We start from the raw sequence: 115,343 nt of genomic DNA, 5'->3' as shown, positions 1-115,343 counted from the left end.
AAGCAGTGCTGAGCAAATTGTCACCAGAGATGGTCTCTGCGCAAACATTAGCGGGAGATGAGATCACAGCCCGCTTGACGCATGCTCCCGGTAATGGCGCAGCCATCGGTGGATTAAAAGTGACCACTGATTATGGCTGGTTTGCTGCTCGTCCATCAGGCACAGAAGATATTTATAAGATCTATTGTGAAAGTTTTAAGGGCGATGAGCACCTCAAGCAAATCGAAGCGGAAGCGCAACAGATTGTTAATCAAGTCTTTGCCGACGCTGGTTTGTAAGCAAACTTATCAATTAAAATAGGCGGCCAGAGGCCGCCTATTTTATATTTAGTCGTCTATTATCTTGGTTAAAGCTGAGGCCAACTGTCGGGAACGATGAACCAGAACTTTCCGCTGTCACTTTGGCAATGCACAAAACCATGCTCTTCATTTGCTGTGTAACGCGTGCAGTTTTTACCTTTCCCGCTAATCCATTGAGGCTTTTCCAGTAAGAATAACGCTTCATCTATTCGATGTGACTGGCTTTGATAACACCAAAAACCAGCAATTTGTGACGGGTTGAGTTTATAACCTAGGCATTCACTAGGAACAGGCTCATCGTGAAAAGGGTTTACATATAAGCGCCCTTGCATCAGTAAATGACGGCTAACGTCACGCCAAAGTGGGTAAGCCGCACTAAATTGGGCTGATTGGGAAAGGGTCAATTGGTGGTTCAGCATATGTTCAAGTTTGAGATCTAATCGATCTTGAGCATTGGGACCATACCACAGCCCTTGATGCAGCAGGTAAAACTTCACTGCGACTTCCCAATGCTCATAACGCTGACTGCGTTTATTTTTGATGACAAAATCTAGCGAACCTAGTGTACTTCCTGCTTCGTTCAATTGAATTTCTTCAGAAACGGCGGAATAAGTGGGGTTTAGCGTAAACAATAAAGAACATAAATGCTGGTAGAGAAAGCCTAATCTAGGGTTCCCTCTGTATTCTTCTTTCAATATCGGAACATTGGGTAAAAAAGGAGTACGCGCCGCGACCACACCCTCTTCTTGGAAAAGAGTAGGGGTTGTCGACACCCAGTGTGCCAGTGTGTTGAGGTCTATTGTCATTAATTGTTCTCGTCCTTATTTTTCGACATTCTAGCTTGAAATTGTTATAACCACGCTAATGATAAAACTCAATTTTGGAATGAAAGATGGATAATTTAAAACTTGAAGCTCTGCTCAATCAAAAGCTTAATCCTCAATTGATTAAAGACTATTGCCCTAATGGATTGCAAGTTGAAGGTCGCACTGAAATCAAAAAGATTGTGACGGGTGTGACGGCCTCGCAAGCGCTGATTGAACAAGCAATTGAACGAAATGCTGACGCTTTATTAGTGCATCATGGTTATTTTTGGAAAAGTGAGCCTGAGTCCATCCGTGGAATGAAAGGACACCGGATCCGAGCTTTGATACGAAATGATATAAATTTATACGCATATCACTTGCCGTTAGACATCCATCCAGAATTAGGCAATAACAAATTGCTAGCTGATTTGTTGTGTATTCATGTTGATGGCGGATTAGAAGGGCATCCTCAGTCGGTCGCCATGTTCGGCCATTTTGAACAAGCGTTGACAGCCGATGAGCTCAGTCAACGAATCGAGCAAGCTTTACAACGACGGCCACTGCACGTAGCTCCGAGCTCAAACAGAATCATCAAAACGGTGGGTTGGTGTACTGGTGGTGGGCAAGATTACGTCGATCTAGCGGCGCAGCACGGATTAGATGCGTTCATCTCTGGTGAAATATCAGAGCGGACTACCTACTCAGCAAGAGAGCAAAATATTCATTATTTTTCTGCAGGGCACCATGCCACAGAACGTTATGGCGTTAAGGCACTGGGAGAATGGTTAGCGAGCGAATATGGCTTTGAGGTTGAGTTTATCGATATCAATAACCCTGTGTAGCGGGTTTGTTTCTGATCAATGCATCCAATGAAAAAAGAGCGAGTGGGAATTCGCTCTTTTCTATTAATTACTATGACTGGGTTTGCTATTCGCGTTCGTGTAACGGTTTAAAGTTACGCATTTTTTGACCAGTGTAAAGTTGGCGAGGACGGCCAATTTTATTATCTGGATCACTGTGCATTTCATTCCAGTGGGCAATCCAACCGATAGTGCGAGACATTGCGAAGATAACGGTAAACATGGAGATTGGAATACCGATAGCCTTCAGAATAATGCCTGAGTAGAAATCCACGTTAGGGTAGAGTTTTTTCTCAACAAAGTATTCGTCAGAAAGCGCGATGCGCTCAAGTTCCATCGCCACATCTAACAGTGGGTCTTGAATATTCAGCTCTTTGAGCACTTCATGGCAAGCCTCACGCATTACCGTCGCTCTTGGGTCGTAGTTTTTATAAACTCGGTGACCAAAACCCATCAAGCGGAATGGATCATCCTTATCTTTTGCTCTGACGACATACTCAGGAATGTTATCAACGTTGCCTATCTCTTCTAGCATACGCAGACAGGCTTCGTTAGCACCCCCATGAGCAGGCCCCCACAAAGAGGCAATGCCAGCCGCAATACAGGCAAACGGGTTAGCACCAGAAGAACCGGCAAGGCGAACCGTTGAGGTTGACGCGTTTTGTTCATGATCGGCATGCAGTGTGAAAATTTTATCCATCGCGCGTGCAACCACAGGATTCACTTCATACTCTTCACACGGCGTTGCAAACATCATGTGTAGGAAGTTCTCGGCATAGCTTAAGTCATTACGCGGGTAGATAAATGGTTGGCCGACAGAATACTTGTAGCACATCGCCGCCAATGTTGGCATTTTTGAGAGTAGGCGGTAAGCCGCTATTTCTCGGTGTATATCATTATTAATATCAAGTGAATCATGGTAGAACGCGGCAAGCGCTCCAACCACACCACACATTACAGCCATTGGGTGAGCGTCACGGCGGAAACCGTGGAAGAAACTTGCGATTTGCTCATGAACCATAGTGTGACGCGTCACCGTATGTTTAAACTCTTCATATTGCTTACGATTAGGGGCTTCACCGTAAAGAAGAATATAACAAACTTCCAAGTAATCAGCGTTATTGGCTAATTGATCAATAGGGAAGCCGCGGTGCAGTAACACCCCTTTTTCGCCATCGATATAAGTGATTTGAGATTCACAAGATGCAGTGGCAAGAAAACCAGGGTCAAAAGTGAAGTATCCGTTGGCTCCTAGTTTACGAACGTCGATTACTTGTGGGCCTACAGTCCCATCCATAATCGGCAGCTCGATTGGCGCTTTACCTTCAATATGAAGGGTCGCTTTCTTATCTGCCATAACAATCTCCTTTGTTTATTATTTAATCCGTCCAGGATGTTTGTGTGACATTTTTTTACGTGTGTTCTTAATTAAAGTCAATTTTTCTCGTCTGATGTGTGCACTTGTTTTGATTTTTTATACATATAAAGTTAAAAATCTGTTCTGTGTAGCAAAAATTGTTACATCAATTGTATTAGAATGTTGCGAGCCGTATAGTGGCACTGAAAATTTTGGTGAACACCTTATAAATAAAAGGCTAGAAACTGTATTTCAGTATTGCATTCTGTCTTTGTTGTTAACGAAATTATTACATTTAACTGCGCGATATTGGGCTCTTTATGTTAAAATAATGTTAACTTTTGTGGGTTTTACAACCAAAATTCATTTATAACTATAAATGCTCAATGGAGCTGAGTGAGCAAGCCCGTGAAAGAAAGAAAGTCAAGACCTGTTAATTTAGATTTACAGACCATTCACTTTCCGATCAGTGCGATAGCATCCATCCTACACCGAGTGTCTGGGGTGATGATGTTCGTTGCGGTCGGAATTTTGCTGTGGTTACTCTCCCTCTCGTTAAGTTCTCCGGTAGGTTTTATGGAAGCCAGCAACATTGTGAATGGCTTTTTCGCAAAATTTATTTTATGGGGAATTTTAACAGCGCTGTCTTACCACATTGCAGGTGGTATACGCCATTTGCTGATGGACCTGGGCCACTTTGAAGAGTTGGAGTCAGGGGCTATGAGTGCTAAAATCGCCTTCATCGCAACAGCAGTGCTTTCAGTTTTAGCGGGAGTATTGGTATGGTAAAACATGTTTCTTCTTTTGGTCGTAACGGAGTGCATGATTATCTGCTGATCCGTGCTTCTGCGATCATTATGACTCTTTATACTATCTACCTAGTCAGCTTCTGTGCTTTCTCTGGTGATATCTCCTATGTCTCATGGACACAGTTTTTTGGTGGAACCTTTACCAAAGTCTTCACAATGCTGGCGTTAGTCTCTGTCCTTATCCATGGTTGGATCGGTTTATGGCAAGTATTAACGGATTACATTAAGTGTTCTAAATTGCGTGGTGGCCTGCAATTGGTCGTTATCGCAGTGCTCTTTGGATACTTCTTCTCTGGCTTATTTGTATTGTGGGGTGCGTAAGTGACTATTCCAGTTCGTGAATTTGATGCCGTAGTGATCGGCGCTGGTGGTGCTGGCATGCGTGCAGCACTGCAAATTTCAGAGCAAGGTTTATCCTGTGCTCTGCTTTCTAAAGTTTTTCCAACACGTTCTCACACGGTTTCGGCTCAAGGCGGTATTACCGTTGCCTTAGGCAACGCGCATGAGGACCACTGGGAACAACATATGTATGACACGGTAAAGGGCTCCGATTATATCGGTGACCAAGATGCTATCGAGTACATGTGTAAGAATGGTCCAGAGTCGGTGATTGAACTAGAAAAAATGGGTTTGCCTTTTTCTCGTTTTGACAATGGCACCATTTATCAGCGCCCATTTGGTGGTCAATCCAAAAATTTTGGCGGTGAACAAGCGGCTCGAACCGCTGCTGCCGCTGACCGTACTGGTCACGCACTACTTCATACCTTGTATCAACAAAACATTAAATATAAGACCACTATTTTCTCTGAGTGGTACGCACTTGATTTAGTGAAAAATGAAGAGGGTGCAGTACTTGGCTGTACCGCCTTGTGTATGGAAACAGGCGAAGTTTGTTATTTCAAATCTAAAGCCACAGTATTAGCGACTGGCGGAGCTGGCCGTATCTATGCTTCAACCACCAACGCGCACATCAATACGGGTGATGGCGTGGGCATGGCTATCCGCGCTGGCGTCCCGATGCAAGATATCGAAATGTGGCAATTCCACCCAACAGGGATTGCTGGTGCTGGCGTTCTTGTGACGGAAGGGTGTCGTGGTGAAGGTGGCTATCTTTTAAATAAAGATGGTGAACGTTTCATGGAACGTTATGCACCAAACGCGAAGGATTTGGCTGGTCGCGATGTAGTAGCCCGCTCAATGATGATTGAGATCCGTGAAGGTCGTGGTTGCGATGGTCCATGGGGTCCGCATATCAAGCTTAAACTGGATCACCTTGGCAAAGAAACTCTGGAATCTCGTCTGCCGGGCGTATGTGAGTTGTCACGTACGTTTGCTCACGTCGATCCAGTTAAAGAACCGATTCCAGTGATCCCAACTTGCCACTACATGATGGGAGGAGTACCGACTCAAGTTTCAGGTCAGGCGATTAAGCAAGATGCTAAAGGCGCTGATGTGGAAGTTCAAGGTTTGTTTGCGTGTGGTGAAATTGCATCAGTATCGGTGCATGGCGCGAACCGTTTGGGTGGTAACTCTCTACTGGATTTAGTGGTCTTTGGCCGAGCAACAGGCTTGCATTTGGGCGAAACGTTGAAAAAGCAAGCGGACGCAAAACCTGCCACAGAAGCGGACATTGAAAAATCGCTAGAACGTTACAACCGCTGGGAAAACAGTACAGGTGGTGAAGATCCCGCGCAAATTCGTAAAGATCTGCAACGTTGTATGCAAAATAACTTCTCGGTGTTCCGTGAAGGTGAAGCGATGGCTAAAGGTCTTGAAGAGCTTAAAGTGATTCGTGAACGCTTGAAGAACGCACATCTTTCAGACAAGTCAACCGAGTTCAACACTCAACGGATCGAGTGTTTAGAGCTGGAAAACTTGATGGAAACAGCATTTGCTACCGCGGTTGCTGCAAATTATCGTACCGAAAGCCGTGGAGCCCACGCTCGCTTTGACTATCCTGAACGCGATGATGCTAATTGGTTATGCCATTCAATTTACAACCCTGAGACTGAAAGCATGTCGAAGCGTAGCGTAAATATGGAACCAATTTATCGTGAAGCGTTTCCGCCTAAAGCGCGCACATACTAAGGAGAAGGCACTATTATGAAATTGAAATTCTCTTTGTATCGCTATAATCCGGATGTCGATCAAAAGCCTTACATGAAGGATTATCTGCTTGAAGTAGAAGAGGGCTCTGACATGATGTTGTTGGATGCGCTCATTTTGCTGAAAGAGCAAGACCCCACCATTGCTTTTCGTCGCTCGTGCCGTGAAGGAGTGTGTGGATCTGACGGTTTGAACATGAACGGTAAAAATGGATTAGCGTGTATCACTCCATTATCCGCGCTTTTGGCCAAAGGCACGATTGTTATTCGACCTCTGCCGGGGCTACCAGTCGTCCGTGATTTAATTGTCGATATGGCCCAGTTTTATGAAAATTACGAGAAGGTTAAACCTTACCTTGTGACTGACGGAAACTTGCCTCCGGCTCGTGAGAACTTGCAATCACCAGAAGAGCGAGCGCATTTAGACGGTTTATATGAGTGCATTATGTGCGCTTGCTGCACAACTTCATGCCCTTCTTTCTGGTGGAACCCGGATAAGTTTATCGGTCCAGCAGGTTTGTTGGCGGCTTATCGTTGGCTAATTGACAGCCGAGATACCGCAACAGATGAACGTTTATCTAATCTTGATGATGCTTTTAGCGTTTTTCGTTGCCATGGCATCATGAATTGTGTAAGTGTTTGTCCTAAGGGATTAAATCCGACGAAAGCCATTGGACATATCAAATCAATGCTTGTGAACCGTTCGGTTTAAAATGAATAAAAATTGCAGGTCTTCGGACCTGCCTTTTATAGCTCGGCATAGACCGAAGCAAACGTGAAAACTACTGGTTAAGGGAAAATATGCACAACGGCGTGATGAAGGCATGGCTCGAGTCTTCACACTTGGCTGGCGCCAATGCAACTTACGTAGAGGACCTCTACGAACTGTATCTAAGTGATCCTGATCTGGTAAGTGAGGAGTGGAAACGTGTTTTTGATGGCTTGCCTGCGCAAGCTGACAATGTGGTTGAACAGCCACATTCACGTGTCCGTGACTACTTCCGACGACTCGCGAAAGAAACAAAGCATTACAATGTCCAAGTTAGTGATCCAGATGTCGATGCTAAGCAAGTAAGAGTCTTGCAGCTGATTAATGCTTACCGTTTTCGCGGTCATGAAGCGGCTCAACTCGACCCCCTAGGTTTATGGCAACGCCCATTAGTGGCAGAATTAGACCCAGCGTTCCACAATCTTAACGAAGGTGACTTCGAAGAAACTTTCAATGTCGGCTCTTTTGCTATCGGGCAAGAGACAATGAAATTGAAAGACATTTATCAAGCCCTCAACAAAACCTATTGCGGTTCCATCGGTGCAGAATACATGCACATTATCGACACTGAACAAAAGCGTTGGATACAACAACGTCTTGAATCAGTCGTTGGTCAACCTTCTTTCAGCAAAGAAGAAAAACGAATTTTCCTTGAAGAATTGACAGCCGCAGAAGGTCTTGAGCGTTATTTAGGCGCGAAATTCCCCGGTGCTAAGCGTTTTTCTTTGGAAGGTGGTGATGCGCTCATCCCAATGATGAAAGAGTTGATCCGTCATGCTGGTAGCACAGGTATGCGTGAAGTTGTGATTGGTATGGCGCACCGTGGTCGTCTTAATATGCTCGTCAACGTCTTAGGTAAAAAACCTCAAGATCTGTTCGACGAGTTTGCGGGTAAGCATGGTGAAAGCTGGGGAACGGGTGATGTTAAATATCACCAAGGTTTCTCTGCTGACTTTGCGACACCCGGCGGTGATGTGCATCTAGCCTTAGCATTTAACCCTTCGCATCTTGAAATTGTTAACCCAGTCGTGATTGGTTCAGTTCGTGCTCGACAAGATCGATTGGGAGATGAAGACGGTTCGACAGTGCTACCTATTTCGATTCATGGTGACTCTGCTATCGCTGGCCAAGGTGTCGTTGCCGAGACATTTAACATGTCTCAAGCGCGTGGTTATTGCGTGGGAGGGACGGTACGTATTGTTATTAACAACCAAGTTGGTTTTACCACGTCAAACCCTCGTGATACACGCTCGACTATGTATTGTACTGACATCGCTAAGATGGTTCAGGCACCCATTTTTCACGTCAATTCTGATGATCCAGAAGCAGTTGCTTTCGTCACCCGCATTGCACTCGATTATCGTAATGAATTTAAGCGTGATGTCGTCATTGATCTGGTTTGTTATCGCCGTCACGGCCATAACGAAGCCGATGAGCCAAACGCAACTCAACCGCTGATGTATCAAAAGATCAAAAAGCATCCTACACCGCGTAAGCTTTATGCCGATGTTTTGATAGAGCGTGGTGAGTTTGATATCGAGATTGCCACACAGTTAGTCAACGAATATCGTGATGCTCTGGACCATGGTGAAGTCGTGGTGAAAGAGTGGCGTCCAATGGCACTGCATTCTGTTGATTGGTCACCGTATATTGGCCATGAATGGGATATGCCATGGAATAATAAAGTTGACCTTGAGCGTTTAAAAGAGCTGGGTAACCGAATTTGTCAGTATCCAGAAAGCCATAAACTGCAAAGTCGTGTGGATAAAATCTATACCGACCGACAAGCGATGGTTAATGGAGAGAAGCTTCTCGATTGGGGTATGGCTGAAACGCTGGCTTATGCAACCTTAGTTGATGATGGAAAGCGAATCCGCATTTCGGGGCAAGACTCTGGGCGTGGAACCTTCTTCCACCGTCACTCGGTATTGCATAACCAAAGTGACGCAAGTACCTATATTCCATTGGCGAATATCCATGATAAACAGGGTCCTTTTGAAGTATTGGATTCGGTTTTGTCGGAAGAAGCAGTGCTAGCTTTTGAATATGGCTACGCGACAGCGGAGCCGAGTGGTTTGACGATTTGGGAAGCTCAGTTTGGTGATTTCGCCAATGGAGCTCAAGTCGTGATTGACCAGTTCATCTCTTCCGGTGAACAAAAATGGGCGCGTTTGTGTGGTTTAACCATGCTGCTACCTCATGGTTATGAAGGGCAAGGCCCGGAACACTCATCAGCACGCCTAGAGCGTTATTTGCAACTGTGCGCCGAACAAAACATGCAAGTGGTGGTTCCCTCTACGCCAGCGCAGGTATACCACATGCTGCGTCGTCAGGTTATTCGTCCAATGCGTCGACCATTGATCGTTATGTCACCAAAATCGTTGCTGCGTCACCCACTATGTATCTCAACACTGGAAGACTTGGCTGACGGATCGTTTTTGCCGGCTATCGGCGAAGTTGACGATCTCAACCCAGCGAACGTCAAACGTGTTGTGTTCTGCTCTGGTAAGGTTTACTACGACCTGCTTGAACAGCGCCGCAATAACGAACAAGGTGATGTTGCTATCGTCCGTATTGAACAGCTATATCCATTCCCGAAAGAAGAAGTGGAAGCGGTTATCGCTCAATACACTAATGTTGTTGACTATGTATGGTGCCAAGAAGAGCCTCAAAACCAAGGTGCTTGGTACAGTAGCCAACATAACTTCCGTTCTGCCATTCCAGCCGGTGCTGATCTGAAATACGCAGGTCGCCCTGCATCAGCATCACCAGCCGTTGGTTATATGTCGGTACACTTGAAACAACAAAAAGCGTTGGTTGAAGACGCTCTGACCCTAGCTTAACGAACTAGAAGTAAAAGGAAGACACAGATTATGACAATTGAAATTCTGGTTCCAGATCTACCTGAATCAGTGGCTGATGCAACAGTCGCGACATGGCATAAAAAGCCAGGTGAAGCCGTCGCTCGTGATGAAGTACTCGTTGAGATTGAAACTGATAAAGTAATTCTTGAAGTGCCAGCGCCTGAGGCGGGTGTTCTCGAAGCCATTATCGAGCAAGAAGGTGCGACGGTGCTTTCGAAACAGTTATTGGCAAAATTGAAACCCGGTGCCGTTGCAGGTGAACCGACGAAAGATACCACCAACGATACAGAGCCGTCTCCTGATAAACGCCACAAAGCCACACTGACAGACGAAACGAATGATGCGCTTAGCCCTGCGGTACGCCGTTTACTCGCCGAGCATGGTTTGGAAGCCAGCCAAGTGAAAGGCTCTGGTGTGGGTGGACGTATCACGCGTGAAGATATTGATGCTCATCTAGCAGCCGCAAAATCAGCGTCAGCAGTTGCTTCAAGTCAACCTGAGCCTGTCGTTGCGATGGCGCGCAGTGAAAAACGTGTACCGATGACGCGTTTGCGTAAACGTGTTGCGGAGCGCCTGCTTGAGGCAAAAAATAGCACGGCGATGTTGACGACGTTTAATGAAGTTAACATGAAGCCTATCATGGATCTTCGTAAGCAATATCAAGGTCTGTTTGAAGAGAAACACGGTATTCGTTTAGGCTTTATGTCTTTCTACGTGAAAGCGGTAACAGAAGCGTTAAAGCGTTACCCAGAAGTGAATGCATCTATTGATGGCCAAGATATTGTGTATCACAGCTATTTTGATATTAGCATGGCAGTTTCAACGCCTCGTGGCTTAGTGACTCCGGTTCTTAAAGATTGCGATACGCTAAGCCTTGCCGAAATTGAGAAGGGCATCAAAGAGCTTGCACTCAAAGGAAGAGATGGCAAATTGACGGTTGAAGAACTGACTGGCGGTAATTTCACAATTACGAATGGCGGTGTGTTTGGATCGTTAATGTCAACACCGATCATCAATCCGCCGCAAGCGGCCATATTGGGCATGCACAAAATCCAAGACCGCCCAATGGCTGTGGATGGCAAAGTAGAAATTTTACCAATGATGTACCTAGCACTTTCTTACGACCACCGTTTGGTGGATGGCCGTGAGTCAGTTGGTTTCCTTGTGACAGTAAAAGAGCTACTTGAAGATCCAGCACGTCTGCTACTGGACGTGTAACCTCACTGAACGTTGTTCAGTGAATTTAAGGCTAGGCAGGCTCACGTCTAGCCTTCATTTAAGCAAAAGGCTACAAGCTATCCTCTTGGATAAATTGCAGCCGCTTAATTTGAGAAGCACCCTACAGATATATGGCGCAGCATAGCTGCCGCTTTATGGAAATAATAAATCCCCTAAGGGATAAACAAACGGAAGAACATAATGAATTTGCATGAATATCAAGCCAAACAGCTGTTTGCAGAATTCGGTTTGCCTGTACCGGAAGGTTATGCCTGTGATACTCCACAAGAAGCTTTTGAAGCGGCGGGTCGGATTAGTACAGCGAAGAAAGTTGTTAAGTGTCAAGTGCATGCAGGTGGTCGCGGTAAAGCGGGTGGCGTTGAGTTGCACGACACTAAAGATGGTGTCAAAGAGTTTGCTCAAAAATGGCTAGGTAAAAATCTGGTTACTTATCAAACGGACGCAAATGGTCAGCCAGTATCAAAAATTTTGGTCGAAGAAGCTTCTAATATCGCGAATGAGCTTTACTTAGGCGCTGTTGTTGACCGTGCGACTCGTCGTGTCGTGTTCATGGCCTCAACAGAAGGCGGCGTGGAAATTGAAAAAGTAGCGGAGGAGACTCCGGAGCTGATTCATAAAGCCGCGATTGATCCTTTGGTTGGTCCGCAAGCCTACCAAGGCCGAGAACTTGCTTTCAAACTTGGCTTGGAAGGCGACCAAATTAAGCAATTTGTGAAGATCTTTCTAGGTCTTGGCGCTATGTTTACCCAGTATGATCTTGCATTGCTAGAAATCAACCCATTAGTTGTCACCGCTGAAGGGAACTTGTTGTGCCTTGATGGCAAGATCAACATCGACTCAAACGCACTTTATCGTCAACCTAAACTTCGCGAAATGCACGATCTCTCACAAGAAGATGAGCGCGAAGCTCATGCTGCTCAGTGGGAACTGAACTATGTTGCTCTTGATGGCAATGTTGGCTGCATGGTGAACGGTGCTGGCCTTGCAATGGGCACCATGGATATTGTTAACCTTCATGGCGGCAAACCTGCAAACTTCCTTGATGTTGGTGGTGGTGCAACCAAAGAGCGTGTTGCTGAAGCGTTCAAAATCATTTTGTCTGATGACAACGTAAAAGCCGTATTGGTGAATATTTTCGGCGGTATCGTACGTTGCGATATGATTGCAGAAGGCATTATCGGCGCGGTGAAAGAAGTTGGTGTAACGGTTCCCGTAGTTGTGCGTTTGGAAGGTACAAATGCGGAATTAGGACGCGGAGTACTTGCAAATTCTGGTCTTGATATCATTGCAGCTGAGTCGTTAACGGACGCAGCTCAGAAAGTTGTTGCTGCGGCGGAGGGTAAATAATGTCGGTACTTATTAATAAAGACACCAAAGTAATCTGCCAAGGTTTCACTGGTGGTCAGGGAACTTTCCATTCCGAACAGGCGATTGCCTACGGTACACAAATGGTCGGTGGGGTTTCCCCGGGTAAAGGTGGTCAAACTCACCTTGGTCTGCCTGTATTTAATACGGTGCGTGACGCAGTGAAAGCAACGGGTGCAACGGCAACCGTTATTTATGTACCTGCACCATTTTGTAAAGACGCTATTTTAGAAGCAATTGACGCTGGTATTGAACTTATTGTGACGATCACTGAAGGTATACCGACTACCGATATGATTGACGTAAAAGTGAAGCTCGAAGAGACTGGTGTGCGTATGATTGGCCCGAACTGTCCGGGTGTGATTACACCGGATGCGTGTAAGATCGGCATCATGCCAGGCCACATTCATAAGAAAGGAAAAGTGGGTATTGTTTCTCGTTCAGGAACGCTAACTTATGAAGCCGTTAAGCAAACAACAGATGAAGGCTTTGGTCAGTCAACGTGTGTTGGTATCGGCGGTGACCCAATCCCGGGCTCTAACTTCATTGATATCTTGAAACTATTCCAAGATGATCCTGAAACTGAAGCGATTGTGATGATTGGCGAGATCGGTGGTACAGCCGAAGAAGAAGCCGCGGCATTCATTAAAGAGAATGTCACGAAACCGGTTGTGTCTTATATTGCTGGTGTGACAGCGCCTCCGGGCAAACGGATGGGCCATGCTGGTGCTATCATTTCTGGTGGTAAAGGGACAGCTGATGAGAAATTTGCAGCGCTTGAAGCCGCGGGTGTGAAAACTGTCAAAAGCCTTGCTGATATCGGAAAAGCATTGCGTGAAGTGACGGGTTGGTAATCACGCCTTCCTCAGTTTGAAGACAAACCCCGAACCTTGTTTCGGGGTTTTTACTTTAGATTCAATAGGTTTTGATACTAGCGTTTTACAAGTTGACTGCACATAAACATCGTTGTAGCCGTCACGACAACCGAAGGGCCTGCAGGTGTGTCAAAATGCCACGAGAGGATTAGCCCGCCCAGCACAGCTAAAGCGCCGACCAAAGAAGCCAATATTGCCATCTGCTCTGGGGTTTTTGTGAGTCGCCTAGCGGTCGCCGCGGGAATAATCAGCAGCGATGTCATAATCAGAGCACCAACAAATTTCATTCCTAGTGCAATCACCACCCCAATTAATAGCATTAGCAGCAAACGCATTAAATCAACGTTGATGCCCTCAACAAACGCAAGTTCTTCGTTCACTGTAGTTGAAAGTAATGGCCGCCAAAAAAGAAATAGCAGTGCACTTACTGCAATCGCTCCCCCCCAAATGAAGGCTAAATCAGTAAAACTTACCGCCAATAAATCGCCAAAGAGATAGCTCATTAAATCGATGCGAACGTTATCAAGGAAGCTTACTGCAATGAGACCAATGGATAACGAGCTGTGAGCGAGAATGCCGAGCAAAGTGTCTGTCGCCACAAGCTGCTGTTTCTGCATAGTAACCAAAATGATTGCAAGCCCAAGACAGCAAACGAGCAACGCAAAATAAAGGTTGATATCAAGCAAAAAGCCTAGCGCCAATCCCATCAGCGAGGCGTGTGCGAGGGTATCGCCAAAATAAGCCATTTTTCGCCAAACCACGAATGACCCAAGGGGACCTGCGATAACGGCAATACCAAGGCCTGCTAATATTGATGGAAGAAGAAATTCAATCATGATGGTGACCGTGTGAATGATTTGAACAGCAAGTTGCATCTCCTTTCACAGGTTGGCCTGCTAAGTCGTGATGATGCTGATGTTTGTGATGGTAAAAAGCTAAGGCTTCGCGATTGCGCGTACCAAATAAAGCGATATAGCTTGGGTGTTGAGTAATCGTTGCAGGTGAACCGAAACAGCAAACATGGTGATGAAGACAGATAACATCATCCGTTTTTGCCATCACCAGATGTAAATCGTGAGAGACCATGAAGACACCACAGCCGAAACGATGTCGTATGGCATCGATAAGATCATACAGATCAATTTGCCCTTGCACGTCAACACCTTGGGCTGGTTCATCAAGAATTAGAATACCTGGGCGCTGTAGCAATGCACGGGCGATAAGAATCCGTTGCGTTTCACCACCGGACAGCTTATGCATATCATAATCAAGAAGATGCTCGGCCCCGACTAGTCTGAGTGCGTCTAGCAACTCTTGTTGACTAAAACGTCCGGCTAAACTTAAAAATCGTTTAACGGGGAGTGGTAACGCGTCATTAAGTTTTAACTTTTGAGGAACATAACCAATTTTAAGGTTTTTTACGCGCGTCATCGTTCCGCTATGGACGGGCTGTAGCCCGAGCAATACTTTAACGAGCGTCGACTTGCCCGCACCATTAGGACCTATCAGTGTGGTAATCTTCCCTTTTTCTAGGTTGATACTGACATTGTCCAAAACACGGCGGTTGTTGAATTCGACACAAATGCCTTGCAGCTGAATTAAGTTGGACATGAATGGAACTTATTTGCAATTCGGAAGTGTTATAATGTAACATTTCGTTCCCTTTAACGCTATATACCGAATGGAAAAACCATCATGTTGCGTCAGATTATGCTCCTTCTTTGCTTAATAACATTATCGCCTTTGGCGTGGTCTACGGTCATTTTGACCAGCATCAAGCCGATTCAGATGATTACATATGAATTGACTCTCGATGTGAATGAACCAGAAGTACTACTGGGGGCAAATACCTCACCGCATGACTATGCGTTGCGCCCTTCTGATGTTAAAAAAGTCAGAGCGGCGGATTTAGTGATTTGGTATGGAAAAGACCTTGAGCCATTCTTAAGTAAGACATTAGCGAGTCACCACAACGTTTTGACCATCAGCCAAATTGATGGCCTGACACTGAGAGAGCTCAGTGGCGAACAACACGATCATGATGGGCATCGCCATGGTATGTATGACCCACATTTTTGGCTTGGAACAGATCAAGCCAAGCAAGTGGCAGCGGCGATTACCGCAAGTTTAGTGAAAAGTGATAGCGCTAATGCCGAGCAGTATAAAGTAAACTTAGTCCGCTTTTTGGCTCAATTAGACTCGACTCATCAAGCAATCATGCAGAAGATGAGCAAAATTAGTGATAAAGGATATTATGTTTTTCATGATGCATACGGTTATTTTGAACAGCAATATCATTTGAATAACCTCGGCCATTTTACCGTTAGTCCTGACAGAAAGCCGGGTGCTAAAACCCTAATCACCATTAAAAATTCAATCATTAATAATGAAGCGAAATGCGTGTTTTCAGAACCTCAGTTTACCCCGGCGGTGATTGATACTGTGACTCGTGGCACTAAGGTTAAAACGGGAGTACTTGATCCATTAGGCGCAGATATCAAAGTGAAAAGTGGCAGCTATTTTGAGCTGTTAAATCAGCTGAGCAACAATTTTTACACTTGTTTGTCTCAATAGATGTACGCTGTATTGTATGTTGTACGATCTGCACTGAAATCTAGGATAAAGATTCACAGATTGTCGCTTTCTTAGCTTCAAAAAGCCTTATCTTTGGTTAGAATGTTTTGATAATTATCGCCACGAAAAAACAGTTTGCAATTTGGCGTGATATTGATTGAGGCCCTGTCTGTTGAAAGGAAAGAACGACTATTTTAAACCTTTGCTCTGGATCTTGGGTTTTCTGACGCTTTTATTAGCGCAGGGGACACAAGCTCTAGACAAAGCACCTTCTATCTTCTATCCATTGCCAGCTCAGGCTCAAGGGAAAATTTTTGCCGCACAAAATTTGTTTTTAGGTGAAGAAGGGGGAATTTGGATACACGATGTGCATGGCAAAGTGGTTTTCTTTGATGGACAAAACATCCTTCCCCGGCGTGGCTCAGTGCTTTCACAAGAGAGCGAAAATATTACCTATCTTAATAACGCTTTTTGGACGTTCATTGATAATGAACTTTATCGAACTTATCCCGCACAAGATCGCGAATTAGTATTTAGCTTAACGCCTGGAATCATCATAAAAAAAATAGGTTCGTCAGGTAATTTCATCTGGTTAGCCGATGAGACGCACTTTTATACATACCATGCGCAAACCCACAAGTTAGTTACTTATTCTTTTAAAGAAATGTATCAATTAAATCAAGCTAGTCGATTGATCGTTAATGATGCGAAGTTTGTGCTTTCTAAATGGGTATTAGCCACTAATGCTGGAGTCTATCTGTCAGATGGAGAGAGTTTTTCTCACGTGCTCAGCTCTGGTAAAAACTTCATTGAGAAACTCTATTTTTCCGAGAAACGTAGAGAACTTGTGATTGGAACGCTCAATGGTGGGCTGATTATTGATGTCGAGGACCCAAAGCGCCAACAAAAGTTGGTTGGAGATTCCCATGTATTATCTGTTGCTGAGACAGATCAAGAATATTGGATTGGTACTGAAGATGGATTATTTGTTCATTCGTTTTTGACAGGTAAAACCGTCAAGTTAGAAAGTAATGACCAAGACAATAATGGGTTACCAGGCAATAAAATTTATTCATTGGTCAATGACTTACAAGGTGGGATTTGGATCGCAACGGATAAAGGTATTCGTTACTTTTCTCTGTTTGGACAAAAATTTAAGCGCCATTCCATTGCACAGCTCAACAATAATCCCATAACAAAAATTGTGACAAGGTCAGATAATAAAGGGTATTTGTTTTTAACTCGACAAGGGTTGTACCAAGTCGATGCTGAAGATTGGCAAGAGCCTAAACTTATTTTCCCTGGAGAAGTGCATGATGTCGCTCAAATAGATGATCATTCTCTATGGATAGCTACACATACAGGCATCGTTATTTATCACTTGCAGACAAAAAAGATGATAGAAACGAGCGTTTTACCTCTGAAGCTGCGTTCGAATGATACTAAACATCTTGAATTTGATCATGAAGGACTGTTGTGGGGAGCAACAGGTAACCATTTGTGGTCATATCAGTTGGCCGATAACTCGCTAACCGATTTCGGTTCTGAATGGTTTGTTGATGCATTTTTGCCTGCAAAAATAATAAAACTTAAGTCAACTCGGCGAGGGGTATTTATCGGCACTGACCATGGTGTTTATCTTTTTGACAAAGGCAAAATTGTTTTTCTCCGAGCGACTAGTCATTATGGACAAAGCATTGATATATTTGAGAGTAGCAAGGGTGATGTTTGGTTTGCTAGTGCTTATGGCGTCTTTGTTTTGGCACATGATCGTAGTGATATTCGATCTATTGATATGGTTGAAGAGAATATTAGCCCCAAATGTTTAACTGAAACGGGCAACGGTATTTGGCTGACTTCCTCACAAGGAATCTCGCTCTACAATCCTATGGGTGAGATGGTAAAGCATTTTGGTGATCCACACGGATTGATGAATAATGAATTTAAAAGTGGAGTTTGCGAATCAAGTATTATCAATAACCAACAGCAGTTGCTGCTAGGTTCCCGTTTTGGCTTAGTGACAGCATGGTCCTCTGAACTCACGGTTGCTACCCCTCCTAATACCAATATTATCTTTAGCCAAGTGAATGTCGATCACATTCCTGTCATGTTCGGTCGTGGTCGTTTTCAGACACTAGAATTGGAATATGGAAGTTCGATAAGCTTTTTGTTTGGTGCATTGCCAGAATCGATAGCCTTATCATTGGAGTATCGTATTGCAGGGGATAAGGAGTGGCAGAGATTAGAAAGCGCTCAGTTGACACTTGATCACCTGTTACCTGGACACTATCGTTTGCTAGTGAGAAATTACAGTCCAAATCCGCAAAACAGTATGATAAACAGTCTATCATTTATTGTGGATAACCCGTGGTATTGGTCTTCATGGGCTATTGTTCTTTACCTTTGCCTTTCTATAGGCCTTATTGCTTTTGCTTCATGGTGGCGTTCTCGTTGGGTTACCAAAGTAAACCGAAAGTTAAAAGCTCAGGTGGCCTTGAAAACGGATCAACTACGGCATCAAAGCAAAATTGTTTTGACTAATAACCAGCAGTTGCGCAAGCAATTACAAATTCGCCATATCGTTGTTGAACAGATGTTAGATTCTATTACTCCTACATTAAATCAGCTGATTTATCGCTCCCAACTCCATCAACTCGCGCGACTTGAGTCTTTAGCTTTAAAAGTAAAACGTGAACTGGCGTTACTTCGTAACGTAAGAAATGATAAAACAGCGACTCAGTTGCTCTACGACCTATCGATAATCTTGAACTCTTGTGTGGACGGATGGCGTGAAGAGTTCGCGAAAGCGAATATTTCGTTGGCGGTGAACAATGAGCTTAAACAAACTTATATTGAATCTGCCCATTTTAACCTAGACATCATTTTCAATACGCTACTGTCTGATGCGGTAAAACGTCTTTATAGAAATCAAGAGCTACAAATTCATTGTTATGAAAGGGAGAAAAGACTGTTTATTGTGATGATTGACTGTGGCGATCAGGTGCAATCCATCAATAGTGATAAGCGTATCTCTGGTTTTGAACTAGAGGAGATGCAACTGTTAGTACAGCGCAGTGGTGGGGAAATACATATTTTTTCATCGCCAGAACGAAATTTAGTTGAGCTTTCTTGGCCATCAGTTGAGCTTGTGAGTGATGCACCTGAAATGATCGTCGTAGAGGAGCATTCAGAGGACAAGTTTATTGATGTAACGGAAAAAGAGTGGCTTAAAAAAGTCGAAAAATTGGTACACAATCACTATTCAGATCCTGAATTTAGTACCTCTAGTGCGGCCAAATCACTCTTCGTATCGGAGCGTAGTTTGCAGCGTCGTTTTAAAGCGATCACCAATAAAACATTCAAAGAGTATCTAAATGAGATCCGCTTAGAGAAAGCGTGCCAATATTTGCTCGCAGGAGGAAAAGTCGCCCAAGTCGCTTTTGATTGTGGGTTTAATGATCCGTCTTATTTCAGCCAAAGATTTAAACATCACTTCGGTTTATCGCCAACCCAATTTGTTGATGATAACGAGTAATACCGCCCCTGATAATAGTGATAACTTTCCTACTTGAAGACTTGAAGACTTGAAGACTTGAAGTTGCAGCGATGTTCGCGACATTCAGTCACCCTAATCACAAAGCTTATTCAGGTGTGTGGAGATGAACTCACTTTCCGCCGACCTGCAATCAAGCTGTATCTCCCTTCTTGATTAGATTGGCTGCTGTGTTAGCTACGCATATTTGTCTATGCTTGCGTAGATACACTCATTAATACTCAAAGTCGTAATATCAATTTATTTTGGGAATAGCACTTACTCAATAAACAGGCTGGGTCGGTGATTGTGTTGCGGTAAAGATGAGATGAGTAGAAAAAAAAGATCGTGGTATAGCCGGGGGGACTATACCACGGGTGTCAATGACACCTTCGCTTGCTGCCGGAGTGATACGAGTAACACCCGTACCACCTCTGGAATTTGTATCTAAGGAGTAATTCCTTTCGATGGATTTACTATATGGCAAAGGACTTATTTCATTTATAAAATTAACGACAACCTAGTATAAGAAAAACGACAAAATACATAATTAACATTAACCGATTGATTTTAATGGTTTATTTTGGCTTTTCCTGTTTTTGTTTATTTTTTTATGTTGAGCTCATTTGTGCCTGATAATTTTTTAACGTTTTTAACGTCAGTTTATTTACCGAAAACAACGTGATGGATTTATGCAATCTTTGATTTCACGCAATAAAATAGAGGGTTAGCGCGTGTATTATTCGCCTGTTAATAAAAATATTTCTCATTACCACTACCATTGAGAGCAAGATAGATGAAATTATCTCAATTAAATGAAGGGGATAGTGCGAGCATTGTCGCGTTCAATCAACTTCCAAATGACATTCGTAAAAAATTGATGGTGATGGGCTTGCTGCCTCTAACTACTGTTACGTTAATCAGAAGAGCTCCTATGGGAGATCCACTTCAACTTGAAGTGAGAGGCGTCTCTTTAGCGGTACGTGAAAATATAGCCGCTTGTATTGAAGTGGAGAGAGCGTAGTGCGATATCAAATTCTAACCGTTGGTAACCCTAATAGTGGCAAAACAACGTTATTTAATGGTCTGACTGGTTCTAAGCAACAAGTCGGTAACTGGGCTGGTGTTACAGTTGAGAAAAAAACGGGTCGCTACACTCATTCTGGAGATGAATTCATACTAACGGATTTGCCGGGTATCTACGCACTTGACAGCGGGAATGACAGTAACAGCATTGACGAATCCATTGCCTCTAGAGCGGTTCTTACACATCCTGCTGATTTAATCATTAACGTTGTGGACGTGACGTGTTTGGAGCGCAGTCTCTATATGACGCTTCAATTGAGAGAGCTCGGGCGTCCAATGATTGTGGTTTTGAATAAAATGGATGCTTTAAAAAGAGAGCGTCAAAGCCTAGACATTCAACAACTTGAGAAAGTTCTAGGTTGCCCCGTTTTTATGCTTTCTGCTACCAGTAAAGAGCAGGTGAGTCGATTCAAAGAAAAGCTGCATAAAGTACTGCTGCAAGGCGTAGCTCTTAAAGAACTGCTATTGGATTACGGCAGTGCATTTGAACAATCGATCGGAAAATTAGCCACTATTTTTCAACATAAGCAAGTGGCACCTCGCGCATTGGCTATTCGTGCCTTAGAAAATGATCTTTTGGTGATTAATGGATTACCAGAAGTGCAGCGTGAGCTTATCCAGAAAGAGCAATTGCAAAGTGGTTTGGATATTGATCTGCATGTCGCTGATACCAAATACACATTTTTGCATGAACAATGCCAGCAGATCCGCAAAACAGAAGGGAAACTAAGCCACAGTTTTACACAAAAAGCGGATAAGCTGATTTTAAATAAATGGGTGGGTGTACCGTTTTTCTTTGTGGTTATGTACTTAATGTTTATGTTCTCGATCAATATTGGGAGCGCTTTTATTGATTTCTTCGACATTGGCGTCGGGGCGTTATTGGTTGATGGTGGGCACCACTTACTGGATGATCATTTGCCTATTTGGTTAGTGACATTATTAGCCGATGGCCTTGGCGGAGGTATTCAAACCGTCGCCACATTTATCCCAGTGATCGCTTGTTTGTACTTATTTTTAGCTGTACTCGAAAGTTCAGGCTATATGTCTCGCGCGGCTTTTGTTTTAGATAAAGTGATGCAGAAGATAGGCCTACCGGGTAAAGCGTTTGTTCCGCTTGTTTTAGGATTTGGTTGTAACGTTCCCGCGATTATGGCGACCCGAACTCTAGATCAAGAACGTGAACGTAAATTAGCGGCATCGATGGCACCCTTTATGTCATGTGGTGCACGTTTGCCAGTGTATGCGCTATTTGCTGCGGCGTTTTTCCCTGAAAGCGGTCAAAATGTAGTTTTTGCTCTTTATTTATTGGGCATTTTAGCCGCAGTGTTCACTGGTTTGGTTTTGAAGCATACGCTCTATCCGGGTTCAAGCGACAGCCTAGTGATGGAGATGCCAGATTACGAGATCCCAACGGTACAAAACGTCATGATCAAAACATGGCAGAAATTAAAACGTTTTGTTCTCGGTGCAGGGAAAACGATTGTCATCGTTGTTATGATCTTAAGCTTCCTCAATTCAGTTGGTACTGATGGCAGCTTTGGTAATGAAGATAGTGACAACTCCGTGTTATCAAAAGTGGCTCAAGTGGTTACGCCAGTATTTGCTCCTATTGGTATCAATCAAGATAACTGGCCAGCGACAGTGGGTATCATCACGGGTATTTTTGCAAAAGAAGCGGTAGTCGGAACATTAAACAATTTATATACCTCTGCTGAAGGTGATGAAAGCGAATATGACCTAATGGCGAGCCTACAAGAAGCGGTTATGTCTATTCCAGAAAACCTAACGGGATTAAGCTTCTCTGATCCGCTCGGTATCGAAGTCGGAGACTTGACAGACAGTAGCGCAGTGGCTGAAGAGCAAGCCGTAGATGCCTCAATCTTTGGTAATTTGAAACAGCACTTTGTCACTGGTCATGCCGCATTTGCCTACCTTATCTTCATTTTGCTTTATACGCCTTGTGTTGCAGCCATGGGGGCTTATGTTCGTGAGTTTGGTGCGAATTACGCTCGTTTTATCGCAGTATGGACGATGGGGCTTGCGTATGGTGGCGCCGCGCTTTATTACCAAGCGACAAGGATCACCGAAACCCCTGTCGAAAGTTTAACGTGGATTATTGCCATTGTTATGGCGAGTTTGTTGACCTTTAAAATGCTTAAGCGAAAAGGACTCCAGCAGAAAACGGTGCTTGAGGTACAAGTGGCATGATATTAAATGAGTTAAAGCGCTACATTGAAGATAATGGGATCGTTAGCCGCTCGGCGATTGCGAAAAAGTTTTCGCTCAGTGAGGACGGCGTTGACGCTATGTTAGCCGTGTGGATACGAAAAGGTGTGTTGTCGCGCACTATCGATACCAACAAGGCTAACCGCGTAACAAGAGTGCGTTATGGGCTTAACCGAAATAACGGGCTGTCTTTGACTGTCGTACTTTAGTCATAATTGATGCTAGGCATTCTGTCTGATAAACGAAAGCCGCTGATGTCAGCGGCTTTCAAACTTTTACCTAATATATGGTGTGAGAGACGACGTTTATCCTTTTCTAAAAATAGAACTCAGTGATAGAACATTTTGGATTCTGGTTAAGATCGCTTGCTGTTCTTGTTCGGCTCTCACTATCCCTTGAGTATTGCCCCAGATAGGCCCAGGCCATGCTATGTCATTTTTAAATCGAGCAACATGGTGAATATGGAGCTGAGGAACCATGTTACCCAGCGCACCTAAATTGAGTTTATCTGGACAAAACGTGGCTTCAAGAGCTTGGCTAACGGCTTGAGATTCGCATAAAAATTGTTGCTGTTCCTGCATTGGTAGATGATGCAGCTCTTTCAAATTGGCACGTTTAGGCACCAGAATAATCCAAGGTACGGCATTATCTTTATGGAGTAAGGCTAAGCAAAGAGGAAATTCACCAATGACGGAAGTGTCTTTGGCCAGTTGCGGGTGGAGTTCAAAATTCATGTCAATCTCACTTGCACGGATGTTATCACCGATAAAAGAAAAGGCTGACCATGGTCAACCCTTTCATTCACTCATAGCTGTCGTTACATACGTTCTAATGTATCAATACCGAGTAGCGACAGACCTTGCTTGATGGTTTTTGCTGTCAACGCAGCCAGTTTTAGGCGGCTTTGTTTCACACTTTCATCTTCAGCGACTAAGATTGGGCATGCTTCATAGAAGCTAGAGAATTGGCCAGCTAATTCAAATAGGTAGCTACACATAATGTGAGGTTGGCCTTCGCGGGCAACAGCTTGTACCGCTTCTTCAAACTGCAGAAGTTTCGCAATCAAAGCTTTTTCTTTCTCTTGTGTGACTTTAATTTCACCCGTCAGGTTATCCATCGATACGCCTGCTTTAGCAAAAATTGACGCGACACGTGTGTAGGCATACTGCATGTAAGGTGCAGTGTTACCTTCAAATGCCAACATGTTGTCCCAGTCAAACACGTAATCGGTAGTACGGTGCTTAGAAAGATCAGCATATTTCACTGCGGCCATCGCGACAGTATTGGCAATGTTCGCTTTTTCTGCGGCGTCTAAATCAGGGTTTTTGGATTCAATTAATTTAGCGGCACGCTCTTGCGCTTCATCGAGAAGATCGGCCAGACGAACAGTACCGCCAGCACGAGTTTTGAACGGGCGGCCATCTTTGCCTAGCATCATACCAAAGGCGTGGTGTTCAAGAGTCACTTCGTCAGGTACATAGCCCGCTTTGCGGACAATCGTCCATGCTTGCATTAGGTGCTGATGTTGACGCGAGTCGATAAAGTACAGCACACGGTCCGCACCCAAGGTTTCATAACGGTATTTTGCACACGCGATATCGGTTGTGGTGTATAAGAAGCCGCCATCACGTTTTTGGATGATAACGCCCATCGGCTCGCCATCTTTATTTTTGTATTCTTCAAGAAAAACGACTTGTGCGCCATCATCTTCTTGCGCCAAACCTTTTTCTTTTAAATCGGCTACGATGCCGGGCAACATGTCGTTGTACATGCTTTCGCCCATCACATCATCGCGCGTGAGCGAAACATTCAAACGATCATAGTTACGCTGGTTTTGGATCATGGTGATGTCCACCAATTTTTTCCACATTTGAGCGCAGAATTCGTCACCGCTTTGTAGTTTGACCACATAATTTCGTGCTTTAGCAGCAAACACTTCATCTTCGTCGTAGAGTTTTTTTGACTCACGATAGAAAGCTTCAAGATCGGAAAGTTCCATTGAAACTTCGTTACCAGACTCTTGTTGCACACGTTCAAGGTTGGCTATCAACATACCAAATTGCGTGCCCCAGTCACCGATGTGGTTGGCGCGGATCACTTTATGGCCTAAAAATTCCAAGGTACGTACAACGGCGTCACCAATGATGGTTGAGCGTAAGTGGCCTACATGCATTTCTTTGGCAACGTTAGGCGCTGAGTAGTCTGCGACGATCGTCTTCTGCGCTTCTTTGGTTACACCAAGGTACTCATCTGCTAGGGCGATATCCGCTTGTTTAGCAAGAAACGCTTCACTGAGGAAAATGTTGATAAAACCTGGGCCTGCAATTTCCGTTTTGCTCGCAATGCCATCGAGGTCCAGAACATCCAATACTTTTTGAGCAAATTCTCGCGGGTTGGTACCCAGTTGCTTAGCTACGCCCATAATGCCATTGGCTTGATAGTCACCAAATTGCGCTTTGGCCGATTGGCGAACAGCAGCAGGACTGCCAGCTGGTGCGCCTGCGGCTTCAAGAGCCTGAGATACTTTGTCATTAATCAGTGCTTGGATATTCACACGCGTTTCCTTTAATTCTTGGAATTGCAAAGGTATGCATTTTATTCACCATTTAGTGCCAATACATATCTTAATTTTGTTCATCATTTGGCGCACATAATACCAATTTTATTGAGGCGCTTATAGGGACTAAATTAGGAAATTTTCTACTTTTCGAAGAGTTGTTGGTACTATTAGACGATAATCATCATTTTGGACCATTTAAATGCTTGAACCATTAAAGAATGCAGCGCTTCATCCTGAACAGCTTAAGCAGAATTTAGATAAATTTATGCATAAAATTCAAGAATTAACCAAAATTTTGCATATTGATTTATCCACAAATCAAGCTGACCACATTGCACTGCGCATTAATGATCGTAAATTAGCGTCATTAGCACATGCGGCATGGCTGGAGGAAGGGCGAGAAATATCGAGTGCTCAGATAAATGGCCGTCCTATCATCGTGATTGAATTTACGGTGCCGCTATCGGCTAATAGTTGGTCAATAGAATGTTTGGAATTGCCTTACCCTGCCGAGGGAAAAATTTATCCAGAGCAGAGCTGGGAGCATGTGGAATTTGTGGTGCCATCTGAGGCACAAACCGCGCAAGCCTATTTGCAGGATATACTGTCGGTTTACCCACGATTAAAAGAATGCTGGACAACATTAGACACTCAAGGTGTTCAAGTTAAATTGTCCAGTCCAAAAGGGGAAGGGGAGCGATTACATAACCCGACGGTTGCATTTAAGTGGCAAGGCGTGTGCATTAAACTGCATCCCCACTCTTTAAAAGAGATCGTAAAATCAGAGCAAAGATAAATTGCTCTGATGGCGATGAAGTACGGTTATCCTAAGTTATAGCTTTTAGGCCGAAGCTGGAACGCTTCAATTGAGCCAATTTCTTGCCCTAAACTGAGTTTCTGAACCGTTTGATGTGCGTTTCCTTGGCTGTGCATGATCAGTCGATTGGCGGTCCTTGGTTTTAGCTCATTGACCACAAAGCGGATCATATCACTGCGACTGAGTGATTTCAGTTCACTCAAAACCTGCTCTCTTTGATCAAAGCCGGCATCTTTATTGCCGATAGCAACCCAAAGTCTTTGCGCACGGCTGCGAAGGGTGGGGTCGGGCGTTGAAATTTGATTCCATAAACCGCGCTTACTGCTGTGCCACTGGTATTCGTTGAGCTCCAGCAACACCATGTAAAAAGCATTTAAAAATTCATCTACAGCGCTAATCAGCTCATAAGGGGCAGCATTCGGTGACTGGACGTAGAGTACGATGCCTGGGTGACGGTTTAATGGCATGTTGCCCGTTCCGACCATATAACCAAGTTGCTGCTTAGTGCGAATTTCATGAAAAAATGTAGCGGACATCAAGTGATTAGCTAATGAATATAAGGCGATGCTGCGCGGTGCGGCATCATTGCACTGATAATAGACCACCACAGCAGAATCTTCTTGATCGCAGTGAACCTCTTTTTGAAAAGTCCCACTCTCTCCGAGCATGACGAGTGGTCTTAATGATTCCTCGTACTGTTGATCTTTGACTCGTAATGCATTTTTAAGCGTATCTGCCATCGCTTGTGCATCACTTCTTAACCAGTCGCCATAGACAAACATCTCAACATGAAGTTGCGCTAATATTTGTTCAACGAAATCACTGAGCTCATCGACTTCTATCTGTTTTAAGGCACCAAGTAGCGTTTCATAAGGAGGGTTGTTGGGTTGTAAAATACCCGTCATTGCATTGAAAAGCTGCGAAATTGGACGATCTTTAGTGGTATTTTGCCAGTTACGAAGCAGTTGTTGCTTGATGGTGTTAAAGCGTTTTAGGCTAAAATCACGTTTAGCAAAGCGTGCGAGAATCATCTCCATTAACTGTGGTTGTTTTTCGCTAAAACCAGAAAGCATCAGGGTGACGCCGCCTTGATGAGCGTACATGTTGTAACTCATCCCAGCAATTTCTGCTTGATAAGTTTCCGTGGCCAGCGAGTCTAAAAACATTTCCACACAGAGACGTGTTTTAACAATATTTCGAGCAGTGGCTACCGAGATGGGGCTATCAATCGCGATGTAAATTACCCCTTTAGGCACTCTAAATTCATGGTCTTGTAGATGCCATAAACGAAAGCCTGGTAACTCTTCAATGATTTCCGGGTGTAAAGACGTTGAAGGCTCTAACGGTTTTGGGTCTAAGTCGTAACAGATAAAAGGATTGAGTGGCGGTAAGTTTGTTTCAATGTCGCAAGGGGTTGCGAATGCTGCAAGTTGTGACGCCGATAATGGAGTAATTGAATAAGGTGTAAAATACCATTTCGCTTTCTTATCGTAATACCCATCTTTAGCAATTAACGTGGCGCGTAGATTTTCAGGAGTCAAATAATGAAGTGCTTGCTTAAGTAGTGATTCGTTGTAGCCCGCCATCATGTAATCGCCATAGATGGTGTCTTGCGGCTGATAGTGCTGCATATTAACCACTAAATGGCTGACCATGTCTAATGGCCTTGTCGTTTCTTGAAAGCGAAAAGCCGATTCAAGCACCGCTCTTTTCTCAAGGTAACGCCATTCGTTTAGCCCCTGATCTGCGATTAATTTAATCTGAGTAAAGAGTGACTGGATGATGTTATCGACCTGTTTTACGCCTTCATGTGTCAGGCTAAAACTTATCGAAAACTCACGATAATTGCTGCCACTCGCGCCGCCTCCAGCCGATAAGGACGTGATCCAACCTTTCTCTTTTAATGCCAGCATTAAACTGCCTTCACCTTCGTAACCGATGAGATGGGCGAAATAAGAGAGAGGTTTGACATGATAAAAGTCATCCGCGCTTGGGGCAGGGAAGCTTAAAATCAGTTTGCGGATCTCTTTTCGTGGCTCGATTTGAATCAAGACGCCTCGGTGCGCGTCTAAAACAAAAGGCACCTCTATTTTTTTCGGGCCGAGCTGTTTATTTGGGATGGAGGAAAATTCATCTCTTGCCCATAGCTCTAACTCATCAAGTGTCTGTGGGCCTGCTAGCGAGAGCGTCATCAAATCAGCCGAGTAATTTTCATGGTGAAAACGGACAATTTCTTCACGGATAGAGACACCATTTCTATCACACAGCGTTTCTAAATTACCCACTGAAAATTTAGCAAACGGGTGCTGCGGATTAATGGTTTCTTTTTGAACCTGATAGAGCCTTCTCGAATCATCATTCTGTTTGAGTTTAAATTCAGAATCCACCGCTTGGCGTTCTTTATCCAGAGCTTCTTCATTAAACAAGGGGGCACAAAAGAATTGGCTGAATCGGTCCAAGGCTTTTTCAAAATGATTTGGGCTTACATCAAAGAAAAAACAGGTGTGCTCTGTACCAGTCCATGCGTTATTGCTGCCACCATGTTGATTAATAAAACTTTGAAACTCACCAATTTTCGGGTACTTTTCTGTGCCTAAAAACAGCATGTGTTCCAGGTAGTGGGCAAGACCTTCTCTGTCTTCAGGGTCATCAAAATGCCCTACATTAATCGCTAAAGCAGCGGCTGACTTTTGTGCATCATCCGCTTGAATAAGTAATGTTCTCAGACCATTAGTTAACGTAATGTAGCGGTATTGGTTGGTGTCGTTAGGGCTTAAATGCACAGTGACTCTCCACAGAAAAGGCTTTTTTAATTATGGCGTTGAAACGGTTAGGTGCAAATTTCAAGCAATGATTTTATGAGCAAAGTGCCATTTTAGTCCTTCAGGAGACTTTTTAATAGACTGTTAACAGTGTCGAAGTCTTTGCTTGGTTGCCTGATATAATCGAGAATAAAGCCGCCTAGACGGCATAGATAATAACCACTAGGAATGAGTAATGAAGATTTTTATTATGCGTCACGGAGAAGCTGAACATTATGCAGCGAGTGATGCACAAAGGGCCTTAACCGAAAGAGGTCTTCGTGAGTCTGTTGCTGTGGCTCGTGCTTGTGAAAAGCAAGATCTTCGCCATGTAGATAAAGTATTGGTAAGCCCTTACTTACGGGCGCAGCAAACTTGGGCTGCGATAGCTTCTTATTTTAATGCCGATGATGTTGTGACCTGTGATGACATCACACCTTATGGGAAAGCGGAAGTGGTATTTGAGTATGTCTCTGCCTTGGCCGATGTAGAACAAATCGAATCAGTGCTGCTGGTGTCTCATTTACCGTTAGTTGGCTATCTCGCGGCTGAATTTGTTACCGATTTAGTCCCTCCAATGTTCCCCACATCCGGTCTGATTGGTATCGAATATGATAGAGAGTTGCGTAAAGGACAGCAGATCTGGAGTATTAATCCTTAAACCACCATTCAAAGTAAAAGAAGTTCACGTAATTTGAATAACTAGGCTACGTTAAGTGAAGGGTTATTGCCTTTACTAATGTAGCCATTATTTTGACTGTTTTACTGGACTAAAAATTGCATCGCCGAGTTAACGCATTGTCGCATTTATAGATATTTATCAACAGATTGCTTGCTAACCTATGAAATTTACTCTCCCATTTGCAGATAAATTGCCATCAATACCGCAGCGAAGTATGCCAGCAATCGGTGCGCCGGTTATGGTATTGGCCACGTTGGCTATGGTCGTTTTACCGATCCCAGCCTTCCTATTGGATCTGTTTTTCACTTTTAACATTGCCTTATCGATGGTGGTGTTACTCGTCACTGTCTATACCCGTAGACCGCTTGATTTTGCTGCTTTTCCTACGGTTTTGCTTATTGCAACCTTACTTCGACTAGCCTTGAACGTCGCTTCAACCCGTGTGGTTTTATTGTATGGTCATGAAGGCCCTGGGGCGGCTGGTAACGTCATTGAAGCGTTTGGTAGTGTGGTGATCGGTGGTAACTACGCCGTTGGTTTAGTGGTGTTTTTGATCTTGATGATCATCAACTTCATGGTAGTAACCAAAGGTGCGGGACGTATTTCTGAGGTGAGTGCTCGCTTTACCCTAGATGCCTTGCCGGGGAAGCAAATGGCCATAGATGCGGACTTAAATGCGGGTTTAATCGATCAAGACCAAGCGCGGCTGAGACGCTTTGAAGTAACCAAAGAAGCGGATTTCTACGGTTCAATGGACGGTGCGTCAAAATTTGTTAAAGGGGATGCGATTGCTGGGATCTTAATTTTGTTCATCAACATTATTGGCGGCTTATCGATTGGTATGGCGCAATATGGGTTGGGTTTTAAAGAAGCGATCCAAATCTACACACTGCTGACCATTGGTGACGGCTTAGTGGCTCAGATCCCCTCATTGCTGCTTTCGATTGGCGCTGCCATGATGGTTACCCGTCAAAATACCGATGAAGATATGGGAGAGCAAGTCGTCTTCCAACTGTTTGACAACCCTAAAGCATTGATGATTACCGCTTGTATTCTCGGCATCATGGGCATTGTACCGGGTATGCCTCACTTTGCTTTTTTACTGCTAGCCGCGTTAGCGGGTGGTTGCGCGTATTGGATGATACGCAAACAGAAAAAAACCGCCGATGAAAAGAAACTGCCTGCAAAAGTGGACAACGAAGCACCCACTCAAAAAGAGCTCTCTTGGGATGATGTTCAACCCGTTGATGTGATTGGCTTAGAAGTGGGCTATCGATTGATACCGCTGGTGGACCGAGATCAAGGTGGAGAGCTGCTCGAACGCGTAAAAGGTGTTCGGAAAAAACTGTCGCAAGACTTTGGCTTTCTCATCCCCGCAGTGCATATTCGCGACAATTTAGAATTAACACCCAATAGTTATCGCATTACCTTAATGGGGGTTGCTGTTGGTGAAGCGGAGATCCGCCCAGATCAAGAACTGGCGATTAACCCTGGTCAAGTCTATGGTGTTATTGACGGTGAACGCACACTCGACCCTGCATTCGGCCTTGAAGCGGTTTGGATCCGTGAAGAACAACGTGAACACGCACAAGCTCTCGGTTACACAGTTGTGGACTCATCGACCGTACTCGCCACTCATTTGAGTCAGCTTCTCACTAATAACGCCTCGCAACTGATTGGTCATGAAGAGGTTCAAAACTTAATTGAAATGCTGGGTCGCTCAGCGCCAAGGCTAGTTGAAAACTTCGTTCCAGATCAACTGCCGTTGGGTACAGTCGTTAAGGTACTGCAAAACCTACTCAATGAAGCGATTCCAATCCGAGATATTCGAACCATAATACAAACCTTGGCGGAGTATTCTGGGCGGAGTCAAGAACCTGACATCCTAACGGCGGCCGTTCGAATCTCATTGAAGCGTTTAATCGTCCAAGAAATCAATGGTATAGAACCTGAACTACCAGTGATAACACTGATTCCTGAGCTGGAACAAATATTGCATCAAACCATGCAGGCGTCAGGAGGAGAATCGGCAGGTATTGAGCCAGGCTTAGCAGAGCGTTTACAAGCTGCACTGAGCCATGCAACGCAAGAACAAGAATTGAAAGGTGAGCCCGCCGTGTTACTCACGTCTGGTGTGCTTCGTTCAACTTTGGCGAAGTTTGTGAAAAACACGATACCTAATTTGCGTGTGCTCTCTTATCAAGAAATACCTGACGAGAAACAAATTCGGATTGTTCAAGCCGTTGGGAACTAACGAAACTGTTGTTACCTAATCGGGCTTTAGCCATTTAACACGGATATCTGCTTTGAAAATAAAACGATTTTTTGCCAAAGATATGCGAACAGCGCTGCTGCAAGTGAAAGAAGAGCTTGGTGCGGAAGCGGTGATCATGTCGAATAAAAAAGTCGCGGGTGGTGTGGAAATCGTTGCCGCTGTGGATGGTGAACAGCCCACCCAGCAAAACAGTGCCAAGCGCTATAATTCGCAGCCTAGACAACAAGGTTACACCCAAGTCACCCCGTCTTTGAACAAATCCTCTCGTGAGTTGGATGATGATCGAGTCAGCCTGCAAAACAGTGCAGACACTGGGCGTTCAATGACCAAACGTTTTGCAAATATGTTAAAGCAGTACAGCGCACCAAGTGGCTCAGATTCGGACTATCACGCCGAAAATGAAGATTCGCTCTCTGCATTATTGCAACGTCAATCAGGTTCATCTAACACCAACTCAGGACACGGTAATGCAGAGTTACGAGCCGATTCGCCATTAGCGAAGTTAATTGCAGAGGATAGAAGAGCGTCCACCCGTCAAACGCCGAAGCTAGATCCGTCGCGTTATGATCGTTACCCAACGCAAGAGGCGAGTGTTTCGAACCCAGAGCTGGAAAACATGCGTGAAGAGATGACCTCAATACGCCGCCTGTTAGAACATCAAGTGTCAGGATTAATGTGGCAAGAAGTTGAGCGTCGAGAGCCTTTGCGTGCCATGCTCATTAAAAGACTTGAGCGCATGGGGGTTTCACAAGAACTGGCTGACCAGCTTGCGTGCTATATCCCAGAAGATACTGCTCCAACTAAAGCTTGGAAGGCACTGCTTGGCTTAGTGGCTGATCAAGTCCCTGTTTCCAAACAAGATATTCTGAAACGTGGTGGTGTGGTTGCGCTATTAGGCCCAACAGGGGTTGGTAAAACCACCACCATTGCTAAACTAGCTGCTCGCGCCGCTATGGAGTATGGCGCTGATAACGTCGCTCTAGTCACCACAGATACCTACCGTATCGGTGCTCATGAACAGCTCTCTATTTATGGCCGAATCATGGGTTGTCCAGTAAGAGTTGCTAAAGATTCCAGTGAGTTAGCCGATGTAATATATCAGCTAAGAAATCGGCGTTTAATTTTAGTTGATACCGCGGGGATGGGGCAGCGTGATGTTCGGTTATCAGAGCAGCTCGATACCCTGATGCAAGAGAGTGGCGAAATCATCCACAGTTACCTTGTTCTGCCTGCAACGGCACAAAGAAAAGTATTACAAGAAACAATCGAGCACTTTAGAAGGATCCCTCTTTCAGGGTGCATTATGACTAAGCTTGATGAATCATTGAGCTTAGGGGAATTTGTGAGTGTCGTGGTTCAAAACGCACTGCCCGTTGCTTACATCGCGAATGGCCAGCGTGTACCAGAAGATATTGTGATTGCCCAGCCGAAGTACATGGTTGCAAAGGCAAACGAATTGCTAGAGAAGTCGACAGAGAATGAACCTCACTATTGGAGCAGCGACTCCGAGAGATTCTAGGCGGCGGACAAATATGGCGAATAATATGATATATGACCAAGCGAGCGGTTTACGCCGCTTAACTCAACCGTCACTGACCAAAGTCATATCAGTGACTGGTGGTAAAGGTGGTGTGGGTAAATCTCACGTGACACTCGGCATGGCGATCTGCATGGCTCGTCAAGGCAAAAAAGTCATGGTGTTGGATGCAGACTTAGGTTTAGCTAACGTGGATGTTATGCTTGGCATACGCCCGAAGCGAAACTTAGGGCATGTACTGGCTGGCGAGTGTGAACTCAAAGATGCCATCGTCGAGGGGCCTTTTGGGATACGAATAATTCCAGCGACCTCGGGCACACAGTCGATGACAGAGTTGTCACACGCCCAACATGTTGGTTTAATACGCGCCTTTGGCAGTTTAGAAGATGAGATGGATATTCTGCTCATCGATACAGCCGCAGGTATTTCTGATATGGTCGTGAGCTTCTGTCGCGCCGCACAAGATGTAGTGATCGTGGTATGTGACGAACCGACATCCATCACCGACGCTTACGCGCTGATCAAGCTCTTAAGTCGTGAACACCAAGTGCAACGTTTTAAAATTGTGGCCAATATGGTCAGAAGTTATCGTGAAGGACGGGAATTATTTGCTAAATTAACTTTAGTGACAGAAAGATTCCTAAATGTGAGCCTTGAACTTGTTGCTTGCATACCTTTGGATGATAAAGTGCGACAAGCAGTAAAAAAACAAAAAATAGTGGTCGATGCGTTTCCACGGTCACCTGCGGCACTGGCAATCAGCTCGTTGGCAAGTAAAGCGTTAACGTGGCCAATTCCAAGAACGCCGACAGGCCATCTGGAATTTTTTGTCGAGCGTTTGCTAAATAGAACAGAAAGTGTAGGGGAACCATTCGGTGAATAAAGCGCTTACTTATGACCAACACGGAAACCTAAAGAGCCAACAAGCATTTTTAGAAAAATACTCTGTATTGGTTAAGCGTATTGCACACCATTTAGCAGGTCGCCTGCCACCAAACGTATTGGTCGAAGATCTAATACAAGCCGGTATGATAGGCCTACTTGAAGCACAAAAAAATTATGATGGGAGTAAAGGTGCAAGCTTTGAAACCTACGCAGGAATTCGAATTCGTGGAGCTATGCTTGACGATATTCGGCGTGGTGATTGGGTTCCACGCTCGGTTCATAAACACAACCGAGAGATAACCCATGCAATTTCAGTTCTAGAAGGTGAGCTAAACCGAAACCCAACTGATACAGAAGTTGCGAAGTATTTAGGCATGTCGCTGGATCAGTACCATACTGTATTAACTGACATTAATTGCTCACGGATTGTCGGAATCGAAGATTTAGGTATTTCTGATGATGCAATTTCTCCTCTGGATGACGATGAAGACAACTCGCCATTTAAGGGAGTCGCCGATGAATCGTTTCGTAAAGCATTGGTTGAATCAATAAAATCACTTCCAGAACGTGAAGCTTTGGTACTTTCGCTCTATTATGATGAAGAGCTAAACTTAAAAGAAATTGGTGAAGTTCTAGGTGTTAGCGAATCCCGCGTTAGCCAGATACTAAGCCAATCTATGCAGCGACTAAGAACGAAGTTAAGTTCTTGGACGCAAAATGACTAATATCACTGATTTCGAGCTCAGTGGAGGCAATTTTGAATAAAAACATGAAGATCCTTATTGTTGACGACTTTTCAACAATGCGCCGTATTGTTAAGAATCTACTTCGTGATTTGGGCTTCAATAATACCCAAGAAGCAGATGATGGCCTGACAGCGTTGCCTATGCTAAAGAAAGGTGATTTTGAGTTTGTGGTTACAGACTGGAATATGCCGGGCATGCAAGGCATCGATTTGTTGAAAAATATCCGAGCAGACGCAGAACTTAAGCATCTGCCTGTTCTGATGATCACCGCAGAAGCAAAACGCGAACAAATCATCGAGGCTGCTCAAGCTGGTGTGAATGGTTATATCGTAAAACCTTTTACTGCTGCTACGCTTAAAGAAAAACTGGATAAAATTTTCGAGCGTTTATAAAGCGTGTGGTCACAGACAAAAGGTGCTCTATTCATTTATGCGCGAAAAGGCTAATCGATGATTTCATTAGAACAAGCAAAAGAACTCGTTCAGCTACTGGAAAATGGACAGCAAGATCAGGCGAATCAACTCTTTAAAGAGACCTACGACAAAGCAAGCAATCCAATGCTGCAAGAAATAGGCACTTTGACAAGGGAACTGCATGAATCGCTCAAACAGTTCAACCTTGATGAACGCATGGCTGAGATTGCAAATGACGAAATTCCAGATGCAAGGGATCGTCTTCAATACGTAATTGATAAAACGGAAGTGGCTGCGAATAAAACAATGGATGCAGTGGATCGATGTATGCCGATCGCTGACAGCCTTCACGAAGGTTTGTTAAAAGTGCGTCCACAATGGAATGAGTTGATGCATGGGCGTATTGATCTCATTGAGTTTAAAGCACTTTGTCACCGTATTGATGATCTATTATCACAAGTTGAAGGCAACAGCAGCGAATTGCGAGGTCAGCTAACTGAGATATTGATGGCTCAAGACTTTCAAGATCTCACTGGCCAAATAATTCGGCGTGTTATTACGCTGGTTAATGAAGTTGAGAAACGCCTAGTTGAGATTCTCACTGCCTTTGGGGCTAACCAAATAGAACAAAAAACAGACAAGAAGAACCCATCTATCGAACCTGAAGGTCCTATTTTGAACCCTCATGAAAGAGCCGATGCGGTTTCATCTCAAGACGAAGTCGATGATTTGTTATCGAGTCTTGGTTTTTAGGGGTAACGTATGAGCTACGAATTAGACGACGACATTCTTCAGGACTTTTTGGTTGAAGCAGGTGAAATTCTCGAATTGCTCTCAGAGCAATTGGTTGAACTTGAGAACAACCCCGAAGACAGGGAGTTATTAAATGCGATTTTCCGCGGTTTCCATACCGTTAAAGGTGGGGCCGGGTTTCTTGCCCTCACCGAGCTGGTTGAGACGTGCCACGGTGCCGAGAACGTATTTGATATCTTACGCAATGGCCAAAGAAGTGTAACATCGAGCTTGATGGATACGATGTTACGAGCTTTAGACACCGTTAACGCACAGTTTCGCGCTGTTCAAGATCAAGAACCCTTAGAGCCTGCAGATCCCGCTCTACTCGATGAACTTCATAAATTGTGTCGTCCTGCTTCTGAAGATGAAATTGACGAAGTGGAGCCTGTTATTGCTGAAGTTGAAGTCGAGGAAGAGGCCGCTATCGAAGCGCCTGAACCGGAAGTCATTCAACCAGTGGCCTCAAATTCTATCGATGAAATCACGCAAGATGAATTTGAAAAACTGTTAGACGAATTACATGGCAAGGGCACCGCGCCTAATGCTCATTCTGAAAATGCCGCACCGGCGGCCCCAGCGCCTAAAGCCCCAAGTGCATCAGTGGCTGCTAGTGGTGACATTACGGATGACGAATTTGAAAAGCTGCTTGATGAACTGCACGGCGTAGGCAAAGCTCCAACCGTTGAACCCGCTCCTGAGGTTACAGCGAAACCAACTACTCCGCCTAAATCAACAGCGGCACCTAAAGCTTCTGCTGGTGGTGGCGATGATTTGATGACGGACGAGGAGTTTGAAAAGCTTCTTGACGAACTGCATGGCTCAGGAAAAGGGCCATTGCCAGAAGAGTTGGAAATGGCAACCAGACCTGCTTCTGAAAATGTGAAGCCAGCAGAGCCTGTAAAACCAACAGAGACCGCAAAACCGAAAGCTGAAGCGGCGAAACCTACACCTGCTCCTCAGCCTAAAGTAACGGCTCCAGCCGCCTCTTCCCCGGCGAAAGCTCCGGTTGCAGTGGCTGAGAAAAAAGAAGTATCAGCACCTGCTGTGGCTAAAAAAGCGCAAACTCAGCCGGAAACAACAGTCCGTGTTGATACATCAACGCTCGACATCATTATGAACATGATTGGCGAATTGGTGCTAGTGCGTAACCGCTTGCTGAGTTTAGGGCTTAATAGCAACGACGAAGAGATGGCAAAAGCGGTGGCTAACCTTGATGTAGTTACTGCGGATTTGCAAGGCGCTGTTATGAAAACGCGCATGCAACCGATTAAGAAAGTGTTCGGTCGTTTCCCTCGCGTGGTTCGAGACCTTGCACGTACCCTGAAAAAAGACATCGTGCTTGAAATGCGGGGCGAAGAAACAGACCTTGATAAAAACTTGGTTGAAGCGCTTGCAGACCCATTGATCCACTTAGTGCGTAACTCAGTTGACCACGGCATTGAAATGCCTGATGTGCGTAGCAAATCTGGAAAGCCAAGCACGGGTAAAATCATACTCTCAGCTTCGCAAGAAGGTGATCATATTGAGCTAGCTATCGTCGATGATGGCGGCGGTATGGACCCAGATAAGCTGCGTAGTATTGCGGTTAAACGAGGCATGATGGATGAAGATGCGGCGTCGCGTCTCTCCAATAAAGAGTGTTTCAACTTAATCTTTATGGCGGGATTCTCCAGTAAAGAGCAAATTTCAGACATTTCTGGGCGTGGTGTTGGGATGGATGTTGTAAAAACAGCCATCAATACACTCAATGGTTCAATTGACATCGATTCTGAGATGGGCAAAGGGACTAAGATTACGATCAAAGTGCCGCTAACACTCGCTATCTTACCGACATTGATGGTTGGGGTCGCAGGGCATCCATTTGCTCTACCACTTGCGAGCGTGAATGAAATCTTCCACCTTGATCTTAGCCGGACGAACGTCGTTGATGGACAACTGACCATCATAGTACGTAAAAAATCGATACCACTCTTCTACTTACAGAATTGGCTAGCACCTAAAGCAGGTAAAATAGAACTGCGTAAAGGTCATGGACATGTTGTTATTGTTCAGATTGGTAGCCAGCGAGTTGGTTTTGTGGTTGATACCTTAATTGGCCAAGAAGAAGTGGTAATCAAACCACTAGATAAGCTTCTTCAAAAAACACCGGGTATGGCTGGGGCAACGATTACCAGCGATGGACATATTGCACTAATACTAGATGTGCCAGATTTGCTTAAGCAGTATGCTGCTGCTTCCCGCATTTAAATGAGCACACAATATAAGGACACCCATGGCGATTAGAGTATTAGTCGTTGATGATTCGAGCTTTTTTAGACGGCGTGTGAGTGAAATTATTAACTCTGACACCCGTCTAGAAGTGATTGATGTTGCAACTAACGGTAAAGAAGCCGTAGAAAAAGCGAGAATCTTAAAGCCTGATGTCATCACAATGGATATTGAGATGCCAGTTATGGATGGCATTACTGCTGTCCGTGAAATTATGGCTGCGAACCCGATCCCGATCTTGATGTTCTCATCGCTGACTCATGATGGTGCCAAAGCAACGCTAGATGCTTTAGATGCTGGAGCGTTAGATTTCTTACCGAAAAAATTTGAAGATATTGCCCGTAACCGTGATGAGGCTGTCGCTTTATTACAACAACGGGTTATTCAAATCGCGTCCAAAAAAGGGATGCTGAGAAGACCTTTGGTTTCACGCCCAGTGCCGAGCACATCATCGCCGTTTGCCAATAGAACAGCGGCTACAACGGCGAGTTCCCCTGCGCCGAAATCAATGGGCACATTGGCTCGCTTTAAAGCTACAGGTAAAAAATATCAGTTGACTGCTATCGGTACCTCTACAGGGGGCCCGGTTGCGTTACAAAAAATATTGACGAAGTTACCTGCGAATTATCCGCATCCGATCGTACTCATTCAACACATGCCTGCCACCTTCACTGCTGCATTTGCAAACCGGCTCAACTCACTGTGTAAAATTGAAGTGAAAGAAGCAGAAGATGGTGATGCATTGCGCCCAGGTGTTGCCTATTTGGCTCCGGGTGGTAAACAGATGATGATTGAGGGCCGTCCGGGTAGTGCTAAATTGCGCATTATCGATGGTGGCGAACGTATGAACTATAAGCCGTGTGTTGATATAACATTCGGTTCTGCGGCGAAGATCTATGCAGATAAAGTGCTATCAATGATATTGACTGGTATGGGAGCCGATGGTCGTGAAGGGGCTCGAATGTTACAAGCCGCAGGGGCAACCATTTGGGCTCAGGATGAAGAAAGTTGCGTGGTGTATGGCATGCCGCAAGCTGTCGCAAAAGCGGGGATCTCGTCTGAAGATTTACCGTTAGAGCGTATATCAGAACGAATGTTAGTTGAAGTTGGCCTCGCATAAAGGAAGTTCAATGATTGTATGGAGTATTGCAAACCAAAAAGGCGGTGTGGGTAAAACAACCACAACGATTACGCTTGCCGGTTTGCTAAGTCAGCAAGGCAAAAGAGTGCTGTTGGTCGATACTGACCCTCACGCCTCGCTTACTACATACTTAGGTTATGATTCTGATGGCGTGCCCGTCAGCCTGTTTGACCTATTTCAGCAACGTGAGTTAACAGAGCAAAGCGTTACCCCTCTTATCCTAAAAACCGATGTTGAAGGCATTGATCTTATCCCTGCCCATATGTCTCTAGCCACTTTAGATAGAGTCATGGGCAACCGCAGTGGAATGGGGCTGATTTTGAAACGTGCGCTTCTTGCATTGCGCCATAATTATGACTACGTATTGATCGACTGTCCTCCAATTTTAGGGGTAATGATGGTTAATGCATTGGCCGCCAGCGATCGTATCTTAATTCCAGTGCAGACTGAGTTTCTGGCTATGAAAGGGCTCGAAAGGATGATTCGCACCTTAGCCATCATGCAAAAATCTCGTAGTCGATCGTTCAAAGTGACTATCGTACCGACTATGTACGACAAGCGAACCCGGGCTTCTTTGCAAACGCTGAATCAACTTAAAAAAGATTACCCAGAGCAAGTTTGGAGCTCTGCTGTACCTATAGACACCAAGTTTCGTGATGCGAGTTTAAAGCGCTTGCCTGCTTCTCATTTTGCTGAAGGTAGCCGTGGTGTTTTTGCTTATAAACAATTGCTGATTTATTTAGAGAGGCTAGCTATTGATGAGTAGTGGGCCATTTTTATCCAGTGAACAAGCACTCGATGACTACTTTACAGCGTTACTAGATGAAGAAGCGATTGAACTTGAGCTGAAAGCGGAAGAGCAAAAAGAATTGTCCCTTGCTGAACCTGAGTTAGCGCTTTCGACATCGGTGCAATCTGTACCGGAAAAAAGTTATTACCATGCTGAAGTGGTTGAGTTTGAGCTGCCGAATTTAGATGATGTGCAGCGCTTATTAAGCCAGCTAGAATCAAGTAATCCAGTGGCAGAGTTAGAGCTGGAAGAGATCATGGAGCAAAACACCGTTCAGATCGCTTTAAAAACTCAACCAGTGACTGAAATTGTTGAAGAGATCCAAGAATGGGATATTCCCGCCGATACCTTGGAAACTGAACCTGAAGTTGAAATTCTGACTGCGGCAGACACTGTTGAAGTTGAAGAATTTGCTGTTGACGTGGAAGTGGTTGAGCAACCGACGGCTGAAGTCGAACTTGAAACGCAAGCGGGCTACTCTGGAATTGGTACATGGCAAAGTACTGCGAGAACACGAGATTTTCAAGTGCTCTATTTTGAAGTGAATGGCGTGACGTTTGCGGTGCCTCTTGATGAACTTGGGGGGATCCACCGTATGGCAACGCTCAATCATTTAATCGGTCGACCTGCTTGGTACCTTGGACTGCAAACGAATAAAGATAATCAGCTAGATGTTGTCGATACGGCAAAATGGGTAATGGCAGAAAAGCTCCATGATGATAGCTACAAAGAAGGTTATCAATACATCGTCATGCTTGGTGACAGTATGTGGGGGTTAGCAAGTACTCAGCTTATGGGTACAGAATTGCTAAGCTCAGAGAAGGTCCGCTGGCGAGAACAGGCAGGCAAAAGGCCGTGGCTTGCTGGAATGGTAAAAGAAAAAATGTGTGCTTTGATCCATGTTGAAGCATTGATAGCTATGCTTAATGCAGGGCTTGATGTAAAAGCACTAGAGAAATAATAATACATTGATGTCGGAATCGACTTAGAGAGGAAAAGGTATGTCTCAGACTAACGAAGTAGAAGTAAGAAAAGACAAGTCTAACGACGAAGTGCTTCAGTGGGTGACGTTCCAACTAGAAGAAGAAACATACGGAATTAATGTAATGCAGGTACGTGAAGTACTCCGCTATACAGAAATTGCACCGGTACCAGGTGCTCCTGATTATGTTCTTGGCATCATTAACCTACGTGGTAATGTTGTGACCGTCATTGATACACGATCTCGTTTTGGCTTAATGCAAGGTGAAATCACGGATAATACACGCATTATTGTGATTGAATCTGAGCGCCAAGTGATTGGTATTTTAGTCGATAGTGTTGCGGAAGTAGTTTACCTACGTTCTTCTGAAATCGATACTACACCAAGTGTTGGTACTGATGAGAGTGCTAAGTTTATCCAAGGCGTGAGCAACCGTGACGGTAAGCTATTGATCCTTGTTGACCTGAATAAACTGCTAACTGAAGACGAGTGGGACGAGATGGTCCACCTATAATGAGCGAAGCTATGTTGTTCAGTGCTCCTGTTATTCTTATAGGGAGCGCGGTTTTTGTTGTTGTATTTTTGTTGCTGGTGTTACTTCGTGTACGTCAGGGACTTGCCCAACAGATTGATCACCAAAGACAACAAGCCCGATCGTTAGATAAGGAGTTGCAAAAGGCGAATAGACAGCTGTTGGAAATACGCTCAGTTGCTATTGGTCTTGGCCAAAAAGTGACGGATCAGCAGGATCTCATCCAGCATTTAAACGAGCGAATTACTGAATTGGAACATGTTGATACGGATGGGCGTTTATACAGCCGAGCGACAAAAATGGTCCAACTCGGTGCTGACATCAATGAGCTTATTAAAGAGTGTGAGCTACCTAAAGCTGAAGCTGAGTTGATGATGTCCTTGCAGAAGAAAATTGCAGGGCATGAAAGCATCCCGCCACTGAGTAGTCACCCGGAAGGTCGCGAGCCGGTGCAAAGAACGAGGCGACCTGCAAAAAAATAGTCGAAAGAGCGAAACTAGAGAGGGAAGCCAATGGCTTCCCTCTCTAGTTTTGAATGTGGTTAAATGTAGCCATAAAGTAGTAAATGAGACAGAAAATAATTAAAAATTAACAGTTTCTTACCTAGTTTCGTGACTGGTAATAGTCTTATTATGTTTTGTCTTAGGTGTGGTGTGCTAATATAGCGGCTCAAATTTCTCGATTTAGATGCACATGCTTGAAGTAAATAACCTGACCGCAATTCGTGATGAAAGAGTTCTGTTTGAAGCACTTAGCTTTGTGATTCATGCTGGCGAATTGGTGCAGATTGAAGGACGGAACGGCACAGGTAAAACGACCTTACTACGAATTATTACCGGGTTAGGTGATAGAGAGGATGGTTCTATTTTGTGGAATGGCATGAATATTGAGTCTAATCGTGATGATTACCACCAAGATTTACTGTTTCTTGGTCATCAAACTGGGGTTAAGCGCGATTTGACGGCATTCGAGAATCTTCATTTTTATCAATCAGTGCATAATGCAGAATCGTCTTTTCAAGAGATATATCAAGCCTTGGCTAAAGTGGGTTTAGCTGGCCGAGAAGACGTGGCTGCAGGCCAGCTTTCTGCCGGACAACAGCGCCGAGTTGCGCTGGCTCGTTTGTGGCTCAGTCAACAAAAGTTGTGGATTTTAGATGAACCGTTAACTGCGATTGATAAGCAAGGTGTCAAAGTGTTGGAAGCCTTATTTCTAGCGCATGCGCAACAAGGTGGCATTGTTGTATTGACCACACACCAAGATATGTTTGCTAACTATCCGCAATTGCGAAAAATTAAATTGGGGCATGAGTCATGATCGTGACCATGGGGATGATCATCCGTCGTGAATTATTGATCGCTTTTCGACGTCAAGCCGATATTTTTAATCCACTGTGGTTTTTTATCATAGTGATCACCCTATTTCCGCTGAGTATCGGCCCAGAGCCTGCTTTGCTCGCCCGTATCGCCGCAGGTATTGTTTGGGTTGCGGCGTTACTGTCGGCGCTACTATCACTTGAGCGTCTGTTTCGCGATGATTTTCAAGACGGGTCGCTTGAACAAATGATGCTGATCCCAGTGCCATTACCCATAGTCGTTATTTCAAAAGTCGTGGCTCATTGGTTATTGACTGGACTGCCTTTAATTTTAATTAGCCCATTGTTAGCCGTATTATTGTCATTAGATTTTAATACGTGGCTTGCGGTTGTATTGACTTTGTTCATTGGCACGCCAACGTTGAGTTTTATCGGTGCTATTGGTGTTGCATTGACCGTAGGCTTGCAAAAAGGTGGCGTGTTGCTGAGCCTACTGGTCTTACCCTTGTATATCCCGATTTTAATCTTCGCTACATCAGCTATTGATGCAGCATCGCTTGGCATGCTCTACAACGGTCAATTGGCTGTTTTGGGGGCAATGTTTATGGGCGCGATAACATTAACTCCATTTGCTATTAGCGCAGCATTGAGAGTCAGCGTTAACTAAATTAAGTACGAACGATATTTTCAGCAATGCATTTGAGCGTTGCGTATCAACAACACAATAAACTGAGCAGACACATGCTCAGAAGCAATGAAGTAAGAGTGAGACAATACAATGTGGAAATGGCTCCATCCCTATGCAAAGCCTGAATCCGCCTATCGGCTATGTGGAAAGTTCCTGCCTTGGTTTGCAGGGCTCGCTATCTTATGCCTGGTAGTCGGTAATATCCTTGGTTTAGCTTATGCTCCGGCAGACTATCAACAAGGCGACAGCTTCAGAATCATTTACATTCATGTCCCTTCTGCCATTTGGTCAATGGGCATTTATATGTCGATGGCGATTGCGGCTTTCATTGGTCTAGTTTGGCAATTAAAACTGTCAGACATGGCCGCTGCTGCAATGGCGCCCATCGGTGCGGTATTTACGTTTATTGCGTTAATTACTGGAGCCATTTGGGGTAAACCGATGTGGGGAACTTGGTGGGTATGGGATGCTCGTCTGACGTCTGAGCTCATTTTACTGTTTCTCTATTTGGGAGTGATTGCGCTTTACCACGCTTTCGATGATCAAAAAACAGCCGCAAAAGCCGCAGGTCTGCTGGCCATCGTTGGTGTGATCAATCTACCTATCATTCATTTCTCCGTTGAGTGGTGGAATACCCTGCACCAAGGTGCCACGATTACTAAATTTGAAAAGCCTTCCATATCCAGTGACATGTTGTGGCCACTGCTGCTCAATATTTTTGGTTTTGCTTTCTTTTTTGCTGCGGTCACTATGATCCGCTTACGCAATGAAATTATCAGTAAAGAGAGCCATCGCCCTTGGGTTATCGAATTGGCAACCCTTCAAACACAGAAAGGTAACTGATCATGCATTTTGACTCTTTGAGTGATTTCTTGGCGATGGGCGGTTACTCCGCCTATGTATGGAGTGCATTTGGCATTACCTTTTTATCCATGTTTATTTTACTGATGCTCAGCATCAAGCGTGGCAAAACCTTGTTGCAAGATGTGCAAGCAAAGGTTGAACGCCAAGCCAGAATTGATGCTGCAAAGCATATGGAGAACACCTTATGACCCCAAGACGTAAAAAAAGACTCACCATTATTTTGGCATTGATTATTGGGGCTGGTGCCACCATTGGTTTGATGTTGTATGCACTCAATCAAAATATGGACCTTTTCTATACGCCGACCGAGCTTGTACACGGTAAACCCGATGGGACAAAGCCAGAAGTGGGTCAACGGCTACGCATTGGCGGCATGGTGGTGGTGGGCTCTGTGAAAAGAGATCCGGGGTCACTAAAAGTAAGATTTCAGCTCCACGATGTTGGTCCAAATGTGACGGTCGAATATGAAGGCATCTTACCCGACTTGTTTAGAGAAGGTCAGGGTATTGTTGCGCAAGGCGTATTGAAAGATGCCACCACAGTGGAAGCGTTTGAAGTGCTAGCCAAGCATGATGAAAACTATATGCCACCGGAAATTGCTGAAGCAATGAAGAAAACGCATGAGCCGTTAACCTATAGCTCGGAACAAAAACAAGGAAGTGCTCAATGATTGTTGAAATAGGACATTTTGCCCTTATTGTTTCACTTGGGCTTGCCATATTACTCAGCTTACTTCCACTTGTTGGTGCTTCTAAAAACAATACCATGCTGATGAATACTGCGCGGCCATTAGCATGGGGAATGTTTTCATTGCTATTGGTCTCATTTAGCATTTTGCTGTGGGCATTTTATGTCAATGACTTCACGGTGCAATATGTGGCGAGTAATTCGAATAGTCAATTACCCTGGTATTACCGTCTAACAGCGGTGTGGGGGGCGCATGAAGGTTCATTATTGCTGTGGGTTTTAATTCAAGCAGGATGGACTGTGGCGGTGGCTACCTTTAGCCGTGGTATGCCTCAAGAATCTGTGGCGCGAGTCTTATCTGTTATGGGGCTGATCAGCGTTGGATTCTTGCTGTTTGTCATCGTGACTTCGAATCCATTTTTACGCACCTTACCCTATTTCCCAATTGATGGTCGTGACTTAAACCCGCTGCTACAAGATCCTGGGCTAATCATTCACCCACCCATGTTATACATGGGATATGTTGGTTTTTCAGTCGCATTCTCATTTGCGATAGCCTCTTTGATGACTGGGCGTTTGGATACTGCATGGGCCCGTTGGTCTCGTCCTTGGACAACTGCGGCGTGGTTATTTTTGACATTAGGTATCGCGCTAGGTTCGTGGTGGGCTTACTACGAACTTGGCTGGGGTGGCTGGTGGTTCTGGGATCCAGTAGAAAACGCGTCGTTTATGCCATGGCTTGCGGGAACGGCATTGATGCACTCACTTGCTGTGACAGAAAAACGTGGCACATTCAAAGCTTGGACAGTGTTACTGGCAATTTCAGCATTTTCGCTCAGTTTACTGGGCACATTCTTAGTGCGATCTGGTATTTTGGTTTCGGTACACGCATTTGCATCCGATCCCGCTCGTGGCCTGTTTATCCTTGGGTTTTTGGTGTTTGTCATCGGTGGCTCACTGCTATTGTTTGCCGTTAAAGGTGCGGCAGTGCGCGTCCGTGGCAATGCTGAATTGATCTCGCGTGAAAATGCGCTGCTCTCCAACAACATCTTATTAATCGCTGCATTGGTGGTGGTATTGGTTGGCACCTTGTTACCTTTAATCCACAAGCAGATTGGCCTTGGTTCCGTATCAATAGGAGCACCTTTCTTCAACATGCTGTTTGCATGGCTAATGGTGCCATTTGCATTTTTGCTAGGGATCGGTCCACTGATCCGTTGGAAGCGCGATAATTTTTCCAAGCTTTTGAAACCGATGTTGATTTGTGGCCTGATGGCGTTGATTCTTTCGGCGGTTATGGTGTACCTGCTAGCTGAACGCTTTAGCTTGATGGCATTTATCGGCTGGGTCATGGCGTTTTGGATCATCTTGCTACACGTTGTCGAGTTGCACCAACGTGCGACACATCGTCATAGCTTTATGATAGGGGTGACTAAATTACAACGTAGCCACTGGGCCATGATGTTAGGCCATGTTGGTCTTGCCGTTACTGTGATTGGTATTGCGATGGTGCAAAACTACAGTATCGAGCGTGATGTTCGTCTAGCACCTGGGGAATCTTTTGAAATCCAACAATATAACTTTTATTTCAAAGGGTTGAGAGATAAAGATGGCCCGAACTATGATGGTTATATTGCCGATTTTGAAATTACGCAGGATGGGCAATACGTTAATACACTCCATGCGGAAAAACGCTTTTATCGTACTGCCAAGTCAATGATGACTGAAGCGGCCATCGATCGTGGCATCACTCGCGATTTGTACATTGCAATGGGTGAGCGATTAGAAGATGGTCATTCATGGGCGATCCGAATTTATTACAAACCATTTGTACGTTGGATCTGGGCTGGTGCTTTATTGATGTCATTAGGTGGTGCGTTAGCCATCAGTGACAAACGCTACCGCTTTAGAAAAAGCTCCCAACAGGAGGCGTAGATGAACAAGAAAATTCTATTTATTCCATTGGTGGCTTTTCTTGGTCTAGTTGCCGTCTTTGTTACTCAGTTGGTCAAAAATACCGAAGGTGATGATCCCACAAAATTGGAGTCGGTTCTGATTGGTAAGTCTGTGCCTGAATTTCGTTTGGAAGATTTAGCCGAACCCGGCAAGCTGTATGACCAAGCGATATTTAAAGGCGAGCCTTTGCTGCTGAACGTCTGGGCAACTTGGTGCCCGACCTGCTATGCCGAACATCAATATCTCAATCGGTTGGCGGGTGATGGTGTAAAAATTATAGGCTTAAATTATAAAGATCAACGAGATAAAGCGGTTCAATGGTTAAATGAGCTAGGTAATCCTTACTTGATCAGCCTGTTCGATGGTAATGGTATGCTAGGGTTAGATCTCGGCGTTTACGGTGCGCCGGAAACCTTTCTCATTGATGCCAACGGCGTTATTCGTTACCGCCATGTGGGGGATGTTAATCCAACCAATTGGCAAACAACTTTGCAACCTATGTATCAGAAACTTCTAGAGGAAGCGAAGTAATGAAGCGTTTTATATTATCGATCATTGCTAGCTTTGCTTTGGTATTTTCTGTGCAATCTGCAATTGAAGTGTACGAGTTTGATAATCCACAGCAAGAGCAGCAATTCAAAGAGTTGAGTAATACATTGCGTTGTCCAAAGTGTCAAAACAATACTATTGCCGACTCAAATGCTGCATTAGCACAGGACTTACGTAATAAAGTCTATGAAATGACCAAGCAAGGTAAGTCTGAACAAGACATTGTTGACTACATGATTGCACGTTACGGCAACTTTGTGACCTATAACCCACCGTTGACTTTGGCGACTTCCATCTTATGGCTAGGTCCTTTGAGTGTGGTGTTCCTGGGTTTTGGTTTTATTGTATTACGCAGCAAACGTCGTAAAGCATCAACCGCTCAAAGTGGTGAAGTTTGGGATGCCGAAAAGGAAGAGCGATTAAATCAGTTGCTCGCCGAAGACGCGGTTGATGATGAGAAGCATGGAGACAAACAATAATGACGTTTTTTTGGTTATCTACCCTCATTCTGACCTTCTTTGGTTGTGTCTTCATTGCACTGCCGATCCTCAAAAACAGAGCGAACAACGATGCAGCGCTGCGTGACGAATTGAACAAAGCGATCTTTAAAAACCGCCTTGCAGAGTTACACGAAGAGACGCAAGAAGGGTTGGTTGACAGCGAACAAGAGCTGATTGCTGATCTGAAACAGTCGCTATTGGATGATATTCCTGCGCAATCGGTGCAAGGAAATTCTTCACATGTATCACCGATGGTTGTTTTGATCCCCTCGATTTTATTGGTCGTCATCTTAAGCTATGGCTTTTACCTAAAATTTGGCGCGGCTAGTCAAGTAGAGCAGTGGCAGCAAGTGAACGCTAACTTACCTGCACTCTCAAAAAAAATGATGTCACCAGAAGGTGCCGCCTTAAGTGATGATGAGATGAATGATCTCACACTGGCGCTGCGCACTCGTCTGCATTATCAGCCTCAAGATGCGACCGGGTGGTTGCTGCTTGGACGTATTGGACTTGCTAACAGAGATATAGAAACATCGATTGGCTCAATGAAGAAAGCGTATGCGTTAGATCCAAAAGATGCAGATGTGAAGTTGGGCTATGCGCAAGCATTAATGTTGTCACAAGATGAGCTTGACCAAAATCAAGCACGTGAAATTTTAACGGCATTAGTACAACAAGATTATGTTGATCTACGCGTGTTTTCACTACTTGCGTTTGATGCGTTTGAACGCCAGGATTACCCAGTGGCGATGAAGTATTGGCGATTAATGCAGCAGATGATTGGCCCTGAAGATAGCCGTTATGAGATGCTTTCGCGCAGTATTGAAAGAGCACAAAGCAAAATGCAGCCTAAAGCTATCGATGGGAAAATGGTTCCTGTCACCATCTCACTCGGTGATGGTGTGACTCTTGAACAAAATGCAGTACTCATAGTCTCTGTGCACAGTTCTGATGGTGCACCTATGCCTGTTGCCGCAGCGCGTTATCCACTGACTCAATTCCCTATTAAGGTTGTGTTAGATGATAGCAATAGCATGGTTCAGGGTCGGAAGTTATCCGACCTTGCACAGCTTATTGTTCGAGTACGCTTGGATACGGATGGCAATGTTTCAACCAAACAAGGTGATTGGTTTGGTGAAAGTGCTCCCATGAGCCTCGGTCAACCTGTTGAAGTTGTGATCAATAAGCAGTATTAATAGCACTTATATACAATTAACGTATTGATAGGCCGATGTCTCATCGGCCTTTATACATGGAAATAAATAATGATAAGCCGCCTATCCCGACTGATATGCCCTATGCTGTTCCTTTTCGTATTAGCAGGGTGTGCAAGCGCTCCGGATTCAACGTCAGCCGAATCAAATCAAACGCAGTCGGGCGATCCTTTTGAGGTTTTTAACCGATCAATGTGGACAATCAACTACGATTATATCGATCCATACTTGGTTCGCCCTGTTGCGATTGCCTACGTGGATTACATTCCACACCCCATTAGAAAAACGATCGCCAATGTTCTGTCAAACCTTGATGAACCTTCAAGCATTATCAACAACATATTGATGGGTAATGGTACGAAAGCCGTTGACCACTTTAACCGCTTTTGGATTAATAGCACCTTAGGCCTGTTTGGGATGATTGATATTGCGTCAGAAGCGGGCATCACCAAACACAATGAAAAAGCGTTTAGTGATGCGGTAGGCCATTATGGTGTTGGTAATGGTCCATATTTAATGATTCCTGGATACGGGCCCTACACGATTCGAGAAACCACAGATGTTGTGGATGGCTTGTATGTACCACTTTCTTATCTCAATGTCTGGGCTGGCCTAGGCAAATGGGCTCTGGAAGGATTGGAGACCCGAGCAAGGCTCGTTCCCCAAGAAGTGACGTTGGAAAACTCCCCAGATCCATATTCATTAACTCGCGATGTTTATTTACAACGCCAAGATTTTAAAGCAGAAATTGATACCCAAACGTATGATGAATCGGAAGAAGAGTATCTTGACGATTATCTGGAAGAAGGGTTTTAATCATACCCATGTAGGTCGGCCTTGTACTGCTAGCTAGGCCGACATCACACGTCCGCTAAAGTATTCGTTAGCGACGATGTATTCCGTATTGCGGATCAATTCATCTTGCAGCTCAGCCCAATGGGGCTTCTCATCTACATCACCTTTTGCGCTAGGCACTACGCCTCCGACCCTTATGTTGAAAGGGGTTAGTTCTTTTGCCCAACTCTGCGTGAAACCAGAAACCATAGAATTCGCATTTTCAATTCCCGCTAGGTCATACTCATCATTTTGAGAAATGACGTTCACAATCACACCTGGTTTGTTGTTAATACGCATTCGCTCAGCACTTGCTTGACCAAAAGTGAATAAAGTTGAGGCCATCATGGCGAGCTTCTGAAGAAAGACTTCAGCTCGTTGTTCACCTATCAAGGGTGGGAGGGATGCGTTTGGCCAATTATTGACCAGTACATCCGGTGCCCCATGATAGGTTTGATCAATAAAATCGAACAGCCGATGGATCGTTTCTAAAGAGTAATCTGGTGTGTGGTAATAATGAACATCCTGAGAGATCGCTTTGCAACGAGCAAAGGTTTCCATTAATCCAAATTTGTCTTGGTCACACAAAATAATTTTTGCACCTAAATGTGCGAAATGAACGGCCAGCGTGCTACCAAGCATCGAACTTGCTGAAGTGATTAATATTATTGCACTTTTTATATCCATTGGGTGCCTCACCCTATTGTTTGTTTTATTGTTGTAGCGGGATTTAGTCTCAATAGGATGGTTGATTAACTGTGGGTAGGGTGTGAATAACATCAAATTACTCAGCCTAAGCGAGCGTGGTATGTGTTTTTTTTGGTCATACTCACATTCTGATCTAGAGAATGTCGTTTTGTGTTACATACAAGACATCAAACTTGGGTGCGGATCTGATCTCGCCGGTGGGCAACGGTGAGTTGAACCGACAGATCGGCAACTAAGAGCTCAACGTTTGAGGGGGAGGCAAGATGCCTTCGCTCATGTCCTGACAGATTAAGATATACCTCTTCGGGTAAATCATGCGTATCTTCAGGCAAATAGGCGAGTACTTCAGGAGTCAAGTAGTGGCTGAGTTTCGCACTGGCGAGTCCTCCGTGATGGAAAAGCTCGGCCTGTTTTGCTGAAACAGCGTAAGAGCTTTGGTCGGAACGCAGTGCTTGAGGCTCCGTAAGCTCAAATCGCTTACGTAACAATTCATCGCTAGTGGGTGGGTTTTCAATACGTTCAACAGGAGTGTTGTCGCGTACATCGTTAGAAAACATCGACAGTATGAGTGCAAAGTCCGCACGGCGTCCTTGCTGGACAGCATGGCTTAGCCCCGAGCCAAATTGAAGCTCGTTTATAATACTGGCTTTATCTAATGTATGTACTTGCATTTGCCTCTCCAACCGATGCACTTTTAGCGGCGAGAAAGCAGATAACTTTAGATAAAATAACAAAAAAGCCTGCGACAAAGCAGGCTTTTCATATGACTAAATACCAATCCAAGGGGAAAAGGTTATTTTGCTAGGTTTTCTGCAACGAATGCCCAGTTAACCAGTGCCCAGAAACCATTCATGTAGTCAGGTCGTAGGTTACGGTAATCGATGTAGTAAGCGTGTTCCCACAGATCAACCGTCAGTAGCGGAGTCACACCTTCGTGAGTCAGTGGTGTGGCTGCATTTGAAGTGTTGATGATCTCTAAAGAACCATCCGCATTTTTCACCAACCAAGTCCAAGATGAACCAAAGTTATTGATCGCTGAGTCAGTGAATTTTGCTTTAAAAGCTTCAAAAGAACCAAATGCGGCGCTGATTGCGTCTGCAACGGCACCTGTTGGTTCGCCACCTGCATTTGGTGCAAGGCAGTGCCAATAGAAGGTGTGGTTCCAAATTTGAGCGGCGTTATTAAATACGCCACCAGTTGAAGTCTTGATGATCTCTTCGAGAGATTTACCTTCAAATTCAGTGCCAGGGATAAGGCCGTTAAGCTTCACAACGTAAGTGTTGTGGTGCTTACCGTGGTGGAAATCTAGTGTTTCGGCTGAAATGTGTGGTTCTAGAGCGTCTTTAGCGTAAGGCAAAGCTGGTAATTCGAATGACATTGCTCGATTCTCCGTTGTGTAGAAAGAGTGAAGGTCTCTTTCAGTAGCTTCCAGATATTATAATGATATTCGTCGATACGACTGACTTGAAGGTATTTTAGCAAGTTTTTACTTTATTAAAAGTCCTAATGTTGAAAATTGTTGTATAGGCAGGATATCCATAAATAATATGTGCTTTTTATTCTCTATTAATGATTTAGAATGTCAGTAACAAACCGCACTATCCCCATTAAGAGGAAGCAATGGAAACTATTGATAAAATTAAACAGCAACTTGAAGAAAATGCCATTCTGCTATACATGAAAGGCTCTCCTAAGCTACCAAGTTGCGGATTCTCTTCTCAAGCTGCGCAGGCTTTGATGGCTTGCGGTGAGAAATTTGCTTATGTGGATATTCTGCAAAACCCAGATATCCGCGCTGAGCTGCCTGTATACGCACAGTGGCCTACTTTTCCACAATTGTGGATTGAAGGTGAGTTGATTGGTGGTTGTGACATCATTATCGAAATGTTCCAAAAAGGCGAACTGCAACCTTTAGTGAAAGAAGCCGCTGCACGTGCAGGCAATGAAGAGTAATACTGTATAAAATAACAGTTTTTCTTGATTTATTAAGGTCACATTGGTTAATGTGGCCTTATTTTTTGCGTTGATTTGAGTTTATGACCCGTTTATTCATTGCTGAAAAGCCCAGCTTAGGGCGCGCTATAGCCGATGCTCTGCCGAAACCACACAAGAAAGATCAAGGTTTCATTCGTTGTGCGAATGGCGACATCGTTACTTGGTGTATTGGGCATTTACTCGAGCAAGTTGAGCCGGATGTTTATGATGAACGCTATAAAAAGTGGAATTTACTCGACTTACCTATCATTCCTTCACAGTGGCAGCTTAGACCGCGCAAAACATCGAGCAAACAGTTGACTGTGATTCGTCAGCTTTTGAAAGAAGCATCGCAAATTATCCATGCAGGAGACCCGGATCGTGAAGGGCAACTATTAGTTGATGAAGTGATTGATTATTGCAAAGTAAGCCAAAGTAAAAAAGAGCAAGCATTGCGGCTACTGATCAGCGATTTAAACCTTCCAGCCGTGCAGCGTGCACTGAAACAGATGCGCAGTAACCGCGAATTCATCCCTTTATCGGTTTCAGCGCTCGCGCGTTCAAGAGCCGATTGGTTGTATGGCATGAATATGTCACGGGCTTATACTTTGCTGGGGCAGAAAGCGGGCTATCATGGTGTCTTGTCGGTTGGACGGGTACAAACTCCTATTCTAGGGCTTGTGGTACGTCGGGATGAGGAGATAGAAAACTTCATTCCGCGAGACTATTTTACATTACATGCGTTAATCCCTTATCAAACTGATCAAGTGGCGTTTGATATCCGTGCGCGCTGGAAACCCAGCGATGCTTGCCAGCCGTGGCAAGATGAAGAAGGGCGAGTCTTAAACCGCAAGTTGGTGGAAAATGTCGCACAGCGCATCGCAGGGCAACCCGCCACAGTGATTGAAGCCGAACAAAAGCAAACTAAGCAAGCCGCGCCGTTACCTTATTCCTTATCTGCACTGCAAATTGATGCAGCGAAGCGCTTTGCAATGAGTGCCCAGCAAGTGTTAGACACTTGCCAATCTCTGTATGAGAAGCATAAATTAATCACCTATCCGCGCTCAGATTGTCGTTACTTACCACAAGAACATTACGCTCAAGCTTCGTCAGTAACTCAAGCTATCGCGTGCAACGCCAAAGAGTTGTTAACGGCGGTCAGTGGCGCAAACTTAGCTCTTAAATCCAAAGCATGGAACGATAAGAAAGTGGACGCGCACCATGCCATTATTCCCACACCAAAGCAGGCATCCGTCAATGTCTTGTCGGGAAATGAGATGAAAATATACCAATTGATTGCGCGCCAATACTTGATGCAATTTTATCCCGCCGCCGTGTACGCCGAAGCCAAGCTGGTGTTTGATATTGCGGGTGGCTTTTTTGTTGCGTCAGGGCGACAACTGGTTGAAACCGGTTGGAAGAGTTTGTTAGGCAAAGTCGATGAAGAAGAGAACGGAGTCGATACCGTTCCACCACTGAGTAAAGGGACGGTGCTGACGTGTCGAGAAGGGGAGATTCACGATCGAAAAACCGAGCCTCCTCGTCATTTTACTGAAGCGACTTTGCTACAAGCGATGACGGGAATTGCTCGCTATGTTGAAGATAAAGAGCTGAAAAAAATCTTACGTGAAACCGATGGTTTGGGTACGGAAGCGACGCGAGCGGGGATCCTTGACACTTTATTCAAGCGGCAACTCTTAACACGTCAAGGTAAACTGATTCTAAGCTCGTCAGCGGGAAGGGGTTTAATTCATGCGCTGCCAAATGAATCAACTTATCCTGATATGACCGCCCATTGGGAGCATCAATTGCAAGCGATGGCTGAACGTGGGCAAGCGTATCAACCCTTTATGCAAGTGCTGCAAGAGCGCATTATTCAGATCATGGAACAGGCGAAATCGGGCGCAGTGCCAGAGTCGCTTCGCTCATTGCCCAAAGTGGAGCGCCCTGCATTCAAACGAAAGATACGTAAATCCAGCAAAACCACGCGTTATCAACGTAATTCGGCTCAATAAAATGACATCAAAGAATCGGTCGCTAAGTAAGCTGAGGCCTGCGAATTAGGTAAGATATTCACCGACCTGACGAGCTAATTATCACATTTTCGATAAAAAAGGCTGGTATCCCAATCGGTTACATTGTCAGTCACTTTGCCGACAAGTGGTAGTAAACGCCACGCCTCGCGCTCTTGAAAAGGGTGGCTTGTTATCACGGCAAAACCAGCAATACAGCATCTTCCACCTTTAGAACGGATAAACTGGGCAATCGAGCTGACCGCTTCTTCACTGTAGGATTCAATCTTATAGAGATGGCTCATACATTTCTCCTCTCTAACCATGTCATTAATTACGACATAACCGCTGAATAATGGGAAGCATATTTGATGCCAGTTTCTAAAAAATACACCTTTGGTATGTGATGAATGGAGAGGGTACTTATCTAATGAATGGCAACTGGTGCGTGGAATAAAATATCAGTATGAGAAAATGATGTTAATCAGATACGAAAAAGCCGCTGTAAAAACAGCGGCTTTTCTTAAAAGTGGCGGAGAGATAGGGATTTGAACCCTAGGATAGCTATTAACCATCGCCGGTTTTCAAGACCGGTGCTTTAAACCACTCAGCCATCTCTCCGTGTGGTGCGCATAATAGCGAGGCAATTTTACTTTGTAAAGTCTTGAGCTGATCGTTTGCTGGTTTTGTATACAATTGACGATAATTTTCCACTAACTAATGGCTTGATTCTTAGCGCCTTGTTGGAGAAAAAATGTACATTAATGCGTGCTTCGTTATGGCGCATTTTTTATTTGGTTGCTGGCTTAACGGTGAATTCTTACGATGTTTGCCTGATGCTCTCTTGTAGTATCAGGCTACCGGAGTTTCATAAATGGAATGTTATTTCTTTTTTATGCTTTTATGTTCATATAATGCTTGAACCTCTGGGAATGACGGGTAACAAGCTAAAACTGGCAGGGAAATGGTACTAAACCTGAACCATAGCCAAAAGATGGCTTTCTTGACCCTGCGCAAGGTGAGGAGTAATTTGCAGCTTCCTGTGTTTAAGGCACTGCTTCCATTTCCAATCATTAAGTACAGAGTGTTTGCAGGAGTTTATCTTGCACTCACCTATGCTGATGATTGAAATCAGTCAATAAAAAGAACCATGCTAGAAGAAACGACAACCAATGACCCTCATGATGCTCAACCTGAGGGGACTGAACGCATTTATCGCCAACGTTTTGATTCCAAAATAGGGTTTCAAAATGAATACGATATTCTTGCTATTGAAGAGCCTTTACAAATCAGTTTGCAATGGAATGATACGGTTACTAACAAGCTGCATATCGAAGAGTGGAGCATGACAATGCGAACGCCCGGTGACGATGCCCATCTCATCGGTGGCTTACTTTACACGCAGCAAGTGATCGATTCATATGACCATATACTCAATATGGAATTGGTTGACGACGAATCACGCCATGGCCAGAATCACTGGTTGGTCACGCTCAATCATCCATACACTGATGTGATTCAGCATCAGGCCCGTCGTTATATGAGCCAGTCGAGCTGTGGCATTTGCGGTATGACATCCATCCGAGCCTTGAGTTTGAGGCGAGAAATTCGTGTTGATGATAGCCCGAAATGGCTCTCTTCTGATGTTGTTATTGCGCTTCCTAATCTGCTTCTTGCTCATCAACCACTGTTTGCAAAAACGGGGGCGGTGCATGGTGCGGGTTACTTCGTGCATGGCGAGTTGATTGCCGTTGCCGAAGATGTGGGCCGCCATAACGCAGTGGATAAGTTGATTGGTCGAATTTTGAGTGAGCAACGTTGGCACCCGCAAGGGGTATTGATTCTTAGCGGCCGAGTGAGTTTTGAGTTAATGCAAAAAGCGGCCATTGCTGGCATTTCAGTGGTGGTGGCTGTTGGTGCGCCATCACGTTTAGCGCTCGATATGGCGCGTCAGTTCGATATGACACTGATTGGTTTTATCAAAAAAAATCAGTTCAATATATACCATGGTCATGCACGTTTGCAGTCAGTGAAAGAGTGAGAAGAAGAATATGAGTATTAAACAATATACCGGTTCGGCTGGTGGTTGGGGAGCGCTAAAAAGCACCGCGCATCATCTATTGAAAAGTCATAATGTTGCCAAAAATATTTCCAATCTTTTAAAAACCAACCAAGACCATGGTTTTGACTGTCCGGGCTGTGCTTGGGGTGAAAAACATGTCCCAGGGCGTTTTCGTTTTTGCGAAAATGGCGCTAAGGCCGTCAACTGGGAAGCCACTTCTCGACGCGTTGGGGCGGATTTCTTTAGGCAATATTCGGTCACTTGGCTCAATAAGCAGAGCGACTATTTTCTCGAATCTCAAGGGCGTTTAGCGGAACCAATGCGCTATAACGCTCAAACGGATCACTATGAGCCAATCTGCTGGGATGAGGCGTTTGCACTGGTTGCACAACACCTCAATCAACTCGCTAGTCCAAATCAGGCGGAATTTTATACATCAGGCCGCGCGAGTAATGAAGCTGCATTTCTATACCAGTTGTTTGCGCGCCGGTTTGGTACCAATAATTTTCCTGATTGCTCAAACATGTGCCATGAAGCTACGAGCGTCGCCTTGGTTCGCTCGATTGGCATTGGTAAGGGAACTGTGACTATTGAGGATTTTGAAGAATCCGATGCGATTCTTTTATTTGGACAAAACCCAGGAACGAATCACCCTCGTATGTTGGAAACACTGGCGTCAGCCTATAAGCGTGGCGCTCGGGTTGTTGCGTTTAATAATTTAAAAGAGCGAGGATTGGAGCGTTTTACTAACCCGCAAAATCCTTTTGAAATGTTAAGCAATGGTTCAACACCGACCACTAGCCATTATTTCACTCCTAAATTAGGCGGAGACATGGCGGCGGTTCGTGGCTTGGTGAAAATTCTTCTTGCTCGTCATCAGCAAGCACAGGCCAGCGGTGAATCGATATTCGACCTTGATTTCATTGCCCAGCATACCGAAGGGATGGAGTCTTATTTAGCCATGGTGCAGGCTACGCCGTGGTCAAGTATTATTGAACAATCTGGACTCACGCAACAAGATCTAGAGCTGGTGGCAGATATTTACCAAGGCGCTAAACGCGTGATCGTAACTTGGGCAATGGGGGTGACTCAGCATAAGCATTCGGTGGCAACCATACAAGAGTTGGTCAATCTACAATTACTGTTTGGCCAAATTGGTAAGGATGGTTCTGGGGTATGTCCTGTCCGTGGCCACTCAAATGTGCAAGGTGACCGCACGGTTGGAATTAATGAAAAACCGCCTGCATTTCTACTCGACAATATTGAAAAAGTACTGGGCTTTACGCCACCAAAAGCGCATGGCCATAACGTAGTTAATGCTATTGAGGCGATGCTACGGGGTGAAAGTAGAGTCTTTATCGGTTTAGGAGGAAACCTCGTTGCTGCTGCGCCCGATACCGAGCGTGTCGCACAAGCAATGAAAAACTGTAATTTGACCGTAAACATTGCGACTAAACTGAATCGGAGCCATGTCAACCCGGGCAAGGATGCGTTGATCCTGCCTTGTTTAGGTCGGACAGATATTGATATTCAGGCTCAGGGGCCACAGAAAATTACCGTTGAAGACTCATTCTCCATGGTTCATGCCTCTTCTGGGCGAATTGATGTTACAGGAGAGATGATGCGCTCAGAGCCTGCCATTATCGCAGGAATGGCAAAAGCGACCTTAGGGGAGGGAAATCCAATCGATTGGCAATCCATGGCCGATAATTACGATAACATTCGAGATTTGATTGAAAAGATTATCCCAGGATTTGCCAATTTTAATCAGCGGCTCAAAGGGCCTGGCGGTTTTTATCTTGGTAATTCAGCGCGTGAATTTAATTGGAAAACGCCCACAGGAAAAGCGCAGATAAGCAGTAATGCACTTCCTGAATCTATCGTTCCGCTTAAAACTCAGCAGATGACCAAGAAACCGATTTTTGTGTTGCAGACGATGCGTTCGCACGATCAGTACAACACCACGGTTTACGGTTTGGATGATCGTTACCGAGGTGTATTTGGCGAACGTAATGTCATCTTCATGAATGAAAAAGATATTGAGCAGCTGCAATTAAAAGCGGGTGAACGAGTCGATATTGAGACACTGTGGGATGATGGTATTAAACGTGAAATTTTGGGCTTCAAAGTGGTCGCCTATGTAATTCCTCAAGGGAATGTAGCGGCCTATTTCCCTGAGGCAAATGCACTCATTCCATTGAGCAGTAAAGGCGACTTTAGTGATACCCCGACATCAAAATCTATTGCCGTTGTCATTCACCCAACCAAAGTTGCACCACCGTTAGTTCAAACAGACTAAAAAATCAGATACTAAAGCAAAAAAGAGAGCCGAAGCTCTCTTTTTTTAGGTGTATGGTCGGACTGAGAGGATTTGAACCTCCGACCCCCGACACCCCATGACGGTGCGCTACCAAGCTGCGCTACAGTCCGATTGGCGTAATCTAATCATTTATCCCTTTAGCGTCAAGAGATAATCTTGCTAACGACCTGATTTAATTATCTTTGGCGTAAAATCTCTGCAATTCAGTTAAGCCTTGCATCAGTACTGGTAACGCTGGGCTAGAGTCTTTCTGACGTTGATAGTTTTCATCAAACAGCTTGAAGTTGCCAAATTTATCAATGAGAGTCGTTTGAGTATCGGTAATCAAAGCTAATTCACGGGCATCACCGGCTAAAATCCACTTCCTTTTGTTTTCATCAAACAAGTTTCTACCACTGCTAAATTCAATAGGGTTGGATGAAGCACCTAACAGATCCTGTAAAAGCGTGACTGAAAAATCTAAGTGACTTGAACGGTGTGAGTATTCCCCTGCCATTTTCCCAGGCCAATGGATGATCATCGGCACTTGTAACTGGTATCGGCTGTAATTGCTGTTAGCACCCCAGCTGTTGGTTTTTGTCTCGTTAAACTCCGCGCCATGATTTGAGGTGATCACAATCAGCGTATTGTCTTGCAATTGTAATTCGTCAATCTTAGTGAGCAGCAGGCCTATTTCTTGGTCGGCTGCATTGACCGAGTTATTGTAACCAGCACGCAGGCGATCGCTGGCACTACCTTTACTTGACCGAGGGTCAAAGTCATTAAAGTTGTCAACGGTCGTCAATTCCAAATAGCTGAACCAGGGTTGTTCGGTTTGCTCGGATACCCATTTATGCCAGCGTTGTATAGTTTGGTTATCTGTGCTCGATTCTTGATCAAAAGGAGCTTTAGAGACCGTTAAAGTGCGGAAAATCGTCTCTTCGTATAAGGTGTCGTCAAAATTATCGCCACTAAAGAGGCCAAACTGATAATTCTGTTTTTTCAATACATCTATCAGTATCGGAGGGGTACCTTGTGAACGAATGGCGTTGGCATAACTGCTTGGCAATCCATAAAATAAGCCAAAGATCCCAAACATGTCATTACTCGAGCTGTAATGATTATTAAACTTCAAATTTTCTGTCGCAAATTGGTAAGTGTTGGGCATGATTTCAGCTGTCAGCACATCACTTCTTAAATTATTGACACTCACTAGCAAAATATTGAGATTATTTGCTCTGCGGCCAAATTGAAGAGGCTCAAGAGGATAACGAACAATGTTAAGGTTCTCTTCATTATCCTTCAAACGCTTTAAGTACACATCACGATCAAATAGACCGTGTTTTTCCATGAACGATTTTGCCGTCATTGGATAGGAGAGCGGGAAGTTTGATTTTTGGCTAGTCACTGATGTTTCTAAATACGCATCAGACCAAACGTAAATAAGGTGGCTGGTAATAAAACTAATGAAAAATACCGCCGCGATGGGTCGGCCAACGTGTTTATGCGATAGTTTTCGCTGCTTACGCCAAACCCACTCCGAAAGCCCAAGTTGTAAGAGGAAAATGAGCGGCATGACCACAAACAGATGCTGTAAGTCGGCGGTGATAGCGCTGGTCTCATCGCTAAAAAGCAGTTCCCATACAATCGGTGTTAAGTGCAGGTTGATTGCTTGATAAGCTTGGGTATCGATTAATAAGAGTGTGAGTCCTAACGTTGCAAAACAGACCGCCACGAAGCGAAATAGTTTGCGCGACGGAATGATGAATGTCAGAGGGAATAAAACCAGCAGATAGAGTGCAAAGACCAAAAATCCAAAATGGCCGACCCAAGACACAGCTAAATAAAACTGCCCCAATAAGGTTTCAGGCCATGGTGATTGTACGATATATCGAGTACCAATAAGCATTGCTGCAATGATATTGAAGAAAGCAAACCAATGCCCCCAACCAACCAACCGTGATACGCGTTCACCGTATGTATTTTCGCTATCTGCCATGTGATTTTCTATCTATGCATTCTATTAGTGAGTAGTAGTTTCTAAAGACGACATCAATGCCTGAGCAAATTTTTCCGCAATCGCCTTACGCTGTGAAACGGCAACGTTTTGGTTTAAGACATTCGTTGCAATGTTTCCCGCAATCATGAGAGTAAGCTCAGGGGAAGCACTATGTTTAGCGAGGATGGCAGCAACTTCTGTCAGGATATTTTCAATTCTTTCGTCGCTGTATTTAGATGTAATAGGCATAAAGACTCTAATGATGATAGTAAAAGCGGCTTATGATAACCTACAATGCCTTACAACTGAAACCAGAACGATGATAATTTCACTATGAGTCTTCACCTTTCCAACGTGATTTTGCACCAATTAAGCAAAAACGAGCAAGATGAGTTGGTGGTTAAATACCGCTCTCAATCTTTAGATAATGATACGTCTGCCGAAAATTTAGTGGCTGAGTTGCATCGCGTGTTTAATTCGAAAGCGAGCAAAGGTTTTGGTTCGTTTAAGTCGGACAGTGATTTTCAAACTTGGTTGCAAGAACTTCGTCAAGGTGAGCGTGATTTTTACGATTTTTCACAAATCAGTGCTCAACGGCTGAAAGATGAATTATCAAAGTATCCGTTTGCTGATGAAGGGATCTTAGTGATGGCCGAATATCAGTCACTGGCTACTGATTACCTATTTATTGGGCTTTTACCTCTCAACCAAAGTTTGAAAGTAACAGAGGGGCTCGACATTAGCGCGACAGATTATCTTGATATCAACAAAATGGATATCGCGGCGCGTCTTGACCTCTCAAGTTTTGAAACGGACAAAAACTCAAACCGCTACCTTGCCTATATCAAAGGTCGCGTTGGTCGAAAAGTGTCGGATTTCTTTCTTGATTTTCTGCAAGCCGATGTCGGGTTAGATACCAAAGTGCAAAATCAAGTACTGATGCAAGCGGTACAGGATTTTTGCACGGATTCTAAGCTAGAAAAAGATGAAGCGATCGGTTACAAGAAGCAGGTTTACGATTACTGCAATGAGCAAATTAAAGCCGGTGAAGAGGTTCATATTCGTGAGTTGTCTGGTGAATTACCTGCTAGCCAAGACGGCACGGGTTTTTTCGAATATACGCAGGCACATGGCTATGAACTGGAAGAGAGCTTTCCTGGTGATCGTTCTACCGTGCGTAAACTGACCAAGTTTGTCGGTGCAGGGGGCGGTTTGAATGTGAGCTTTGATAGCTTGTTATTGGGAGAGCGTATTTTTTATGATCCTGAAAGCGACACGTTAACCATCAAAGGCACGCCACCGAATTTAAGAGAACAGTTAACGCGCCAGCGTTAATCGTTTACCACTAAGAGAGCTTGATATGGCTCTCTTTTTTGTCTTTTCTCCCGATGTACAACTCAGCACGGTCCAAACTTTAGGTTTATGCTTGTATTAATTACAAGTACAAATTGGTAATCACAGTGTTTGGGCAAAAGAAATCAAAACGATTCAGCGTGAGATCGTATGGAGTGATTCTGTTTGGCTGGTTAATCTCCGTTGGTCTTGTGTTTTGGCAAAGCCATTTAAGCTACCAAGCCATGCATGCGGTGAAAGAGTTACATTACAGTGTTGAAGAACTTAAAAGTTCACTCTATTTTAAAGAGCCTTATCGTTCGACGCGAGCGAATGATATCGCGCTGAATGTGCAGCTACTCTATTCACTTAGGCTACAGCTGGAAGTTGAGCTCCGAGATTTTTCATGGCGACCAGATATTCAGCAATTGCTCCATGTGACTGATCGCTATATCACACTGACCAAATCGTATTTGTCGATTGAGCTTAATATTCAACCCTTGGTTGAACGCCTACAAGTGCTGCGCGATAATCCCACTAATTCAGAACAACTCAAGCAAATGTATGTGGTGTTAGGCGCTTATGTATTTGAAGCGATGTTCAGTGACACTGAGCAAAATCCGGGCATCTATCGAGCATTAGATAAACTCTACGTGGATGGGCAATCTTTACCAGCCATTCAGAAAAAAGAGTTAGAGCAGACATTAGCACAAGCGTCTGATTTACTGAATCAATACGCCCAAGGTGCACGTTTGGTCGACAATTTAATCAATCACTCTATTTACAATCAGCTTATCCATGTTGAAAACCAATACCATCGTCTTTTAAACATCTATGCTTATCTTGTCACGGGGTTAAGTGGTGGTGTTATGCTATTGCTGGGTTGGTTGATGTTTCGGTCATCAGTTTTAACTCGTTCTCATGTTAATAAAGTTCCCAGTGCTGCGAAAGAGGATGCGTCATCTGAGATAAATCCCAGTCGTGTTTTGTCTACAGAAGAACCACAGGTGGAAACATCGGATCTTTCTGATGATTTGGCCATCGATATTGAATCCATGCTCATAACTCTCAATGGCGATGTTGAGTCTGTCACTCTGCTGTTGAGCGTATTTATACAAGATCATCAGCATGATGCCACTGAATTGAAAAGATTGGTGCATTCTGATTTGGAGGCCGCTCAGCGCCGAGCACATAGCCTGAAAGGCGTCGCGGGCAATCTTGGTTGCCGTTCACTCAAGCAGATAGCGTCAGAAATAGAGCTGCGACTTAGCCAGAAGCAACGACCTACGGAGAGTCAACTGGGGTTATTAACGACGCAATTAGCGGCCGCTATAGCCAGTGCGCAACACTACCTTGATCAAAGAAAACGATAAGCCAGTTCTATCGTATCAGCTTTAAATGGTGATTCTGCTTGTAGTAAAAAAGAGCTCAGTTGAGCTCTTTTTAATGGTTTTTTAGTTCAATGACCTTTGCAATACTCTGCTAGGCTGACTGTTGGTTGAGAACCGGTGCTTGTTCAGCACTGTCGGCTGGTGCAGTAGGTTCACATTTATCAACAAACCAACCCATGTAAGAGGTAAAAATGGTCACCAAAATACAGACAAAGCTTAGCCACATAAAGGGGGCATATGAGAGCGTTGCAACGCCTAGAATGCTCGCCATGTAGATGCCATTATCGCTCCATGGCACCATACCGGAGGTGAGTGTGCCACCAAATTCAGCGTTACGTGATAGGTTCTTACGCTGATAGCCTAAACGGTCATAGTTCTTGGCACAGATTTTAGGGGTCAGGATGAGTGAAACATACATAGCTGAGCCAAAAACGTTGCCCATAAATGCAGTACCAATGGTACTGGTTGCCAGTGAACCTGCGCTTGTCACGCGGCGCTCAAATAGTTTTGCGATGGTTTCAAGCACACCCACTTTATCTAGCAATCCACCAAACCCGAGACCAAAGACAATCACGGCTACAGAACCAAGCATAGAGGACATGCCGCCTCGGTTTAAGATTGAGTCAATGAAGCCAACGCCAGATTCAATATTGTAAGGTGCCCATGCGGTATTGAAAGCTTGCAAGAAGTCTACGTCTTGGATCATCACAGCCCAAATGATGCCCAGCAATGAACCAAAGCTAATTACAGGAAACGAAGGCATTCTCATCGCAAGCAAGCCGAGTACAATCAGCACTGGCACAAAAGAGTATGGGGTAATGTAAAACTGCTGTTCCATCGCCTCAATCACGCTTTGTACTTGAGACATGTCTACGTTACCCGCATAGTGGAAACCAAATAAGGTAAACATGATACCCGTGATCACGTAGCTGATAAGCGCTATCGGCAGCATACCTTTAATGTGCTCCATCACTTCAACGTTAGACATCGAAGACGCCAGAATAACGGAATCAGATAATGGCGACATTTTGTCACCAAAGTAACAACCTGAAAGTACTGCGCCAGCGGTGATTGGTGCTGGAACGCCAAGACCCTGACCAATCCCCATCATGGCAATCCCCGCGGTACCAGCTGCCCCCCATGAGGTTCCAGTTGCTAAAGCGGTGAGAGAACAGATGATCATCGTTGCAAGAAGGAAAATAGAAGGATGGATTGCTTGAAGACCGTAGTAAATTATGGTCGGCACGATCCCGCCGGAGATCCAAGTACCAACTAATGCGCCAACAGCTAAAAGTATCAACACGGCACCTAAACCATTAGAAATACCATTCAGTGCTGCTTTTTCTAATTCTTTATATTGGTGACCTAAACGAACACCGAGCACAATAATGATGAACCAGCCAATGTATAAGGCCAGTTGGATAGGGAGATCGAGTTGAGCTGTAAACGAAAACGCGAGTAACAAAAACAAGCCTAGAGCAATAATTACTTGAATTAAGCTAGGTAGGCGTTGAGGGGCTTGCGTCATAAAAGAGCCTCTTGTCAGATTTATGATCTAAGGACAGAACGGTGCCCTTATTGAGTTCGATCGCACTTTACAATAGTTAGCATAATATATCGACATCAAACACCTCGGATGTGATTTATGTCGTTCAAATGGTTAATCCTCGATGTTAAATGTTGATAATAGTTAAATTTAGTGGTTGTAAATGTTTTGTAGTGTGGGCTTTTTGTGTAACAAGAACGTGATTATTTAGCGTTTCGTTGATTATTGAATGCTGAATCATAGTGCGGTTGAGTGATTTTTAGGCTTAAATGTGTTTTTTACAAAACTGGCTACGCAGAAAGAAAAAGTTACCACTTTTACTAAGAAAGTCTTGAGATTTTATGCTGAACCACTTATAGATGGAGCAATAAATTTTCATTTTAGATACATGGAGAGTGAGCGCGATGAGAGTAGGTTTAGTGGGTTGGCGTGGTATGGTCGGTTCTGTACTGATGCAGCGTATGGTTGAAGAAAATGACTTTGACTTGATCGAACCGGTTTTCTTTAGCACATCTCAAATTGGTATTCCTGCCCCAACGGTGCCTTCTAAGAAAGGCAATCATCATACAGGGTTACTGCAAGATGCTTACGATATTGATAGCCTCAAACAATTAGATGCCATCATCACCTGTCAAGGTGGTAGCTACACTGAAAAAATGTACCCAGCGCTGCGTCAAGCGGGTTGGAAAGGTTACTGGATTGATGCTGCATCTACCTTACGGATGGATAAACAATCAATCATCACTTTAGATCCGGTCAACTTGACACAAATTCAGCACGGCATCCATTCAGGAACCAATACCTTTGTTGGCGGTAACTGCACAGTCAGTTTAATGCTTATGGCATTAGGCGGCCTTTATGAGAAAGGTTTGGTCGAGTGGATGAGCGCAATGACCTACCAAGCAGCTTCGGGTGCTGGCGCTCAAAATATGCGCGAGTTGATCTCGCAAATGGGAGTAATTAACGATGCGGTGAGCTCTGAATTGGCTAATCCATCGAGCTCAATTCTTGACATCGACAGAAAAGTGGCTGAAACCATGCGATCACCTTCTTTTCCTACCGAGCAGTTTGGTGCACCACTAGCGGGTTCATTAATCCCTTGGATTGACGTCAAACGCGACAATGGTCAAAGCAAAGAAGAGTGGAAAGCGGGCGTTGAAGCTAATAAAATTCTGGGACTTCAATCGTCACCGATCCCGATTGATGGAACCTGTGTTCGTATTGGCGCAATGCGCTGCCACTCACAAGCATTAACCATCAAGCTGAAGAAAAATGTTCCGCTTGATGAAATCGAAGAGATGATCGCTACGCACAATGATTGGGTGAAAGTTATTCCAAACGAGCGCGATATTACCGCACGTGAATTGAGCCCTGCCAAAGTCACTGGCACCTTGTCAGTTCCCGTAGGACGTTTGCGTAAAATGTCTATGGGTGATGATTTCTTAAATGCGTTTACGGTGGGTGACCAATTATTGTGGGGAGCTGCTGAGCCGCTTCGCCGTACTTTGCGGATCATTCTGGCTGAAAAACAGTAAAGATGGATCTCGGTTTAAAACTACCTGAGTAAAAATACAAAAAGGGCGCTTTATGCAAAGCGCCCTTTTTTTTATGTTTTTATGCTTTTTGTCTGTAGTAACAGTGACGATGTTAACCGCGGTTATGCAAGGCCAGGAAATAAATTTCTGAGCCCATTGGCAATAAACTCAATACCGAGTGCGCCGAGTATCAAACCCATGATCCGCGTAATCACGTTGATACCCGTTTGACCTAAGAAGCGGACAATATAGGGCGCTGAGCGAAACAGCAGCCAAGAGCTTAAACTAAATAACACCACAGTGATTATAATACCCACGGTATCGAACATGCTTGGGTAGCGAGAGCCATACACTATGGTTGAACTGATGGCACCCGGTCCTGCCATTAAAGGCATAGCGAGTGGCACAACCCCAATTTGTTCACGGCTAATGTATTCAGATTTCTCTTGTTTGTTTTGTTTATCTTCACCCAATTTACCGCTCATCATCGAAAACGCGATGCTCAGCAGCAATAGGCCACCAGCTACTCGAAACGAATCTAAAGAGATACTAAACATATCCAGTAACATCTGCCCAGCAAGCAGTGCGGTAATCAAAATTATTGCCACAGCAATATTCGCTGTAGCCGCCGTTTTGTGTTTCTCTTCTTGCGTCATATGCCCAGTGAGAGAGACAAATATTGGCATAATCCCCACGGGGTTCACAGCGGCTACAAGGCCTAAGAAAAACTGCAGGAAAATGGCTAACTCAAAGGTTTGCATGGCATTTATCTCTAATGGATCATTTCGATGAAATATTACGTGGCTAATGTAAGCGAAAGCAAAGGATAGCACGAATGAAAAAAACTAAAGCGATTGGGGTTTTATTGCTGAGAAAAACTAATTCAATGAAGAAAACGTTTTACAATTGTTTTTCTAATGTATGTGAGTGGTGTTGTTTTTTGCTCAACTGTTAACATCTGCACATTTTTAATAAAATTAGTGCTCCTAGCTGGTGGTAAAAGTGAGAGTCGATATACTCTCAGTAGCACGTAAAATGAGGTGTGTTCATTCATCTATCGCTCAAAAATGAAACTTTTTTACAGATTGTTGTAGTTTTTATAGTTTTCGTTGTTTAAGTAAATGTTTTTTATTCATTTAATTATCTATATGTTTTTTGTTTGTTTTCAGTGTCTTGTGGGCGATTTTGTAGGGTGGTTACCCCTAATTGGGTAATTAGTTTTTGAGAACTGATCTGAGTCAATTTTTTTCACACTCTGAAATATTATACTCAGTCCTGAAAGCAATTTACTAAGTCTGTCATTGTTTAAGCTGTTGAGAAAAAACAAAAACACAAAGCTGCAAACTTAATAAAGAGTTTTTAACATTTTTCTATTTTTAGGAGATCCATTATGCCTGTAACTAATTTAGCTGAACTTGATGCTCTAGTAGCGCGCGTTAAAGCGGCTCAAGCAGAATTCTCTACTTACTCTCAAGAGCAAGTAGATAAAATTTTCCGCGCAGCATCATTAGCAGCTAACCAAGCTCGTATCCCTCTAGCGCAACAAGCGGTAGCGGAATCAGGCATGGGTATTGTTGAGGATAAAGTAATCAAGAACCACTTTGCGTCTGAGTTCATCTACAACAAATACAAAGACGAAAAAACGTGTGGCATTCTTGAAGAAGATAAAAACCTAGGCACGATGACTATCGCTGAGCCTGTAGGCATCATCTGCGGTATCGTTCCAACCACTAACCCTACTTCTACTGCAATCTTCAAATCTCTCATCTCTTTGAAGACTCGTAACGGTATCATCTTCTCGCCACACCCACGTGCGAAAAATTCAACTAACGATGCAGCTAAACTCGTGTTAGATGCAGCAGTTGCAGCTGGCGCGCCAAAAGATATCATCGGCTGGATTGATCAACCTTCAGTTGAGCTATCTAACGCGCTAATGAAGCACGAAGGTATTGCACTTATCCTTGCAACAGGTGGTCCTGGCATGGTGAAAGCGGCTTACTCGTCAGGTAAACCAGCAATCGGTGTAGGTGCAGGTAACGTTCCAGTTGTAATCGACGAAACGGCAGACATCAAACGTGCAGTTGCTTCTGTTCTTATGTCTAAAACATTCGATAACGGTGTGGTATGTGCTTCTGAGCAAGCGGTTATCGTTATGGACGAAGTGTATGACGAAGTAAAAGAACGTTTCGCGAGCCATAAAGCGCATGTTTTAAGTAAAGCAGACGCAGACAAAGTACGTAAGGTACTGCTTATCGATGGCGCACTAAACGCGAAAATCGTAGGCCAACCAGCAACAGCCATCGCTGAAATGGCGGGCGTTAAAGTTCCAGCAGATACTAAAATCCTTGTCGGTGAAGGTATTGGCGAAGTTTCTTATGACGATGAATTCGCACATGAAAAACTTTCTCCAACACTTGGCATGTTCCGTGCGACTTCTTTCGAGAACGCGGTAGAACAAGCCGTAAGAATGGTAGAAATCGGCGGTATCGGCCACACTTCTGGTCTATACACTAACCAAGACGTTAATGCAGACCGTATCCGTTACTTTGGTGACAAAATGAAGACGGCGCGTATTCTTGTAAACATCCCAACCACTCATGGTGGTATTGGTGACCTTTACAACTTTAACGTTGCACCATCTCTAACGCTAGGTTGTGGTTCTTGGGGTGGTAACTCAATTTCTGAGAACGTAGGTCCTAAGCACCTAATCAACAAGAAAACTGTTGCGAAGCGAGCTGAAAACATGTTGTGGCATAAACTACCTAAGTCAATTTACTTCCGTCGTGGTAGCCTTCCAATCGCTATGAGCGATCTTGAAGGCAAAAAACGCGCATTCCTAGTTACTGACCGTTTCCTATTCAACAACGGTTATGCAGACGACGTAGTGACTCTGCTGAAGTCAAACGGTATGGAAGTTCAAACATTCTTTGATGTAGAAGCTGATCCAACTCTATCTGTCGTAGAGAAAGGCGCTGAAGCAATGAAGAGTTTCCAACCAGACGTGATTCTAGCACTTGGTGGTGGTTCACCAATGGATGCGGCGAAGATCATGTGGGTTATGTATGAGCACCCAGAAACTCACTTTGAAGAGCTTGCAATGCGCTTTATGGATATCCGTAAACGTATCTACAAGTTCCCTAAAATGGGTCAAAAAGCAGAATTGGTTTGTATCACGACTACTTCAGGTACAGGTTCAGAAGTCACACCATTTGCCGTTGTAACAGACGACAAAACAGGTGCTAAATACCCACTAGCGGATTATGAGCTAACACCTAACATGGCTATCGTTGATGCGAACCTTGTGATGAATATGCCTAAGTCTCTAACGGCATTTGGTGGTTACGATGCTGTGACTCACGCTCTTGAAGCCTATGTATCTGTTCTTGCGAACGAATACTCTGATGGTCAAGCTCTACAAGCACTTAAGATGCTGAAAGAGTACCTACCATCAAGCTACAAAAATGGCGCAGCAGACCCAATTGCTCGTGAAAAAGTGCACAATGCAGCGACTATCGCAGGTATTGCTTTTGCTAACGCGTTCTTAGGTGTATGTCACTCTATGGCGCACAAGATCGGTGCTGAGTTCCACATCCCGCACGGCCTTGCTAACGCATTGCTTATCTCTAACGTTGTGCGCTATAACGCGAATGATAACCCAACCAAACAAACTGCGTTCTCTCAATACGACCGTCCACAAGCACGCCGTCGTTACGCTGAAGTGGCTGACCACTTAGGCTTGAGCCAAGCGGGCGACCGTACTGCTCAGAAGATTGAACGTCTACTGACTTGGTTGGAAGAGCTGAAGAAAGATCTCGACATCCCGCTATCTATCCAAGCGGCTGGCGTGAATGAAGCGGATTTCCTCGCAAAAGTTGACGTGCTATCAGTTGAAGCGTTTGATGACCAATGTACTGGTGCAAACCCACGCTACCCACTGATTTCTGAGCTAAAAGAAGTACTTCTTGCGGCTTACTATGGTACAGCGTTTGTTGAAGGTGAAACTTTCGAAGGCACTACCGTTATCAAGAAGAAAGATGACCAAAAACCAGCAAAGAAAAAGTAAGCTGAGTTATTGAGAGATTTTCGCTAGCACGAAACAATCTCTATCGGGAAAAGATAAAGCCTCACCGTCTGGTGAGGCTTTTTTTGCTTTTTTGCTCGAGTAACTTCATCATCAAAGCGTGGATGGGATTTATCCCCACATGACTAAAATAGCGGCAATTGCGATTAGAACAAGCCCCAGCCCATCTTTAATTTTCACCGATTGTTTTAGCCAAAAAATAGAAATTAACATCGTAAAAAAGATCTCAATTTGGCCTAAAGTTTTTACATAAGGTACGGTTTGAAGAGACATTGCACTGAACCAACCAATAGAACCAAGACAGCTACTTGTGCTGGTTAATAGCGTTAGCTTAGGTCTTACCCATAATTGTTTTAATGAGTTGTTGTCGGTCACCATTAGGTAAATTAGCAGTAATAAAGTCTGCAGTGAAATGACCAACAATAATACCCAAGCAGCACTGTGTGGAAAGGGTAAGCCAAGCGCTAAACTGGCTTCACGTACCCACAATGAAGTGAGCGCAAAGGCACTACCACAACTTAATCCCAGTAAAACAGTTGGCATTGAAAGCTGCTTAATATTGCCGTGCGTGCTCATCAAAAATACACCAATGCCACCAACGATGACGCCAATCCAGCCCAAGCCTGTCAAATGAGTCCCAAAAAAAATCATTCCTAAAATAGCGGCAACTAAGGCTTCGCTTTTGGCTAGCCCAGCACCTACGGCATAGTTATTTAATTTAAAAAGCTTAACCATGAGCGCAGTCGCGACGATTTGCATCAATGACGCGCCGATAATGAAAGCGATAAAGGTCAATGACAATGTAGGTAATTTCGCGGGTATGAAATGATACAAAGTGATGAGATAGAGAGCCGCGATAGGGCCAGCCCAAAGAAAGCGGGCAAGGGTAACACCAGTAGTACTGACCTCAGTTGCTAAGCGACTTTGGAATGCATTGCGCCAAGATTGCATGAACGCGGCCAGAAGGGTGAATAAGATCCAAGTCATGGAAGTCCATTTTGAGTGACAAGAAAGAGGCCATGCTATGAGATGCAGAGATATTGGGCAAGCGGAATATAAAAAGGGCTGCATTCGCAGCCCTTTAATGGTATTTAAACTCGGTTCAGAGATTAATACTGTGGTTTAGTCATTGCCGCACCAGCTTGACTTTGCGCTGACTGGCTGCCTGCTGCACGAGTTGCAATTCGTTCAGCATGGAAAGGTGCTGATACGATTTCAATCTCTTTGAGCAACAAAGAGCCTGAGGCTTTGGTCATCGGAGAGAATGCATGCGCTTTGATTGTTTTAGGTAATACGGCTTCAGGTGCCTTAGTTACTGCTTCAACCTTCAATGCTGGTACTTTCTCTGTCGTGGCTTTTTCTTCGACAACGAGCTCAATAGCGGTAGTCTTTTCAATAACAACTTCTGCGATCACTGGCTCCGAAATAACGGCTTCTACAGTGACCGATTCTGTGACTGAAACCGATTCTGTTACCACTGCCGATGGTACTTGAGGTTCAATAGCGTCCTGCAAAGAGACTGTAACAGGTTCTTCAACGACGCTCAGGTTCTCTTCGTGGCGAATAATGACCTTACCCATTGCCATTTCAGGGAAAGCAAAACCACCTAACGTTATCTCGGTATTGTTATCTACGACATCTGCCACTTGTTGAACAGGTTCAACCGCTGCGACTTGCTCTGTTACCGGTGCTTGATACACTGGTTTAGAGAGGTCATAACGAGGCATCACTTTACCCATTGCCATCTCAGGAGAGGCAACCCCACCTTTGCGTAAACGGAATGGGTTAGGGCGACGATCACGACCACGGCGTCGACGTTGACCACTGGCTCGTAAATGACGAGGGGAGCGGCGATTGCGACGTTGATTTTGATCGTCATTCTCATTGTCGTCGTTTGGTGTAACGACCGATGTCTCAACAGATTGTGCTGTTTCAGCTTTTACGGCTTCAATAACCTCTGCTGCCGGGGTTGTATTGATCAACATTTCAGCTTCTGGTTGTTCTTGAGCGATTGTCTGATCTTTTACACGAACTTGTTTGTTTAACTTACGGCGTTGACGGCGTTCTTTGACTTTTGCCGTTTTCTCTTCCGTTTTATCTTCATTCGCTGTCAAGGTAACGGCTTGTGCTTCAGCCGCAAGTTGTAGCCCTTGCTCCGCTAACTTTTCAGATTTGCTGTCATCACGCTTGTTGCGGCGCTCTTGTTTTGGCTTGCGAGCTTGTGTCTTACGAGGCTCGTTGGTAGCAACAATTTCTTTGTCTTGTGTTTCTTCAACAAGAGCAGAGGTATTGACAGGTTTACGTTTGTTTCTGTCACGGTTTGCGTTGTCGCGATTAACATTTTCACCGCGTCCGTTACGACGACGTTGGTCATTTCGATCACGACGCTGGCGTGGTGCTTGGCTACGTTCGTTTTCTTGTTTTTGTTGCTCTTCCTCAGTTTTCACCTCTTCCGTGGTGGTTGAGAAGATGCTACCAAGAGCTTTAACGATGCGGCCAAATAGACCTGGTTTGCCTGGTTCAACAGCGATCTCTTTGACTGGAACCGCTACCTCTGCTTTAGGTGTTGGAGCTGGAATAGTTTGTGCTGGAGCAGCAAACCCTTTCAACGCTGGTTCTTCAATGCGTTTTGGTTTGAAATCGATATCTGAGCTTTCTTTGCCTTCTGCTTCTTTCAGTGCTTCTAGTTTCATTGGCACTAAGTAAGAGAGTATTTCTTGCTCTTCCCCTTCACGGACACGGATCACTTCAAAATGAGGCGTTTCCATTTCAGAGTTAGGGACAATGGTGATCTCGACTTCTTGAATGCGTTCAATATGATTGATTGAGCGACGTTTTTCATTGAGTAGATAAGATGCAATAGGAACGGGAACCACCGCCATAACTTGAGCGGTATTATCTTTTAGTGCTTCTTCTTCAATGAGACGTAAAACAGAGAGCGCAAGAGATTCATTATCACGAACCACTCCGGTACCAGAGCAGCGTGGGCAGATATGGTGACTTGCTTCGGCAAGTGATGGGCTCAAGCGCTGACGCGACATTTCTAACAAGCCAAAACGTGAAATTCGGCCAATTTGTACGCGAGCACGATCTAGGCGTACGGCATCGCGTAAACGGTTTTCTACTTCACGTTGGTGACGAACAGGAGTCATATCGATGAAATCGATAACCACTAATCCGCCCAAATCGCGCAGACGTAATTGGCGAGCAATTTCATCGGCTGCTTCTAAGTTGGTGTTAAGCGCCGTCTCTTCAATATCGCCGCCTTTTGTTGCACGAGCAGAGTTGATATCAATTGAGGTCAATGCTTCGGTTGGGTCGATAACAATAGAGCCACCAGAAGGCAAACGCACTTCACGCTGGAAAGCCGATTCGATTTGGCTTTCAATTTGGTAATGGCTAAATAGGGGTACTTCACCGTCGTATTTTTTTACACGACTCACGAAATCAGGACGCACCAAACGAATGTGCTCAAGGGCACGTTCATAAATTGTGTTGCTATCAATTAGAATTTCACCAATGTCACGACGCAGATAATCACGAATTGCGCGTACAATGACGTTGCTCTCTTGGTGAATAAGTAGCGGTGCAGGACGCAAATCTGAAGCCTGTTTGATTGCGCTCCAGTGATTGAGCAAAACGTTTAAGTCCCACTCTAGCTCTTCCGCACTTTTGCCCACACCTGCAGTGCGAACGATAAGGCCCATGCCTTGAGGAAGCTCTAAACTGCTCAATGCGGTTTTTAATTCGGTACGCTCATCGCCTTCGATACGGCGTGAAATACCACCGGCACGAGGATTGTTTGGCATAAGAACTAGGTAGCTACCAGCAAGAGAAATGAAAGTGGTCAACGCAGCGCCTTTGCTGCCTCGTTCTTCCTTTTCAACTTGGACAATAACTTCTTGGCCTTCTTTAAGCGCTTCTTTGATGTTTGGACGGCCTTGGTAAGTGTAGCCATCAGGGAAGTATTCGCGGGCAATTTCTTTGAGAGGAAGGAAACCGTGACGTTCAGCGCCGTAATCAACAAATGCAGCTTCTAAACTAGGTTCAACACGGGTGATACGTCCTTTATAGATGTTCGCCTTTTTAGATTCATGCCCTGGACTTTCGATGTCTAGATCAAAAAGTCGTTGGCCATCAACCAGCGCGACACGCAACTCTTCTTTTTGAGTTGCGTTAATTAGCATTCTTTTCATTTAAAAATCTCGTTATCTTTCTTTAGTTTTGATTATTGGACTTGTTGCTGGGTTTCGCTTTCACGGTGCCAGATCCCATGACTAAAAGGTGCAGCCTCCCGGCTGGAGGGGATGCTCTAGGGCACTTCAGTTATCGCACGCACACGATTGCCTGCGATCCGCGTATTGGCGGAAAATACTCAACATGAAATGACGATGAGTAGAGCAACAAGATAGCTTCGCTCAATAGTGTCTTACGCCATGTGCAGCACATTGACGCTTAGCAGTCTACTCACTATTTTGCTCAAAAATGGACGGTAAAGAATAAAAAATCACCGAATCATTCATTGCAGCTGTGAACTATAGCAGTGACAGGTAAACACAGCAATCTGCTTTGTTATGAACAGGTCAAAAAAATGAGAATAGGTCTAAAAGTTAGATGGCTAATTTAATGTTTATCAAAGAGTTTTAGTTGTTAAAGTAAGAATTGTAATGGGTAATATTTAATTTTATCCACAGTCACATTTCAATTGGTGTAATTCTCGCCAATTTGCCATTAAACAGCAGATGAAAATATTCTTTTTTGGGGCGAAGAAAATGTGAATTTAAACAATTTACAGTGGTACAATGGCGCCCATGAGTGAAATTAGAACCCAAGTCCAGCTCATCGATATCGATGAAGATATGGCTGGTCAACGCATTGACAATTTTTTGCGTAACCAATTAAAAAACGTTCCCAAAAGTATGGTTTACCGAATCCTGCGCAAAGGAGAGGTTCGTGTAAATAAAAAACGCATCAAAGCAGAATATAAGTTATCGGCTGGTGATGTGGTGAGAATACCACCAGTGACTCTCGAACAGTCGGATCAAGAGAGCAACACACCCAATACCAAATTGAGTAAAGTCGCTGAGCTAGAACACTGCATTATTTTTGAGGATGAGCACTTACTTATTCTGAATAAACCTTCCGGTACGGCTGTTCATGGTGGGAGTGGTTTGAAATTTGGCGCAATTGAAGCGCTACGTGCATTGCGCCCAGAAGCTCGCTTTTTGGAATTGGTGCACCGTATCGATCGCGATACGTCGGGCATTTTATTAGTGGCTAAAAAACGCTCCGCGTTGCGCCATCTCCAAGCCCAGTTTAGAGAAAAAACGATTCAAAAATATTACTTTGCTTTAGTTATGGGGCAATGGAAAAGCAGCTGTAAAGTCGTGAATGCGCCACTATTGAAAAATGATGTGAACAGCATTGTGCGAGTCAATCCAAACGGTAAAGCATCGGAAACGCGCTTTAAGATCCTTGAACAGTTTGCACAAGCAACTTTGGTGCAAGCCAGTCCGATCACTGGCCGTACTCATCAGATCCGCGTTCATACTCAGTATACAGGGCACCCGATTGCGTGGGATGATCGTTATGGTGACCGCCGTTTTGACGCATATACCGCACAGTTTGGCATTGACCGATTATTCTTACACGCGGCCAATATTCGTTTTATTCACCCTTCGACAGAGGCGTTAATGGACATTAATGCACCACTCGATACTCAACTAGAGCAAGCATTAGTCAAATTGAGAAACGCTTAAGGCCAGCTTTCATTTGCTAACGAGTAGCAACATAGTAGAAACATAAAGTAATGGTCGAAGTCATGGTATAAAAGTGAGCGCGGATCAAGGCGCTCACTGTTAATCATTATCCTAAAACGGTAATACCTTGAGACTCAAGCATTGAGACTAGCTTAATTAATGGTAGCCCAACCAAGCTATTAGGGTCATCACCTTCTAAACGTTCAAAAAGTGCAATGCCTAGGCCCTCACACATAAAGCTGCCTGCGCACTGTAGTGGCTGTTCTTTTGCCACGTAAGCCGTCACCATCTCGGTAGATAAAGAGCGAAAATGAACCGTGAAGGGTTCTACGGTGACCATGCATTGGCCAGAGACGGAGTTGTAAACCGCAAGCCCAGTATAAAAAGTGATGGCTTTTCCACTTTGTTTGAGTAACTGCTTAATGGCTTGTTCTTGAGTATGAGGTTTGCCAATAATCTCACCGTCAATCACGCAAACTTGATCAGAACCGATGACTAAACTGGGTTGGTTTGGATGGCAAGATCTTGCTTTCGTTTCCGCTAAACGAGTCACCAGATCTTGTGCGGGCTCACCAGGTAACGGAGTTTCGTCGCAATTAGGCGAGCAGGTAACAAAAGGTAGATCCAGCTTTTTAAGTAATTGCTGCCGAAACGGCGAAGTAGATGCTAAAACTAGTTGGTAATTTTGCATTTTGATTTAGAATTGCTGCGAATTTTACCGCAGCATATATCAATCAGACATGCTGTACATAATTCTCTCAGTGGAAAGGGGGAAAAACGAACTTTTTTGCCTTTTTCTTTGACTAAAACCGATTTGGAAGATAATATTCGCGCCCTATGCAAAAGGTAAAAATACCGCGATCGATTGATCCGGCTAAAGCAGCTCAAAAACGACTTGATTGTGATGGTATCATCCAACTCAGTCTTTTTAAGCGTTTAGAAGAATCAGTCGCAGGCGTTAAACGCGACGCACAAGTCTCATTGTCATTTGGGCTTGATGAACAGCGACTAGTTGTTATCTCTGGTAAAGCTAACATCTCTGTCGATTTAGAGTGTCAACGCTGTAACAAGGTTTTCGCACATGAGTGCGAAGTCCAATTCAAGTATACTCCTTACTTGGGGAGTAAAACGGATGAAGACGCACCGGAAGAGTACGATTTGGTAGATCCGAATGAGTACGGTGAGATCGACCTTGTACAATTAGTTGAAGACGAGTTCATCATTAATTTGCCACAAGTAGCAATGCACGATAGAGCGGAATGTAGCGTTAATTCAGACAATTTAGTATTTGGTGAACTTCCAGAAGAACTAGCGGAAGAAAAGCCGAATCCATTTGATGTTTTAAAAAACTTAAAACGATAATTCGTTATAGGTTAAGACAAAGGAGTAGGGTCAATGGCCGTACAAAAGAGCAAAAAATCACGCGCACGTCGTGGCATGCGTCGTTCACATGATGCGCTAACTACATCTGCACTATCTGTAGATGCGACTTCAGGTGAAACTCACCTACGTCACAACATGACTGCTGACGGTTATTACCGTGGCAAAAAGGTTATCAGCAAGTAAGGTTGACCTTTGCAATATTTAACCGTTGCACTTGATGCAATGGGCGGGGATTTCGGTCCTCGCGTAACAGTGCCTGCCGCCGTGCAGGCACTGTCGCATTTCCCAGAGCTCAAAGTGATCCTCGTTGGTGATCAAGTGTTGATCACACATCAATTATCTCAATTAGGTTATGAACTTAATACTCGCTTGAGTATTTTGCACAGTGACCGCGTTATTTCTAACTCCGAAAAACCTTCTCTGGCCTTACGCAATAGTGCTGGAAGTTCAATGGGCATCGCAATTGACCTAGTTTCTGATAGCCGTGCTGATGCTTGTGTCAGTGGTGGTAATACAGGTGCGCTCATGGCGTTATCTCGTTTTCGTCTGAAATTGCTGCCCGGCATTGATCGTCCTGCATTAGTTTCAGCGTTGCCGACGGCTTCAGGTCAACGCACTTGGATGCTGGATTTGGGTGCGAACGTATCAAGTGATGCAGATTCTCTGTTTCAATTTGCTGTCATGGGGAGTGCGCTAGCCGAACAGCATTTAGGCCGCTCTGCAAAAGTTGCCATCCTTAATATTGGTGCGGAAGAGATTAAAGGGAATGATTTAGTGAAGCGTTGCGCTGAAATGCTGAATCAAACTCAGGCCGTCAACTATATCGGCTATATCGAAGGTAATCAGTTGTTGGATGATGTCGCTGATGTGATTGTTTGCGATGGTTTCGTCGGTAATGTTTGCCTGAAAGCATGTGAAGGCACAGCACAACTCTTTATTGATAAGTTAAAAAGCCAACTTTTGGGCTCATCCATAAAGGGTTGGATTGCACGAAAACTGTTTTCTTCATTATTTACTGAACTAAAAACATTGAACCCCGACCAGTATAACGGCGCAAGTTTGTTAGGATTGCGCGGCATTGTCATAAAAAGTCATGGAAGTGCTGATGTACTCGCCGTCGTGAATGCGATTTCCGAAGCGGTACACGAGGTCAAACGACAAGTCCCCAGCCGTATAAGCGATCGTTTGGAAGCGGTTTTACTCGAGAGGCATTATTAGTCTTCATGTATAGCAAAATTTTAGGTACTGGCAGCTACTTGCCATCTCAGGTGCGTACCAACGCAGATTTAGAGAAAATGGTAGAGACAAGCGATGAGTGGATTATTGCCCGTACTGGTATTCGTGAGCGCCGCATTTGCGCGGAGAATGAAACCGTTGCGGATATGGCTTTCTATGCAGCGCAAAATGCCATTCAAATGGCCGGCATTGATAAAAACGATATTGATCTGATTATTGTTGCAACAACCAGCAGTAGCCATGCATTTCCTTCGGCGGCATGCCAGGTGCAAGGTAAGCTTGGCATCAAAGGATGTCCTGCTTTTGATTTAGCGGCGGCTTGTTCAGGTTTTGTCTATGGATTATCGATTGCAGATCAACACATCAAATCGGGTATGTGTAAAAACATTCTTGTCATTGGTGCTGATGCCTTGTCTAAAACCTGCGATCCAACAGACCGCTCGACAATCATTTTATTTGGTGATGGCGCAGGCGCTGTCATTATTGGTGCAAGTGAAGAGCCAGGAATTTTGTCGACTCATATCTATTCTGATGGTGAGTTTGGCGAGCTCTTGAGTTTACCTGTTCCAGAGCGTGGTGGTGATGCTGATAAATGGCTTTATATGGCGGGTAATGAAGTCTTTAAAGTGGCAGTGACGCAACTCTCTAAGCTTGTTAAAGATACGCTTGCTGCCAATAACATGCACAAATCAGAATTAGATTGGTTAGTGCCTCATCAAGCTAACTATCGCATTATTTCCGCGACCGCGAAAAAACTATCGATGTCACTTGACCAAGTCGTAATAACGCTTGATCGCCATGGTAATACGTCTGCTGCTACCGTCCCAACCGCGCTCGATGAAGCCGTACGAGATGGTCGAATTCAACGTGGTCAAACGTTATTGCTTGAAGCCTTCGGTGGTGGTTTTACTTGGGGCTCGGCACTCGTTAAGTTTTAAGCGGATAGATTTTTATTTTAAGGGGTTGGTTCAACCTCTTGTTTTTACTTAAGGAAACAAACAATGAGCAAGTTTGCTATCGTATTTCCAGGTCAAGGCTCGCAATCAGTTGGTATGCTTGCAGAACTTGGTCAGCAGTATGATGTCATTCAACAGACATTTGCCGAAGCTTCTGAAGTGCTGGGTTATGATTTATGGGCATTGGTACAAAATGGCCCAGTAGAAGATCTTAACCAAACCTCTCGTACTCAACCGGCATTACTCGCTTCTTCTGTTGCCCTTTGGCGGCTATGGCAAAGCCTAGGTTTAGATCAGCCAGCCTTGCTTGCAGGCCATAGCTTGGGTGAGTATTCCGCACTGGTGTGTGCTGGTGTAGTTGACTTTAAGCAAGCCATCAAATTAGTAGAGCTGCGCGGTCAGTTAATGCAAGAAGCCGTTCCGGCAGGCGTAGGCGCGATGTCGGCTATTATCGGTCTTGATGATGAGCTGATAGCAAAAGCGTGTGAAGAAGCAGCTCAAGGTGAAGTGGTTTCACCGGTTAACTTTAACTCGCCAGGCCAAGTTGTCATCGCAGGCAATAAAGATGCAGTTGAACGTGCGGGTCAGTTATGTAAAGAGGCCGGAGCAAAGCGCGCGCTGCCATTGCCAGTTTCTGTTCCTTCTCACTGTGCTTTAATGAAGCCAGCAGCAGACAAGTTAGCGGTTGCATTACAATCGATTGAATTTCATGCACCACAAATTCCGGTTATCAACAATGTGGATGTAATAGCAGAAATTGATCCGGCCAAAATTAAAGATGCGTTAGTTCGTCAACTATACAGCCCTGTTCGTTGGACGGAATGTGTACAGTTGATGAGTGAGCAAGGCATAGAAAAGCTGCTTGAAGTTGGCCCAGGCAAAGTTTTGACAGGCCTGACTAAGCGCATTATTAAATCGCTTGAATCAGCAGCAGTGAATGACATTGCTTCACTTGATGCCGTTAAGTAATCAAAGGAAAGAATAGATGATGAACCTAGAAGGCAAAATTGCTCTCGTGACTGGCGCAAGCCGTGGTATTGGCCGAGCGATCGCTGAATTATTAGTTGAACGCGGTGCAACAGTGATCGGCACGGCTACTAGCGAAAGCGGTGCAGCGGCAATCAGTGAATATCTTGGTAATAATGGTAAAGGCCTAGCGCTGAACGTGACGGATGTGGAATCTATCGCAGCGACGCTGAAAACCATCAATGACGAGTTTGGCGTGATCGATATTCTGGTGAATAACGCCGGGATTACTCGTGATAATCTATTAATGCGCATGAAAGATGATGAATGGTCAGATATTATTGATACCAATTTAACGTCTATCTTCCGCTTATCGAAAGCGGTGCTACGTGGCATGATGAAAAAGCGCAATGGTCGCATCATCAATGTGGGCTCTGTGGTCGGTACTATGGGTAACGCTGGTCAAACCAACTACGCAGCGGCAAAAGCGGGCGTAATTGGCTTTACTAAGTCGATGGCTCGCGAAGTTGCATCTCGTGGTGTGACGGTTAACACAGTTGCGCCAGGTTTTATCGAAACAGATATGACAAAAGCGCTGAATGATGACCAACGTACTGCTACACTAGCCCAAGTGCCAGCTGGCCGCTTAGGCGATCCACGCGAAATTGCGTCGGCAGTGGTATTTTTAGCTTCTCCAGAGGCTGCCTACATTACGGGTGAAACTTTGCACGTAAATGGCGGGATGTACATGGTATAAGCTGGTTTTTGAACGTTATTGATGAAATAAAGGCTTTGCTATTGTCAACAACGTGTAAAACTTGCTAACTATATGCGCAACATTTGTGCATGATTTAAGTCAAAAATGGTCTTAATTTCGGTTAAAATCGGTAAAATTGTGGTTTGACCAGCAATGACCCACTTGCAACTTTCCCTAGTTAGAATAAACTACGGAACCATCGCATTAGGCGAAATCTGTAAAGGAAAAGAAAACATGAGCAACATCGAAGAACGCGTAAAGAAAATCATTGTTGAACAGCTAGGTGTAGACGAAGCAGAAGTAAAGAATGAAGCTTCTTTCGTAGAAGATCTAGGTGCTGATTCTCTAGATACAGTTGAGCTAGTAATGGCTCTAGAAGAAGAATTCGATACTGAAATTCCAGATGAAGAAGCTGAGAAGATCACTACTGTTCAAGCTGCAATCGACTACGTAAACAGCGCTCAGTAATATCTCTCCCCAGGCGGCCCTCTGGCCGCCTGAGTTTTTCTAACTCTTCTATACCTCTCATAGAACTTTTCAACTCCGGAGAATATGATCGTGTCCAAGCGTCGTGTCGTTGTCACTGGCATGGGTATGTTGTCACCGGTAGGCAACACTGTAGAATCTTCTTGGAAAGCCCTGCTAGCTGGTCAAAGCGGTATCGTTAATATCGAACATTTTGATACCACCAATTTTTCAACTCGTTTTGCAGGTCTAGTCAAAGACTTTAACTGCGAAGAGTATATGTCTAAAAAAGATGCCCGTAAGATGGATCTCTTTATCCAGTACGGTATTGCGGCGGGTATCCAAGCACTTAATGATTCTGGTATCACAGTAACTCCAGAAAATGCCCCAAGAATCGGTGTTGCTATCGGCTCTGGTATTGGTGGTCTTGATTTGATTGAAACTGGCCATCATGCCTTGGTAGAAAAAGGCCCACGTAAAGTGAGCCCGTTCTTTGTACCCTCAACGATTGTCAACATGGTTTCAGGCAACTTGTCTATCATGCGTGGTCTTCGTGGTCCAAATATCGCTATTTCTACCGCATGCACAACAGGTTTACATAACATTGGCCATGCGGCACGTATGATTGCATACGGTGATGCCGATGCGATGGTGGCGGGTGGTGCAGAAAAAGCATCGACACCACTTGGCATGGCGGGTTTTGGCGCAGCAAAAGCATTGTCTACGCGTAATGATGAACCGCAAAAAGCGTCTCGTCCTTGGGACAAGGGCCGTGATGGCTTTGTTCTAGGCGATGGTGCGGGTGTTATGGTTCTTGAAGAATATGAACATGCTAAAGCACGCGGTGCGAAGATTTACGCTGAGTTAGTTGGCTTTGGTATGTCTGGTGATGCTTATCACATGACTTCACCAAGCGAAGACGGTTCAGGCGGTGCGTTAGCGATGGAAGCCGCGATGCGTGATGCGGGCGTAACAGGTACTCAAATCGGTTACGTCAACGCGCATGGTACTTCGACTCCAGCTGGTGATGTTGCGGAAATTAAAGGTGTTAAGCGCGCTTTAGGTGAAGAAGGTTCGAAACAAGTTCTTGTCTCTTCTACTAAATCTATGACTGGTCATTTGCTAGGCGCGGCTGGTTCTGTTGAAGCCATTATCACCGTTATGTCATTAGTTGACCAAATTGTTCCACCAACCATTAACCTTGATGATCCAGAAGAAGGTTTAGGCATTGATCTTGTTCCACACACTGCCCGCAAAGTGGAAGGTATGGAATATGCGATCTGTAACTCTTTTGGTTTTGGTGGTACAAACGGCTCGTTGATTTTCAAAAAAATCTAATGATTGTGGTTGTGACACTTGAGTTTGAACGGCTTGATGCTTAGCATTGAGCCGTTTCTTTTTGTGGGGTAAGCACGATGTTTTGGGTAAATGGACAACCTAGTGACACTCTATCTCTTACTGATCGCTCTTTTCAGTATGGGGATGGTTGCTTCACAACGATTCTCGTTTGCGCTGGTGAGCTTCAATATTGGGATATGCACGTTGAACGCATGGAATCTTGTTTGCGGTGTTTAGCTATTCCCGCCCCTGATTGGCAGCAAGTTGAACATTGGCTCTCAACGATCGTTCCTAGTACCGCAAAATCCGGTGTGAAAATTCATATTAGCCGCGGACAAGGTGGTCGGGGTTATAGCTCTGCTAACGTTGGCGATTCTCAAGTCACTATCAGTACCTTTGAGTATCCAGCCCATTATGGTCAGTGGATAGCCGATGGTATCGAGCTTGGTGTATGCCAACAGCGGATGGGACTCTCGCCATTATTGGCGGGTCACAAACATAACAATCGACTAGAACAAGTTTTATTGAAGTCAGAGATGGATGCAAAAGGGTACGCTGACGGCATCGCGCTAGACATCAATGAGCATGTCATAGAAACTACGGTTGCAAATATTTTTTGGGTGTCAGGGGATAGGTTATGTACGCCAAGCTTAGACAATGCAGGCGTAGCTGGGGTTATTCGTCGTGTATTATTGGCGGCGGCTACCGATCTCAAGGTTGAGGTGAGAGCATTCTCATTAGAAGAGTTATTGTCGGCAGATGAAGTGTTTATTACTAACTCCTTATTAGGCGTTGCGCCTGTCACGGCAATTGCAAATACGATTTTCCCTATTGGTAAAATAACACGCTATTTTCAGGAGCGTTTTAACTCGTGATTAATCGAATTCTCGTTGTATTACTACTGATCATTATCGCCGTTGGAGCTGGATATTTCTACATTGAGCGACAGGTAGATGCTTATTTAGAACAGCCTCTATCGCTTCCTTCATCGCAAGTCGTGACCATAAAATCAGGTACAAGCCTTAATGGCGTATTAACGCTATTGAATGAGAAAAAATGGATAACGGATTTTTCGATGTACAAGTTAGTACGACGTCTGCATCCTGAAATAACCAAAATTAAGGCGGGAACTTACCAAGTACAACCCGGAGATCGATTGATCGATCTCTTAAGTGACGTGATATCCGGTAAAGAGCATCAGTTCTCTATTACCTTTGTCGAAGGGAGCCGCTTTAATGAGTGGCGAGCTCTGCTTGCACAAACTGAAGGCGTGACAAACACGATAGCTGATTTGGCAGAAGCCGACATTGCCCAAAAATTAGGTATTGAGCAGCAAAAGCTTGAAGGACTGTTTCTAGCGGAGACTTATCATTTCCCTTTTGGAACGACCGATCTTGAGATCCTAAAAAGGGCCAATAGACGTCTTGAGAAAATACTCGATCAACATTGGGCCAATCGCCAGCCAAATCTGCCAATTAAAACGCCTTATGAAGCGTTGATTTTGGCGTCAATTATTGAAAAGGAAACGGCTATTGCTTCAGAGCGAGGGCGCATTGCCTCCGTTTTTGTCAATCGACTCAATAAACGGATGCGGCTACAGACTGATCCTACGGTCATTTACGGGCTTGGCGATGCCTACGATGGTAATCTTCGTAAAAAAGACTTAAGAACACCGACGCCATTTAATACTTATACTATTTTTGGTTTACCTCCTACGCCTATTGCGATGGCGGGGGAAGCCTCAATCAAAGCGGCATTAAACCCAGAGCAGAGCAATTATTTGTATTTTGTTGCCAGTGGCTCTGGTGGACACGTTTTTTCTAAAACATTGAATGAACATAATCGCGCTGTTCGCGCTTATTTAAAACAGTTAAGAACCCAGTCATGAATGCTAAATTTATTGTTGTAGAAGGTTTAGAAGGCGCAGGAAAAAGCACTGCTATTCAATCCATTAGAGAAACACTTATTGAGTTCGGCGTGACAAATATCACTCATACTCGTGAGCCGGGCGGGACTGTTTTAGCAGAAAAAATGCGCGCCTTAGTCAAAGAAGAGCATGAAGGTGAAGTGCTTCAGGATATGACTGAGCTGTTATTAATGTACGCCGCTCGTGTTCAATTGGTTGAAAATGTGATTAAGCCTGCACTTGCGGCTGGTTCGTGGGTGGTTGGTGATCGCCATGATATGTCCTCTCAAGCCTACCAAGGTGGTGGGAGGCAAATTCCGCTAGAAACGATGCAAAACCTTAAAAAGGTAACGCTAGGTGATTTTAAGCCAGATTTTACTCTCTATTTGGACCTAGATCCGAGCATCGGTTTAGAAAGAGCAAGAGGCCGAGGTGAGCTTGATCGTATCGAAAAAATGGATATTGGTTTTTTTGAGCGCACGCGTGAACGTTACCTTGCCCTAGCTAAGGAAGATAAAAGCGTGGTCGTGATTAATGCTGAACAAACAATAGAAGCGGTGGCATTCTCTATCAAAGCAGCGTTAAACCAGTTTCTAGAAACCAATATGCTAGAGAGAAACTAGGGCTAAACATTGAGTAACAAATTGATGATAAATGATCTGTATCCTTGGTTAGCAGGCTATTGGCTTCAGTGGCAAACCAGCCTCAATAACCAGCAGTTCCCTGCGGCGAGCTTACTCGTTTCTCCCTCAGGGCTGGGCGCTGAACGGCTCATTGAGAAGTTGAGTGCAGCAGTGATGTGTTCTCATAGCCATTCAGAAGCGTGTGGGTTTTGTCATAGCTGCGAATTGATGAAGTCTGGTAGTCACCCTGATTTTCATCTGATCTCGCCTGAAAAAGAGGGGAAGGCGATTACCGTTGATCAAATTAGGCAATGCAATAAGTTGGCTCAAGAATCGGCGCAGCTTTCTGGTGCTCGTTTTATCGTTATTAATCCCGCCGATTCCATGAATGAATCAGCAGCGAATGCACTGCTCAAAACGTTAGAAGCTCCGGGGCGCAATTGTTTTTTCTTACTTGTCGCCTCTCGTATCAACCCATTACTCCCAACCATTATCAGTCGCTGTCAAAAAACGGTGCTGACACCACCGAGCAGTGAACAAGTCTCGCATTGGTTAAGTGAACAGACATCGCAACCTGTCCCTCCTTATGCGGCGCATTTAAATGGTTATTCACCACTAAATACGTTGGCGTTTATTCAATCGGGAGAGTTAGCAAAATATCAGGCTTTTGAGCAAAATATTGCTCATTGCTTAACCGATGCCAGTGCCGATATTTCCGCTTGTGTGAAGCAGATTAATGAGGCGCCTACCCAATATTTGGCTTGGTTGTGGACCATGTTGACCGATACGCAAAAGGTACAATTTGGCGTGGTTGAACAGCAGCAGCTTCCTATTAGCCTTCGATTAGCAAAACAGATCAGCTACCCAGTACTTTATCGCCAAACCAAGGCATTAACTCGTTTAATGGAAGAACTAAAGACGTTTAGTGGGCTCAATAGCGAGCTACTGATCAGCGATTGGCTATTTAACTTTAATGATGAGAAAACATGTTTGTAGATTCGCACTGCCACTTAGATAAACTTGATTACGATACGCTCCATATCGATGTTGCTGATGTAGTAGAAAAAGCTCGTCAAGCCAATGTTAAGCAATTGCTTTCTGTTGGCGTAACGCTGGATTCTTTTGAACCAATGTTAGAGCTTATTCAGCCCTTTGATAATGTTCATGCTTCTTGTGGTGTTCATCCACTTGACGTTGAAAGTCATTTTGAATTGACCCGCTTCCATCAATACGCGAGTCATCCCAAAGTGGTGGCGATTGGCGAAACGGGGCTAGATTATCACTATCAGCCGGAAACGGCTGAGTTACAGAAGTTACGGTTTTCACAGCACATTGAAACCGCCGTTGCCCTTAACAAACCTTTGATTATTCATACACGAAATGCCCGGGCTGATACTCTTGAAATGCTCCGTGATGGTGGGGCAGAAAGGTGCGGTGGTGTTATCCATTGTTTTACTGAAGATCTTGCCTTTGCACAAGCCGCTATGGAGCTTGGCTTTTATATTTCTATCTCAGGAATTGTCACGTTTAGACAAGCGACAGAATTGAAAGAAGTTGTGAAGGCGCTGCCCTTGGAACGCTTGCTGATTGAAACTGATTCCCCTTATCTTGCGCCGGTTCCACACCGTGGTCAGCAAAATCAGCCAGCCTACGTTGTTGAGGTTGCTGCTTATATTGCACAGCTAAAAAGTCTGTCATTAAAAGTAATTGAAGAAAAAACGACCGAAAATTACCAAAATCTTTTTTTGCGACGGAAAGTTGAATTGTCGTGAGAAATGCGTGTAAGACGGCATTTTTTATCAAGTTAGCGTGATAATTAACAACTTATTACCTTGTTTACTTAATCTGTTGAAAAAATAAGCTTGAAAGTTAAAATTGTAATTTTGTTACTAAAAATAACAAGTGCGCTAATTTTATTCACTCTGTGAAATTAATGGTATTGTTAACAATGTCATTATAAAACATGGAGTTATATTAATTGATTGGCAGTGTTTACACCCTCCCGCATTGTGATCGGTCTATTGTTTTGAAACAAAATTTCGTTACTAACTAGAAAGTTTGAGTGGCATCAAGATATATTTAGAGGCGAAAAATATAATGCGATATGTGGTTACATTTTCATTGGGTGCTAACATTTAGGCTACGGGGGTGTGCCGTTAGAACCCAAACAATTCTAATAACTTAATCAGGAGCATAAACATGTTTAAAAACCTTTTTGCAAACCTGCAGAAAGTTGGTAAGGCTCTGATGCTTCCAGTATCAGTTTTACCAGTTGCGGGTATTTTGCTTGGTGTGGGTGCAGCGAACTTTAGCTGGCTACCAGAAGTTGTTTCACATTTAATGGAACAAGCTGGTGGTTCGGTTTTTGGTCAAATGGCACTACTCTTTGCAGTAGGTGTAGCATTAGGCTTCACGAATAACGATGGTGTTTCAGGCCTGTCAGCAATTGTTGGCTATGGCATCATGGTTGCGACGCTAAAAGTAATGGCAGTCGTAATGGGTGTTGATAACATCGAGACAGGCGTTCTTGGTGGTATCCTTGCAGGTGGTGTTGCTGCTTGGGCATTCAATCGTTTTTACAAAATTCAACTTCCTGAATATCTTGGCTTCTTCGCGGGTAAACGTGCAGTACCAATCATTACGGGTTTCCTTGCGATTGCTCTAGGTATTGTTTTATCTATCATTTGGCCTCCTGTAGGTTCAGCTATCGCAACATTCTCTGATTGGGCTGCTAACCAAAACCCAGTAACCGCATTTGGTATCTACGGTGTTGTTGAGCGTTCATTGATTCCATTTGGTCTTCACCACATCTGGAACGTGCCTTTCTTCTATGAAGCAGGTACATGTACCAACAATGCAGGTACTACCGTTCACGGTATCATGACTTGTTTCTTGACTGCTGATGATGCGTCTCGCGCTGCAGGTAACGGTTTCGGTCAACTAGCGGGTGGCTACCTATTCAAAATGTTCGGTCTTCCAGCTGCAGCAATTGCAATTGCACACAGTGCTAAACCAGAAAACCGTGCCAAAGTAATGGGTATAATGGCGTCAGCTGCATTGACTTCATTCCTAACGGGTATCACAGAACCTATTGAGTTCTCGTTCCTATTCATCGCTCCAGTACTTTATGTTGTTCATGCTTTGCTAGCTGGTCTTGCTTATGTATTGACTAACGCTCTAGGTGTTGTTCACGGTCACACGTTCTCGAACGGTTTCATTGACTTTGTTGTTCAATCTCCTCGTGCTGAAAACATGTTGCTATTGGTTGGTCTAGGTATTGCTTATGCAGTTCTATACTATGTCGTGTTTACTTTCGTTATCCGTACGATGAACCTGAAAACTCCAGGTCGTGAAGATGAATCTGAAGAAGCTTCTTCTGCTACAGGCAGTGAGTTAGCTGGTGAACTTGTTGCGGCCTTTGGTGGTAAAGAAAACATCACTAACCTAGATGCATGTATTACTCGTCTACGTGTTTCTGTTGCTAAAACAGAAGCAGTAAACCAAGAGAAATTGAAACAGCTTGGTGCTGCGGGTGTTGTTGTTGTATCGGGTGGCGTTCAAGCTATCTTTGGTACTAAGTCTGACAACCTTAAAACTGAAATGGATGAGTGGATCCGTAATCACGGTTAATTCATATCTTTTCATTCCCCTATAAAAAAGGAGGCGAAAGCCTCCTTTTCTTTTGCCGCTAACTCGTTCATCAGCCATCCCCTATTTTTATAAGTTGATCATTGCCATCTCATTTATTAGTTGAGTTGTCCGCTTGCGGCGATAAGACGGATCTCACGCTTGGCTTGTTGACTTAACTCTCTTTTATCTCAAACGATAATCAAGTAAGGGCTATTTCGCTCTATTCCTTTATTCACATCACTTGTTTAATTTTGCTGTGGTTTGGGTGGCATGAATAGGTTTGGCTTCAAGAGGCAGGTGTAGCGGTTGTCGACAGGCATAAAAAAAGCCGATGATGACATCGGCTTTTAGAATCAACAGGATTATTGTTTGTTCATGGCTTTTTTAATGCAGATGGCGGCGCCACCCCACGTAATGCCCAAACCAATAATCATCATAATAATTGCACTTGTCGTCATTAGTTGCACTCCTTGCGGCTTGTTGCATTGATTGTTACGCCTATAGCGAATAGTAACCCGATCATGACCCATCCTAGGGTGAGGTCATAACCACCGTAACCTTCTGTGAATAGAGCGTTCAGTTTTGTGGCGACAATAATGGCCAAAATTACAGGTGAGATAAAGCGCAGACAAATATCAAACCACACGCCAATATTGAAATCGGAAATGCTGTTCACGTATTTGCGTACGTCAGAAATCTTAAATAGCCATGCCATGAGCGTAAGTTCCACTAGACAGCTCGCCATAATGCCCACGTTGTTTGCGAAGTGGTCGACAAGGTCGAGCAGCAACAGGCCACCGTTGGTCGCAAAGGCCATTGAAACCAAAAACCCTACGCTGATAACTACATTAGCGGCCTTTTTACGGCTCCATTTTAGCTTATCGATGACGGCTGAGGTGACGGCTTCAATGATTGATATGTGTGAGCTTAGGCCTGCAACAACAAGTGCAAAGAAGAAGATTGGCCCAAGAATATAGGGCGCTGGCAATAGGTTGATAGCCGCTGGCAACGTAACGAATGCAAGCCCAACGCCCGCAGACACGACTTCTGTCAACGGTTTGCCTTGTTCATGAGCCATGTAGCCAAGAACAGAGAAAATCATAATCCCCGCCAGAATTGAGAAACCACAGTTGATCAATACTGTCATGAAGGCGTTATTCGTTATGTCTGATTTCTCAGGAAGGTAGCTGGAATACGCCAGCATGATGGCAAAACCAATACTTAGGGTGAAGAAAATCTGTCCATAAGCAGCAGCCCAAACCTTCACATCCCAGATCTTGTCAAAGTCAGGCTCAAACATGTAGTTCACACCATCTAATGCACCTGGTAGGAAAATCATGCGGCCAATCAAAAGCAGTACCATGATAAACAGTATTGGCATCATGATTTTTGAAGCGCGTTCGATTCCAGATTTCACTCCACCGACGATAGCAGCATAAGTAATGGCCCATGCAATCAGCATTGCAATGGCGATTTTCCATTGAATACTACCGAGATTGGTCGGTGAATTATCGCCTAGTGCTAAATAGTTGCTAAAGAAGAAAGCATTAGTATCGGTTCCCCAACTTTGTGTAAACGACATACCAAAGTAGGAAATAGCCCAGCCAATAACGGCCACATAATACACAGCAATAATAGCGGCAACCCCTACTTGGAACCAACCTAACCATTCAAATTTTGCGTGAATTTTAGCCAGTGTAGCTGGTGCTGAACCGCGATGCTTTTGACCCATACTGAACTCTAGGATCATAAACGGTATACCCGCTGTGATCATGGCGAAAAGGTAAGGGATGAAGAATGCACCACCCCCATTCTCATAAGCCATATAAGGGAAACGCCATATGTTTCCAAGACCGATAGCCGAACCTACGGCAGCCAGAATGAACCCTGCACGGGATCCCCATTGTTCTCGCTTCATTGTTTACTCCTTTACGACTTCCCTGAGGTATGAAGCTTCTCTTCGGCTGCGGAGCCAGTGTTGGAGTGATGAATACTATCGGTACACTAAATAGACCGTGAATATTTGCGCCATCATCCATGAACTGGCAAAAAGTTAGTGTTATATGTTGTCAGCTTTCAGAGAACTCAGAATATTGTTCTTAATAGTTCGATGTGTGTTTGCTGTATCTGAAATAATCAGCTACGCATGGGTTCGAGACTACAGACTAATCTAAGTTAAGGCAATAGATTGTAAATGTTATTCCCTGGTTTTTTGATGGTGTATTAGTTGTTAATTAATTGGTATTTAGGTGGAATGAACGTCATTTTTTAATAAGAATGGAATTTATAACTTCGTTGTCTAAAAAATATAAATGATAAAACTATTTTTTGTCGAAGAGTGTATGACTGAAAAACATACACTCACTAGTGAATCACACCACAATTTTATCTTGGTTTAAAAACGAACTGTCAGGCCGATATTAGCCGAAAATTGATTGATCCAATCAGATTTAAAACGAATCGCGCACGTTTCTGAAGAGGGCAGTGTGCAGGTTGCTGAAGTTTCGTTGTCAACAGAGGTACCTAACCAACGCACTTGGCTATTCAGCGCAATGTTATCGGTAAAGGCATACTCAAAACCCCCAAACAAGCTTGAAGAAAAACCATATTTATCTTTAGCCCAGTCAACATCCGTATAAGAACCACCGATACCTAGGCCTATATAAGCGGTCAATTGTTGGCTTGTCGGATAATAAATGCTGCTTTGAAAGTGGAGGTAATGGATGTTGGCATCCGCGTTAATGGTTTCAACTGCGGTGTTTTGAGTGGCATAAAACAGACCAATTCGGCCTTTTTCGTAATCAGTTTCTATAGCGAGGCCATAACCAGAGGAAGCTTTTAAATCGTATTCATTGCTGGCTTGATCCTCGACTTCGCCCCCAATGATATACCCAAAAAAGGGAGAGACGATGACTTGCGCTTGTGCATAGGGAGCAGATAAAGCTCCTATGATAAGAATGATTTTATTGTATTGATGCATAATTATTAACCTAAGCCACTTTTTAACGATTAGGTTATTGTGATGGTAACTCCATAATTGTGCACGAAAAACCAACGATTCTTGAAGATACTTCACACTGATGTTATTACTTTGTTATCTGATAGGAGGTGGCTATGGAACTTGATCTAAAATATGCATTAGTGATTACTGCAACGGTCTTTACTATTCTCGTCGGTTTTGGTTTGATCGCTATCAGCCATTAATCAACGAGGGTTCTGCTGATGAACACTAGTGGAACTATCTCTGATAAAGAGACGAGAGCGGATTTAGATCGGTTCTCGAAGTACATTGGAGGAAAAAATGCATTGGTTACCCAAGGTGGTGGCCAAAGAGGTATTTTTACCGCAGGTGTGTTAGATGCGTTCCTTCTTTCCAATTTTGACCCCTTTGATGAATTTTATGGCACCTCTGCAGGTGCATTGAATTTGTGCGCTTACCTATGCCGTCAACATGGGTTAGGCAAGGCTTTTATTTTAGAACTCACCACGGATGCTAATTTTTTTAATCTATTTAGCTACGTTCGGCGTAAGCAGTTCATGAACTTGGATTGGGCTTTAGATCGCATATCGGAATTTCCTTATCGGTTGGATGTCGATATGGGAGCCCAAGTCCTTGCGAACAGAAAAGCTTATGCTGCTGTTACCTCAGCACACTCACTCCACGACCATTATTTCCCGATATTAGAAAGTAACTGGCGAGAGGTGTTGATTGCCACCTGTGCGATTCCCCGCTTATATCCGCATGAAGTCAAGCTGGGTGATGACCTATATATTGATGGTGGAGTATCGGCATCAATTCCAGTTCAGGAGGCATGGCGTAGAGGTGCCCGTTTTGTCGCGGTAATCCGCACTGAATGCCCTGATGTCGACGCGGTAGAGAGTGGGTTACCGATGAAGCCGTTGCCTTCTGCTAAGCCTTACAACGAGGCTCATTGGTTACATGAACCTTTGCAAAATATTCAAGGTCAGTGGCGACAAAAATTGTCTTACTGGAAGCAAGAGTGGAGTGGTCTTCTCCATCAACAAATAGAACGTTCTAAGCTACAAAAACGTGAGCAAATGAATTTGGAGCTACTCAATGGTGGACGCTGGTTATTTGGCGCTGATGATATTTATCGCTTGAGTCATTTAATTGGTGACAAGTTTGATTCGGGGTTAGCGGATATGTTAATGGTGCATTATCAAACTTATTCTCTTACTCAAGAATTTTTGCGTGCGCCGCCGGATGATGCTTACATCCTACAGATTGTGCCCAGCGAACCATTGAGGTCAAGATCTCTCTTAAGCAGTCAAGAAGATCTGCTTTATGATTATGAGCTGGGACTGACGGCGGGTTATCGCTTTATCGACCAATTTAACCAAGCGCAGTCGGCATATCAGTCCCGTATTGCATCATCGGATTATTTTCCCCGCGACCATTAAGTCAACGGGGAGCACGGGTTATTCAAGGACCGGCAGGATACGCATGCAGTTGGTTGACCCTTCGACATCCATAATGTCACCTTGAGTGATGATCACTAAGTCACCGAACTCTAACAATTTTTTCTCCTTAAGCGTATTGAGAGCTGCAACGGCCACATCAAAACCAGTGTCTGCTTTGGTATCAAAATAGACGGGTGTGACTCCCCGGTATAGAGCGCAGCGGTTTAAACTTCGTTCATTGGGTGACATAGCAAAGATAGGCAGTACAGAATTTAAGCGTGAGGTCATAAGCGCTGTTCTTCCTGATTCGGTCAGAGTCACCATGGCTTTGATTCCTTCCATGTGATTGGCCGCATAGATAGTGGACATCGCAATGGTCTCTTCAGCAGTCACAAACGAAGTATCGATTCGGTAATTTTGTTGGCTAGCTTCGATCATTTTTTCCGCGCCGACACACACTTCGGCCATCGAACGAACCGTTTCTACTGGGTATTTACCAGCAGCAGTTTCACCTGAAAGCATCACCGCATCGGTTCCGTCAAGCACCGCATTGGCAACATCCATTACCTCCGCGCGGGTTGGCATTGGGTTCTCTATCATTGACTCCATCATTTGTGTTGCTGTGATCACTACTCTATTGAGTGCCTTAGCGCGGCGGATCAGTTTTTTCTGCACACCAACCAGCTCAGGATCACCAATTTCTACCCCCAAGTCACCACGAGCGACCATGATCACATCAGAGGCCATAATGATGTCATCAATATTGTGATCACTGGCCACGGTTTCTGCCCGTTCCACTTTCGCCACGAGCTTGGCCTCAAGGCCTGCATCACGAGCGAGGCGGCGAGCGTATTTCATATCTTCGCCATTGCGAGGAAATGAAATGGCCAGATATTCAACCTGTATTTCGGCGGCGAGTAGTATGTCTCGTTTGTCTTTTTCGGTCAGCGCTTCCGCCGATAAACCGCCACCCTTTTTGTTGATGCCTTTGTTATTTGAAAGTGGACCACCGACGGTGACTATGGTGTGTATTTTAGCACCATCGACTGCTGTGACGAGTAGTTGTACTCGTCCGTCGTCCAATAGCAGCAAATCATCCTGCTGCACATCTTGTGGTAGTTTTTTGTAGTCAATGCCAACCGAATCTTGGTCACCTTGCCCTGGGGGGAGCTCTGCATCAAGAACAAATCGGTCACCTTCATTTAAGTAGACTTTTCCTTCTTTAAATGTGGAGACCCTAATTTTTGGTCCTTGTAAATCACCAAGTAAAGCGACATGGCGACCCAACTTAGCCGCGATAGCTCTTACTCGTTGCGCTCGCAGTTTATGGTCCTCGGAGCTACCATGTGAAAAATTCATGCGCACAACATTTGCGCCAGCTTTGATAATCGCCTCTAATATCTCGCCTTTGTCTGTTGATGGGCCTAAAGTAGTCACGATTTTTGTTCTTCTTAACACAGCGGTCATTGTGTTCTCCTGATGGGGCGGGAATCTAGATTGAGTATATGCAAGATCTGGCGAAAGAAAGGGGATAAGAGTGAAATTTATCGACAGGTGTCAGATGATTTTCGTCACAAAAAAAGAGGAGTTTCATATTTTTTGAATGTAAACAAATGGCAGTTTATTGGCTAAATACACGAAGATCTAGGTATATCCGTGATGCTTGTCACGGCAATATACTAAAGCGCTTCACAATTACTTCGCAAAGTAAAAAAATTGGCATGTTATTGATTTCTGGAGCTCCCAATGTATATGGCGCAACCAGGCCATATTGATCATATCAAACAGGTCAATGCTGGTCGTGTATATAAACTCATTGACCAAAAAGGTCCCATTTCTCGCATCGATTTATCGAAGGAGAGTGAGCTTGCTCCGGCAAGTATTACCAAAATTACTCGTGAGTTAATTGAAGCTCATTTAATCCATGAAACGACAGTACAAGAAGCGATCAGCCGTGGCCGCCCAGCCGTTGGTTTACAAACCAATAATGAGGGATGGCAATTTTTATCCATGCGTTTAGGGCGTGGTTACCTAATTATTGCCCTGCATGAGTTGGGTGGTGAAGTGTTGATCGACACCAAAATTGAGATCCATGAGCTAGACCAAGATGACGTGCTCGCTAGGTTGCTTTACGAAATTGAAGAGTTTTTTCAAACCTACTCGTCGCAATTGGATCGAGTGACGAGTATCGCAATTACCTTGCCCGGTTTAGTGAATTCAGAGCAAGGGATTGTGCTGCAGATGCCTCATTACAATGTGGAAAATCTGGCTCTTGGTCCTGAAATTTATAAGGCGACGGGCCTACCTGTATTTGTGGCGAATGATACCCGAGCTTGGGCACTGGCTGAAAAGTTGTTTGGCCATTCGCAAGGCAATGAAAATTCAGTTCTTATCTCTATTCACCACGGTTTAGGGGCCGGCATTATCCTTGATGGCAGGGTGCTGCAAGGTCGGCACGGGAATATCGGTGAGTTAGGTCATATCCAAATTGATCCGCACGGTAAACGTTGCCATTGTGGCAATATTGGCTGTTTGGAGACAGTCGCCAGTTCGCAAGCAATTCGTGAAGAAGTGGCGCTGCGTATTGCAAACGGTGAGGTTTCATCATTGACTGAGCACAGTGAAATCACCATCGAAGATATCTGTGAAGCCGCAGCAGAGGGTGACCCATTAGCGGTGGATGTGATAGAGAAACTAGGGCGTTATTTAGGGGCCGCAATCGCAATTGTGATCAACCTGTTTAACCCAGAAAAAATTCTTATCGGTGGTGTTATTAACCAAGCTAAGAACGTGTTATACCCTGCATTGCAAAAATGCATCGAAGAGCAGAGCTTACCTGTCTATCATCAAGATCTCGAATTAGTGGAATCACGTTTTTATAAACAGGCAACCATGCCCGGTGCGGCTTTGATTAAACAAGCTCTCTATGATGGACTTTTGCTGATGAAAGTTGTCGAAGGTTAATTTTTTCGCGGTTAGATCATTTATATTTTTTACAATTAACCCATATGGCTATACTGTTATGTGAGTTCACTATAATTTTCGGGATTTCGTATGTCAGGTGTTTTAAATACGGTTGACCAGCGCACCAATCTTGTCGGAGAGAATCGACTAGAGTTGCTTTTATTCAGCTTAAATAGCCGGCAAATTTTTGCGATCAATGTATTTAAGGTGAGGGAAGTGATCAAAGTTCCTCAGTTAACGAAATTGCCCGGTTCTCATCATAATATTACGGGTGTAGCCTCATTGAGGGGAGTGCCAGTTCCTGTCATTGATTTGCGCAGTGCGATCGGTTTTCCTCCATCTCGCTTGGATAGCCAGGAACAGAACCTCATCATCACAGAGTACAATCGAACCATTCAAGGTTTTTTGGTTGGGCAAGTTCGCAATATTATCAATACCGCATGGACTGAAATTCAGCCACCACCGCGTTTAGCTGGCCGTTCTAATTACCTTACCGCTATCACCCATGTTAAAGAGGTCAACAGTAGCCATATTGTTGAAATCATTGATGTTGAAAAAGTGTTAGCTGAGATTATTGATTATGACGTTTCTATCTCAGAAGGTATTCTTGATCATGATTTGGTTGCGGAGATGGTCGGGCGAAAAATTCTGATTGTGGATGATTCTTCAACGGCTCGTAACCAAATAAAAGGGACGCTCTCACAGCTTGGTTTGGAAATTGTCGAATGCAGAGATGGCTTAGAAGCATTGAATCTTCTGAAGTCGTGGAGCGATGAAGGAAGAGATGTAACGAGTGAGCTTTTACTGATGATCACCGATGCTGAAATGCCAGAAATGGACGGCTATAAACTGACTTCCGAGATCCGTAATGATCCGAGAATGAAATCACTATTTATTACGTTAAACACGTCACTCAGTGGCAGCTTTAATGAAGCCATGGTACAAAAAGTGGGTTGTGATCGTTTTATCTCTAAATTCCAACCCGATTTATTAGTACAAGTGGCGCAGGACCGATTACGTGATGTGCTTTCGTAAGATTTTTAGCCATCATTACAATAAAGTCGTCTCTAATGTAATGTGCTGACATGAAATAGTAACGTTCACCTCAAACGACAATGCCTTGCTGATGAGGCAAGGCATTGAAAGATTAAGAAAAAGCTAAGCCATTACTTTTTCGGTTGTGCATCGATACATTGACCATTCACGGCTTGGCTTTCCGGCGCCATTAAATAGAGATAAAGCGGCATGATATCTTTAGGCGTTTTCAACAACTCCACATCTTCAGCGGGATAAGCTTTGGCGCGCATGCCTGTGCGCGTGCCACCGGGATTAATTGCATTCACTCGAATTGATGTGTTGCTTAGCTCGTCAGCTAGCACTTGCATCATCCCTTCTGTGGCGAATTTTGACATAGCATAAGTGCCCCAAAAAGCACGACCATCATGGCCTACGGTTGAAGACGTAAATACAATCCGCGCATCTAGAGATTTGTGCAGCAATGGCAGCGCCGCTTGGCTGAGTAAGAATTGCGCTTTGACGTTGACCTGCATGACATCGTCATAAGAATCTTCACCGATCTGATCAAACGGGCTGATCACACCCAAAAGCCCCGCGTTATGTAGCACACCATCTAAGCGACCAAACTGCTCTGCAATGGTATCGATCATATCGAGGTAATGTTGCTTGGTGGCACCTTTCATGTCCAGCGGAACAATCGCAGGTGTTGCGTAGCCAGCGTTTTCTATCTCATCATAAGTTTGTTCTAACTTTTTCACCGTGCGGCCGAGCAAAATGACGGTTGCGCCGTGGGCTGCATAGCTGATAGCGGCTTGTTTTCCGATACCGTCGCCAGCACCTGTAACTAAAATGACTCTATCTTTGAGGGCATCTGCAGAAACTGAATAATCCACCTTGTGCTTCCTTATTGTTATGATTTGCTTTAAGTCTTCGTGACAAGGTGGTTACAATACACCAAATCAAAACCTATGAGGATTAGGACGTTGGAATTTTTATTGGACTACGGCCTATTTTTGGCCAAGATTGCGACAATCGTCGTCGCTCTTGTTGTGCTATTGGTCATTGTGAAATCAGTGGGCGGAAAAAACAGCGCGCAGAAAGGCGAGCTGGAAGTGGTGAATTTAACCGAGCGTCATAAAGAAATGGTCGAGCAGATGGAACACCATCTGCACGATGATGCTTTCTTGAAGGCTCGCGATAAAGCAGAAAAGAAAAGCGAAAAAGAGAAAAACAAAGTACGTGACAAAGCGATCAAAAAAGCGGCCAAAGAGGGAGCGTTAGATACCAAACGTGAACCGCATCTCTTTGTCTTGGATTTCAACGGCAGTATTGATGCCAAAGAAGTGAGTTCGCTACGCGAGGAAGTGACCGCCATTCTCGCCGTTGCTCGTCAAGGTGATGAAGTGTTGCTGCGTTTAGAGACTGGCGGTGGCATGGTGCATGGTTATGGTTTGGCTTCTTCGCAGCTCGATCGCATTAAAGCGGCTGGGTTACCCCTAACTATCGCAGTTGATAAAGTGGCCGCCAGCGGTGGTTATATGATGGCGTGTATTGCTGATAAAATTGTGGCCGCTCCTTTTGCGATTGTTGGATCCATTGGCGTTATTGCACAGCTACCTAACTTTAATAAACTGCTTAAAAAACATGATATTGAATTTGAACAACTGACCGCAGGTGAATACAAACGCACGCTGACTATGTTTGGTGAAAACAGTGATAAAGCGCGCGATAAGTTCAAGCAAGAACTCGAAGAGACTCACGAACTGTTTAAAGATTTTATCCGCGAGCATCGCCCAGCGCTTGACCTTGAGAAAGTGGCCACTGGCGAACACTGGTTTGGTACTCAAGCTCAAGAGCTCGGTTTAGTCGATGAGATCAAAACTTCTGACGACTTAGTGGTTGCTGCGTGTAAAGATAAAACGGTACTGGCAATCCATTATGTGCAGAAGAAAAAACTGACTGATAAATTGGCTGGTGTTGCGGGCGAAGCGGCTGATAGTGTGTTGCTGAAATTGATCAGTCGCGGTCAACGGCCAATCGTTTAGGTTAGGCGCGTCTTTCTCGAAGCAGGCAGATTATTTTTCGGAGAGTATTAAGCGGAGAAGTGCGTTACTTCTCCGTTTTTTTTGATCTCAGCCATTCACCGATGGCGAGTATCAATCCGGCCAACATGCCTGCTAAATGCGCTTCGATAGCCACGCGTGCATTAATAAGCTCACTGGTGTTACTTGAAGCGCCGAAAATTTGCTCCCAGACAACTTTGACAATAACACCAACCACCAACAGCCAACTGCTGCGACGCCCTTGCAGTGCTTCTTGCAGCGCCAAATAGGCAAACATTCCATGGAGCGCGCCTGAAAGGCCGACATAGACTTGCATACGGCTCAAAAAAAGGCTGACGCCTACCATCAGGCTGGTTGCCAGAAGGCTGATTAACCATTTTTTACTGCTCGGCTGAAACACAAAATGGATAATCCACAGCCCTGCGAGGTTCATACCAAGGTGTGTAAAGTTGGTGTGTGTGAAATTTCCTGTTAGGATCCGCCACCATTGGCCCGCTTCAATGGCAGGCCGATTCCACGCACTGAGGGCGGCCAGTGGCGGCCATTGCAACCCCAAGCAGACCAAGCTGATAGCAAGTAGTGCAAAATAACGATTTTTTTGATGGTTTATGTTTAGTAAGCAAAGGCGAAAGTAATTCACGTTATGTCTCGATACTGTTCTCAATGTGGTAAAGCGCGAAAAGCCTGCATCTGTTCTTTGATCGTGCCGCTTTCCTCGTCGGTCGAGCTTATCATTCTTCAACATCCGACAGAAGAACATCGCCCAATGGGCACAGCCCGAATTCTCGATTTATCTTTAGCGAATTGCAGGCGCTTTGTTGCCGAAGATTTTAGCCGGCACACTCAGCTGAATGAGTGCTTAGCTGAGCCGGATGTGCTCAACTATGTACTTTACCCGCATGAGACTGCGCAGCCCGTGTCGGCTATGAATATCAATGCTGATACCAGAAAAGTACGAGTTATTTTACTCGATGGTACTTGGAAGAAAGCGTATAAAATGTGGCAACTCTCGAGCAATTTACATTCGCTACCGTGTTTGCACTTGCCGACCGATCTCAAAGGCAATTATCGCATTCGCAAGGCACCGAGTGAAAACAGCTTATCAACTGTTGAAGCTGGTTTTCATATCTTGTCATTGCTTGAGCCTCGGCAAAATTTTCAACCGCTCCTTGATGCTTTTGATGCGATGGTTGCCTTTCAAATTAGCCAAATGCCAGCTGGGCTTTTTAAGCAAAACTATATCAGCGAGTAACCGCTATATCAGTGAGTAATGATGGCAGAAGCTATCACTCAACCAGCCATTAATAGTGATTATGAGCTGAGAAGAGTTGTTGATGGAGCCTTTGCGCATAGCCATCGGTCATAGCCGAAATATAGTCACAGATAACGCGCATACCATCGTTTTCATTGGTTTGGGCTTGCCACTTACCGCGCGTTGTTTCTGGCAGTAAGCGTTCAGGATCGGCGCTTAGCGCTTCAAACAGATCCATGATGATCTGCTGGCCTTTGTATTCAAAACGCTGCACTTGCGGAATTTGAATCACATATTGGCTCACAAATGATTTCAGTACTTCCAGCGCAGCGGCCATATTGGGTTCTAAATAGGCGTTGAAGGCGAGTAATTCATTCTCAAAATGCGCATCAACGGCTTGAATATGAATGCTAGTCAGTAGCGCATTAACAATCCCGCCAATCGCATCTTTACGACGATAATGTTTGCCTGCAAACAGCATTTCACTGATGGAAGCGATGTGTTCTTCAAACCACGCATCGCCGCATTCGGCCAGTTTCGAGGCTGCGGCCTCTTGCCACTGTTGGCGAGTCACCATGCCAAGCACGATGGCATCTTCTAAATCGTGCACGCCGTAGGCAATGTCATCGGCCAGCTCCATGATGGAGCAATCGAGTGATTTAAAGCGAGTCTTGTGATGTTGATAAGGCGTTGCGGGCTGACCACGCATTTGACTGAGTAGGGCTTTATCTTGCGCAGAGAGCGGCTCCGTTACCCAAGAAAAAATCGCGTGATCGCAATCGTATATTCCCTTAGCAGGCGACCACTCTTTAGCTTTCAACTGACGCTGGTGAGCGACTGCATTGGGTTGCTGTACGGCGCGAGTTTGGCTCAGCAGCGCAGGGTATTTTAATAACCCCAGCACAGTGCGACGTGACAGGTTCATACCATGGTGTTCGGTGTAAGGCTCTAAGCTGGTCACAATACGGAAGGTTTGCGCGTTGCCTTCAAAGCCGCCGTGATCGCGCATCATATAATTGAGCGCCACTTCGCCGCCATGACCATAAGGAGGGTGACCGATATCATGCGCTAGGCATAAGGAATCGATCAAACTATCCGAAGGCAGCAAATCACGAAACTCTGGTTGTTTGAGTTTAATTTGCGCCACTATTCCAGTGCCGAGTTGCGCAGCTTCTAAGGAGTGAGTGAGGCGAGTGCGATGGAAATCATTCAAGCTAGTGCCATGTACTTGAGTTTTGGCTTGCAAGCGACGAAATGCTGCCGAGTGAAGAATACGTGCCCGATCGCGTTGGAAAGGGCTGCGGTGATCATCGCGGCGGATTTTATGCTCATCATCTTGGCGTTCAAGCCATTTGGGGTCAATGGATATATCCATGCCATCTCCTGCAGTACATTTATGTTTTTCAAACACTTAACAAGTAACTTAGCGTGAGTTAGCTGATTTCGTCCAGCGTTAATTCGAAACTAGGGGCAAAGGTATTGAGAAAATACTCCATCTCAGGTGTATGGCGATCTCGTAAGGTGACGTCTAAACGTTTTTTGGCCAGCGCATATTCATGGTTGCCCGCGCTGAGTTCTTCTAAGCATTTGAGATAGGCGCAGAGTGAATCTGCCTGTTTGACTATCGCCACATCTTCAGGGTGCGCGGCGTCTGAAACGAGATATGGAGCAAAATCCTCACGCAGCTCTTCAGGCAACATCGAGAGCAGTTTTTGTTCGGCGGCGGCTTCTATCTTTTTGTATTCTTTCGCAATATCGGGGTTGTAGTATTTAACTGGTGTTGGAAGATCGCCCGTCAACACTTCACTGGTATCGTGGTACATACCTAAAATCGCAATCCGTTCAGGGTTGACCTTGCCGCCAAATTTTTTGTTTTTGATTACGGCTAAAGCGTGAGCGACAAATGCCACTTGTAGGCTGTGTTCAGAGATGTTTTCACTGGAGATGGATCGCATTAAAGGCCAGCGTTGAATTAACTTCATTCGGGCTAAGTGAGCAAAAAAGTGACTCTCTTTCATTGCAATAAACATCCTTGCTGTGTCGGGGGCCAAGAGAAAAATTGGCGATTAAAAGAAAACGGGCGCACTTTTAGTATCGAAAAGTGCGCCCGTTTAGCATATGGAAGTTTACGTCAGAATGCTACTGACTGTAGGTCGATAAGAAACGTTCGAAGCGGCCAATGGCAATTTCCAAATCTTCAATATGCGGTAAGGTGACAATGCGGAAGTGGTCCGGTTTTGGCCAGTTAAAGCCTGTTCCTTGAACCAAGAGCACTTTCTCTTGTTTTAAGAAGTCGAGCACCATCTTTTGATCATCTTTAATACTGTACATTTTCGTGTCAATTTTCGGGAACAGATACATGGCTCCTTTAGGTTTGACACATGAGACGCCGGGGATCTGGTTGATGAGTTCCCACGCGCGATCGCGCTGTTCGAGCAGTCGGCCGCCGGGCAAAATCAACTCATTGATACTTTGATAGCCACCTAATGCGGTTTGAATCGCATGCTGCATGGGCACGTTGGCACACAAACGCATTGAGGCAAGCATTTCCAAACCAGCCACATAACCTTTGGCGATGTGTTTTGGCCCGGTAAGGAACATCCAACCACCACGGAACCCGCACACTCGGTACGCTTTTGACAGGCCGTTAAAAGTGACCATTAAAACGTCATCAGCCAGTGTTGAAATGGGCGTATGGGTTGCACCATCGTATAAGATTTTGTCGTAGATTTCGTCGGCGAAAATGATCAATTTATGCTTGCGGGCAATCTCAACAATTTCCAGCAGGAAATCACGGCTATAGACAGCACCTGTTGGGTTGTTGGGGTTGATCAACACAATACCGCGTGTTTTGGGCGTGATTTTACTGTTGATGTCGTTGAGATCAGGATACCAATCGGCTTCTTCATCACACAAGTAATGCACAGCAGTGCCACCGGAGAGGGCGACCGAAGCGGTCCATAATGGATAATCAGGAGCAGGGACAAGCATTTCATCGCCATTATTAAGCAGCGCTTGCATCGCCATCACGATAAGCTCTGAAGCACCATTACCGATGTAAACATCTTCTACATCTAGGCTACGCAGCCCTTTTTTCTGGTAGTGCTGCACCACGGCTTTGCGCGCGGAATAGATCCCCTTTGAGTCGCAATAGCCTTGTGAAGTAGGCAGATTACGGATCACATCAACTAGGATTTCATCTGGGGCGTCAAAGCCAAATGGGGCGGGGTTACCAATGTTTAACTTCAGTATTTTATGCCCCTCTTCCTCCATGCGTTTAGCATGTTTGAGTACAGGACCCCTAATGTCATAGCAGACATTGTCGAGTTTTGACGACATCCCGATATTTTGCATTGTATAATTCCTGAAAAATAAATAATTTCTTTATTAAACTACACTAAATTGATGTTTGATAGAATAAAAATCTGCCACTGTGCGCTTTTAGGATACAGATGAGGATGCCCGTTATCACAGGAATCTGCAAAAGATAACTCGTAACCTTGATTTCGTTTCCCTCTCTAAATAGAGTAGCCGTCAGTAGAGCCCGTGTCTCAATGTTTTCGAGGTCGATTTGTCGCATTTTCATCAAGCTATTGCTCGGTTAATCGAGCAAATAAACGACGCGAAGGATGATGACGTTCGTTTTGTACAAATACTGCAAGAAGCTCCCCCTTTCGCGCCAATTGATTGGCTTGAAGCGCAACCCATTTTCCCTAAATTTTATTGGCAGTCACGCGATACGCGCGAAGAAGTAGTGGCATTAGGTCAGCTGTATACTTTTTCTGAGGCTGAACCTGCCTACGCTATTCTTGGTCAGGAGCAGCGAGTTTGGGGTGGACGTTCTTTTGATGGGCATACGGACAAAAATCGCCGTTGTCTATCCTCATTTTTCTTTTTACCGCAAATTGAGCTGATTTGCTGTGATGGTCAGTGGTCATTGGCGGCGAATATTACCGCTGAACGCCAACGAACCTTGGTCGCACTGCATAAACTGCAACTTGAAGTTAGTCCGTTACGTGGTATGACGTCACATATAAAACAGGTCACCCATCAACCTAATGAGCTGAAGTGGCAGCAGTTGGTCAATCAAGTGCTTGAGGGCATTGATCATCAAGCGTTTAAGAAAGTGGTGCTCGCGCGGCAAACGACACTCAGTTTAGATAAGCCGTTAAGCGCGGCGCAGTTGCTTAAGGCAAGTGCGGCGCACAATCATCACAGTTTTCATTTTTTATTAGCATTTGATCAAAAACACAGCTTTATGGGGTCGACACCTGAGCGTTTGTACGCTCGTCAAGGGCAGACTTTGTATACCGAAGCGCTGGCGGGAACTATAGGTCGGGGAGAAAATGCGAGCCAAGACATGGAGTTATCTCATTGGCTTACTCAAGACAGTAAAAATCTTAATGAAAATCAATATGTAGTGGATGACATTATTGAACGGTTAACGCCTCATTCTGAAAGGGTTGATGTGGAACAGGACGTCCGTTTAGTGCGTTTGCGCAAAGTGCAACATTTAAAACGGGGTATCCATGCGCAGCTGAAAAAGGGTGTGAATGGTGTACAACTGCTGAACGCGTTACAACCGACCGCAGCCGTGGCTGGCCTGCCGCGTAAAGCGGCGATGGATTTTATTCAGGCTAATGAGCCTTTTGCACGTGGTTGGTATGCTGGCTCAGTCGGTTATTTTAGCCATCAACAAGCGGAGTTTTGTGTGGCTATTCGCAGCGCTTTGCTGGTGGACAATCAGGTCCAACTGTTTGCCGGAGCGGGCATTGTTCCAGGTTCAGTTGCTGAGCATGAATGGCAAGAGTTAGACAAAAAAATGGCAACCTTACTGAGTTTGATCAGCGACCATTTTCCTCTAGGAGTGGCGTCATGAAGCATGACCAAGCAGTGCTGAACCGAATTTGGAGCCAAACGCTACTTGAGGAGCTTACTCGACTTGGGGTGCAAGAGATCTGTATTGCACCAGGTTCACGCTCAACACCTTTGACCTTAGAGGCGGCCGCCAATCACAAGCTCTCAATCCATACTCACTTTGATGAGCGTGGGCTGGGCTTTCTTGCTTTAGGTCTTGCTAAGGCGAGCCAAAAGCCAGTTGCGGTGATTGTCACTTCTGGCACGGCGGCGGCTAATTTACTGCCAGCGATTGCTGAGTCACACCTCACGGGTGAAAAACTCGTTGTACTCACGGCTGACCGGCCCGTTGAGCTCGTGGGATGCGGTGCGAATCAAGCAATCAATCAAGTAGGTATTTACTCATCACATGTCACGCAGGCGGTGAATCTACCCAGTCCATCGACGACTATCCCATTGACTTGGTTGTTAACCACAGTGGATGAGGCTATGGCTAACCAAGATTATATGGGTGGTGCAATACATATTAACTGTCCCTTTCCCGAACCACTTTATGCCGAACATGATGTAGATCTCTACGCGGACTATTTGGCTGTGATGGAAGCGTGGCGTCAGCGTGAGCAAGCATTCAGCTCTCGCCAGTACCAAACCGAAACAAAAACGTTAGATGATGGTGCATGGCTGAGTAAAAAAGGGCTGGTGATTCTTGGGTCGTTGACGTTAGCTGAAGCGAAGAAGGCCAAGCACTTTGCCAACAAACTTGGCTGGCCAGTTTTATGTGATCCACAATCAGGCGTGAGCAGCGAATGGGCGCATTTTGATTTGTGGTTACAAAATGCGCGAGCACGTGAGCTGCTTAGTGAAAGTGAGGTGGTGATCCAATTCGGTTCACGGCTGGTCTCAAAACGGCTTACTCAATGGCTAGCTAGCCATGCCCACACGGGTAACGTGCAGTATATTTACGTTTCACCCCAAATGGCACGTAATAATCAAAACCATCTGATGCAACAGCAGTTTGTCACTGATATTGCGTGCTGGGTCGATCGGCATATTGGTAAATTAACGGCTTTAGGTGCGGCGCAAGCGGGTTGGTCGGATCGGATAAAAAGTGTGGCGCAAGAGATTGCCCAACTGGCTAAATTACATTTGAACGGTGACTCTTCCATTACAGAGATTGGTTTAGCGCTCGATATGGCCGAGCGTAGCGAAGGGGCCGACCTATTTATCGGCAACAGTTTGTTCGTCCGTTTAGCCGATATGTTTGCTCAAATTGAGGGACGTTCGGTTTACTCCAATCGAGGCGCTTCGGGCATTGATGGCTTAGTGGCAACCGCCGCAGGAGTACAGCGAGCCAATCATAATCCAATGTTGGTATTTATTGGTGACACGTCATTGCTGTATGATCTGAATTCTCTAGCTCTGCTTAGCCAAGTCAGCACGCCTCTGGTGCTGGTGGTGGTGAATAATGATGGTGGCGCTATTTTTGATCTATTACCCGTTCCCAAAACGCACAAAACCGCCTTGTACCAAATGCCCCATGGCTACCAATTTGAACACGCCGCACGGCAGTTTCGTTTAGGTTATGCTTGTCCGCAAACCTTATCTGCTTATCAAAGCTTGGTCCGTGAACATTTACAACAGGGTACTGGCACCTTATTGGTTGAAGTGACCACGCCGTCTGGGCAAGCTGGTGAGCAAATCACACAATTTACCCAGCAAGTTTATGCTTTGTAGTCGTTTTTATTGCAGCACCACCACAGGTTCGACGTCGGTCGAGCCTGTGGTGGTTTTTCTACATGGTTTACTAGGCAGTGGGCGAGATTGGTCGAAAACGGCGGTTTTCCTTTCGCCATACTCGCAATTATGGATTGATCTTCCCGGTCATGGCGGTAGTCAGTCTCTCTTATGTGATGATTTTGATGAGTGCTGCGCTCACATTTCTGCAACCGTGCTTAAGCAGCTTGGCGAAAAAACACCTATCGTATTGGTGGGCTATTCACTTGGTGGAAGGCTGGCAATGTATGGCGTGGCGATGCAGCGTTTTTCGGCGTTGAATATTCAAGGTTTGATCGTTGAGGGTGGCCACTTCGGCTTGCAGAGTTCTTTTGAACGTGAACAACGATTGAAAAATGATCACCATTGGGCACATCGTTTCCAAACTGAGCAGATTGAGCGAGTTTTGGTCGATTGGTATCGTCAACCCGTTTTTTCTTCATTAAATCATGAGCAAAGACAAACTTTAGTCACTCAACGCAGTGCTAATCTTGGGGCGGCAGTGGCTCACATGCTACTTTCGACTTCATTGGCAAAGCAGCCTTATCTGCTCGCACAACTTGAGCAAGTCGCATTGCCAATGGTCTATGTTTGTGGGGAGAAGGACAGTAAGTTTGTTCATCTGGCACAGCAAAGTGGCTTCGAATATCGGCAAGTGCGGGCTGCAGGGCATAATGTCCATCATGAGCAGCCCGAAGTATTTGCTCATCTTATTCAAGAATTTATCAGCCAATGCTAACGCGTTGGTTCAAAAACAATAATTAATAGAACAATGGAAAGCACCATGGCTAAAACAGTCGGTATTACTGAACAAGAATTGTATGCACCAGTCATCTGGAGTGACTGCAGCGCCGAATATGAAGATATTCACTATCACAAATCGCAAGATGGCATTGCCAAAATTACGATTGCCCGCCCTCAGGTGCGTAATGCCTTTCGCCCACAAACGGTTAAAGAGATGATCAGTGCGCTGGCCGATGCGCGTTATGATGAGCAAGTTGGCGTGATCATTCTAACTGGTCTTGGTGAAGCGGCATTTTGCTCTGGTGGCGATCAAAAAATTCGTGGCGACTACGGCGGCTATCGTGATGAGTCCGGTACGCATCATCTCAATGTGCTCGATTTCCAACGCCAAATTCGTACCTGTCCGAAACCTGTAATTGCGGCGGTGGCTGGTTGGGCTGTCGGTGGTGGCCATGTGCTGCATATGATGTGCGATTTAACTATAGCGGCAGAAAATGCCCAGTTTGGTCAAACAGGACCCAAAGTGGGTTCATTCGATGGTGGATGGGGTGCGTCTTACATGGCCCGTATCGTTGGGCAGAAAAAAGCGCGTGAAATTTGGTTCCTTTGCCGTTTTTATGATGCTCAAGAAGCGTTGGACATGGGGCTGGTCAACACGGTTGTGCCAGTAGCTGATTTAGAAAAAGAGACGGTTCGCTGGTGTCGTGAAGTATTGCAGCATAGCCCTATGGCGCTGCGCTGTTTGAAAGCAGCGCTCAACGCAGATTGTGACGGCCAAGCAGGTTTGCAAGAACTGGCGGGTAACGCAACCATGATGTTCTATATGACAGAAGAGGGGCAAGAAGGGCGCAATGCCTTCAATGAAAAACGCCGCCCTGATTTCAATAAATTCCCTCGTAATCCTTAAGCGTAAAATCGGCTCAAGTCATCCAATTTTCCGTGATGATTTGGGCTAGTGGTCTCAATGAACAAAGTCGAATATCGAACAAAAGGTTGAAATTATGCGCAGCGCAACACTGTATCGCTACTGTTTACCGATGGATAGCGGCGTTATTCTCCGCAATCAGAAGCTGGTAGAACGTGAAGGTCTGATTATTGAATTACAAGATGATCACGGTTTAGCGTTGGGTGAAGTTGCCCCATTACCCGGTTTCAGTTTAGAGTCACTTGAGCAAGCACAGCAGCAGTTAATAGCGCAGCTTCAGCTTTGGGTTAGTGGTGAGCTTATTACCTATGATGATCTTTTTCCGTCTGTTGCCTTTGGTTTGTCGATGGCGGAGTTAGAGCTGGATGGTGGGTTGCCTCAAGCCGGACACTATCACGCAGCACCTTTGTGCTCGGGGGATCCTGATGAACTGATCCCGCTTCTGAACGCGCTACCGGGCGATCATAGAGTTGCGAAGATTAAAGTTGGGCTGTACGAAGCGATTCGCGATGGGATGATCGTAAATCTGTTTTTAGAATCCATGCCTGATTTGCAATTGCGTCTTGATGCTAACCAAGCTTGGACACCCGCTAAAGCTGAAAAATTTGCCCAATATGTCTCTCCTTCGCTGCGTCAACGCATTGCGTTTTTGGAAGAGCCGTGTCCATCTCCCAGTGACAGCTTGGCTTTTGCTATCAATACGGGCATTGCGATTGCGTGGGATGAAACCTTACAGCAAGCCGTTCGCCGTGCAGATTTTCAGCTAGAAGATCTGACGGGAGCGAAAGCCATTGTGATTAAACCGACCTTGATTGGGTCGGTACAGCGCTGTATCACTTTGATTGAAAAAGCTAAAACATTAGGCATTCAAGCCGTTATTAGCTCTAGCATCGAATCGAGCTTAGGGCTTTGCCAATTAGCTCGTTTTGCGCAGTGGCAACTGCCTAATGAAATTCCGGGGCTAGATACGATTAGTTTGTTTAAAGCACAACTCGAAAGCGCATGGCCCAACAGCGCATTGCCGATACAAACGCTCGCACAGCAAACGGTGGTTTGGCAATCTCAATGCGAGTAGGCGTTTCCTTTTGCCAAAAGCCGTGGCAACAACATGCTTTGTATACGCCGCACGCGATCGCATTGCGTACGGCGAATCAAACCTACACTTGGCAGCAGTTAGCGAACCGTATTGACGCTTATGCTTTTGCAATGCAGCAGCAAGGTTTGCAGAACCAAGATGTGCTGACGTTAGTGGGTAAGAACAGCCTTGAGTTAGTGTTAATCTACCTTGCGTCGTTAAAACTTGGCGTGATCTGCGCCATCACCATGCCACAACCTGTGATGCTGCTAAAACAGAAACTCAGTACCTTATACGGAGAGAATCAACCACATTGGTTATGGTTAGGTGAAGGAGCTAAGCTTGAGGAGAGTGAGCTAACTTCATTGCTCGCTGACGCTAACATCCAGCTTTTTACTCATGAACATATTACTAACGAACATGTTTCGCCGCCCACGAGCGCTATGGTAAACAAGGCTGAGACACAGTTTGCCTCAATCATCTTTACTTCTGGCTCTACTGGGGTTCCTAAAGCCGTTATTCATACTTTTCAGCAGCATTGGTCGTCAGCCAGTGGCTTACTTGAGGTATTTTCATTTAGTTGCCATGATACGTGGCTGCTGAGTTTACCGATGTATCATGTGTCTGGGTTAGCCATTATTTATCGCTGGCTAGTAGCTGGTGCTTGCTTAAAAGTCGGCAGCGGCGATCTCACCCAAGATATAATTCATGTTACGCATGCTTCATTGGTTGCTACTCAACTGAAGCGTTTATTAGACAGTAAAACACCACTCGCATTAACGCACGTGCTGCTTGGCGGAGGCCATATCCCAAACCATCTCGCCCAGCAGGCGGCAAAGCATGACATTGAAACTTGGGTGGGTTATGGTATGACGGAAGCGGCTTCCACTGTCACAGCAAAACGTGTTAACGCAAGCCAGAGTGTTGGCCACGTGCTACCTAAACGGCAAGTGAAGCTACAAGGTCAGCGCATTTTCATTGGCGGTGAAACCATATCCAGTGGCTATTACCAACAAGGCTTAATCACGCCTCTTATCGATGAACAAGGATGGTTCGACAGCCAAGATCTTGGCCATTGGCAGAATGATGAGCTGTGCATTATTGGCCGCGTTGATAACCAATTTATCTCTGGAGGCGAAAACATTCATTGCGAAGAGATTGAAGCGGTATTATCTCACCACCCCGACATCGCTTTAGCGATGGTGATCCCTGTGCATGATGATGAGTTTGGCGCGCGCAGCGTGGCTGTGCTGCAATGCCAAACTATGCCTAAAAAAGAGGCGTTAGAGCAGTGGCTCAATGGCAAGCTTGAAAGATTTAAATATCCCATCGATTATTTTTTAATACCAAATCACTTGAGCGAAACGGGTATTAAAATATCGCGCAAGACCTTAAAAACATGGCTCACCGAACATCAGCTGCGTTATCGACTACTCAATGATGAGCGATCACCATTTGATGGTCTGGTGCTGCCAATCCACAAAACAGACGGGCTTATCTAACATTTCCTTTTGCTGTAGTTGATAAAGTTGCTTAGCCACAAACTCCGGTTCAAAGAGCTTATCGCTAGCCACATTATGCTGAAATGGTTTAGAAAGCGGGGTATCGGTGGTTCCCGGATGAAACAGAATGGTTTGTGTGTTGGGATGAGTGCGAGCTAGCTCTATCGCAAAACTTTTCGTCGCCATATTTAGCGCCGCTTTACTCATCCGATAGCTGTACCAGCCGCCACTGTGGTTATCCTCTAAGCTACCTATCCGCGCGCTAAAAACCGTAATTTTTGCAAAAGATTGACGATCAATAAGTGATGGTAAATATTGAAACCAACGCACTTGGCTCAAAACGTTACATTGTAAAAGCCATTGAAAGTAAGACTCGTCAAACCTTGAGATACGCTTTTCCGGTGCATAGGTGTCGTTGTGTAGTTGCCCATTAAAAAACACAATTTGATCAAACTTATGCCCGATATCGGCCAATGTTTTGGCAATCAAGGCCGTTGATTCGATACTGTAGTCGGTTGGAAAATGTTCGCTTGAGGATTGGGCGAGATATTTTTGTCTTGAGACGGTAACGATTTCTGGCGCTAAAGTCTGCGCTTTGAGCTCCCTTATAAAAGCTTGGGCGATGATGCTTGAGGCGCCAATAATGAGGTATTTCATTGTTATCACTCTCTGTTTTTACAAACGCCATTACGGCATTGAGCATGACTAAACCAGCGAGATATCGACATGCGATGTTTTGCAAAAAGGAGATAAATTTGGTCGCTAATCCATTTTAGGATGGGCAAGCGCGTGATGAATAACCAGCGATGTTTGTTGACTAAACGCCAAGCTAGAACGGTCACATCCAGCCCATAAAGCAGATTGCCTTGTTGATCTAAGCCATGCAGTATCGATAACGCCTTGCTTTTGTCGATAGAAGGAAAGCTACGCATAGCATCGCCGTCATTTATGTCGATAAGCTGAACCCGACCATGGTGATCGAAGGTTTTTAATGAACGCATTTCATTGCAGCATAAAGGACACCGCGCATCGAAAAAAATCACTAAAGATGGGGTACTCATATGTATGTCGTCAGCCTAACAGCCCGTTAATAACATATTTGTACGTTCACTCTTCAGTATAAGATCAAAGTGGTCTTTATCCTGAAGCATTTACTTGAGTTACAAATGACCTAAGTGTCATTAAATTGCCACTATGAGCACTGTTGATACGTGTTTTTCATCAATGCAATCATGTAGATGTCGATATTTACCTCAACGTGTGTGTTTTTGTGGAGCAAAAATTGGCAGGAAATTTCAGAATAAATCTCGTGATATTCAACCCTCTGTGGTTAATGGTGTTGATTGACTTGTCAATTAATTAATAGGTGTATCATGTCGACAGCTTTCTCTCCTTTGAAAAATATTATGATGATTGCGAGAATCAATCTATCGCAGAGCGAATTAAAAAAATTAGAAACAATGCAGGTTAAAACTATCCGTAATGTAGACTTTAAGCGGTTGGAAAACACGCTTGTAAGCAAAAAAACACCAATGGAAATGAAAAATAGGATCATGATAGTTTTAAATAAAAAGAGTCAAGATGAAAATTGGGTCAAGATATTAGCCAATTTTAACTCTGAAAAGAAGGTAAACGATTGGATAGATTTGAGAGTGCATGGAACGGTTTCTAATGCGTTAAAGAACCTTCTAAAAGACAAACAAAACCTACTGAATGAGCCTACTACAAGAGAAATAAAACAACATTTTGCATGTTATGGTGTTGGATTGATAGAAAGAAAAGTTAACTCTGCCCAAGTTAAAGAGACCACTAAAAAATTTTTAGAATGGATACGGGTAGATAGAAAAGACACGGGTAAATCTGGGCTTCAAGCGGCGCTAATGAGCGAGGTAGACAAGGCAAAACTTGACGTTGATCTAGCAAGTGTGGAGTGGAGAAAGAGTGTTACTAATCAGATCAATAGAAGTGTTGAAATTCAGATAAACGAATATTTGTCTGGTCATGCAGAACGGAACAAGATTGTTACATCTAGCGGTACTACTTTAACGGCACACGCAATAGAAGATGACCCTGTAAATAATTCTGTGTAACTGTCAGGGTTACATGTATTGAGTGAGTCGGTCTTCGAACATAATCATAAAGCGGTTTAGAGCTTGTCGCCAGTTTCTGATCGGCATCGTCCATTTCTTGG

Annotated in this window: 104 protein-coding genes and 2 tRNA genes (1 of these 106 running past the window's edge); 75 read left to right on the top strand and 31 right to left on the bottom strand. The window is 44.6% G+C overall.

Features of this window, described 5'->3' with window-relative positions:
- Positions 1-278, top strand: the final stretch of a protein-coding gene (gene pgm / locus AACV32_RS00530) for a phosphoglucomutase (alpha-D-glucose-1,6-bisphosphate-dependent) (protein ID WP_026028060.1). Its footprint begins 1,369 nt before the window's first position; 278 of the gene's 1,647 nt are visible here — the last part of the coding sequence; the start codon falls outside the window, past its left edge; it ends in the stop codon at positions 276-278.
- A 68-nt stretch (positions 279-346) separates the two neighbouring features.
- Here pgm and AACV32_RS00525 read toward each other — a convergent pair whose 3' ends face one another.
- A complete protein-coding gene (locus tag AACV32_RS00525) occupies positions 347-1,105 on the bottom strand; it encodes a DUF1853 family protein (protein ID WP_170895553.1) in 759 nt (252 codons plus the stop codon).
- Between the two features lie 86 nt (positions 1,106-1,191).
- On the opposite strand from AACV32_RS00525, the gene AACV32_RS00520 reads away from it, so the two are divergent.
- The gene (locus AACV32_RS00520) at positions 1,192-1,947 is read left to right on the top strand and encodes a Nif3-like dinuclear metal center hexameric protein (protein WP_170895552.1); all 756 of its coding nucleotides are present in this window, start codon (positions 1,192-1,194) and stop codon (positions 1,945-1,947) included.
- 85 nt (positions 1,948-2,032) lie between these two features.
- Here the strand turns inward: AACV32_RS00520 and AACV32_RS00515 are convergent, their stop codons facing one another.
- Positions 2,033-3,322, bottom strand: a complete 1,290-nt coding sequence (locus AACV32_RS00515) for a citrate synthase (protein WP_017042719.1) — start codon at positions 3,320-3,322, stop codon at positions 2,033-2,035.
- Positions 3,323-3,718: 396 nt separating this feature from the next.
- Between AACV32_RS00515 and sdhC the strand changes: the two genes are divergently transcribed.
- From sdhC to sucD, 8 genes are all read left to right on the top strand, one after another.
- Complete coding sequence (gene sdhC, locus AACV32_RS00510; RefSeq protein ID WP_170895551.1) at positions 3,719-4,111, top strand: succinate dehydrogenase cytochrome b556 subunit; 393 nt, start codon at positions 3,719-3,721, stop codon at positions 4,109-4,111.
- Entirely contained in the window at positions 4,105-4,452 is a 348-nt protein-coding gene (gene sdhD / locus AACV32_RS00505) for a succinate dehydrogenase, hydrophobic membrane anchor protein (protein ID WP_010318675.1), read from the top strand. The genes sdhC and sdhD overlap by 7 nt, the downstream gene beginning before the upstream one ends.
- On the top strand, positions 4,453-6,219 hold the full coding sequence (gene sdhA, locus AACV32_RS00500; RefSeq protein WP_013856347.1) for a succinate dehydrogenase flavoprotein subunit: 1,767 nt from the start codon (positions 4,453-4,455) through the stop codon (positions 6,217-6,219).
- Positions 6,220-6,234: 15 nt separating this feature from the next.
- Positions 6,235-6,948, top strand: a complete 714-nt coding sequence (locus AACV32_RS00495; RefSeq protein WP_013856348.1) for a succinate dehydrogenase iron-sulfur subunit — start codon at positions 6,235-6,237, stop codon at positions 6,946-6,948.
- An 89-nt stretch (positions 6,949-7,037) separates the two neighbouring features.
- Positions 7,038-9,848 carry a 2-oxoglutarate dehydrogenase E1 component gene (gene sucA / locus AACV32_RS00490; protein ID WP_064625759.1) on the top strand — a complete coding sequence of 937 codons (2,811 nt, stop codon included), beginning with the start codon at positions 7,038-7,040 and terminating at the stop codon, positions 9,846-9,848.
- Positions 9,849-9,878: 30 nt separating this feature from the next.
- Positions 9,879-11,087, top strand: coding sequence for a 2-oxoglutarate dehydrogenase complex dihydrolipoyllysine-residue succinyltransferase (odhB, locus tag AACV32_RS00485; RefSeq protein WP_013856350.1), 1,209 nt, complete (start codon positions 9,879-9,881; stop codon positions 11,085-11,087).
- A 201-nt stretch (positions 11,088-11,288) separates the two neighbouring features.
- Positions 11,289-12,455 (top strand): ADP-forming succinate--CoA ligase subunit beta, encoded by a 1,167-nt coding sequence (gene sucC, locus AACV32_RS00480; RefSeq protein ID WP_017045227.1) that lies wholly within the window; start codon positions 11,289-11,291, stop codon positions 12,453-12,455.
- Positions 12,455-13,327: a succinate--CoA ligase subunit alpha gene (gene sucD / locus AACV32_RS00475; RefSeq protein WP_013856352.1), complete on the top strand. Its 873-nt coding sequence runs from the start codon at positions 12,455-12,457 to the stop codon at positions 13,325-13,327. Before sucC ends, sucD begins: the two co-directional genes overlap by 1 nt.
- A 77-nt stretch (positions 13,328-13,404) precedes the next feature.
- Here sucD and znuB read toward each other — a convergent pair whose 3' ends face one another.
- Positions 13,405-14,184 (bottom strand): zinc ABC transporter permease subunit ZnuB, encoded by a 780-nt coding sequence (gene znuB, locus AACV32_RS00470; RefSeq protein ID WP_170895550.1) that lies wholly within the window; start codon positions 14,182-14,184, stop codon positions 13,405-13,407.
- Positions 14,177-14,959 (bottom strand): zinc ABC transporter ATP-binding protein ZnuC, encoded by a 783-nt coding sequence (gene znuC / locus AACV32_RS00465; protein WP_017049130.1) that lies wholly within the window; start codon positions 14,957-14,959, stop codon positions 14,177-14,179. The genes znuB and znuC overlap by 8 nt, the downstream gene beginning before the upstream one ends.
- 84 nt (positions 14,960-15,043) lie before the next feature.
- Here znuC and znuA point away from each other — a divergent pair, with 84 nt between their 5' ends.
- The 5 genes from znuA to AACV32_RS00440 all read left to right on the top strand — a co-directional run bounded on the left by znuA (position 15,044) and on the right by AACV32_RS00440 (position 22,978).
- Entirely contained in the window at positions 15,044-15,922 is an 879-nt protein-coding gene (znuA, locus tag AACV32_RS00460) for a zinc ABC transporter substrate-binding protein ZnuA (protein ID WP_170895549.1), read from the top strand.
- Between the two features lie 172 nt (positions 15,923-16,094).
- A complete protein-coding gene (locus AACV32_RS00455) occupies positions 16,095-19,457 on the top strand; it encodes an AraC family transcriptional regulator (protein WP_017049128.1) in 3,363 nt (1,120 codons plus the stop codon).
- A gap of 793 nt (positions 19,458-20,250) precedes the next feature.
- Positions 20,251-20,478 (top strand): FeoA family protein, encoded by a 228-nt coding sequence (locus tag AACV32_RS00450; RefSeq protein WP_013856356.1) that lies wholly within the window; start codon positions 20,251-20,253, stop codon positions 20,476-20,478.
- Positions 20,478-22,751 carry a Fe(2+) transporter permease subunit FeoB gene (gene feoB / locus AACV32_RS00445; protein WP_094133623.1) on the top strand — a complete coding sequence of 758 codons (2,274 nt, stop codon included), beginning with the start codon at positions 20,478-20,480 and terminating at the stop codon, positions 22,749-22,751. Before AACV32_RS00450 ends, feoB begins: the two co-directional genes overlap by 1 nt.
- Positions 22,748-22,978, top strand: a complete 231-nt coding sequence (locus AACV32_RS00440) for a FeoC-like transcriptional regulator (RefSeq protein ID WP_047687815.1) — start codon at positions 22,748-22,750, stop codon at positions 22,976-22,978. Before feoB ends, AACV32_RS00440 begins: the two co-directional genes overlap by 4 nt.
- A gap of 96 nt (positions 22,979-23,074) precedes the next feature.
- On the opposite strand, the gene AACV32_RS00435 is transcribed toward AACV32_RS00440, so the two are convergent.
- Together AACV32_RS00435 and argS are read right to left on the bottom strand one after the other, a co-directional pair.
- Entirely contained in the window at positions 23,075-23,503 is a 429-nt protein-coding gene (locus tag AACV32_RS00435) for an HIT family protein (protein ID WP_013856359.1), read from the bottom strand.
- An 83-nt stretch (positions 23,504-23,586) separates the two neighbouring features.
- Complete coding sequence (gene argS / locus AACV32_RS00430) at positions 23,587-25,323, bottom strand: arginine--tRNA ligase (protein ID WP_170895548.1); 1,737 nt, start codon at positions 25,321-25,323, stop codon at positions 23,587-23,589.
- A 205-nt stretch (positions 25,324-25,528) separates the two neighbouring features.
- Here argS and AACV32_RS00425 point away from each other — a divergent pair, with 205 nt between their 5' ends.
- Entirely contained in the window at positions 25,529-26,125 is a 597-nt protein-coding gene (locus AACV32_RS00425; RefSeq protein WP_017049126.1) for a VOC family protein, read from the top strand.
- Positions 26,126-26,151: 26 nt separating this feature from the next.
- On the opposite strand, the gene AACV32_RS00420 is transcribed toward AACV32_RS00425, so the two are convergent.
- Entirely contained in the window at positions 26,152-28,929 is a 2,778-nt protein-coding gene (locus AACV32_RS00420) for an insulinase family protein (RefSeq protein WP_170895547.1), read from the bottom strand.
- Between the two features lie 214 nt (positions 28,930-29,143).
- Between AACV32_RS00420 and sixA the strand changes: the two genes are divergently transcribed.
- The 23 genes from sixA (at position 29,144) to AACV32_RS00305 (ending at position 50,582) form a co-directional block, all read left to right on the top strand.
- Entirely contained in the window at positions 29,144-29,608 is a 465-nt protein-coding gene (gene sixA / locus AACV32_RS00415) for a phosphohistidine phosphatase SixA (protein ID WP_017042529.1), read from the top strand.
- Between the two features lie 181 nt (positions 29,609-29,789).
- The gene (flhA, locus tag AACV32_RS00410; RefSeq protein WP_013856364.1) at positions 29,790-31,883 is read left to right on the top strand and encodes a flagellar biosynthesis protein FlhA; all 2,094 of its coding nucleotides are present in this window, start codon (positions 29,790-29,792) and stop codon (positions 31,881-31,883) included.
- Positions 31,884-31,935: 52 nt separating this feature from the next.
- The gene (flhF, locus tag AACV32_RS00405) at positions 31,936-33,423 is read left to right on the top strand and encodes a flagellar biosynthesis protein FlhF (protein WP_017045235.1); all 1,488 of its coding nucleotides are present in this window, start codon (positions 31,936-31,938) and stop codon (positions 33,421-33,423) included.
- 13 nt (positions 33,424-33,436) lie between these two features.
- On the top strand, positions 33,437-34,324 hold the full coding sequence (locus tag AACV32_RS00400; protein WP_010318888.1) for a MinD/ParA family protein: 888 nt from the start codon (positions 33,437-33,439) through the stop codon (positions 34,322-34,324).
- Positions 34,317-35,051 (top strand): RNA polymerase sigma factor FliA, encoded by a 735-nt coding sequence (locus tag AACV32_RS00395; RefSeq protein WP_010318887.1) that lies wholly within the window; start codon positions 34,317-34,319, stop codon positions 35,049-35,051. The genes AACV32_RS00400 and AACV32_RS00395 overlap by 8 nt, the downstream gene beginning before the upstream one ends.
- A gap of 44 nt (positions 35,052-35,095) precedes the next feature.
- A complete protein-coding gene (cheY, locus tag AACV32_RS00390) occupies positions 35,096-35,464 on the top strand; it encodes a chemotaxis response regulator CheY (RefSeq protein ID WP_033197405.1) in 369 nt (122 codons plus the stop codon).
- A gap of 57 nt (positions 35,465-35,521) precedes the next feature.
- Positions 35,522-36,238, top strand: coding sequence for a protein phosphatase CheZ (locus tag AACV32_RS00385; RefSeq protein WP_017045236.1), 717 nt, complete (start codon positions 35,522-35,524; stop codon positions 36,236-36,238).
- A 9-nt stretch (positions 36,239-36,247) separates the two neighbouring features.
- Positions 36,248-38,527 carry a chemotaxis protein CheA gene (locus AACV32_RS00380; RefSeq protein ID WP_170895546.1) on the top strand — a complete coding sequence of 760 codons (2,280 nt, stop codon included), beginning with the start codon at positions 36,248-36,250 and terminating at the stop codon, positions 38,525-38,527.
- A gap of 25 nt (positions 38,528-38,552) precedes the next feature.
- Positions 38,553-39,668: a protein-glutamate methylesterase/protein-glutamine glutaminase gene (locus AACV32_RS00375; RefSeq protein ID WP_017045237.1), complete on the top strand. Its 1,116-nt coding sequence runs from the start codon at positions 38,553-38,555 to the stop codon at positions 39,666-39,668.
- 10 nt (positions 39,669-39,678) lie between these two features.
- Complete coding sequence (locus tag AACV32_RS00370; protein WP_026027244.1) at positions 39,679-40,455, top strand: ParA family protein; 777 nt, start codon at positions 39,679-39,681, stop codon at positions 40,453-40,455.
- Complete coding sequence (locus AACV32_RS00365) at positions 40,445-41,440, top strand: chemotaxis protein CheW (RefSeq protein ID WP_017049121.1); 996 nt, start codon at positions 40,445-40,447, stop codon at positions 41,438-41,440. The genes AACV32_RS00370 and AACV32_RS00365 overlap by 11 nt, the downstream gene beginning before the upstream one ends.
- A gap of 40 nt (positions 41,441-41,480) precedes the next feature.
- Positions 41,481-41,975, top strand: coding sequence for a chemotaxis protein CheW (locus AACV32_RS00360; RefSeq protein WP_013856372.1), 495 nt, complete (start codon positions 41,481-41,483; stop codon positions 41,973-41,975).
- Complete coding sequence (locus tag AACV32_RS00355; protein ID WP_017049120.1) at positions 41,951-42,475, top strand: DUF2802 domain-containing protein; 525 nt, start codon at positions 41,951-41,953, stop codon at positions 42,473-42,475. The genes AACV32_RS00360 and AACV32_RS00355 overlap by 25 nt, the downstream gene beginning before the upstream one ends.
- A 211-nt stretch (positions 42,476-42,686) precedes the next feature.
- On the top strand, positions 42,687-43,310 hold the full coding sequence (ccmA, locus tag AACV32_RS00350; RefSeq protein ID WP_026028397.1) for a cytochrome c biogenesis heme-transporting ATPase CcmA: 624 nt from the start codon (positions 42,687-42,689) through the stop codon (positions 43,308-43,310).
- Positions 43,307-43,975, top strand: a complete 669-nt coding sequence (ccmB, locus tag AACV32_RS00345; protein WP_013856375.1) for a heme exporter protein CcmB — start codon at positions 43,307-43,309, stop codon at positions 43,973-43,975. Before ccmA ends, ccmB begins: the two co-directional genes overlap by 4 nt.
- Before the next feature lie 111 nt (positions 43,976-44,086).
- Complete coding sequence (locus AACV32_RS00340; protein ID WP_013856376.1) at positions 44,087-44,839, top strand: heme ABC transporter permease; 753 nt, start codon at positions 44,087-44,089, stop codon at positions 44,837-44,839.
- A gap of 2 nt (positions 44,840-44,841) precedes the next feature.
- Positions 44,842-45,048 carry a heme exporter protein CcmD gene (gene ccmD, locus AACV32_RS00335; RefSeq protein ID WP_013856377.1) on the top strand — a complete coding sequence of 69 codons (207 nt, stop codon included), beginning with the start codon at positions 44,842-44,844 and terminating at the stop codon, positions 45,046-45,048.
- The gene (gene ccmE, locus AACV32_RS00330) at positions 45,045-45,530 is read left to right on the top strand and encodes a cytochrome c maturation protein CcmE (protein WP_013856378.1); all 486 of its coding nucleotides are present in this window, start codon (positions 45,045-45,047) and stop codon (positions 45,528-45,530) included. The genes ccmD and ccmE overlap by 4 nt, the downstream gene beginning before the upstream one ends.
- On the top strand, positions 45,527-47,482 hold the full coding sequence (locus AACV32_RS00325) for a heme lyase CcmF/NrfE family subunit (protein WP_017049118.1): 1,956 nt from the start codon (positions 45,527-45,529) through the stop codon (positions 47,480-47,482). The genes ccmE and AACV32_RS00325 overlap by 4 nt, the downstream gene beginning before the upstream one ends.
- Complete coding sequence (locus AACV32_RS00320) at positions 47,483-48,034, top strand: DsbE family thiol:disulfide interchange protein (RefSeq protein ID WP_013856380.1); 552 nt, start codon at positions 47,483-47,485, stop codon at positions 48,032-48,034. It begins immediately after the preceding gene.
- Positions 48,034-48,531: a cytochrome c-type biogenesis protein gene (locus AACV32_RS00315; RefSeq protein ID WP_013856381.1), complete on the top strand. Its 498-nt coding sequence runs from the start codon at positions 48,034-48,036 to the stop codon at positions 48,529-48,531. Before AACV32_RS00320 ends, AACV32_RS00315 begins: the two co-directional genes overlap by 1 nt.
- Positions 48,531-49,748 (top strand): c-type cytochrome biogenesis protein CcmI, encoded by a 1,218-nt coding sequence (ccmI, locus tag AACV32_RS00310; RefSeq protein WP_017049117.1) that lies wholly within the window; start codon positions 48,531-48,533, stop codon positions 49,746-49,748. Before AACV32_RS00315 ends, ccmI begins: the two co-directional genes overlap by 1 nt.
- A 69-nt stretch (positions 49,749-49,817) precedes the next feature.
- Positions 49,818-50,582, top strand: a complete 765-nt coding sequence (locus tag AACV32_RS00305; protein ID WP_013856383.1) for an MlaA family lipoprotein — start codon at positions 49,818-49,820, stop codon at positions 50,580-50,582.
- A 33-nt stretch (positions 50,583-50,615) separates the two neighbouring features.
- Here the strand turns inward: AACV32_RS00305 and AACV32_RS00300 are convergent, their stop codons facing one another.
- The 3 genes from AACV32_RS00300 to sodB form a co-directional block, all read right to left on the bottom strand.
- Positions 50,616-51,242: an SDR family oxidoreductase gene (locus AACV32_RS00300; protein WP_370685854.1), complete on the bottom strand. Its 627-nt coding sequence runs from the start codon at positions 51,240-51,242 to the stop codon at positions 50,616-50,618.
- Between the two features lie 233 nt (positions 51,243-51,475).
- A complete protein-coding gene (locus AACV32_RS00295; RefSeq protein WP_026028396.1) occupies positions 51,476-51,979 on the bottom strand; it encodes a VC2046/SO_2500 family protein in 504 nt (167 codons plus the stop codon).
- 122 nt (positions 51,980-52,101) lie between these two features.
- Complete coding sequence (gene sodB / locus AACV32_RS00290) at positions 52,102-52,686, bottom strand: superoxide dismutase [Fe] (RefSeq protein ID WP_017049115.1); 585 nt, start codon at positions 52,684-52,686, stop codon at positions 52,102-52,104.
- Between the two features lie 242 nt (positions 52,687-52,928).
- Between sodB and AACV32_RS00285 the strand changes: the two genes are divergently transcribed.
- Both AACV32_RS00285 and AACV32_RS00280 read left to right on the top strand, forming a co-directional pair.
- On the top strand, positions 52,929-53,261 hold the full coding sequence (locus tag AACV32_RS00285; RefSeq protein ID WP_010318865.1) for a Grx4 family monothiol glutaredoxin: 333 nt from the start codon (positions 52,929-52,931) through the stop codon (positions 53,259-53,261).
- Between the two features lie 83 nt (positions 53,262-53,344).
- Positions 53,345-55,297 (top strand): DNA topoisomerase III, encoded by a 1,953-nt coding sequence (locus AACV32_RS00280; protein ID WP_017049114.1) that lies wholly within the window; start codon positions 53,345-53,347, stop codon positions 55,295-55,297.
- A 74-nt stretch (positions 55,298-55,371) separates the two neighbouring features.
- Here AACV32_RS00280 and AACV32_RS00275 read toward each other — a convergent pair whose 3' ends face one another.
- The gene (locus AACV32_RS00275; protein WP_026028272.1) at positions 55,372-55,599 is read right to left on the bottom strand and encodes a hypothetical protein; all 228 of its coding nucleotides are present in this window, start codon (positions 55,597-55,599) and stop codon (positions 55,372-55,374) included.
- A gap of 225 nt (positions 55,600-55,824) precedes the next feature.
- Positions 55,825-55,915: transfer RNA gene (locus AACV32_RS00270), tRNA-Ser, on the bottom strand.
- Between the two features lie 529 nt (positions 55,916-56,444).
- On the opposite strand from AACV32_RS00270, the gene AACV32_RS00265 reads away from it, so the two are divergent.
- Together AACV32_RS00265 and AACV32_RS00260 are read left to right on the top strand one after the other, a co-directional pair.
- On the top strand, positions 56,445-57,335 hold the full coding sequence (locus tag AACV32_RS00265; RefSeq protein ID WP_170895545.1) for a formate dehydrogenase accessory sulfurtransferase FdhD: 891 nt from the start codon (positions 56,445-56,447) through the stop codon (positions 57,333-57,335).
- A gap of 10 nt (positions 57,336-57,345) precedes the next feature.
- Positions 57,346-59,655 (top strand): FdhF/YdeP family oxidoreductase, encoded by a 2,310-nt coding sequence (locus AACV32_RS00260; RefSeq protein WP_017049112.1) that lies wholly within the window; start codon positions 57,346-57,348, stop codon positions 59,653-59,655.
- Between the two features lie 54 nt (positions 59,656-59,709).
- On the opposite strand, the gene AACV32_RS00255 is transcribed toward AACV32_RS00260, so the two are convergent.
- The 3 genes from AACV32_RS00255 to AACV32_RS00245 form a co-directional block, all read right to left on the bottom strand.
- Positions 59,710-59,786: transfer RNA gene (locus AACV32_RS00255), tRNA-Pro, on the bottom strand.
- A 62-nt stretch (positions 59,787-59,848) separates the two neighbouring features.
- Positions 59,849-61,654: a DUF3413 domain-containing protein gene (locus AACV32_RS00250; protein WP_017049110.1), complete on the bottom strand. Its 1,806-nt coding sequence runs from the start codon at positions 61,652-61,654 to the stop codon at positions 59,849-59,851.
- Positions 61,655-61,678: 24 nt separating this feature from the next.
- Positions 61,679-61,903: a YejL family protein gene (locus AACV32_RS00245; protein ID WP_170895544.1), complete on the bottom strand. Its 225-nt coding sequence runs from the start codon at positions 61,901-61,903 to the stop codon at positions 61,679-61,681.
- 84 nt (positions 61,904-61,987) lie between these two features.
- Here AACV32_RS00245 and yejK point away from each other — a divergent pair, with 84 nt between their 5' ends.
- A complete protein-coding gene (gene yejK / locus AACV32_RS00240) occupies positions 61,988-62,989 on the top strand; it encodes a nucleoid-associated protein YejK (protein ID WP_017042553.1) in 1,002 nt (333 codons plus the stop codon).
- 173 nt (positions 62,990-63,162) lie between these two features.
- On the top strand, positions 63,163-64,359 hold the full coding sequence (locus AACV32_RS00235; RefSeq protein WP_017049109.1) for an Hpt domain-containing protein: 1,197 nt from the start codon (positions 63,163-63,165) through the stop codon (positions 64,357-64,359).
- 109 nt (positions 64,360-64,468) lie between these two features.
- Here AACV32_RS00235 and nhaC read toward each other — a convergent pair whose 3' ends face one another.
- Entirely contained in the window at positions 64,469-65,905 is a 1,437-nt protein-coding gene (gene nhaC / locus AACV32_RS00230) for a Na+/H+ antiporter NhaC (RefSeq protein ID WP_017048541.1), read from the bottom strand.
- A 422-nt stretch (positions 65,906-66,327) separates the two neighbouring features.
- Between nhaC and asd the strand changes: the two genes are divergently transcribed.
- A complete protein-coding gene (gene asd, locus AACV32_RS00225) occupies positions 66,328-67,458 on the top strand; it encodes an aspartate-semialdehyde dehydrogenase (RefSeq protein WP_026028395.1) in 1,131 nt (376 codons plus the stop codon).
- Between the two features lie 122 nt (positions 67,459-67,580).
- Here the strand turns inward: asd and AACV32_RS00220 are convergent, their stop codons facing one another.
- Positions 67,581-68,219: a YchE family NAAT transporter gene (locus AACV32_RS00220; RefSeq protein ID WP_010318853.1), complete on the bottom strand. Its 639-nt coding sequence runs from the start codon at positions 68,217-68,219 to the stop codon at positions 67,581-67,583.
- Positions 68,220-68,848: 629 nt separating this feature from the next.
- Between AACV32_RS00220 and adhE the strand changes: the two genes are divergently transcribed.
- Complete coding sequence (gene adhE / locus AACV32_RS00215; RefSeq protein WP_013856398.1) at positions 68,849-71,521, top strand: bifunctional acetaldehyde-CoA/alcohol dehydrogenase; 2,673 nt, start codon at positions 68,849-68,851, stop codon at positions 71,519-71,521.
- Between the two features lie 129 nt (positions 71,522-71,650).
- Here adhE and AACV32_RS00210 read toward each other — a convergent pair whose 3' ends face one another.
- Together AACV32_RS00210 and rne are read right to left on the bottom strand one after the other, a co-directional pair.
- Entirely contained in the window at positions 71,651-72,526 is an 876-nt protein-coding gene (locus tag AACV32_RS00210) for a DMT family transporter (protein ID WP_064625727.1), read from the bottom strand.
- Between the two features lie 122 nt (positions 72,527-72,648).
- Entirely contained in the window at positions 72,649-75,735 is a 3,087-nt protein-coding gene (rne, locus tag AACV32_RS00205; RefSeq protein ID WP_017045253.1) for a ribonuclease E, read from the bottom strand.
- Positions 75,736-76,350: 615 nt separating this feature from the next.
- On the opposite strand from rne, the gene rluC reads away from it, so the two are divergent.
- The gene (gene rluC / locus AACV32_RS00200) at positions 76,351-77,298 is read left to right on the top strand and encodes a 23S rRNA pseudouridine(955/2504/2580) synthase RluC (RefSeq protein WP_170895543.1); all 948 of its coding nucleotides are present in this window, start codon (positions 76,351-76,353) and stop codon (positions 77,296-77,298) included.
- A gap of 106 nt (positions 77,299-77,404) precedes the next feature.
- On the opposite strand, the gene AACV32_RS00195 is transcribed toward rluC, so the two are convergent.
- Positions 77,405-77,989, bottom strand: coding sequence for a Maf family protein (locus AACV32_RS00195; RefSeq protein WP_170895542.1), 585 nt, complete (start codon positions 77,987-77,989; stop codon positions 77,405-77,407).
- Between the two features lie 146 nt (positions 77,990-78,135).
- Here AACV32_RS00195 and yceD point away from each other — a divergent pair, with 146 nt between their 5' ends.
- From yceD to ptsG, 14 genes are all read left to right on the top strand, one after another.
- Positions 78,136-78,660 (top strand): 23S rRNA accumulation protein YceD, encoded by a 525-nt coding sequence (gene yceD, locus AACV32_RS00190; RefSeq protein ID WP_010319120.1) that lies wholly within the window; start codon positions 78,136-78,138, stop codon positions 78,658-78,660.
- 33 nt (positions 78,661-78,693) lie between these two features.
- Complete coding sequence (rpmF, locus tag AACV32_RS00185; RefSeq protein ID WP_010319119.1) at positions 78,694-78,864, top strand: 50S ribosomal protein L32; 171 nt, start codon at positions 78,694-78,696, stop codon at positions 78,862-78,864.
- Positions 78,865-78,873: 9 nt separating this feature from the next.
- The gene (gene plsX, locus AACV32_RS00180) at positions 78,874-79,899 is read left to right on the top strand and encodes a phosphate acyltransferase PlsX (RefSeq protein WP_017042562.1); all 1,026 of its coding nucleotides are present in this window, start codon (positions 78,874-78,876) and stop codon (positions 79,897-79,899) included.
- A gap of 5 nt (positions 79,900-79,904) precedes the next feature.
- Positions 79,905-80,855: a beta-ketoacyl-ACP synthase III gene (locus AACV32_RS00175; RefSeq protein WP_010319117.1), complete on the top strand. Its 951-nt coding sequence runs from the start codon at positions 79,905-79,907 to the stop codon at positions 80,853-80,855.
- Between the two features lie 63 nt (positions 80,856-80,918).
- A complete protein-coding gene (gene fabD / locus AACV32_RS00170; protein WP_017048547.1) occupies positions 80,919-81,842 on the top strand; it encodes an ACP S-malonyltransferase in 924 nt (307 codons plus the stop codon).
- A gap of 19 nt (positions 81,843-81,861) precedes the next feature.
- Complete coding sequence (gene fabG, locus AACV32_RS00165) at positions 81,862-82,596, top strand: 3-oxoacyl-ACP reductase FabG (RefSeq protein WP_026027249.1); 735 nt, start codon at positions 81,862-81,864, stop codon at positions 82,594-82,596.
- 234 nt (positions 82,597-82,830) lie between these two features.
- Positions 82,831-83,064 (top strand): acyl carrier protein, encoded by a 234-nt coding sequence (gene acpP, locus AACV32_RS00160; protein ID WP_014204679.1) that lies wholly within the window; start codon positions 82,831-82,833, stop codon positions 83,062-83,064.
- Positions 83,065-83,154: 90 nt separating this feature from the next.
- Positions 83,155-84,399: a beta-ketoacyl-ACP synthase II gene (fabF, locus tag AACV32_RS00155; RefSeq protein ID WP_026028275.1), complete on the top strand. Its 1,245-nt coding sequence runs from the start codon at positions 83,155-83,157 to the stop codon at positions 84,397-84,399.
- A gap of 77 nt (positions 84,400-84,476) precedes the next feature.
- A complete protein-coding gene (pabC, locus tag AACV32_RS00150) occupies positions 84,477-85,274 on the top strand; it encodes an aminodeoxychorismate lyase (protein ID WP_017049104.1) in 798 nt (265 codons plus the stop codon).
- Positions 85,271-86,287: an endolytic transglycosylase MltG gene (gene mltG / locus AACV32_RS00145; protein ID WP_017049103.1), complete on the top strand. Its 1,017-nt coding sequence runs from the start codon at positions 85,271-85,273 to the stop codon at positions 86,285-86,287. Before pabC ends, mltG begins: the two co-directional genes overlap by 4 nt.
- Positions 86,284-86,928: a dTMP kinase gene (tmk, locus tag AACV32_RS00140; RefSeq protein ID WP_017049102.1), complete on the top strand. Its 645-nt coding sequence runs from the start codon at positions 86,284-86,286 to the stop codon at positions 86,926-86,928. Before mltG ends, tmk begins: the two co-directional genes overlap by 4 nt.
- Positions 86,929-86,937: 9 nt before the next feature.
- Positions 86,938-87,924, top strand: coding sequence for a DNA polymerase III subunit delta' (gene holB, locus AACV32_RS00135; protein WP_017049101.1), 987 nt, complete (start codon positions 86,938-86,940; stop codon positions 87,922-87,924).
- Positions 87,915-88,700, top strand: a complete 786-nt coding sequence (locus AACV32_RS00130) for a TatD family hydrolase (protein WP_017049100.1) — start codon at positions 87,915-87,917, stop codon at positions 88,698-88,700. The genes holB and AACV32_RS00130 overlap by 10 nt, the downstream gene beginning before the upstream one ends.
- A gap of 427 nt (positions 88,701-89,127) precedes the next feature.
- Complete coding sequence (gene ptsG, locus AACV32_RS00125; RefSeq protein ID WP_013856413.1) at positions 89,128-90,558, top strand: PTS glucose transporter subunit IIBC; 1,431 nt, start codon at positions 89,128-89,130, stop codon at positions 90,556-90,558.
- 362 nt (positions 90,559-90,920) lie between these two features.
- On the opposite strand, the gene AACV32_RS00120 is transcribed toward ptsG, so the two are convergent.
- The 3 genes from AACV32_RS00120 to AACV32_RS00110 form a co-directional block, all read right to left on the bottom strand.
- The gene (locus AACV32_RS00120; protein WP_010319106.1) at positions 90,921-91,016 is read right to left on the bottom strand and encodes a MetS family NSS transporter small subunit; all 96 of its coding nucleotides are present in this window, start codon (positions 91,014-91,016) and stop codon (positions 90,921-90,923) included.
- Positions 91,016-92,476: a sodium-dependent transporter gene (locus AACV32_RS00115; RefSeq protein WP_017045264.1), complete on the bottom strand. Its 1,461-nt coding sequence runs from the start codon at positions 92,474-92,476 to the stop codon at positions 91,016-91,018. The genes AACV32_RS00120 and AACV32_RS00115 overlap by 1 nt, the downstream gene beginning before the upstream one ends.
- 477 nt (positions 92,477-92,953) lie before the next feature.
- Positions 92,954-93,538 (bottom strand): outer membrane beta-barrel protein, encoded by a 585-nt coding sequence (locus AACV32_RS00110; protein ID WP_026028393.1) that lies wholly within the window; start codon positions 93,536-93,538, stop codon positions 92,954-92,956.
- A gap of 134 nt (positions 93,539-93,672) precedes the next feature.
- Here AACV32_RS00110 and cydH point away from each other — a divergent pair, with 134 nt between their 5' ends.
- On the top strand, positions 93,673-93,762 hold the full coding sequence (cydH, locus tag AACV32_RS00105) for a cytochrome bd-I oxidase subunit CydH (RefSeq protein ID WP_094123948.1): 90 nt from the start codon (positions 93,673-93,675) through the stop codon (positions 93,760-93,762).
- Between the two features lie 18 nt (positions 93,763-93,780).
- Positions 93,781-94,980 carry a patatin-like phospholipase family protein gene (locus tag AACV32_RS00100; RefSeq protein ID WP_017049098.1) on the top strand — a complete coding sequence of 400 codons (1,200 nt, stop codon included), beginning with the start codon at positions 93,781-93,783 and terminating at the stop codon, positions 94,978-94,980.
- Between the two features lie 18 nt (positions 94,981-94,998).
- On the opposite strand, the gene pyk is transcribed toward AACV32_RS00100, so the two are convergent.
- A complete protein-coding gene (pyk, locus tag AACV32_RS00095; RefSeq protein WP_017045267.1) occupies positions 94,999-96,447 on the bottom strand; it encodes a pyruvate kinase in 1,449 nt (482 codons plus the stop codon).
- 279 nt (positions 96,448-96,726) lie between these two features.
- On the opposite strand from pyk, the gene mlc reads away from it, so the two are divergent.
- Complete coding sequence (gene mlc, locus AACV32_RS00090) at positions 96,727-97,944, top strand: sugar metabolism global transcriptional regulator Mlc (RefSeq protein ID WP_013856420.1); 1,218 nt, start codon at positions 96,727-96,729, stop codon at positions 97,942-97,944.
- Between the two features lie 90 nt (positions 97,945-98,034).
- Positions 98,035-98,979 (top strand): chemotaxis protein CheV, encoded by a 945-nt coding sequence (locus AACV32_RS00085; protein WP_013856421.1) that lies wholly within the window; start codon positions 98,035-98,037, stop codon positions 98,977-98,979.
- Between the two features lie 131 nt (positions 98,980-99,110).
- On the opposite strand, the gene AACV32_RS00080 is transcribed toward AACV32_RS00085, so the two are convergent.
- Positions 99,111-99,854: a YciK family oxidoreductase gene (locus AACV32_RS00080; protein ID WP_170895541.1), complete on the bottom strand. Its 744-nt coding sequence runs from the start codon at positions 99,852-99,854 to the stop codon at positions 99,111-99,113.
- A 90-nt stretch (positions 99,855-99,944) separates the two neighbouring features.
- On the opposite strand from AACV32_RS00080, the gene sohB reads away from it, so the two are divergent.
- Positions 99,945-101,006, top strand: a complete 1,062-nt coding sequence (gene sohB, locus AACV32_RS00075; protein ID WP_026028392.1) for a protease SohB — start codon at positions 99,945-99,947, stop codon at positions 101,004-101,006.
- Positions 101,007-101,070: 64 nt separating this feature from the next.
- On the opposite strand, the gene rrtA is transcribed toward sohB, so the two are convergent.
- Positions 101,071-101,664, bottom strand: coding sequence for a rhombosortase (gene rrtA / locus AACV32_RS00070; RefSeq protein WP_017045270.1), 594 nt, complete (start codon positions 101,662-101,664; stop codon positions 101,071-101,073).
- 3 nt (positions 101,665-101,667) lie between these two features.
- On the opposite strand from rrtA, the gene AACV32_RS00065 reads away from it, so the two are divergent.
- Positions 101,668-102,276: a tRNA-uridine aminocarboxypropyltransferase gene (locus tag AACV32_RS00065; protein ID WP_170895540.1), complete on the top strand. Its 609-nt coding sequence runs from the start codon at positions 101,668-101,670 to the stop codon at positions 102,274-102,276.
- Between the two features lie 49 nt (positions 102,277-102,325).
- On the opposite strand, the gene AACV32_RS00060 is transcribed toward AACV32_RS00065, so the two are convergent.
- The 3 genes from AACV32_RS00060 to AACV32_RS00050 form a co-directional block, all read right to left on the bottom strand.
- Complete coding sequence (locus AACV32_RS00060) at positions 102,326-103,651, bottom strand: anti-phage deoxyguanosine triphosphatase (RefSeq protein WP_026028279.1); 1,326 nt, start codon at positions 103,649-103,651, stop codon at positions 102,326-102,328.
- Between the two features lie 58 nt (positions 103,652-103,709).
- Complete coding sequence (gene yfbR, locus AACV32_RS00055; protein ID WP_026028390.1) at positions 103,710-104,294, bottom strand: 5'-deoxynucleotidase; 585 nt, start codon at positions 104,292-104,294, stop codon at positions 103,710-103,712.
- A 121-nt stretch (positions 104,295-104,415) separates the two neighbouring features.
- Positions 104,416-105,630 (bottom strand): pyridoxal phosphate-dependent aminotransferase, encoded by a 1,215-nt coding sequence (locus AACV32_RS00050; RefSeq protein WP_013856428.1) that lies wholly within the window; start codon positions 105,628-105,630, stop codon positions 104,416-104,418.
- Positions 105,631-105,847: 217 nt separating this feature from the next.
- Between AACV32_RS00050 and AACV32_RS00045 the strand changes: the two genes are divergently transcribed.
- The 6 genes from AACV32_RS00045 (at position 105,848) to menE (ending at position 113,152) form a co-directional block, all read left to right on the top strand.
- Positions 105,848-107,155 carry an isochorismate synthase gene (locus AACV32_RS00045; RefSeq protein ID WP_017049093.1) on the top strand — a complete coding sequence of 436 codons (1,308 nt, stop codon included), beginning with the start codon at positions 105,848-105,850 and terminating at the stop codon, positions 107,153-107,155.
- The gene (gene menD, locus AACV32_RS00040) at positions 107,152-108,867 is read left to right on the top strand and encodes a 2-succinyl-5-enolpyruvyl-6-hydroxy-3-cyclohexene-1-carboxylic-acid synthase (protein WP_017049092.1); all 1,716 of its coding nucleotides are present in this window, start codon (positions 107,152-107,154) and stop codon (positions 108,865-108,867) included. The genes AACV32_RS00045 and menD overlap by 4 nt, the downstream gene beginning before the upstream one ends.
- Positions 108,857-109,645, top strand: a complete 789-nt coding sequence (gene menH, locus AACV32_RS00035) for a 2-succinyl-6-hydroxy-2,4-cyclohexadiene-1-carboxylate synthase (protein WP_017049091.1) — start codon at positions 108,857-108,859, stop codon at positions 109,643-109,645. The genes menD and menH overlap by 11 nt, the downstream gene beginning before the upstream one ends.
- Positions 109,646-109,690: 45 nt before the next feature.
- Positions 109,691-110,557: a 1,4-dihydroxy-2-naphthoyl-CoA synthase gene (gene menB, locus AACV32_RS00030; protein WP_026027256.1), complete on the top strand. Its 867-nt coding sequence runs from the start codon at positions 109,691-109,693 to the stop codon at positions 110,555-110,557.
- A gap of 94 nt (positions 110,558-110,651) precedes the next feature.
- Entirely contained in the window at positions 110,652-111,650 is a 999-nt protein-coding gene (menC, locus tag AACV32_RS00025) for an o-succinylbenzoate synthase (RefSeq protein ID WP_170895539.1), read from the top strand.
- Positions 111,641-113,152, top strand: a complete 1,512-nt coding sequence (gene menE, locus AACV32_RS00020; RefSeq protein WP_017049089.1) for an o-succinylbenzoate--CoA ligase — start codon at positions 111,641-111,643, stop codon at positions 113,150-113,152. Before menC ends, menE begins: the two co-directional genes overlap by 10 nt.
- Here the strand turns inward: menE and AACV32_RS00015 are convergent.
- Positions 113,099-113,809 (bottom strand): SDR family NAD(P)-dependent oxidoreductase, encoded by a 711-nt coding sequence (locus AACV32_RS00015; RefSeq protein WP_170895538.1) that lies wholly within the window; start codon positions 113,807-113,809, stop codon positions 113,099-113,101. The genes menE and AACV32_RS00015 overlap by 54 nt on opposite strands.
- Before the next feature lie 5 nt (positions 113,810-113,814).
- The gene (locus AACV32_RS00010) at positions 113,815-114,213 is read right to left on the bottom strand and encodes a thiol-disulfide oxidoreductase DCC family protein (RefSeq protein ID WP_170895537.1); all 399 of its coding nucleotides are present in this window, start codon (positions 114,211-114,213) and stop codon (positions 113,815-113,817) included.
- Between the two features lie 312 nt (positions 114,214-114,525).
- Between AACV32_RS00010 and AACV32_RS00005 the strand changes: the two genes are divergently transcribed.
- The gene (locus tag AACV32_RS00005; protein WP_170895536.1) at positions 114,526-115,242 is read left to right on the top strand and encodes a hypothetical protein; all 717 of its coding nucleotides are present in this window, start codon (positions 114,526-114,528) and stop codon (positions 115,240-115,242) included.
- Positions 115,243-115,343 lie beyond the last annotated feature (101 nt).

Origin of the sequence: Vibrio sp. B7, assembly GCF_963888765.1 — a bacterium.
Lineage (GTDB): Bacteria > Pseudomonadota > Gammaproteobacteria > Enterobacterales > Vibrionaceae > Vibrio > Vibrio anguillarum.
Note: the sequence above shows the minus strand (reverse complement) of the source record. Positions and strands in the feature narration are given on the sequence as shown.

Bases quoted from the DNA above. Each gene is read 5' to 3' on its own strand.
- AACV32_RS00525 (WP_170895553.1), bottom strand. From the start codon at position 1,105: ATGACAATAGACCTCAACACACTGGCACACTGGGTGTCGACAACCCCT.
- AACV32_RS00520 (WP_170895552.1), top strand. From the start codon at position 1,192: ATGGATAATTTAAAACTTGAAGCTCTGCTCAATCAAAAGCTTAATCCT.
- AACV32_RS00515 (WP_017042719.1), bottom strand. From the start codon at position 3,322: ATGGCAGATAAGAAAGCGACCCTTCATATTGAAGGTAAAGCGCCAATC.
- sdhD (WP_010318675.1), top strand. From the start codon at position 4,105: ATGGTAAAACATGTTTCTTCTTTTGGTCGTAACGGAGTGCATGATTAT.
- AACV32_RS00495 (WP_013856348.1), top strand. From the start codon at position 6,235: ATGAAATTGAAATTCTCTTTGTATCGCTATAATCCGGATGTCGATCAA.
- sucA (WP_064625759.1), top strand. From the start codon at position 7,038: ATGCACAACGGCGTGATGAAGGCATGGCTCGAGTCTTCACACTTGGCT.
- odhB (WP_013856350.1), top strand. From the start codon at position 9,879: ATGACAATTGAAATTCTGGTTCCAGATCTACCTGAATCAGTGGCTGAT.
- sucC (WP_017045227.1), top strand. From the start codon at position 11,289: ATGAATTTGCATGAATATCAAGCCAAACAGCTGTTTGCAGAATTCGGT.
- sucD (WP_013856352.1), top strand. From the start codon at position 12,455: ATGTCGGTACTTATTAATAAAGACACCAAAGTAATCTGCCAAGGTTTC.
- znuB (WP_170895550.1), bottom strand. From the start codon at position 14,184: ATGATTGAATTTCTTCTTCCATCAATATTAGCAGGCCTTGGTATTGCC.
- znuC (WP_017049130.1), bottom strand. From the start codon at position 14,959: ATGTCCAACTTAATTCAGCTGCAAGGCATTTGTGTCGAATTCAACAAC.
- znuA (WP_170895549.1), top strand. From the start codon at position 15,044: ATGTTGCGTCAGATTATGCTCCTTCTTTGCTTAATAACATTATCGCCT.
- AACV32_RS00450 (WP_013856356.1), top strand. From the start codon at position 20,251: ATGAAATTATCTCAATTAAATGAAGGGGATAGTGCGAGCATTGTCGCG.
- AACV32_RS00440 (WP_047687815.1), top strand. From the start codon at position 22,748: ATGATATTAAATGAGTTAAAGCGCTACATTGAAGATAATGGGATCGTT.
- AACV32_RS00435 (WP_013856359.1), bottom strand. From the start codon at position 23,503: ATGAATTTTGAACTCCACCCGCAACTGGCCAAAGACACTTCCGTCATT.
- AACV32_RS00425 (WP_017049126.1), top strand. From the start codon at position 25,529: ATGCTTGAACCATTAAAGAATGCAGCGCTTCATCCTGAACAGCTTAAG.
- sixA (WP_017042529.1), top strand. From the start codon at position 29,144: ATGAAGATTTTTATTATGCGTCACGGAGAAGCTGAACATTATGCAGCG.
- flhA (WP_013856364.1), top strand. From the start codon at position 29,790: ATGAAATTTACTCTCCCATTTGCAGATAAATTGCCATCAATACCGCAG.
- AACV32_RS00400 (WP_010318888.1), top strand. From the start codon at position 33,437: ATGGCGAATAATATGATATATGACCAAGCGAGCGGTTTACGCCGCTTA.
- cheY (WP_033197405.1), top strand. From the start codon at position 35,096: ATGAAGATCCTTATTGTTGACGACTTTTCAACAATGCGCCGTATTGTT.
- AACV32_RS00385 (WP_017045236.1), top strand. From the start codon at position 35,522: ATGATTTCATTAGAACAAGCAAAAGAACTCGTTCAGCTACTGGAAAAT.
- AACV32_RS00380 (WP_170895546.1), top strand. From the start codon at position 36,248: ATGAGCTACGAATTAGACGACGACATTCTTCAGGACTTTTTGGTTGAA.
- AACV32_RS00375 (WP_017045237.1), top strand. From the start codon at position 38,553: ATGGCGATTAGAGTATTAGTCGTTGATGATTCGAGCTTTTTTAGACGG.
- AACV32_RS00370 (WP_026027244.1), top strand. From the start codon at position 39,679: ATGATTGTATGGAGTATTGCAAACCAAAAAGGCGGTGTGGGTAAAACA.
- AACV32_RS00360 (WP_013856372.1), top strand. From the start codon at position 41,481: ATGTCTCAGACTAACGAAGTAGAAGTAAGAAAAGACAAGTCTAACGAC.
- ccmA (WP_026028397.1), top strand. From the start codon at position 42,687: ATGCTTGAAGTAAATAACCTGACCGCAATTCGTGATGAAAGAGTTCTG.
- ccmB (WP_013856375.1), top strand. From the start codon at position 43,307: ATGATCGTGACCATGGGGATGATCATCCGTCGTGAATTATTGATCGCT.
- AACV32_RS00340 (WP_013856376.1), top strand. From the start codon at position 44,087: ATGTGGAAATGGCTCCATCCCTATGCAAAGCCTGAATCCGCCTATCGG.
- ccmD (WP_013856377.1), top strand. From the start codon at position 44,842: ATGCATTTTGACTCTTTGAGTGATTTCTTGGCGATGGGCGGTTACTCC.
- ccmE (WP_013856378.1), top strand. From the start codon at position 45,045: ATGACCCCAAGACGTAAAAAAAGACTCACCATTATTTTGGCATTGATT.
- AACV32_RS00325 (WP_017049118.1), top strand. From the start codon at position 45,527: ATGATTGTTGAAATAGGACATTTTGCCCTTATTGTTTCACTTGGGCTT.
- AACV32_RS00320 (WP_013856380.1), top strand. From the start codon at position 47,483: ATGAACAAGAAAATTCTATTTATTCCATTGGTGGCTTTTCTTGGTCTA.
- AACV32_RS00315 (WP_013856381.1), top strand. From the start codon at position 48,034: ATGAAGCGTTTTATATTATCGATCATTGCTAGCTTTGCTTTGGTATTT.
- ccmI (WP_017049117.1), top strand. From the start codon at position 48,531: ATGACGTTTTTTTGGTTATCTACCCTCATTCTGACCTTCTTTGGTTGT.
- AACV32_RS00305 (WP_013856383.1), top strand. From the start codon at position 49,818: ATGATAAGCCGCCTATCCCGACTGATATGCCCTATGCTGTTCCTTTTC.
- AACV32_RS00300 (WP_370685854.1), bottom strand. From the start codon at position 51,242: ATGCTTGGTAGCACGCTGGCCGTTCATTTCGCACATTTAGGTGCAAAA.
- AACV32_RS00295 (WP_026028396.1), bottom strand. From the start codon at position 51,979: ATGCAAGTACATACATTAGATAAAGCCAGTATTATAAACGAGCTTCAA.
- sodB (WP_017049115.1), bottom strand. From the start codon at position 52,686: ATGTCATTCGAATTACCAGCTTTGCCTTACGCTAAAGACGCTCTAGAA.
- AACV32_RS00285 (WP_010318865.1), top strand. From the start codon at position 52,929: ATGGAAACTATTGATAAAATTAAACAGCAACTTGAAGAAAATGCCATT.
- AACV32_RS00280 (WP_017049114.1), top strand. From the start codon at position 53,345: ATGACCCGTTTATTCATTGCTGAAAAGCCCAGCTTAGGGCGCGCTATA.
- AACV32_RS00275 (WP_026028272.1), bottom strand. From the start codon at position 55,599: ATGAGCCATCTCTATAAGATTGAATCCTACAGTGAAGAAGCGGTCAGC.
- AACV32_RS00265 (WP_170895545.1), top strand. From the start codon at position 56,445: ATGCTAGAAGAAACGACAACCAATGACCCTCATGATGCTCAACCTGAG.
- AACV32_RS00260 (WP_017049112.1), top strand. From the start codon at position 57,346: ATGAGTATTAAACAATATACCGGTTCGGCTGGTGGTTGGGGAGCGCTA.
- AACV32_RS00250 (WP_017049110.1), bottom strand. From the start codon at position 61,654: ATGGCAGATAGCGAAAATACATACGGTGAACGCGTATCACGGTTGGTT.
- AACV32_RS00245 (WP_170895544.1), bottom strand. From the start codon at position 61,903: ATGCCTATTACATCTAAATACAGCGACGAAAGAATTGAAAATATCCTG.
- yejK (WP_017042553.1), top strand. From the start codon at position 61,988: ATGAGTCTTCACCTTTCCAACGTGATTTTGCACCAATTAAGCAAAAAC.
- nhaC (WP_017048541.1), bottom strand. From the start codon at position 65,905: ATGACGCAAGCCCCTCAACGCCTACCTAGCTTAATTCAAGTAATTATT.
- asd (WP_026028395.1), top strand. From the start codon at position 66,328: ATGAGAGTAGGTTTAGTGGGTTGGCGTGGTATGGTCGGTTCTGTACTG.
- AACV32_RS00220 (WP_010318853.1), bottom strand. From the start codon at position 68,219: ATGCAAACCTTTGAGTTAGCCATTTTCCTGCAGTTTTTCTTAGGCCTT.
- adhE (WP_013856398.1), top strand. From the start codon at position 68,849: ATGCCTGTAACTAATTTAGCTGAACTTGATGCTCTAGTAGCGCGCGTT.
- AACV32_RS00210 (WP_064625727.1), bottom strand. From the start codon at position 72,526: ATGACTTGGATCTTATTCACCCTTCTGGCCGCGTTCATGCAATCTTGG.
- rne (WP_017045253.1), bottom strand. From the start codon at position 75,735: ATGAAAAGAATGCTAATTAACGCAACTCAAAAAGAAGAGTTGCGTGTC.
- rluC (WP_170895543.1), top strand. From the start codon at position 76,351: ATGAGTGAAATTAGAACCCAAGTCCAGCTCATCGATATCGATGAAGAT.
- AACV32_RS00195 (WP_170895542.1), bottom strand. From the start codon at position 77,989: ATGCAAAATTACCAACTAGTTTTAGCATCTACTTCGCCGTTTCGGCAG.
- yceD (WP_010319120.1), top strand. From the start codon at position 78,136: ATGCAAAAGGTAAAAATACCGCGATCGATTGATCCGGCTAAAGCAGCT.
- rpmF (WP_010319119.1), top strand. From the start codon at position 78,694: ATGGCCGTACAAAAGAGCAAAAAATCACGCGCACGTCGTGGCATGCGT.
- AACV32_RS00175 (WP_010319117.1), top strand. From the start codon at position 79,905: ATGTATAGCAAAATTTTAGGTACTGGCAGCTACTTGCCATCTCAGGTG.
- fabD (WP_017048547.1), top strand. From the start codon at position 80,919: ATGAGCAAGTTTGCTATCGTATTTCCAGGTCAAGGCTCGCAATCAGTT.
- fabG (WP_026027249.1), top strand. From the start codon at position 81,862: ATGAACCTAGAAGGCAAAATTGCTCTCGTGACTGGCGCAAGCCGTGGT.
- acpP (WP_014204679.1), top strand. From the start codon at position 82,831: ATGAGCAACATCGAAGAACGCGTAAAGAAAATCATTGTTGAACAGCTA.
- pabC (WP_017049104.1), top strand. From the start codon at position 84,477: ATGTTTTGGGTAAATGGACAACCTAGTGACACTCTATCTCTTACTGAT.
- tmk (WP_017049102.1), top strand. From the start codon at position 86,284: ATGAATGCTAAATTTATTGTTGTAGAAGGTTTAGAAGGCGCAGGAAAA.
- AACV32_RS00130 (WP_017049100.1), top strand. From the start codon at position 87,915: ATGTTTGTAGATTCGCACTGCCACTTAGATAAACTTGATTACGATACG.
- ptsG (WP_013856413.1), top strand. From the start codon at position 89,128: ATGTTTAAAAACCTTTTTGCAAACCTGCAGAAAGTTGGTAAGGCTCTG.
- AACV32_RS00120 (WP_010319106.1), bottom strand. From the start codon at position 91,016: ATGACGACAAGTGCAATTATTATGATGATTATTGGTTTGGGCATTACG.
- AACV32_RS00115 (WP_017045264.1), bottom strand. From the start codon at position 92,476: ATGAAGCGAGAACAATGGGGATCCCGTGCAGGGTTCATTCTGGCTGCC.
- AACV32_RS00110 (WP_026028393.1), bottom strand. From the start codon at position 93,538: ATGCATCAATACAATAAAATCATTCTTATCATAGGAGCTTTATCTGCT.
- cydH (WP_094123948.1), top strand. From the start codon at position 93,673: ATGGAACTTGATCTAAAATATGCATTAGTGATTACTGCAACGGTCTTT.
- AACV32_RS00100 (WP_017049098.1), top strand. From the start codon at position 93,781: ATGAACACTAGTGGAACTATCTCTGATAAAGAGACGAGAGCGGATTTA.
- pyk (WP_017045267.1), bottom strand. From the start codon at position 96,447: ATGACCGCTGTGTTAAGAAGAACAAAAATCGTGACTACTTTAGGCCCA.
- mlc (WP_013856420.1), top strand. From the start codon at position 96,727: ATGTATATGGCGCAACCAGGCCATATTGATCATATCAAACAGGTCAAT.
- AACV32_RS00085 (WP_013856421.1), top strand. From the start codon at position 98,035: ATGTCAGGTGTTTTAAATACGGTTGACCAGCGCACCAATCTTGTCGGA.
- AACV32_RS00065 (WP_170895540.1), top strand. From the start codon at position 101,668: ATGTCTCGATACTGTTCTCAATGTGGTAAAGCGCGAAAAGCCTGCATC.
- AACV32_RS00060 (WP_026028279.1), bottom strand. From the start codon at position 103,651: ATGGATATATCCATTGACCCCAAATGGCTTGAACGCCAAGATGATGAG.
- yfbR (WP_026028390.1), bottom strand. From the start codon at position 104,294: ATGAAAGAGAGTCACTTTTTTGCTCACTTAGCCCGAATGAAGTTAATT.
- AACV32_RS00050 (WP_013856428.1), bottom strand. From the start codon at position 105,630: ATGCAAAATATCGGGATGTCGTCAAAACTCGACAATGTCTGCTATGAC.
- menD (WP_017049092.1), top strand. From the start codon at position 107,152: ATGAAGCATGACCAAGCAGTGCTGAACCGAATTTGGAGCCAAACGCTA.
- menH (WP_017049091.1), top strand. From the start codon at position 108,857: ATGCTTTGTAGTCGTTTTTATTGCAGCACCACCACAGGTTCGACGTCG.
- menB (WP_026027256.1), top strand. From the start codon at position 109,691: ATGGCTAAAACAGTCGGTATTACTGAACAAGAATTGTATGCACCAGTC.
- menC (WP_170895539.1), top strand. From the start codon at position 110,652: ATGCGCAGCGCAACACTGTATCGCTACTGTTTACCGATGGATAGCGGC.
- menE (WP_017049089.1), top strand. From the start codon at position 111,641: ATGCGAGTAGGCGTTTCCTTTTGCCAAAAGCCGTGGCAACAACATGCT.
- AACV32_RS00015 (WP_170895538.1), bottom strand. From the start codon at position 113,809: ATGAAATACCTCATTATTGGCGCCTCAAGCATCATCGCCCAAGCTTTT.
- AACV32_RS00010 (WP_170895537.1), bottom strand. From the start codon at position 114,213: ATGAGTACCCCATCTTTAGTGATTTTTTTCGATGCGCGGTGTCCTTTA.
- AACV32_RS00005 (WP_170895536.1), top strand. From the start codon at position 114,526: ATGTCGACAGCTTTCTCTCCTTTGAAAAATATTATGATGATTGCGAGA.